This is a genomic window from Micrococcus flavus (assembly GCF_014204815.1).
GTDB classification, from domain to species: domain Bacteria; phylum Actinomycetota; class Actinomycetes; order Actinomycetales; family Micrococcaceae; genus Micrococcus; species Micrococcus flavus.
The window spans coordinates 1-110,397 of sequence record NZ_JACHMC010000001.1; the positions used below are offsets into that span (position 1 = coordinate 1).

109 protein-coding genes, 1 pseudogene and 1 other annotated feature (1 of these 111 only partly in view) are annotated in these 110,397 nt (G+C 74.1%); of the genes and pseudogenes, 66 read left to right on the forward strand and 44 right to left on the reverse strand.

Features of this window, described 5'->3' with window-relative positions; all coding sequences use genetic code 11:
• The coding region (locus BJ976_RS00005; protein WP_512698567.1) for a transposase family protein at positions 1-560 on the reverse strand (560 nt) is incomplete at its 3' end.
• 9 nt (positions 561-569) lie between these two features.
• Entirely contained in the window at positions 570-851 is a 282-nt protein-coding gene (locus tag BJ976_RS00010; protein WP_221419372.1) for a transposase, read from the reverse strand.
• Between BJ976_RS00010 and BJ976_RS00015 the strand changes: the two genes are divergently transcribed.
• Positions 850-1,098 carry a DUF3800 domain-containing protein gene (locus tag BJ976_RS00015; RefSeq protein ID WP_135030957.1) on the forward strand — a complete coding sequence of 83 codons (249 nt, stop codon included), beginning with the start codon at positions 850-852 and terminating at the stop codon, positions 1,096-1,098. The genes BJ976_RS00010 and BJ976_RS00015 overlap by 2 nt on opposite strands.
• Before the next feature lie 88 nt (positions 1,099-1,186).
• On the opposite strand, the gene BJ976_RS00020 is transcribed toward BJ976_RS00015, so the two are convergent.
• From BJ976_RS00020 to BJ976_RS00040, 5 genes are all read right to left on the reverse strand, one after another.
• Positions 1,187-2,260, reverse strand: a complete 1,074-nt coding sequence (locus BJ976_RS00020; RefSeq protein WP_135030956.1) for a siderophore-interacting protein — start codon at positions 2,258-2,260, stop codon at positions 1,187-1,189.
• Positions 2,257-3,150 carry an ABC transporter ATP-binding protein gene (locus tag BJ976_RS00025; protein WP_135030955.1) on the reverse strand — a complete coding sequence of 298 codons (894 nt, stop codon included), beginning with the start codon at positions 3,148-3,150 and terminating at the stop codon, positions 2,257-2,259. The genes BJ976_RS00020 and BJ976_RS00025 overlap by 4 nt, the downstream gene beginning before the upstream one ends.
• Positions 3,147-4,208: an iron chelate uptake ABC transporter family permease subunit gene (locus tag BJ976_RS00030; protein ID WP_135030954.1), complete on the reverse strand. Its 1,062-nt coding sequence runs from the start codon at positions 4,206-4,208 to the stop codon at positions 3,147-3,149. Before BJ976_RS00030 ends, BJ976_RS00025 begins: the two co-directional genes overlap by 4 nt.
• Positions 4,205-5,227 carry a FecCD family ABC transporter permease gene (locus BJ976_RS00035; RefSeq protein ID WP_229667510.1) on the reverse strand — a complete coding sequence of 341 codons (1,023 nt, stop codon included), beginning with the start codon at positions 5,225-5,227 and terminating at the stop codon, positions 4,205-4,207. The genes BJ976_RS00030 and BJ976_RS00035 overlap by 4 nt, the downstream gene beginning before the upstream one ends.
• A 79-nt stretch (positions 5,228-5,306) precedes the next feature.
• Positions 5,307-6,401: an iron-siderophore ABC transporter substrate-binding protein gene (locus BJ976_RS00040; protein ID WP_135030952.1), complete on the reverse strand. Its 1,095-nt coding sequence runs from the start codon at positions 6,399-6,401 to the stop codon at positions 5,307-5,309.
• A 174-nt stretch (positions 6,402-6,575) separates the two neighbouring features.
• On the opposite strand from BJ976_RS00040, the gene BJ976_RS00045 reads away from it, so the two are divergent.
• The 4 genes from BJ976_RS00045 (at position 6,576) to BJ976_RS00060 (ending at position 9,630) form a co-directional block, all read left to right on the forward strand.
• Complete coding sequence (locus tag BJ976_RS00045) at positions 6,576-7,334, forward strand: ubiquinone/menaquinone biosynthesis methyltransferase (protein WP_229667511.1); 759 nt, start codon at positions 6,576-6,578, stop codon at positions 7,332-7,334.
• A gap of 298 nt (positions 7,335-7,632) precedes the next feature.
• Positions 7,633-8,367: a response regulator transcription factor gene (locus BJ976_RS00050; RefSeq protein WP_135030958.1), complete on the forward strand. Its 735-nt coding sequence runs from the start codon at positions 7,633-7,635 to the stop codon at positions 8,365-8,367.
• Between the two features lie 185 nt (positions 8,368-8,552).
• Positions 8,553-8,969 carry a WGxxGxxG family protein gene (locus tag BJ976_RS00055; protein ID WP_184231786.1) on the forward strand — a complete coding sequence of 139 codons (417 nt, stop codon included), beginning with the start codon at positions 8,553-8,555 and terminating at the stop codon, positions 8,967-8,969.
• A 181-nt stretch (positions 8,970-9,150) separates the two neighbouring features.
• Positions 9,151-9,630 carry an NUDIX hydrolase gene (locus tag BJ976_RS00060; protein WP_135030951.1) on the forward strand — a complete coding sequence of 160 codons (480 nt, stop codon included), beginning with the start codon at positions 9,151-9,153 and terminating at the stop codon, positions 9,628-9,630.
• 20 nt (positions 9,631-9,650) lie between these two features.
• Here BJ976_RS00060 and BJ976_RS00065 read toward each other — a convergent pair whose 3' ends face one another.
• Entirely contained in the window at positions 9,651-10,172 is a 522-nt protein-coding gene (locus BJ976_RS00065) for a hypothetical protein (protein WP_135030950.1), read from the reverse strand.
• A 44-nt stretch (positions 10,173-10,216) separates the two neighbouring features.
• On the opposite strand from BJ976_RS00065, the gene BJ976_RS00070 reads away from it, so the two are divergent.
• Positions 10,217-12,034, forward strand: coding sequence for an ABC transporter ATP-binding protein (locus BJ976_RS00070; RefSeq protein WP_184231787.1), 1,818 nt, complete (start codon positions 10,217-10,219; stop codon positions 12,032-12,034).
• A 36-nt stretch (positions 12,035-12,070) separates the two neighbouring features.
• On the opposite strand, the gene BJ976_RS00075 is transcribed toward BJ976_RS00070, so the two are convergent.
• From BJ976_RS00075 to BJ976_RS00100, 6 genes are all read right to left on the reverse strand, one after another.
• Positions 12,071-13,294 (reverse strand): IS110 family RNA-guided transposase, encoded by a 1,224-nt coding sequence (locus tag BJ976_RS00075; protein ID WP_184231788.1) that lies wholly within the window; start codon positions 13,292-13,294, stop codon positions 12,071-12,073.
• 269 nt (positions 13,295-13,563) lie between these two features.
• Entirely contained in the window at positions 13,564-14,334 is a 771-nt protein-coding gene (locus BJ976_RS00080; RefSeq protein ID WP_135030903.1) for a hypothetical protein, read from the reverse strand.
• A gap of 109 nt (positions 14,335-14,443) precedes the next feature.
• Positions 14,444-15,157, reverse strand: coding sequence for a hypothetical protein (locus tag BJ976_RS00085; RefSeq protein ID WP_167736973.1), 714 nt, complete (start codon positions 15,155-15,157; stop codon positions 14,444-14,446).
• A gap of 32 nt (positions 15,158-15,189) precedes the next feature.
• Positions 15,190-16,110, reverse strand: a complete 921-nt coding sequence (locus BJ976_RS00090; protein ID WP_135030906.1) for an aspartate dehydrogenase domain-containing protein — start codon at positions 16,108-16,110, stop codon at positions 15,190-15,192.
• A 51-nt stretch (positions 16,111-16,161) separates the two neighbouring features.
• Complete coding sequence (locus BJ976_RS00095) at positions 16,162-17,133, reverse strand: bile acid:sodium symporter family protein (protein ID WP_135030907.1); 972 nt, start codon at positions 17,131-17,133, stop codon at positions 16,162-16,164.
• A gap of 121 nt (positions 17,134-17,254) precedes the next feature.
• The gene (locus tag BJ976_RS00100) at positions 17,255-18,091 is read right to left on the reverse strand and encodes a VOC family protein (protein WP_135030908.1); all 837 of its coding nucleotides are present in this window, start codon (positions 18,089-18,091) and stop codon (positions 17,255-17,257) included.
• Positions 18,092-18,169: 78 nt separating this feature from the next.
• On the opposite strand from BJ976_RS00100, the gene BJ976_RS00105 reads away from it, so the two are divergent.
• Positions 18,170-19,267, forward strand: coding sequence for a hypothetical protein (locus BJ976_RS00105; protein ID WP_184231789.1), 1,098 nt, complete (start codon positions 18,170-18,172; stop codon positions 19,265-19,267).
• Between the two features lie 76 nt (positions 19,268-19,343).
• Here BJ976_RS00105 and BJ976_RS00110 read toward each other — a convergent pair whose 3' ends face one another.
• A complete protein-coding gene (locus BJ976_RS00110; protein ID WP_135030909.1) occupies positions 19,344-21,950 on the reverse strand; it encodes an FtsX-like permease family protein in 2,607 nt (868 codons plus the stop codon).
• Positions 21,951-21,952: 2 nt separating this feature from the next.
• Entirely contained in the window at positions 21,953-22,768 is an 816-nt protein-coding gene (locus BJ976_RS00115) for an ABC transporter ATP-binding protein (protein WP_135030910.1), read from the reverse strand.
• 129 nt (positions 22,769-22,897) lie between these two features.
• On the opposite strand from BJ976_RS00115, the gene BJ976_RS00120 reads away from it, so the two are divergent.
• Positions 22,898-23,458, forward strand: coding sequence for a TetR/AcrR family transcriptional regulator (locus BJ976_RS00120; RefSeq protein ID WP_135030911.1), 561 nt, complete (start codon positions 22,898-22,900; stop codon positions 23,456-23,458).
• Positions 23,459-23,464: 6 nt separating this feature from the next.
• On the opposite strand, the gene BJ976_RS00125 is transcribed toward BJ976_RS00120, so the two are convergent.
• A complete protein-coding gene (locus BJ976_RS00125; RefSeq protein WP_135030912.1) occupies positions 23,465-23,785 on the reverse strand; it encodes a hypothetical protein in 321 nt (106 codons plus the stop codon).
• Positions 23,786-24,130: 345 nt separating this feature from the next.
• On the opposite strand from BJ976_RS00125, the gene BJ976_RS00130 reads away from it, so the two are divergent.
• Complete coding sequence (locus tag BJ976_RS00130) at positions 24,131-25,192, forward strand: PDDEXK family nuclease (RefSeq protein ID WP_135030913.1); 1,062 nt, start codon at positions 24,131-24,133, stop codon at positions 25,190-25,192.
• A gap of 112 nt (positions 25,193-25,304) precedes the next feature.
• On the opposite strand, the gene BJ976_RS00135 is transcribed toward BJ976_RS00130, so the two are convergent.
• The 4 genes from BJ976_RS00135 to BJ976_RS00150 form a co-directional block, all read right to left on the reverse strand.
• Positions 25,305-26,006, reverse strand: coding sequence for a response regulator (locus tag BJ976_RS00135; protein ID WP_135030914.1), 702 nt, complete (start codon positions 26,004-26,006; stop codon positions 25,305-25,307).
• A 10-nt stretch (positions 26,007-26,016) separates the two neighbouring features.
• Positions 26,017-27,300, reverse strand: a complete 1,284-nt coding sequence (locus BJ976_RS00140) for a sensor histidine kinase (RefSeq protein WP_135030915.1) — start codon at positions 27,298-27,300, stop codon at positions 26,017-26,019.
• Between the two features lie 9 nt (positions 27,301-27,309).
• Entirely contained in the window at positions 27,310-28,305 is a 996-nt protein-coding gene (locus BJ976_RS00145) for an IS481 family transposase (RefSeq protein ID WP_184231790.1), read from the reverse strand.
• A 162-nt stretch (positions 28,306-28,467) separates the two neighbouring features.
• Positions 28,468-29,661, reverse strand: a complete 1,194-nt coding sequence (locus tag BJ976_RS00150) for a nitronate monooxygenase (protein ID WP_135030902.1) — start codon at positions 29,659-29,661, stop codon at positions 28,468-28,470.
• Positions 29,662-29,781: 120 nt separating this feature from the next.
• Between BJ976_RS00150 and BJ976_RS00155 the strand changes: the two genes are divergently transcribed.
• Positions 29,782-31,221 (forward strand): L-lactate permease, encoded by a 1,440-nt coding sequence (locus BJ976_RS00155; RefSeq protein ID WP_135030901.1) that lies wholly within the window; start codon positions 29,782-29,784, stop codon positions 31,219-31,221.
• A gap of 18 nt (positions 31,222-31,239) precedes the next feature.
• Here BJ976_RS00155 and BJ976_RS00160 read toward each other — a convergent pair whose 3' ends face one another.
• Positions 31,240-31,542 (reverse strand): hypothetical protein, encoded by a 303-nt coding sequence (locus BJ976_RS00160; RefSeq protein ID WP_135030900.1) that lies wholly within the window; start codon positions 31,540-31,542, stop codon positions 31,240-31,242.
• Positions 31,543-31,804: 262 nt separating this feature from the next.
• Between BJ976_RS00160 and BJ976_RS00165 the strand changes: the two genes are divergently transcribed.
• Positions 31,805-32,476 carry a response regulator transcription factor gene (locus BJ976_RS00165; protein WP_135030899.1) on the forward strand — a complete coding sequence of 224 codons (672 nt, stop codon included), beginning with the start codon at positions 31,805-31,807 and terminating at the stop codon, positions 32,474-32,476.
• The gene (locus BJ976_RS12145) at positions 32,473-33,855 is read left to right on the forward strand and encodes a sensor histidine kinase (protein WP_135030898.1); all 1,383 of its coding nucleotides are present in this window, start codon (positions 32,473-32,475) and stop codon (positions 33,853-33,855) included. The genes BJ976_RS00165 and BJ976_RS12145 overlap by 4 nt, the downstream gene beginning before the upstream one ends.
• Before the next feature lie 21 nt (positions 33,856-33,876).
• Here BJ976_RS12145 and BJ976_RS00175 read toward each other — a convergent pair whose 3' ends face one another.
• Entirely contained in the window at positions 33,877-37,260 is a 3,384-nt protein-coding gene (locus BJ976_RS00175; RefSeq protein WP_135030897.1) for a beta-phosphoglucomutase family hydrolase, read from the reverse strand.
• A gap of 500 nt (positions 37,261-37,760) precedes the next feature.
• Here BJ976_RS00175 and BJ976_RS00180 point away from each other — a divergent pair, with 500 nt between their 5' ends.
• From BJ976_RS00180 to BJ976_RS00190, 3 genes are all read left to right on the forward strand, one after another.
• On the forward strand, positions 37,761-39,485 hold the full coding sequence (locus BJ976_RS00180) for a carbon starvation CstA family protein (protein ID WP_135030896.1): 1,725 nt from the start codon (positions 37,761-37,763) through the stop codon (positions 39,483-39,485).
• 15 nt (positions 39,486-39,500) lie between these two features.
• On the forward strand, positions 39,501-39,764 hold the full coding sequence (locus BJ976_RS00185; RefSeq protein ID WP_135030895.1) for a cory-CC-star protein: 264 nt from the start codon (positions 39,501-39,503) through the stop codon (positions 39,762-39,764).
• A 63-nt stretch (positions 39,765-39,827) separates the two neighbouring features.
• Positions 39,828-40,835 (forward strand): ArsA family ATPase, encoded by a 1,008-nt coding sequence (locus BJ976_RS00190; RefSeq protein ID WP_135030894.1) that lies wholly within the window; start codon positions 39,828-39,830, stop codon positions 40,833-40,835.
• A 13-nt stretch (positions 40,836-40,848) separates the two neighbouring features.
• Here BJ976_RS00190 and BJ976_RS00195 read toward each other — a convergent pair whose 3' ends face one another.
• Positions 40,849-42,090, reverse strand: coding sequence for a methyltransferase domain-containing protein (locus tag BJ976_RS00195; RefSeq protein WP_135030893.1), 1,242 nt, complete (start codon positions 42,088-42,090; stop codon positions 40,849-40,851).
• Between the two features lie 12 nt (positions 42,091-42,102).
• Positions 42,103-42,711, reverse strand: a complete 609-nt coding sequence (locus tag BJ976_RS00200; RefSeq protein ID WP_135030892.1) for a hypothetical protein — start codon at positions 42,709-42,711, stop codon at positions 42,103-42,105.
• Positions 42,712-42,828: 117 nt separating this feature from the next.
• On the opposite strand from BJ976_RS00200, the gene BJ976_RS00205 reads away from it, so the two are divergent.
• The 8 genes from BJ976_RS00205 (at position 42,829) to BJ976_RS00240 (ending at position 49,964) form a co-directional block, all read left to right on the forward strand.
• A complete protein-coding gene (locus BJ976_RS00205; protein ID WP_135030891.1) occupies positions 42,829-43,839 on the forward strand; it encodes an acyl-CoA thioesterase in 1,011 nt (336 codons plus the stop codon).
• Between the two features lie 9 nt (positions 43,840-43,848).
• Positions 43,849-45,129, forward strand: coding sequence for a phospholipase D-like domain-containing protein (locus tag BJ976_RS00210; RefSeq protein WP_135030890.1), 1,281 nt, complete (start codon positions 43,849-43,851; stop codon positions 45,127-45,129).
• A 213-nt stretch (positions 45,130-45,342) separates the two neighbouring features.
• Positions 45,343-46,746, forward strand: coding sequence for an MBL fold metallo-hydrolase (locus tag BJ976_RS00215; RefSeq protein WP_135030889.1), 1,404 nt, complete (start codon positions 45,343-45,345; stop codon positions 46,744-46,746).
• 106 nt (positions 46,747-46,852) lie between these two features.
• Complete coding sequence (locus BJ976_RS00220; RefSeq protein WP_135030888.1) at positions 46,853-47,446, forward strand: rhodanese-like domain-containing protein; 594 nt, start codon at positions 46,853-46,855, stop codon at positions 47,444-47,446.
• 6 nt (positions 47,447-47,452) lie between these two features.
• Positions 47,453-48,235, forward strand: a complete 783-nt coding sequence (locus BJ976_RS00225) for a sulfite exporter TauE/SafE family protein (RefSeq protein ID WP_135030887.1) — start codon at positions 47,453-47,455, stop codon at positions 48,233-48,235.
• A 71-nt stretch (positions 48,236-48,306) separates the two neighbouring features.
• Positions 48,307-48,585: a metal-sensitive transcriptional regulator gene (locus BJ976_RS00230; RefSeq protein WP_135030886.1), complete on the forward strand. Its 279-nt coding sequence runs from the start codon at positions 48,307-48,309 to the stop codon at positions 48,583-48,585.
• A gap of 160 nt (positions 48,586-48,745) precedes the next feature.
• On the forward strand, positions 48,746-48,940 hold the full coding sequence (locus BJ976_RS00235; RefSeq protein ID WP_135031023.1) for a DUF8730 family Cys-rich protein: 195 nt from the start codon (positions 48,746-48,748) through the stop codon (positions 48,938-48,940).
• Positions 48,941-49,094: 154 nt separating this feature from the next.
• Positions 49,095-49,964, forward strand: coding sequence for a TrmH family RNA methyltransferase (locus BJ976_RS00240; RefSeq protein ID WP_184231791.1), 870 nt, complete (start codon positions 49,095-49,097; stop codon positions 49,962-49,964).
• 4 nt (positions 49,965-49,968) lie between these two features.
• Here BJ976_RS00240 and BJ976_RS00245 read toward each other — a convergent pair whose 3' ends face one another.
• Positions 49,969-50,745, reverse strand: a complete 777-nt coding sequence (locus BJ976_RS00245; RefSeq protein ID WP_135030883.1) for a hypothetical protein — start codon at positions 50,743-50,745, stop codon at positions 49,969-49,971.
• Between the two features lie 282 nt (positions 50,746-51,027).
• Here BJ976_RS00245 and BJ976_RS00250 point away from each other — a divergent pair, with 282 nt between their 5' ends.
• The 8 genes and pseudogenes from BJ976_RS00250 (at position 51,028) to BJ976_RS00290 (ending at position 60,745) form a co-directional block, all read left to right on the forward strand.
• Complete coding sequence (locus tag BJ976_RS00250) at positions 51,028-52,785, forward strand: ABC transporter ATP-binding protein (protein WP_135030882.1); 1,758 nt, start codon at positions 51,028-51,030, stop codon at positions 52,783-52,785.
• A complete protein-coding gene (locus tag BJ976_RS00255; protein WP_135030881.1) occupies positions 52,782-54,872 on the forward strand; it encodes an ABC transporter ATP-binding protein in 2,091 nt (696 codons plus the stop codon). Before BJ976_RS00250 ends, BJ976_RS00255 begins: the two co-directional genes overlap by 4 nt.
• A 487-nt stretch (positions 54,873-55,359) precedes the next feature.
• Positions 55,360-56,580: pseudogene (locus BJ976_RS00260) on the forward strand (IS3 family transposase).
• Positions 55,632-55,763 (forward strand) — a sequence feature (AL1L pseudoknot). Its footprint overlaps the pseudogene before it by 132 nt.
• Before the next feature lie 292 nt (positions 56,581-56,872).
• On the forward strand, positions 56,873-57,199 hold the full coding sequence (locus tag BJ976_RS00270; protein ID WP_135030880.1) for a hypothetical protein: 327 nt from the start codon (positions 56,873-56,875) through the stop codon (positions 57,197-57,199).
• Between the two features lie 13 nt (positions 57,200-57,212).
• Positions 57,213-57,941, forward strand: a complete 729-nt coding sequence (locus BJ976_RS00275; RefSeq protein WP_135030879.1) for a hypothetical protein — start codon at positions 57,213-57,215, stop codon at positions 57,939-57,941.
• Entirely contained in the window at positions 57,938-58,993 is a 1,056-nt protein-coding gene (locus BJ976_RS00280) for a hypothetical protein (protein ID WP_135030878.1), read from the forward strand. The genes BJ976_RS00275 and BJ976_RS00280 overlap by 4 nt, the downstream gene beginning before the upstream one ends.
• The gene (locus tag BJ976_RS00285) at positions 58,990-59,634 is read left to right on the forward strand and encodes an ABC transporter ATP-binding protein (RefSeq protein ID WP_135030877.1); all 645 of its coding nucleotides are present in this window, start codon (positions 58,990-58,992) and stop codon (positions 59,632-59,634) included. The genes BJ976_RS00280 and BJ976_RS00285 overlap by 4 nt, the downstream gene beginning before the upstream one ends.
• A 16-nt stretch (positions 59,635-59,650) precedes the next feature.
• On the forward strand, positions 59,651-60,745 hold the full coding sequence (locus BJ976_RS00290) for a permease (protein ID WP_135030876.1): 1,095 nt from the start codon (positions 59,651-59,653) through the stop codon (positions 60,743-60,745).
• Between the two features lie 91 nt (positions 60,746-60,836).
• On the opposite strand, the gene BJ976_RS00295 is transcribed toward BJ976_RS00290, so the two are convergent.
• Both BJ976_RS00295 and BJ976_RS00300 read right to left on the reverse strand, forming a co-directional pair.
• A complete protein-coding gene (locus tag BJ976_RS00295) occupies positions 60,837-61,946 on the reverse strand; it encodes a metallophosphoesterase (protein ID WP_135030875.1) in 1,110 nt (369 codons plus the stop codon).
• A gap of 241 nt (positions 61,947-62,187) precedes the next feature.
• Positions 62,188-62,601: a VOC family protein gene (locus BJ976_RS00300; protein ID WP_135030874.1), complete on the reverse strand. Its 414-nt coding sequence runs from the start codon at positions 62,599-62,601 to the stop codon at positions 62,188-62,190.
• Positions 62,602-62,740: 139 nt separating this feature from the next.
• Here BJ976_RS00300 and BJ976_RS00305 point away from each other — a divergent pair, with 139 nt between their 5' ends.
• From BJ976_RS00305 to BJ976_RS00320, 4 genes are all read left to right on the forward strand, one after another.
• The gene (locus BJ976_RS00305; protein WP_135030873.1) at positions 62,741-63,628 is read left to right on the forward strand and encodes a CPBP family intramembrane glutamic endopeptidase; all 888 of its coding nucleotides are present in this window, start codon (positions 62,741-62,743) and stop codon (positions 63,626-63,628) included.
• 121 nt (positions 63,629-63,749) lie between these two features.
• Positions 63,750-65,066: an MATE family efflux transporter gene (locus tag BJ976_RS00310; protein WP_229667491.1), complete on the forward strand. Its 1,317-nt coding sequence runs from the start codon at positions 63,750-63,752 to the stop codon at positions 65,064-65,066.
• A 33-nt stretch (positions 65,067-65,099) separates the two neighbouring features.
• Positions 65,100-65,681, forward strand: coding sequence for a hypothetical protein (locus BJ976_RS00315; protein WP_135030871.1), 582 nt, complete (start codon positions 65,100-65,102; stop codon positions 65,679-65,681).
• 137 nt (positions 65,682-65,818) lie between these two features.
• Positions 65,819-66,241 (forward strand): hypothetical protein, encoded by a 423-nt coding sequence (locus BJ976_RS00320; RefSeq protein ID WP_135030870.1) that lies wholly within the window; start codon positions 65,819-65,821, stop codon positions 66,239-66,241.
• Positions 66,242-66,280: 39 nt separating this feature from the next.
• Here BJ976_RS00320 and BJ976_RS00325 read toward each other — a convergent pair whose 3' ends face one another.
• Positions 66,281-67,261: an L-lactate dehydrogenase gene (locus tag BJ976_RS00325; protein WP_135030885.1), complete on the reverse strand. Its 981-nt coding sequence runs from the start codon at positions 67,259-67,261 to the stop codon at positions 66,281-66,283.
• A gap of 66 nt (positions 67,262-67,327) precedes the next feature.
• Positions 67,328-68,080, reverse strand: coding sequence for a CGNR zinc finger domain-containing protein (locus tag BJ976_RS00330; protein WP_135030869.1), 753 nt, complete (start codon positions 68,078-68,080; stop codon positions 67,328-67,330).
• Positions 68,081-68,252: 172 nt separating this feature from the next.
• On the opposite strand from BJ976_RS00330, the gene BJ976_RS00335 reads away from it, so the two are divergent.
• The 3 genes from BJ976_RS00335 (at position 68,253) to BJ976_RS00345 (ending at position 73,115) form a co-directional block, all read left to right on the forward strand.
• Entirely contained in the window at positions 68,253-69,908 is a 1,656-nt protein-coding gene (locus BJ976_RS00335; RefSeq protein ID WP_135030868.1) for a thiamine pyrophosphate-dependent enzyme, read from the forward strand.
• 405 nt (positions 69,909-70,313) lie between these two features.
• On the forward strand, positions 70,314-71,537 hold the full coding sequence (locus BJ976_RS00340; protein ID WP_184231788.1) for an IS110 family RNA-guided transposase: 1,224 nt from the start codon (positions 70,314-70,316) through the stop codon (positions 71,535-71,537).
• Between the two features lie 39 nt (positions 71,538-71,576).
• Positions 71,577-73,115, forward strand: coding sequence for a SulP family inorganic anion transporter (locus tag BJ976_RS00345; RefSeq protein WP_135030440.1), 1,539 nt, complete (start codon positions 71,577-71,579; stop codon positions 73,113-73,115).
• 48 nt (positions 73,116-73,163) lie between these two features.
• Here the strand turns inward: BJ976_RS00345 and BJ976_RS00350 are convergent, their stop codons facing one another.
• Positions 73,164-73,853: a GNAT family N-acetyltransferase gene (locus tag BJ976_RS00350; protein WP_229667482.1), complete on the reverse strand. Its 690-nt coding sequence runs from the start codon at positions 73,851-73,853 to the stop codon at positions 73,164-73,166.
• A gap of 62 nt (positions 73,854-73,915) precedes the next feature.
• On the opposite strand from BJ976_RS00350, the gene BJ976_RS00355 reads away from it, so the two are divergent.
• The 4 genes from BJ976_RS00355 to adhP all read left to right on the forward strand — a co-directional run bounded on the left by BJ976_RS00355 (position 73,916) and on the right by adhP (position 78,494).
• The gene (locus BJ976_RS00355; protein ID WP_135030439.1) at positions 73,916-74,338 is read left to right on the forward strand and encodes a DUF779 domain-containing protein; all 423 of its coding nucleotides are present in this window, start codon (positions 73,916-73,918) and stop codon (positions 74,336-74,338) included.
• Positions 74,335-75,762 carry a helix-turn-helix domain-containing protein gene (locus tag BJ976_RS00360; RefSeq protein WP_135030438.1) on the forward strand — a complete coding sequence of 476 codons (1,428 nt, stop codon included), beginning with the start codon at positions 74,335-74,337 and terminating at the stop codon, positions 75,760-75,762. The genes BJ976_RS00355 and BJ976_RS00360 overlap by 4 nt, the downstream gene beginning before the upstream one ends.
• Positions 75,763-75,884: 122 nt before the next feature.
• Positions 75,885-77,408 carry an acetaldehyde dehydrogenase ExaC gene (exaC, locus tag BJ976_RS00365; protein WP_135030437.1) on the forward strand — a complete coding sequence of 508 codons (1,524 nt, stop codon included), beginning with the start codon at positions 75,885-75,887 and terminating at the stop codon, positions 77,406-77,408.
• Positions 77,409-77,462: 54 nt separating this feature from the next.
• On the forward strand, positions 77,463-78,494 hold the full coding sequence (gene adhP / locus BJ976_RS00370) for an alcohol dehydrogenase AdhP (RefSeq protein ID WP_135030436.1): 1,032 nt from the start codon (positions 77,463-77,465) through the stop codon (positions 78,492-78,494).
• A 154-nt stretch (positions 78,495-78,648) separates the two neighbouring features.
• Here the strand turns inward: adhP and BJ976_RS00375 are convergent, their stop codons facing one another.
• Positions 78,649-79,554: an alpha/beta hydrolase family protein gene (locus tag BJ976_RS00375; protein ID WP_135030435.1), complete on the reverse strand. Its 906-nt coding sequence runs from the start codon at positions 79,552-79,554 to the stop codon at positions 78,649-78,651.
• 48 nt (positions 79,555-79,602) lie between these two features.
• Here BJ976_RS00375 and BJ976_RS00380 point away from each other — a divergent pair, with 48 nt between their 5' ends.
• Entirely contained in the window at positions 79,603-80,037 is a 435-nt protein-coding gene (locus tag BJ976_RS00380) for a hotdog domain-containing protein (protein WP_135030434.1), read from the forward strand.
• A 34-nt stretch (positions 80,038-80,071) separates the two neighbouring features.
• The gene (locus BJ976_RS00385) at positions 80,072-80,422 is read left to right on the forward strand and encodes a putative quinol monooxygenase (protein WP_135030433.1); all 351 of its coding nucleotides are present in this window, start codon (positions 80,072-80,074) and stop codon (positions 80,420-80,422) included.
• A gap of 33 nt (positions 80,423-80,455) precedes the next feature.
• Here the strand turns inward: BJ976_RS00385 and BJ976_RS00390 are convergent, their stop codons facing one another.
• Positions 80,456-81,010 carry an SRPBCC family protein gene (locus tag BJ976_RS00390; RefSeq protein ID WP_135030432.1) on the reverse strand — a complete coding sequence of 185 codons (555 nt, stop codon included), beginning with the start codon at positions 81,008-81,010 and terminating at the stop codon, positions 80,456-80,458.
• A gap of 162 nt (positions 81,011-81,172) precedes the next feature.
• Here BJ976_RS00390 and BJ976_RS00395 point away from each other — a divergent pair, with 162 nt between their 5' ends.
• A complete protein-coding gene (locus BJ976_RS00395; protein ID WP_135030431.1) occupies positions 81,173-81,589 on the forward strand; it encodes a DUF4259 domain-containing protein in 417 nt (138 codons plus the stop codon).
• 9 nt (positions 81,590-81,598) lie between these two features.
• Here BJ976_RS00395 and BJ976_RS00400 read toward each other — a convergent pair whose 3' ends face one another.
• The 4 genes from BJ976_RS00400 to BJ976_RS00415 form a co-directional block, all read right to left on the reverse strand.
• Positions 81,599-84,061, reverse strand: coding sequence for a heavy metal translocating P-type ATPase (locus tag BJ976_RS00400; RefSeq protein WP_338105827.1), 2,463 nt, complete (start codon positions 84,059-84,061; stop codon positions 81,599-81,601).
• Positions 84,062-84,142: 81 nt separating this feature from the next.
• Entirely contained in the window at positions 84,143-84,361 is a 219-nt protein-coding gene (locus tag BJ976_RS00405; protein WP_135030430.1) for a heavy-metal-associated domain-containing protein, read from the reverse strand.
• A gap of 59 nt (positions 84,362-84,420) precedes the next feature.
• Entirely contained in the window at positions 84,421-84,735 is a 315-nt protein-coding gene (locus tag BJ976_RS00410) for a metal-sensitive transcriptional regulator (RefSeq protein ID WP_229667481.1), read from the reverse strand.
• Between the two features lie 43 nt (positions 84,736-84,778).
• Complete coding sequence (locus tag BJ976_RS00415; RefSeq protein WP_135030428.1) at positions 84,779-85,501, reverse strand: arsenate-mycothiol transferase ArsC; 723 nt, start codon at positions 85,499-85,501, stop codon at positions 84,779-84,781.
• Between the two features lie 89 nt (positions 85,502-85,590).
• Here BJ976_RS00415 and BJ976_RS00420 point away from each other — a divergent pair, with 89 nt between their 5' ends.
• Positions 85,591-86,838, forward strand: a complete 1,248-nt coding sequence (locus tag BJ976_RS00420; protein WP_135030427.1) for an isochorismate synthase — start codon at positions 85,591-85,593, stop codon at positions 86,836-86,838.
• Between the two features lie 38 nt (positions 86,839-86,876).
• On the opposite strand, the gene BJ976_RS00425 is transcribed toward BJ976_RS00420, so the two are convergent.
• Positions 86,877-87,167: a three-helix bundle dimerization domain-containing protein gene (locus BJ976_RS00425; RefSeq protein WP_229667479.1), complete on the reverse strand. Its 291-nt coding sequence runs from the start codon at positions 87,165-87,167 to the stop codon at positions 86,877-86,879.
• Between the two features lie 317 nt (positions 87,168-87,484).
• On the opposite strand from BJ976_RS00425, the gene BJ976_RS00430 reads away from it, so the two are divergent.
• The 3 genes from BJ976_RS00430 to BJ976_RS00440 all read left to right on the forward strand — a co-directional run bounded on the left by BJ976_RS00430 (position 87,485) and on the right by BJ976_RS00440 (position 90,612).
• Positions 87,485-88,282 carry an oxygenase MpaB family protein gene (locus BJ976_RS00430; protein WP_135030426.1) on the forward strand — a complete coding sequence of 266 codons (798 nt, stop codon included), beginning with the start codon at positions 87,485-87,487 and terminating at the stop codon, positions 88,280-88,282.
• A 272-nt stretch (positions 88,283-88,554) separates the two neighbouring features.
• Positions 88,555-89,724 (forward strand): dual-specificity RNA methyltransferase RlmN, encoded by a 1,170-nt coding sequence (gene rlmN / locus BJ976_RS00435; RefSeq protein WP_462937949.1) that lies wholly within the window; start codon positions 88,555-88,557, stop codon positions 89,722-89,724.
• A 45-nt stretch (positions 89,725-89,769) separates the two neighbouring features.
• Complete coding sequence (locus BJ976_RS00440; protein WP_135030424.1) at positions 89,770-90,612, forward strand: aldo/keto reductase; 843 nt, start codon at positions 89,770-89,772, stop codon at positions 90,610-90,612.
• Between the two features lie 76 nt (positions 90,613-90,688).
• Here the strand turns inward: BJ976_RS00440 and BJ976_RS00445 are convergent, their stop codons facing one another.
• Together BJ976_RS00445 and aroQ are read right to left on the reverse strand one after the other, a co-directional pair.
• The gene (locus tag BJ976_RS00445) at positions 90,689-91,171 is read right to left on the reverse strand and encodes a pyridoxamine 5'-phosphate oxidase family protein (RefSeq protein ID WP_135030423.1); all 483 of its coding nucleotides are present in this window, start codon (positions 91,169-91,171) and stop codon (positions 90,689-90,691) included.
• Positions 91,172-91,281: 110 nt separating this feature from the next.
• Positions 91,282-91,743 (reverse strand): type II 3-dehydroquinate dehydratase, encoded by a 462-nt coding sequence (gene aroQ, locus BJ976_RS00450; RefSeq protein ID WP_135030422.1) that lies wholly within the window; start codon positions 91,741-91,743, stop codon positions 91,282-91,284.
• Between the two features lie 139 nt (positions 91,744-91,882).
• Between aroQ and trxA the strand changes: the two genes are divergently transcribed.
• Complete coding sequence (gene trxA / locus BJ976_RS00455) at positions 91,883-92,299, forward strand: thioredoxin (protein ID WP_135030421.1); 417 nt, start codon at positions 91,883-91,885, stop codon at positions 92,297-92,299.
• Between the two features lie 78 nt (positions 92,300-92,377).
• On the opposite strand, the gene idi is transcribed toward trxA, so the two are convergent.
• The gene (idi, locus tag BJ976_RS00460) at positions 92,378-92,935 is read right to left on the reverse strand and encodes an isopentenyl-diphosphate Delta-isomerase (protein ID WP_229667476.1); all 558 of its coding nucleotides are present in this window, start codon (positions 92,933-92,935) and stop codon (positions 92,378-92,380) included.
• 116 nt (positions 92,936-93,051) lie between these two features.
• On the opposite strand from idi, the gene BJ976_RS00465 reads away from it, so the two are divergent.
• From BJ976_RS00465 to BJ976_RS00515, 11 genes are all read left to right on the forward strand, one after another.
• The gene (locus BJ976_RS00465) at positions 93,052-93,540 is read left to right on the forward strand and encodes a MarR family winged helix-turn-helix transcriptional regulator (protein ID WP_209281010.1); all 489 of its coding nucleotides are present in this window, start codon (positions 93,052-93,054) and stop codon (positions 93,538-93,540) included.
• Entirely contained in the window at positions 93,537-94,628 is a 1,092-nt protein-coding gene (locus tag BJ976_RS00470; protein ID WP_135030420.1) for a polyprenyl synthetase family protein, read from the forward strand. The genes BJ976_RS00465 and BJ976_RS00470 overlap by 4 nt, the downstream gene beginning before the upstream one ends.
• Positions 94,629-94,630: 2 nt before the next feature.
• Positions 94,631-95,611 (forward strand): phytoene/squalene synthase family protein, encoded by a 981-nt coding sequence (locus BJ976_RS00475; protein WP_135030419.1) that lies wholly within the window; start codon positions 94,631-94,633, stop codon positions 95,609-95,611.
• Positions 95,608-97,353 carry a phytoene desaturase family protein gene (gene crtI / locus BJ976_RS00480; RefSeq protein ID WP_135030418.1) on the forward strand — a complete coding sequence of 582 codons (1,746 nt, stop codon included), beginning with the start codon at positions 95,608-95,610 and terminating at the stop codon, positions 97,351-97,353. The genes BJ976_RS00475 and crtI overlap by 4 nt, the downstream gene beginning before the upstream one ends.
• Entirely contained in the window at positions 97,353-97,688 is a 336-nt protein-coding gene (locus BJ976_RS00485) for a lycopene cyclase domain-containing protein (protein ID WP_135030417.1), read from the forward strand. Before crtI ends, BJ976_RS00485 begins: the two co-directional genes overlap by 1 nt.
• Complete coding sequence (locus BJ976_RS00490) at positions 97,685-98,041, forward strand: lycopene cyclase domain-containing protein (RefSeq protein WP_135030416.1); 357 nt, start codon at positions 97,685-97,687, stop codon at positions 98,039-98,041. The genes BJ976_RS00485 and BJ976_RS00490 overlap by 4 nt, the downstream gene beginning before the upstream one ends.
• Positions 98,038-98,922 (forward strand): prenyltransferase, encoded by an 885-nt coding sequence (locus BJ976_RS00495; RefSeq protein ID WP_135030415.1) that lies wholly within the window; start codon positions 98,038-98,040, stop codon positions 98,920-98,922. Before BJ976_RS00490 ends, BJ976_RS00495 begins: the two co-directional genes overlap by 4 nt.
• On the forward strand, positions 98,919-99,245 hold the full coding sequence (locus tag BJ976_RS00500) for a lycopene cyclase domain-containing protein (RefSeq protein ID WP_135030414.1): 327 nt from the start codon (positions 98,919-98,921) through the stop codon (positions 99,243-99,245). Before BJ976_RS00495 ends, BJ976_RS00500 begins: the two co-directional genes overlap by 4 nt.
• A complete protein-coding gene (locus BJ976_RS00505; RefSeq protein WP_135030413.1) occupies positions 99,242-99,634 on the forward strand; it encodes a lycopene cyclase domain-containing protein in 393 nt (130 codons plus the stop codon). The genes BJ976_RS00500 and BJ976_RS00505 overlap by 4 nt, the downstream gene beginning before the upstream one ends.
• A gap of 77 nt (positions 99,635-99,711) precedes the next feature.
• Positions 99,712-100,269, forward strand: a complete 558-nt coding sequence (locus BJ976_RS00510; RefSeq protein ID WP_229667474.1) for a DUF2238 domain-containing protein — start codon at positions 99,712-99,714, stop codon at positions 100,267-100,269.
• Positions 100,266-101,057, forward strand: a complete 792-nt coding sequence (locus BJ976_RS00515) for a glycosyltransferase family 2 protein (protein WP_280524894.1) — start codon at positions 100,266-100,268, stop codon at positions 101,055-101,057. The genes BJ976_RS00510 and BJ976_RS00515 overlap by 4 nt, the downstream gene beginning before the upstream one ends.
• 68 nt (positions 101,058-101,125) lie before the next feature.
• Here BJ976_RS00515 and BJ976_RS00520 read toward each other — a convergent pair whose 3' ends face one another.
• Positions 101,126-102,874, reverse strand: a complete 1,749-nt coding sequence (locus tag BJ976_RS00520; protein WP_135030411.1) for an SDR family oxidoreductase — start codon at positions 102,872-102,874, stop codon at positions 101,126-101,128.
• A gap of 80 nt (positions 102,875-102,954) precedes the next feature.
• Between BJ976_RS00520 and BJ976_RS00525 the strand changes: the two genes are divergently transcribed.
• The 4 genes from BJ976_RS00525 (at position 102,955) to BJ976_RS00540 (ending at position 108,086) form a co-directional block, all read left to right on the forward strand.
• The gene (locus tag BJ976_RS00525) at positions 102,955-106,470 is read left to right on the forward strand and encodes a DEAD/DEAH box helicase (RefSeq protein ID WP_135030410.1); all 3,516 of its coding nucleotides are present in this window, start codon (positions 102,955-102,957) and stop codon (positions 106,468-106,470) included.
• Between the two features lie 245 nt (positions 106,471-106,715).
• Positions 106,716-107,192: a DUF2975 domain-containing protein gene (locus BJ976_RS00530; protein ID WP_135030409.1), complete on the forward strand. Its 477-nt coding sequence runs from the start codon at positions 106,716-106,718 to the stop codon at positions 107,190-107,192.
• Between the two features lie 2 nt (positions 107,193-107,194).
• The gene (locus BJ976_RS00535; RefSeq protein WP_135030408.1) at positions 107,195-107,434 is read left to right on the forward strand and encodes a helix-turn-helix domain-containing protein; all 240 of its coding nucleotides are present in this window, start codon (positions 107,195-107,197) and stop codon (positions 107,432-107,434) included.
• A gap of 28 nt (positions 107,435-107,462) precedes the next feature.
• Positions 107,463-108,086, forward strand: a complete 624-nt coding sequence (locus tag BJ976_RS00540) for a hypothetical protein (protein ID WP_135030407.1) — start codon at positions 107,463-107,465, stop codon at positions 108,084-108,086.
• A 10-nt stretch (positions 108,087-108,096) separates the two neighbouring features.
• On the opposite strand, the gene BJ976_RS00545 is transcribed toward BJ976_RS00540, so the two are convergent.
• Entirely contained in the window at positions 108,097-108,711 is a 615-nt protein-coding gene (locus BJ976_RS00545; RefSeq protein WP_135030406.1) for a DUF421 domain-containing protein, read from the reverse strand.
• Between BJ976_RS00545 and BJ976_RS00550 the strand changes: the two genes are divergently transcribed.
• Positions 108,710-109,438: a hypothetical protein gene (locus BJ976_RS00550; RefSeq protein ID WP_260399189.1), complete on the forward strand. Its 729-nt coding sequence runs from the start codon at positions 108,710-108,712 to the stop codon at positions 109,436-109,438. The genes BJ976_RS00545 and BJ976_RS00550 overlap by 2 nt on opposite strands.
• Positions 109,439-109,676: 238 nt before the next feature.
• Here BJ976_RS00550 and BJ976_RS11925 read toward each other — a convergent pair whose 3' ends face one another.
• Positions 109,677-110,397 carry the 3' portion of a hypothetical protein gene (locus BJ976_RS11925; protein ID WP_229667472.1) on the reverse strand. Its footprint extends 74 nt past the window's final position, so 721 of the gene's 795 nt are visible here — the last part of the coding sequence; the start codon falls outside the window, past its right edge — the gene reads right to left on this strand; it ends in the stop codon at positions 109,677-109,679.

Genomic DNA, 110,397 nt, shown 5'->3' on the forward strand with positions numbered 1-110,397 from the left:
CCGCATCGGTGCCTCCGCGGCGTGCCACGGCCTGCTCGAGGGCGTTCACGGCCAACGAGGCCTGCATCCGCCCGGCCATGGAGTACCCCACGATCCTGCCGGCGTAGAGATCCTTGATCGCGCTTCAGGTAGAGCTTGCCCTCACCGGTGGGGTGCTCGGTGATGTCGGTCAGCCACAGCCGGTTCGGAGCTTCGGCAGAGAAGTCCCGGCGGACGTGGTCGTCGTGCACGGGTGGGCCTGGGCGGGTCCCGTTCTTGCCACGCTTGGCCCCGAACGCGCAGTGCCACCCGTTCTGGCGGCAGAGCCGCCAGGCAGTACGGGCGGCCATTCGCTCCCCGGCCGCCTCGGCCTCGTCCCGCAGCAGCCGGTACCCGAACTCCGGATCGTTCTGGTGGGCGTCGTGCAGGGCGTTGGCCCGGTGGGCCTGCTCCACCTCAGAAACGGCGACGGGCTTCTCCCGCCAGCGGTAGTAGGGCTGGCGGGCGAGCTTGAGGACCCGCAAGGACACCGCGACCGGGATCTGGTCGGCGGCGAGCTCGGACACGAGCGGGTACATCATTTTTTCGGCTTACTTCGCCTGGGAGAGGTAGGCCGCGGCGCGGCGTAGGACTTCGTTCTCCTGCTCGAGGAGCCGGATCCTGCGGCGGGCTGCGCGGAGTTCTTCGGCCTCGGCCTTGGTGGTGCCTGGGATGTTGCCTGCTTCGATATCGGCCTGGCGAATCCAGTTCGTCAGGCAGGACTCGGAGATGCCGAAGTCCTTCGCGATGTCTTTCAGATGGGTGCCGGGCTCACGGTTCTGCGCGACCCGGACGACATCATCGCGGAACTCTTTGGGGTAGGGGGCGGGCATGGTGCACATCCTTCCCTGTGGTGTGGGAACACCACAGATCGTATGTCACCTGTACGTGCGTCAGTCCCTCATCGAGGATCCGGTGTTCCATGACTCGCGCCGATCCCAGCTCGTGCAGATGGCGGATCTGGTGGCCTACACGGCCTTCTGCCACCTGAACCGGCACGCCGGCAACGTCTATGCGTGGAACTGGTACGCGGACCATCTCGCCGCGAGCGACACCCGACGAGGACCAAGGCCCATCTGAGGTAAACACAGCAAGACCCGCCATGCCACGGGCGTGGGGCGGGTCCGCACGGCTAGTCTACGCCCCGGCCGTTCCGAACCGCCACCCGTCAGCCCTCCGCCTGCCCCTGCCGCCAGTAGCCCATGAAGGAGATGGCGCGTTTGGGCACGCCCCGCTCCACCGCCAGCCGCCGCAGGGCCCGCACCAGGGACGACTCCCCGGCCAGGAACACGTAGGCGTCCGCGGTCGACTCCTCCAGCTCGGCCAGGGTCCACTCCCTGTCCTCGCCCTCGGCGGGGGGCGGCGGGACGAGCGGGTCGACGCCGGCCGGCGCCGTGGAGGCGCGGACGCCACCGCCCAGCAGGGCGGCCACGCGCGCCTGCGCCCACGCGCCGGGCACGTGCTGCGGGGCGCGCCGCCCCACGTGCAGGCGCACCCGGCCGTGCTCGGTCACGTCGAGGGGACGGCGGGAGGCGTCCCAGTCCTCCGGCAGGGCCAGGCGCTCGGCGATCAGGTCGGCCGGCCCGGAGCCCTCGGGCAGCTCCAGGACCACGTCCGCCTCGCCGGCGAACCCGCCGAAGGGGTCGGCGAGCTCTTCGGCCACGGAGATCAACGCAGGGGCGGCCGTCTCGTCGCCGACGGCCAGCACCCGGCGGGCGTTCGCGGGACGCCACCCCGCCCACGCCGGGGCCTCCGCCGAGGGGACCAGGACGTTGATGTCGTCGCCGGCGGTCACCGTGCGCGCCCACCGCAGGCCGGGCCCCTGGTGGGGGTCGTCCGCGTCCTCCGGGTCCCCGTGCAGCACCACGTCCACGGTCAGCGCGGGGACCTCGCGGCCGTCCACGCGGGTCCGCCCGGCCGAGCGGACCGTGTACGTCCGCATCCAGCCGCGCTCGGCCTCCGGGATGGCCAGGAGGCCGGCGCGCAGGCCCGCGGACAGGTCCGGGTCGGCGGAGACCCCGCCGGGGGGCGGGACGAGCACCTTCACGTACGCGTCCCGCCGCGGCCGGGCCCCGCGGTAGAGGCGGTGCAGGTCCGGCACGCCCGGCGGCAGGGTGCCGAGCAGGTCCGTGCTGGCCCGCTCGAGGTCCTCGCCGGCCAGCACGATCCGCCGGAACCCCCGGCACGGCTGGTCCACCGACACCACGCGGGTGTGGGCCACGAACATCGACTCGGCGCTCATGCGCGTCCTCCTCCTCGTGCGGCTCGGTCCCCGGCACCGCGGGGGAGCACCACCGGGTGCCCCAGCAGCGGGTCCTGCACCACGTCCGCGTCCAGTCCGAACACCTCGGCCAGCACCTCGGGCACGATCACCTCGGCCGGCGTCCCGGCCGCCGCCACTCGGCCGCGGATCATCGCCACCACGTGGTCCGCGCAGCGTGCGGCCAGGTTCAGCTCGTGCAGCACCGCCACCACGGTGGCCCGGCCCGTGCCGGACCCGTCCGCCGCGCCCGACGCCGACACCGGCCCCGCCTCCGCGCGCGGATCCGGCAGGGCGCGGACGAGGTCGAGGACCTCCACCTGGTGGGAGAGGTCCAGGTAGCTCGTGGGCTCGTCCAGCAGCACCACGGGCGTGCGCTGGGCCAGCACGAGCGCGAGCCACGCGCGCTGGCGCTGGCCGCCCGAGAGCGTGGCCACGTCCCGCCCGGCCAGATCCACGAGGTCGGTGCGCTCGAGCGCGGCGGCGACGGCGTCGTCGTCGCCGGCGGCCCTCGCCCCGAACAGCCCCCGGTGCGGGTGGCGGCCGCGGTCCACGAGCTGCGCCACGGACATGCCCTCGGGCGCCACCGGGTGCTGCGGCAGCAGGGCCACGGTCCGCGCGTAGTCCCGCGCGGAGACGCCGGCCGCGTCCTGGCCCAGCACCTCGAGGGTCCCGGAGCGCAGGGGCAGCTGCCGGGTGAGCCCGCGCAGCAGCGTGGACTTGCCGCAGCCGTTGGCGCCGATGACCGCCGTGACCCTCCCGGCGGGCAGGTCCAGGTCCAGGGGGCCGACCACCGGCGGGGCCGAGGCCGGGCCGTAGCCGAGCTCGACGCCGCGCAGGCGGACGCCGGGGGCGGGGGAGGTGCTGGTCATGCGGATCGGGTCCCTCCTCGGGTGCGCCCCTGCCGCAGCAGGAGCCACAGCATGAGCGGTGCGCCCGCGGCGCCGGTGAGCACGCCCGTGGGCAGGACGGCGCCGTCGGCGAGGACGCCGAGCGCCTCGGCGCCGAGCAGGTCCGCGAGCACCACGATGACCGCGCCGGTCAGCGCGGCGGCGGCTGCGGACGGACGCCCGCGGGTGAGCCCGTGCGCCACCGGCGTGGACAGCAGCGCCACGAAGGCGAGCGGTCCCACGGTGGCCGTCGCCGCGGCGGCGAGCACGGCGCCCACGGCCAGCGCGGCCGCGGAGGTCGGCCGCGGACGGGCGCCGAGCGCGTGGGCGAGGTCGGGGCCGACGTCGGCGGGGGCCAGGCGGGCGTGCAGCGCCCCGGCGGCGGGCAGGGCCACGGCGAGCACCGCGGCCAGCAGGCCGATGCGGCCCCAGGTGACGCCGTTGAGCGAGCCGGCGATCCACACGGTGGCCGACTGCAGGTCGTGCTGGGACAGGCTGAGCATGGTGCCGGCCACCACCGCCTGGCCCGCCGCCGCCACCGCGATCCCGGCCACCACGAACCGCTCGCCGCCCACGGACCGGGCGGCGGCGAAGACGGCGGCCATGGCCACGAGCGCGCCGGCGAGCGCCGCCCCGGCCCGGGCCAGGTCCGAGGTGCCGCCCGTCTGCCCGGACGTCGCGGCCAGGCCCAGCACGACGGCGGCGGCCGCCCCGGAGGTGATCCCCAGGACGTCCGGGGAGGCCAGGGGGTTGCGCAGCGTGCGCCGGTACAGCGCCCCGGCCGTGCCCAGCCCCGCGCCCGTGAGCGCGCCGGCCACCGCGCGCGGCAGCTTCTCCTCGAGCACGATGAAGCTCGCGCCCGGGATGGTCTCGCCGCCCAGGATGCGCACAAGGTCGGGGACGGTCACCTGGTAGGTGCCCCACACGACGCGCAGCAGCACCAGACCGGCCAGGGCGAGGGCCAGCGCCGCGCACACCAGGCCCACGCGGCGTCGGTCGGCGCGGCGCAGGCCGGCGACGACGTCGACCGCGGCGCTCACGAGCCCACCCCCGTCCGCCGCAGCAGCGTCAGCAGCACGGGCACCCCGAGCAGCACGGTGGTCACGCCCAGGTGGATCTCCGCGGGGGCGATGACGAGCCGCCCCGCGAGGTCGGCGAGCACCACGAGGACGGCGCCCCACAGGGCGCAGCCCACCATGAGGGTCCGCGTGGTGGGAGGCCGCAGCCGACGCAGCGCGTGCGGCACCACGAGCCCCACGAAGCCCACGGGTCCGGCCAGGGCCACGGCCGCGGCGGTGAGCAGCACGACCGCGGCCAGCAGGACCGCGCGCACACGCGCCGGACGGCTGCCCAGGCCGTGGGCGAGGTCGTCGCCGAGGGCGAGGGCGTCCAGGCCCGGGGCGGTCACGACGGCCGCGAGGATCCCCGCCCCGATCACCGGCGCGAGCAGCAGCGCGTCGGACAGGTCCGCGCGCGCCACGGTGCCCACGGACCAGAAGCGGAAGCGGTCCTGCACCACGGGCGAGAGCACCAGCAGTGCCGTGGTGCCCGCGGTGGCCCCGGCGGTCACGGCCGCGCCGGCGAGCACGAGCGCCAGCGGGGAGGGGGCGCCCGGGGCGCCGCCCGCGCGGGCGGCGGCCGCGGCGACGGCGTACACCAGCACGGCCGCGCCGAGCGTGCCCAGGGTGGCCAGCGTCATGATCCCCGCGGGGGAGCCGGTGGCCCCGAGCGCCAGGCCCGCCGCCATCGCCAGGGACGCCCCGGCCGAGAGCCCGAGCAGGCCCGGGTCCCCGAGGGGGTTGCGGGTGGCCCCCTGCAGGGCCGCCCCGGCGACGGCGAGCGCGGCCCCCACGAGGGCGGCCGTCACCGTGCGGGGCGCGCGGGAGGCCGCGGCCGCGGCGTCGATCCCCGCCGGGAGTCCGCGTCCGGTGAGCAGCGTGCCCAGGGTGTCGAACGTCGTCGGGAGGGGGACGGTGCGCGCCCCCAGGGCGACGGCGGCGACGGCGGCCACCGCCAGCAGGAGCAGCGGGAGCGCCCCGAACAGGACGCCGGAGCGCATGGGGCGAGCCCCCGCCGTGTCGGGGGAGGGGCGGCGGGGGCTCGCAGCGGTCGGTGGTGCTGAGGGCATGGAGGGTCGGTCAGCCCCGGGCCGTGGCCGCCGCCTCGGCGATCGGCGGCACGACCCTCTTGAGGGCGAAGGGGATGGACAGCGGGGAGAGGGCGGACACGGAGAGCACCTCCTGCTCGTCCACCTGCAGCACCAGGCCGCCCTTCTCGACGGCCGGGATCGTGCGCAGCAGCGGGTCGGACTCGATGGCCGCGCGGGTGGACTCGGCGGCCGCCCAGGAGACGAAGACGTCGGACGCGAGCTCGTCGGCGCGCTCGGGGGACCAGGTGAAGAAGAAGGACTCGTCCGCGGGCGCGTTCTCCGTCACGACCTCGGCCTGCTCCATCCCGAGCAGCTCGAGGAACCGGGGGCGGTTGTCCACGTCGGTGTAGATGCTGATCTGGTCCGCCGCGGCGGGGTCGATCGTGCCGTAGATGAAGCTGGCACCCTTCAGGTCGGCGTGCCGCTCGCCGGCGTCGGCGATCTGCCGCTCGAGGTCCGCGACGAGTTCCTGAGCCTCCTGCCCCTTGCCGAGCGCCGTGCCGATCATGCGCGTGGAGTCCTGCCACGAGGTGCCGAATGCGGGGACGTCCTTCGGGTGGGCCACGACGGGGGCGATCTTGGAGAGGCGTTCGTAGTCCTCCTTCGTCAGCCCGGAGTAGGCCGCCAGGATCACGTCCGGCTGCACGGCGGCGACGGCCTCGGCGTCGATGCCGTCGGCCTCGGACCACTGCACGGGCATCTCGCCGCCGAGCTCCTCCAGCTTCGCGTCGAACCAGTCCGTGGACTGCTGCGCGTTGCCGCCGAACTCCACGGCGGCCATGCCCACCGGGACCACGCCGAGGGCCAGGACGACGTCCTGGTTCACCCAGGAGACGGTGGCCACGCGCTCGGGCCGGGCCGGGATCTCCGTGGTGCCGTAGACGTGTTCGATGCTGACGGGGAAGGGGGCGGCGGAGGTCTCCGACGAGGAGCCGGACGCGGCCGCGGAGCCCGCGGCGGCGGAGGACGAGCCGGCCACGCTCGACGACGAGCCCGTGGGTCCGGTGGTGCAGGCGGAGAGCAGCAGGGCCAGCCCGGATCCCCCGGCGGCGAGCAGGGAGCGGCGGGTCAGGGGGGAAGTCATGGGGGCCTCTCGGTGGTGGCCCGCCCCGTCGGGGCGGATTAGGCGACGCGGTCGTGCGCTAATCCAGGAGGTTAGCCCACCCTAAGTAGACGGGCAAGACGGACGCCCGGCGCCCGGATCCGACGCCGGGCCCGCCCCCCCCGGTGCGGCCCGGCGCGCCCGTACGATGGGCGGGTGACCGAGAACCCCTCCTCCTCGCTGCCGCGTCCCGCCTCCGCCTCCCCGTCCGTCGACGCCGACCACGGCGCGCGCGTGGCCTCGATGTTCGACGGCATCGCCGGTCGCTACGACCTGATGAACGCCGTCATGACATGGGGCCAGGAGCCGCGCCTGGTGCGCCGCACCGTGGAGCGGGCCAACATCCCCGCGGGCGCGGGCGCGCGCGTGCTCGACCTCGCCACGGGCACGGGGGACGTGGCCCTGGAGATCCTGCGCCAGCACCCGGACGCGCAGGTGGTGGGAGCGGACTTCGCCCCCGAGATGATGGAGGTCGGCAAGGGGCGCGAGGGCGGAGACCGCGTCGAGTGGGTCGAGGCGGATGCCATGGACCTGCCGTTCGCGGACGGGGAGTTCGACTCGATCACCCACGGCTACCTGCTGCGCAATGTCGCGGACATCCCCGCCACGCTCGCCGAGCAGTTCCGCGTGCTGCGCCCCGGCGGCTGGGTGGCCGCGCTGGAGACCTCCCCGGCGCCGGAGAACATCGTCAAGCCGTTCTCCAGCTTCTACATCCATCGGGTCATGCCGCGCCTGGCGCGCCTGATCGCGGACCGGCCCGAGGCGTACGAGTACCTCTCCTCCTCCACGCAGGCGTTCCGCACCCCCGAGGAGGTCGCGGACCTGTTCGCCGACGCCGGGTTCGTGAACGTGGGGCATGAGCTGTTCATGTTCGGCACCCTCGCGGTCCACTGGGCCATGAAGCCCGTCGTGTGATCCGTCCCACTGAGGCGGCCCTGGCTGGAATGGGGACCTCTGCGACGTAGGATAACGATCAAGTAACGCTTCGAGGCCTCCCCATGAACGGGGTCCCGGAGTGGAGCTGGACGGTGCGGGGGACGGTCCCATCCCCTCCGGAGCCCGGATCGTCCTCGCACCCGCGGGGCACATCCCCCGCCGCCTGCGGCCCTCGGCCCTCGGCGATGACGCTCCGGCAGGGTGCCGACCCCCGTCAGCGACCACGAAGGGACTCGCTCGCGTGAGCACTTCCCAGCACACCGTCTCTCCCGCCTCGATGTCCGAGCTGCGGCAGGTCCTCCCCGACCTGGCCCACCCGGACGGCTCCCCGGTCCGCGCCCTCGTGGTGGACGCCGAGCCCCTCGTGGCGGACCTGCTCTCCATGGGCTTCTCCCTCTGCGGCTGGGAGACCCAGGTGGCCCGCGACGGCGCGACGGGCGTCCAGGAGGGCACCCGGCGCCGCCCGGACCTCGTCATCCTCGACACGCAGCTGCCGGACATGGGCGGCCTCCAGGTCCTCGCGCGTCTGCGCGCGCACTGGGCCGACCTGCCGGTGCTGGTGCTCACCGCCCGGGCCGAGTCCGAGGACCGCATCGCGGCCCTGTCCGCCGGCGCGGACGACGTCGTCGCCAAGCCGTTCGCGGTGGAGGAGGTCCTCCTTCGCGCGCACCGGATCGTGCAGCGCTCCGGCCTGGCCGCGGCCTCCGGCGAGGAGCTCGTGGTGGGCGACCTCATCATGAACACCCGCACCCACGAGGTGACCCGTGGCGGCGACCGGATCGAGCTCACCGCCACGCAGTTCAACCTGCTGAAGTTCCTCATGGCCAACGTGCGCACGGTGCTCTCCAAGGAGCGCATCCTGCAGAACGTGTGGGGCTACGACTTCGGCGGCCGCGCGAACATCGTGGAGCTCTACATCTCCTACCTGCGCAAGCGGATCGACGCCGGCCGCGAGCCCATGATCCACACGGTGCGCGGGGCCGGCTACGTGATCCGCCCGGTCGAGTCCTGACCCGTCTCCCCGCCGGTGGGCGGCGATCATGACGCATCATCTGACAACGCGGATCCGACAGGGGCTCTCCTTCGGCAGGCGAGGTGCGTCACGTGACCGCCTGTAGCTCGTCGAGCAACGCCCCGGGCGCACCCCGGGGTGCATCACCGAGAGTCGGACGCCGCGACGTCCGCGAAAGGAGCACCATGCAGTTCCGTAAGACCGCCACCGCCCTGACCCTGAGCGCGGCCGTGCTGATGGGTGCCGGCGTCCCCGCCGCCACCGCGTCCACCTCCGCCACCCCCACCGCCACCGCGTCCACCACCGCGCCGGCCTCCTCCTCGGCCCCCGCCGAGAAGCAGGAGACCCGCGACGAGGACAACGGCGACTGGGGCCTGTGGGGCCTGCTGGGCCTCCTCGGCCTGGGCGGCCTCCTGGGCCGCAACAAGAAGCGCGAGACCGTGCGCCACGAGCCCGTGCGCGAGACGCACCGCGTGGACACCACCACCCACCGCGTGGACAACAACACCCACCACACCGACGGCCGCGTCACCGACGCCACGGACCGCCTGCGCGGCACCGACGGCCACCGCGGCGACGGCATCCCCGGCAACGGCCGCTGAGCCACGCCGCACGCAGCATCCTGACGGCCCGCATCCGGGAGGCATCGACCTCCCGGGGCGGGCCGTCGGCCTGGCCGGGGACGTCCGGGCCGCGCCCGGCCTCACATCCTCCCGTGCCCCGGTGCGGCGCGCCGGTCCACAGGTCGTCCCGGAACCGTCCCGGGAGCGAGAGGATGGAGGCATGCGCACCTGCCACGACCCGCACGCCCCCGCCGCCCTCCCCGACGACGAGGCGACGGGGCAGACCATCCGGGTGTCCGCCGTCGTGATGGCCCGCCCGGACGGCCGCGTGCTGACGGTGCGCAAGGCCGGCACCGGGATGTTCCTGTTCCCCGGCGGCAAGCACCACCCCGGCGAGGAGCCGCTGGACACCGCCGTCCGGGAGACCGCCGAGGAGACCGGGCTGCGGATTCGCCCGGACGAGCTGATCCACCTGGGCGCGTGGGACACCCCCGCGGCCAACGAGCCGGGCGCCGCCCTGCACGCCGAGGTCTACGGGCTGTGGCGGCCGATCGCCCGGCACGAGGTCCCCGAGCCCACGGACGAGATCGTCGAGCTGCACTGGATGGACCCGGCCGCCCCGCAGACCCCCGCCGGGCACGCGGTGGCGCCGCTGCTGCTCCCCGTGCTGGCCGCCGTGGCGGCGACGCCCCTGTTCTGAGCGTCCCCACGGCCGCCGGGTCAGCGGGGCCGCCGCGTGGCCACGGCCCGCAGCTCGTCCACGCGGACCAGCAGCTCCACCTGCAGCAGGGCCGGCCATGCGTGCACGAGCAGGCCCAGCGCCACGGCCACGAGCGCCCAGCCGGGATGCCCGGCCACGGCCAGCGCCACGGCCGCCGCCCCGTGGAATGCGGTGGACACCGTGTGGCTCACCAGGGCGCCCACGGCGTCCCGGCGGAACGCGCGCACGTCCGCGCGGGAGCGGATGGGGCGGCGCACCCGGCGGTTCCAGCCCGCCACGGTCAGCTCATGTGCCAGCCATCGGGTGCCGAGCCGGCGGGCCAGCGCGCCCACGCGGTGCAGCCGGCGCCACGGGCGGTCCACCAGGCGGTCCGTGGGGGCGCCGTACACGGGCCCGAACCCGAACGTCCCCGCCGTCAGGACGGCGACGTACACCCCGGGAGAGGCGGGTGTGATCGCCGCGAACCCCCACGCCAGCACCGCGGCCACGGCCAGGGCGCCCAGCAGTGCGGAGGGTCTCATGGGGCGAGGCTACCGGGAGCCGTGCCGCTGACTACCCTGAACCGGTGACCTCCCTGCTCCGCATCCTCCGCTTCGCACCCGAGCTGAACCCCCTCTACCTCGGCATCGCCCTCAGCGCGGTGCTGCGGGCGATGCTCGCGCTGGCCACGCCGTTCCTCATCGGCGCGGCCACGGACCGGATCGTGGACGCGATCGCCGGCCGCTCCACGGTGGCCGAGGCCGTCACCGCGGTGACGTGGCTGGCGGCGGCGTTCCTCGCCGTCGAGCTGGCGGCCACCGCCGTGGTGTCCGTGGGCGGCTACTGGGGGGACGTGATGGCCGCGCGCATGCGCACCCTCCTCTCCGCGCGGTACTTCGACCACCTGCTGCACCTGCCGCAGGGGTACTTCGACACGGAGATCACCGGCCGCATCACCAACCGGCTCAACCGCTCCATCACCGAGCTCACCCAGTTCCTGAACTTCTTCGCGAACAACGCGTTCACCATGCTCATCACCACGGTGGCCGTGCTGGTGATCTCGGGGACCTACTGGTGGCCGCTGGCGGTGCTGCTCGCCGTCGTCTTCCCCGTGTACATGTGGCTGACCGCCAAGACCTCCTCGCGCTGGCAGGTGTGGGAGGGGGAGAAGAACACGGAGATCGACATCGCCTCGGGCCGCTTCACCGAGGTCGTGGCCCAGATGCCCGTGGTGCGCGCCTACAACCGGCAGGACACCGAGCTGGCCGGGTTCCGCGAGCGGTTCGGGAGGACCATCGGCATCACACGGGCGCAGTCGCGGTGGTGGCACGCCATGGACGCCGCCCGCCGCGTGGCGCTCAACATCATCTTCGCCGTCCTCTACCTGCTGGTGTTCGTGCGGACCGCGCAGGGCGAGTTCTCCGTGGGGGACATGGTGATCCTCCTGCAGCTGATGAACATGGCCCGCGAGCCCATCTTCTCCATGAGCTACCTCGTGGACTCCGCCCAGCGCGCCGTGGCCGGCTCCCGCGACTACTTCGCCGTCCTCTCCGAGGAGCGCGAGGAGGACCTGCACGCCCGCGCCGCGCGCGCCGCCGTCGTACCCGCGGACGCCCCGGCCGGCGACGACGTCCCCGCCGTGCGCTTCCGGGACGTGCACTTCGCCTACGCGGAAGGCGAGGAGGTGCTCTCCGGGATCGACTTCGCGATCGGCCGCGGGGAGAAGGTGGCGCTCGTGGGCGAGTCCGGCGGCGGCAAGTCCACCATCACCAACCTGCTGATGGGCCTGTACCCGGTGACCTCCGGGCGGATCGAGGTGTTCGGGCAGGACGTGGCCGCCCAGGACCTCGGTGAGCTGCGCGCGCGGATCGCGGCCGTGTTCCAGGAGCCGCACCTGTTCTCCGGGACGGTGCGGGAGAACATCGCCTACGCGGACCCGGACGCCTCCGACGAGCGCGTGCGGGCCGCCGCGCGGGCGGCGTACGCGGACCGGTTCGTCTCCGAGTTCCCCGACGGCTACGACCAGCTGATCGGCGAGCGGGGCCTGCGCCTGTCCGGCGGTCAGCGCCAGCGGATCGCGGTGGCCCGGGCCGTGCTCAAGGACGCCCCCGTGCTCATCCTGGACGAGGCCACCTCCAGCCTGGACACCAAGTCCGAGCGGCTCGTGCAGGCCGCCCTCGACGAGCTCATGGTGGGCCGGTCCTCGCTGATCGTGGCGCACCGCCTGTCCACCATCGCGTCCGTGGACCGGATCGTCACCCTGCGCAAAGGGCGGGTGCAGGAGGTGGGCACGCCCGCCGAGCTCGCGGTGTCCGGGGGCATCTACTCCCAGCTGCTCGAGCTGCAGCAGGCCGGCACCAAGCAGGCCCGGAAGCTGCTCAAGGAGTACGGGATCGCCGGCTGAGCGTGCAGACGAGGGGGGGTGCCTCTATGGTTTTCGTCAAGCCGCGAGAGCGACTGATGATGGTGCTGGCGGGGCGGTCGGATCTTGATACAGGGTGCCATCGCGGAGCATCGCGTAGAGCACGTCGGTGCGGCGCCGGGCCAGCGCAATCAGCGCCTGGTTGTGGCGTTTGCCCTGGGCTCGTTTGCGGTCGTAGTACGCCCTGGAAGGCGGGTGTGACAGCGAAGCGAACGCTGAGAGGAACAGGGCCCGCTTCAGGCGCTTGTTTCCTCCCCGGGCTACGTGCTCTCCGCGGATCGAGGTCCCTGAGCGTCGGGTGACCGGGGCGATCCCGGCGTATGAGGCCAGATGCCCGGCATCGACGAAGTCCTTGCCCACAACTTCAGTGAGGATGCGTGCGGCGGTCCTGATCCCTACTCCGGGCATCGAGATCAGGACCGGGTGAAGAGGGTGGGCCTCCACCACAGCCTCCACCTGGGAGGCCAGTCCGGCCCGCTGACGGGTCAGTCCGGCGAGTTGTTCGGCCAGGATGGGCACCACGGTGGCCGCGGCCTGCGTGCCAGCCACGACCACGGACTGCTCGTCCAGGGCTTGGAAGATCTGCTCCGTGAGCGAGCCCGCCAGTCGTGGGGCGTGCTTGCGCAGCCGGGCACGCACATTCCCCGCCCCGGCGGTCTTCAGCTGCGCCGGGGTGGGGTACCGGCCGAGAAGGTCTGCCACGGCGGGGTGGGTGATCCTGGGCCCGAGCACGCGCTCAAGCGCCGGGTGGATCTGGGTGAGGAGTCCGCGCAGCCGGTTCGAGGTCGCGGTGATCTGCGCGGCGAGGTCGTCATCGAAACCGGCGAGCATGGCCAGCTCTGCGATCTGTTCCTCATCGACTCGGATGGAGCGCAGCGTATGGGGCATCGTGCGGGCTGCTTCAGCGATGATCGCCGCGTCCTTGGCGTCGGTCTTGGCCGAGCCGGGGTGCAGGTCAGCGATCCGTCGCATCGCCAGCCCGGGCAGGTACGCCACCTCAACGCCCTCGCAGGCCTGGGCCACGGCCACGGGCAGGGCCCCAATCGTGGCCGGCTGGTCCACCACGAGCAGCACCGGCCCGTAGGTGGTGGTGAGCTCGGCGAGGATGCCGCGTAGGCGGGTCTCGTCGTTGGGCAGGGCCTTGTCGTAGACCTTCTTCCCGGCCGCGGTGAGGGCCACGGCGTGGTGCTCGGCCTTGCCGACGTCAAGGCCGATGAACACGGCTGGGGGCTGGACTGTCATCGCGGTCGTCCTCCTGGGCTTGCGGGGGCCATGAGTGTGCTGGCCAGCTCCAGTGGTGATCACGCTCGGCATCCACGTTACGAAGGGCCCCGGTGAGGGGCTCGCGCCTCTATTAGCGATCCGTGGTCACCAGACCGGTCCTCGGTGACAACACCCCCCGGATCATGCAGTCGACTGGGGGCAACGATCATGCCGAGGACCGGCTGGCCGGCACCTGCTCATCCTGATCGATGGAGGAGCCACGAGAAAGGTAACGGGGGCTCCTGCGCTCAGCGGTCCCTGATCTCTGCGGTGGAGTACCGCACGTCCGCGGGGACGTCCACCGTCACCGCGGTGCCCGCCTCCCCCTCGGCCGCGTCCGGGATCTCCCCGCTGAAGCCGCCGCACCCCTCGGACCACGCCACCGGCACGTAGTGGAGGTCCTGGGGGTCCAGGTAGCCGATCGAGGACGGGCCGGCGTCGGGGTCCTCGCACGCCAGCAGCACCCGGTGGGGGCGGACGTCGTTCGGGGCGCCGCTGGAGGTCTCCCTGCCGTCCGCGCCCGTGCCGGTGGTCCCGCCGGCGAGTTCCTCGGCGGCCTCGTCCACGACCGGGGCGTCCTCGCCCGCGGCGAGCACGCCGTGCAGGCCGTCGAGGTCGGGCCCGTCCTGAAACGCGAGCACAGACAGGTCCGGCTCCCACAGGTCCGGGAACGCGACCGCGGTGTTCTCCCTGTCCGGAGCACCGATGACGACCCCGGCGTCGGTCAGCAGGACGCGCGGGTCGCGCCGGATCGAGGCGAGCTCGGCCTCCCGGGCCGCGGAGACCTCGGCCTTCTGCGCGGCCGGGGACGACGACGTCGCCCCCGCGGTGCCGTCGGTCGCAGTCGCGGGGGAGGGGCTCGAGATGGAAGGGCTCGAGGTGACGGAGCCGGCCGCCGAGGAGGCCGGAGCCGCGGACGGCTCGGCGGGGGCGGCGCACCCGGCCAGGCCCAGCGCGAGGGCGAGGGCCGCCGTCGTGCGGGTGACGGGGCGGTGCGGGCGGGCGGCGGTGACGGCCATGGCGGACCTCCGAGCGAGGGGGAGGCGGGGCTCCCGGCGCCCGCCCGGCCTGCCGCCGTGCGGTGCGTGAGGCGAGCCTAGGCGTTCAATGTGACTGATGTCACCCCCGTCAGCGGCCCTTCATCACCGCCAGTCGTCCGGCCTCGCCGGGGGGCACGAGGAACTCGTACCGGATGGCCCCGTCCACGATGTGCTCGGCGGCCACGGTGTACCGCACGTCGATCGGGGAGCAGCGCGGCCCGGTGCCGATCACGAGGTAGGTCTGGCCGGCCACGACGTCCACCCCGGAGGTGTCCGACTCCGGGACGGGCGAGCCGTGCTCGCACAGCAGGACCACCCGGTGGATCTCGCCCGGCCCGGAGACGGGCACGGTGAGCACCCCCGGCTCACCCACGGGGTCCTGCCTGGCCGGCACGAGCGCCTCCGCGACCACGGGCTCGGTCTCGGGATCCCACTCCTCCGACTGCCACACGTCGGTGGTGCGCGCCCAGGCGTCGAAGGTCATGCCGCCCTCGCCCTCGGTGAAGAGCGCCGCCGGCACGTCGACCACGGCGTACCGCGGCCCCTCACGCTCCGCGGCCTCCCTCTCGGCCTGGATGGACGCGCGGGCCGAGGCCGCCGGGTCGTCGCCCTGCGCGGCCGCCCGGGCGTTGGAGAGCGGCTCGCGGCTCTCCTCGGGGGCCGGGTCCGCGCCGACCGAGGTCGAGGACGACGACGGCCCCGCACCGGACCCCGACCCCGCGCAGCCGCTCAGTCCCAGTGCCAGGGTGAGGGCCGCCGTCGTGAGCAGCAGGGCGATCCGGGGGCGGCGGGGGCGTTCCACGGCTTCAGCCTATGCGCTGGATGTGCCGAGGGTCACCCGCCGAGTCTGAGCGCCCGGCGGATCGTGCGGGTGACGGACAGGGCCGTCAGCTGCGAGGTGCGCGGATTGTCCGGGGAGGGCGCGGACGCGACGGCCAGCTCGATCCGACCCGCCGGACCCGCGGCGGTGACCTCATGCCGGGTCCACTCCGCGGCGGCGTCCGCCACGAGCTCCACACGCACCCGCTCGAGGGACCGGGCGAGGAGAGCGGCGTCGTCGTCCCCGGGGCGGGCCGGGCGGCCGCGCGTGGCCCAGGCCAGGGCCACCGCCACGTTCACGTTGGCGGGGAAGCGCTCCACGGCCTCGGCGGGGTCTCCCTCCAGCACGACGACGGGCCCGTCCGCCGGCCGGAGGCCCTTCAGCCGGGCGGCCTCCGCGGCGGACATCCACGGGCGGACCAGCCCGCGGGGGTGCTTGACGCTGCGGATCCGCACCTCGTCCAGGCCGTCCGCCTCTGCGGCGGCCCCGAGGACGTCGAACCCGCCGATCGCCCCGTTGCTCACGTGGAGGCGGCCCGGACCGGCCAGCAGTGCCTCCGCCGCCTCACGACGGGCGAGGGCGCCCACGCTGGAGAGCACCAGGTCAGTGCCGCGGGCCACCACGGCCGGCCCGAACCGCCGGGCCGGGACGATCCCGGCGCACTCCACCACCAGGTCCGCGGCGGGCAGGCCGACGGTCGGGCCTTCCGGGTCCGCGAGGGGGACGAGCCGCACGCCGAGGTCTCCGCGGGCCCGGTGCACCGCCACGTCCCGCACGGCGGCCGTGAGCCGCACCCGGTCGGATTCGCGCTCCGGGGCGAGGCCCGCGGCCACGGCCCGGCCGACCGCGCCGAAGCCCAGCAGCAGCACGGAGCGGGGCCGCGCGTCGTCCGTGGAGGCGGGGGCGCCGGTGCGGGCGGGGAAGTGCGGGGTCATGGCGACCATCCTGGCATCCGCCCCGGAGCGTAGGGGCGGGCGGCGCGCCCGTCAGGCGCGGTCGGCGGTCCGGGCGTCCGACCGGCGGAAGAGCAGGGCGAGGACGGCGCCCGAGAGGTTGTGCCACAGGGAGAACACCGCGCCGGGCAGAGCCGCGGCGGGGGAGATGTACTGCGCCGCCAGGCCCGCGGCGAGACCGGAGTTCTGCATGCCCACCTCGATGGACACCGTGCGTGCCGAGCGGACCGGCACGCGGAGGGCGCGGGCCAGTCCGTAGCCCAGCGCGTAGCCCAGGCCGTTGTGCAACACCACCGCGAGCAGCACCAGCGCGCCGGCGGACAGCACGGTGGCCGCGGAGTTCCCGACGACGGCGGCCACCACCAGGGCGATGAACACCACCGACACCCAGGGCAGGGCCGGCAGGACGCGGTCCACGAGGCGGTGCAGGAGCAGTCGGACCACCAGGCCGCCGAGCACCGGCAGAAGCACGATCGTGACGATCGAGGCGGCCATGGCGGCGCCGTCGACCGCCATGTACTGGCCCGCGAGCCAGAGCGTGAGCAGGGGGGTCAGCAGCGGGGCGAGCAGCGTGGACACGGAGGTCATGGCCACGGACAGCGCCGTGTCCGCGCGGGCCAGGTAGCTGATCACATTGGAGGACGTGCCGCCCGGCGCCGACCCCACCAGGATCACGCCCGCCGCGAGCTCCGGGGGCAGGCGCAGCAGCAGGGCGACGGCCAGGCCCAGCAGCGGCATGATCGCGTACTGCGCCACCACGCCCAGCAGCACCGGCAGGGGCCGCTTCGCCACCAGGGCGAAGTCCGGGAGGGTCAGGGTCAGTCCCATCCCGAACATGATGATCCCGAGGAAGAGGTTCACCTGCGGCAGCAGGGTCTTCGCCGTCTCCGGGGCCAGGAAGCCCACGAGGGCGGCCGCCAGGATCAGCAGGGGGAAGACGGTGACGGCGATGCGGGCCGAGCGGTCCTCGGCCTGCCGGGAGTCGGGTGCGGAGAGGGCTGTCATGGCCTCGAGGGTAGGTCCCCGAGGTCGCCGGTCCGCTTCCTGGACGGAAGATGTCCAGGAAGTGGATCCCCCGGGGGGCGGAGAAGCCCGTCGCCCCGCCCCGGCGCCGTTCCGGCGCGGCTCAGCCCTCCGGTGTCTGGATCAGCTGGAACGTTGCGCCGGCGGGGTCCAGCACGGTGGCCACGACGCCGAACGGCGAGTCCATCGGCCCGTCCACCACGCGGCCGCCGTGCTCCTCGAGCGCCCGCACGGACGCGGCCATGTCCGCGGTCCGGAAGTACACGCGCCAGTGGCTCGGCACGTCCTCCGGCAGCCACTGGGCCGCGTCGCACAGGCCGGCCGTGGCCGCCTCGCCCGCCCCGTTCGTGGCGTAGGCGGGCTCGTCGCCCTCCCCCTCGCTGGCGTCGTCGCCCTGGCCGTCCGCACCCATGGGCACCAGGTCCCAGCCGCACACCGCGCGGTAGAAGTCGGCGTCCGCCGCGACGTCCTTGGACATCACCTCGAACCACACGGAGGTCCCGGGCGCGAGGGGCAGGTCGTGGCCGCCGAACTCGCCGGGCTGCCAGAACCCCACGTACTCGCCGCCCGGGGTGACCACGACGGCCATCCGGCCCAGCGGCCCCACGTCCCTCGGCTCCATGTGCACGCTCCCGCCGTGCTCACGCGCCAGGCGGAGGGTCTCGTCGACGTCGTCGCTGCGCAGGTACACGGACCACACGGCGGGCCCCTCGGCCGGGGCGCCGTCCGGGCCGGGCGGCATCTGCGCGGCGTCCATGGCGCCGCCCACCGTGGCCTCGCCGGCCCGGATCATGCGGTAGTGGCCGTACTCCTCGCCCTGGTCCTCGAACGTCCACCCGAACAGGGCCTCGTAGAACTCCTGCTGCCGGGCGAAGCCCCCGGACAGGTGGTCGATCCAGATCGGGGCGCCGGCGGGGATGCGGTTCTGCTGTTCCGTCATGCGACCAGCATGGTGGCCGGCGTCGGCGCCGGCGACGCGCCAGGGCGTCGGCGTGACCACTCGGGGACAATGGCCGGGATGAGCACCGCCGCCCCCGACTCCCCGAGCTCCCTGCCCGACGACGCCCACACCGCCCGCACGTCCATCCGCCTGGGCGTGCTCGTGGCCCCGGACGTGGACCCGGCCACGGCCCGCTCGCTCGACCCCGCCGCCCTCGCAGCCCGGCTCGACGCCGCCTACCCGGGCCTGGCGTGGGACGTGCGGGTCAGCGCGGAGGAGGTCGGCGATGACGACGACGACTCGCTCGACCTCCTCGAGATCACCCGTGACCGCATGCTGGACGAGGACTGGGACGTCGCCGTCGGGCTGACGGGCCACGCCCTGGTCCAGGGGCCCCACACGCTGCGGGAGCAGGTCTCGCCGGTGCACTCGGCCGGCGTCGTGTCCCTGGCCCTGGCGGAGGGGCGGCCGGAGGACGCGGTCGTGCGCGTCGTCGCCCGCCTGCTGGGCCTGGACCCGGACGAGGGCCGGCCGGGCGAGGACGACGTCCGCGACGCGGTGCGCTGGGCGCGCCAGCTGGCCGCCGACATCGACGACCGCGCCGGGGAGTCCGGCGCCTCCTTCGCCGGGCGCGTGGCCGGGCGCAACGCCCGCATGATCCTGGGGACCGTGCGGGTGAACCGGCCGTGGATGCTGGCGATCTCCCTGACCCGGTCCATGTCCACCGCGCTCGCCACGGGCGCGCTGACCCTCCTGACCACGGACCTGTGGATGCTCTCCGCCGAGTACAGCGGCGTGCAGATGGTGGTGCTGGGCGCGCTGTCCATCGTGGCGGTGACGCTGTCCCTCGTGGTGGGCGCGAAGCTGTGGGAGCGCCCGCGCCGGCCCGCCGAGCGGGAGCAGGTGACGGTGTTCAACATCGCGACGGTCCTGACGGTGCTGATCGGCGTGCTCGTCCTGCACGCCCTGCTCATGCTCGCGGCGCTGGCCGGGGCGCTGCTCCTCGTGGACGCGGATGTGTTCGAGGAGGTCACGGGGGAGGCCGGGACGTTCGTGCAGTTCGCGAAGCTCGCCTGGTTCGTGGGCGGGCTCGCCACGATCGGCTCCGCCCTGGGCGCCGGGCTCGAGAACGACGACGACGTCCGTCAGGCCATCTTCACGCGCGGCGCCCGCTGACCTCCGGCCACTGACCTCCGCCTGCTCTCGGCGGCCGGGGCCGGAGCCCCGGCCCCGGCCCCACCCCGCCCCGCCCTCACACGGCGGCCAGCCCCTCCACCGGGCTCCGCCGCGCCGCCCGACGCGCGGGCAGCACCGACGCCGCCAGACCCGCCAGGGCGGCCACCGCCACCACGAGGCCGAGTTCGGCCCACGGCACCGCGGCCCGCACGAGGCCGGCCCGCCCCGTCACGTTGGCCACGAGCTCGCCGAGGATCAGCTGCGATCCGGCCCAGCCGTAGAACACGCCGAGCGCGCACCCCAGGGCGGCGGCCACGGCCGCGATCAGCACGGCCTCGATCGCGATCATCCCGCGCAGCCCCCGCCGGGTCAGCCCCAGGGCGCGCAGCAGCGCGTTCTCCCGGGTCCGCTCGATCACGGACAGGCTCAGCGTGTTGGCCACGCCGATCAGCGCGATCAGCACGGACACCGCCAGCAGCGCCACCACGATCCCGAGCAGGGCGTCGATCACCTGGGAGTACAGGGCGCGCTCGCCCAGACCGCCCTCGACCACCTGGGCGCCGTCGCCGGCGGCCGCGGTGACGCCCTCGGCGAGATCCTGCAGGTCCGCCACGGCGACGTCGTCGCCCGCGTCCACCAGGACCAGGCCGCCGACCTCGGGGCCGGGCCCCGCGCCGGACCCGGCACCGTCCCCGCCGTCCGCACCGACGGCGGGTCGGCCCTCGGCGCGGACCTGCTCGGCGGTCTCCGGGGTGAGGAACACGGCGGTCAGCAGACCGGAGCCGCGCACGGAGCGCAGGTCCTGGGTACGCCCGTCCACGGTCACGCCGGTGGTGGGCTCCGCCCAGCTGGGCACGTACACGGTGCCCTCGGTGGCGAGGACGCCGGCGTCCCGGTCGGGCGCGCGGGCCACCACGGAGCGCAGGTCCTCGGCGGCCACGGCGTAGGCGGGGGTGCCGTTCACGGTGGCGCCCACGGGCACGGAGCCCACGGCGGCGCTCACCCCCGCCACCTCGGTCACGGCGCGTGCGGCGGCGGCCGGGTCCTGGCCCTGCGGCACGGACACCACGAGGTCCACGGGGAACTCGGTGTCCAGGAGGCGGTCCGTCTCGGCCTGGGCGGTCCGCCCGCCGGTGAGCACGAGCGCCACGAGCGTGGTGCCGATCAGCAGCGCCGCCGCGGTGGCGGCCGTGCGGGAGCGGTGACGTGTGGCGTTGAGCCCGGCCAGCCGACCGGGCACGCCCGCGGGTCGGGCGAGCACGGCCGCGCCCCGCACCGCCGCCGGCACGAACAGCCGGGCCAGCAGCAGCATCCCCAGGAAGGACAGCACGCCGCCGCCCACGGCCGGCAGGAACTCCTGCCCCAGGGCGCCGGACCACATGAGCGCGGCGCCCCCCGCGGCCAGCACGGCCCCGACGGCGGCCCGCACCAGTCCGGCGCGGGAGAGCACCTCAGTCTCGGCGGCCGGGCGCAGCGCCTGCAGCGGCGCCACGCGGGTGGCGGCCCGGGCCGGGCCCAGGGCGGCCACCACGGCCACGCCCATGCCGATGGCGACGACGCCGGCCAGCGGGAGCGGGTCCGCGCCGAAGCTCAGCGCCGGCACCCCGAGCGCCTGACGCGCCACGACCACGACGCCGGCCGTCAGCGCCACAGCCAGCCCGACCCCCAGCAGGGCGCCGAGCAGCCCGGTGAGCAGCGCCTCGAGCAGCACGGCACCGCGGATCTGACGGACGCTCGCGCCCACGGTGCGCAGCAGCGCGAGGTCACGCGTGCGCTGGGCCACGAGCACCTGGAAGGTGTTGGCGATCACCAGCGCGGTCACCACCAGGGCCAGCACCGCGAACCCGCCGAGCACCCAGCCGAACAGGTCCGTGCCGCCGGCCATGCGGCTGAGCTGGTCGCGGGAGGCCTCGTCCGGGGTGGCCACGGCGGCGGCCACGCCCTCGCCGCGCAGGAGATCCGCGACGTCGGCGCGCACCGACTGCGGGTCCGCGCCGTCCTCCAGCCGCAGCAGGGCCGCGGTGGCGAACGGGGCGGACTCGGCCATCCGCAGGGAGTCCACCATCGCGGCGCCGCCCCACACCTGGGCCTGCGAGGACATCATCGGGTCGGGGGAGACGGTGGTCAGCGCGGAGACGGTGGCCTGCACGGCGCCCTGCCCGGAGCCGGCGGTCAGCGTCACGGTGTCGCCCACGCCCACGGCGAGCGTCTCGGCGGTGCCCTCGTCGAGGGCCACGGCACGGGCGCCGCCCGGGGCGGGCAGCGTCCCCTCGAGGACCCGCACGCCCGCCAGGGAGGCGTCCTGCGGCAGGGGGACGGCGACGCCGGCCCGCGGCTCCCCGCCGGCGGCCACCTCAGTCCAGGTCAGCGTGGGGGCGAACGCCTCGGCAACGCCGGGCACCACGGCCAGCGGGCCGGGTTCGCCAGGCGTGCCGGCGAGGGCCGGGAGGCGGTCCATGGCGGAGGCGGCGGCCTCGCCGGAGCCGTCCCCGCCGTCGTCGGGAAGGACCACGAGGTCCGCGCCGGCGTACGTGGCGCCGAGGGTGGCGCGCAGGGTGGCCTGCGCGGAGGAGGCCACCAGGGAGGCGGCGGCCAGGAACATGGTGCCGATCAGCACCGCCAGCACCACGGAGACGTACCGGCGGGGCTGCGTGCGCAGCTGCGCGAGGGCGACGGTCCACATGCTCAGATCGCCCTCCCCTGCTGCAGCGCGGTGAGGGCCTCGGCCACGCGCTCGGCCGTGGGGGCGTGCAGTTCCCCGGCCAGGGCGCCGTCGGCGAGCAGCACCACGCGGTCCGCGGAGGCGGCGGCCACCGGGTCGTGGGTGACCATGATGACGGTCTGGCCCATCTCCCGCGTCGCGCGGCGCAGCAGGGCCAGCACCTCGGCGCCGGTGGCGGTGTCCAGGTTGCCGGTGGGCTCGTCCCCGAACACGACGTCGGGCCGCGTCAGCAGGGCGCGGGCCACGGCCACGCGCTGCTGCTGGCCGCCGGAGAGCTCATGCGGGCGGTGGGTGAGCCGGTCGCTCAGGCCCAGTGCGCCGACGATCTCCTCCAGCCACGCCCGGTCCGGGCTGCGGCCGGCCAGCTCGAGCGGGAGCACGATGTTCTGCTCCGCCGTGAGGGTGGGCACCAGGTTGAAGGCCTGGAACACGAAGCCCACGCGGTCCCGGCGCACGCGGGTCAGGTCGGCGTCCGAGAGACCGGTGATCACGGTGTCGCCCAGGGTCACGGTGCCGGCGTCCGGGGTGTCCAGGCCGGCGAGGCAGTGCATCAGCGTGGACTTGCCCGAGCCGGAGGGGCCCATGATCGCGGTGAAGCGGCCGGCCTCCACGTCCACGTCCACGCCGCGCAGGGCGTGCACGGCGGTGTCCCCGCGGCCGTAGGTCTTGGTGAGGCCGCGCGCGGCGACGGCGGGCGGCGTCGTCGTGGGGGAGGACGCGGAGGCGAGGTGGTGGGCGCCGGCGGCGTGGGAGGCGCCGGGTGCGGGTGAGGCGTTCATGGGACCAGCCTCGCGCCGGGGGCGGGTCGGACGGATCGGAGCGGGGGATGGACCCGGTGGGCCCCGGGGTCCCCCCACGGGTTGACCGGCGACCGGCCGCAGGCAGACCGGGGTGGGAGGATGGACGGCATGAGATCGGACGCCCTCGCCAACCGCCGGGACCTCGTGTCCGCCGCCTCCGGGCTGCTCGCGGAGCAGGGCGCGGGGATGTCCCTGCGCGCGGTGGCGCAGGCGGCCGGCGTGGGCGTCGGCACGCTGTACCGGCACTTCCCCTCCCGCGTGGACCTGCTCACCGCGGTGCTCGAGGACGTGGTGGAGCGGCTGACCGCGCATCTGGAGAGGTTCATCGAGGGGGACGAGCCGGCCGCCGAGCGCTGGCTGCGGCTGTCCCGGGCGCTCGCGGACGAGGAGCTCGCCAACCTGCTGGCCGCGCGGGACTCCCTGGGGCCGGACGAGGGTCCCCCGCCCGAGCGGATGGCGGAGGCCGAGCGCGTGATCATGGCCCTGACCGACCGTGCCGTGGACCTCGCGCGCCGGGACGGGCTCGTGGCCGACGGGGTCGGCGGGCACGACTGGTTCACCGGGCTGCTGATCGTCACCCGGCCGCCGCTGCCCGCCCTCGAGGCGTACGTGAGCGAGCAGCGCGACTGGCTCCTGCGCGTCTACCTCCGCGGTCTGCGGCCCGACTGAGTCCGGTCAGGCCCGCCGCGGCCGCGCCAGGGTGATCGTCACCGCCGCCACCAGGGCCGCGGCGCCGAAGCCGAGCAGCACGCGCGGGATCCCCACCACGTCCGTGGCCAGCGTCAGCCCGGAGGTCACGAGGGCGGCCGTGACCAGCGCGAGGAAGAGGGCCAGGCACTCGGCGTCCGCGCATTCGCGCTGGCGGTCGGCCTCGGCACGGTCGACGACGGCGGGGGCCGGCTCCGCCACGGCGCGGCGGTCCGCCTCTTCCGCGGGACCGGGGACGGGGGTGGGGGCGACGTCGATGGTGCGGTGCGGTGCGGCGGCGGTGGCCATGGGGCTCTCCTCGGGTGGGTCGCCGATCTGGGCGGGCACCGCCCAGCCTCCCGCGCCGCCCCCGCCCGGCGGCACCGCCTTGAGGAGGAACTGTGCGGGGTGGGGGTCATCCCCAGGGATGACCCCCGGGGCGAATCCACTGCACTTCTGACCCTTCTGAGGCTCGAATCGGCCGCCAGAAGGGTCCGAAGTGCAGTGGATTCCTCGGGTGTGGGTGTGGGTGTGGGGCGGGAAGGGCGGGCCGCGGGCCGTCCACTCCTGCACAGGCGCCGCCGACCGCTCCGGACTCCACACCTTTCCCCCGTCCACGGGCAATCGGGGCCGTCCTCCCGAAGGATCCCTGCCATGCGCACCCCTGGAGAGTTCCCCGTCCACCTCCGCGACGCCCCCTTCACCCGTGCCGCCGCCCTGGCCGCCGGCCTCTCCGGCTCGCGCCTGCGCAGCCGCGACGTGACCCGGGTCGGCCACGGCGTCTACCGGTGGACCGGCACGCCAGGCCCGACGACGACGCCGACGTCCGCTCCACCGGCACCCGCCACCCCGTCCGACGAGGCGCGGAGGGCGAGGGAGGAGCGGCAGGCGGCGGCCCGGCGTCGTGAGGTGGACCGGCTGCACGCGGTGCTCGCCCGGCACCCGGACGTCGTGGTCACGGGGGCGTCGGCGGCGCGGCTGTGGGGGCTGCCGCTGCCCTCCTGGGCGGAGGCGTCCACCGAGCTCACGGTGCTGCGCGGGGACGGCCTCCGGGCCTGCCCCGACGCCGGCGTGCGCACCCGGCTCGCGGACCTCACCCGGGTCCGGCTCCATCCGGAGCCGCTGCACGGCCTGCCGGTGACCTCGTACGCGGACACCTGGTTCCACCTGGCGGACGACCTGCCGGTGGACCTGCTCGTCGCGGTGGGGGACCGGCTCGTCCGGTCACGTCCCCGGCGGGGCGAGGCCGCCCTCGCCGACCGTGCCGTGCTCGTCGAGTGCCTGCAGCGCCAGCGGGGGCGCCGCGGCGTCGTGAGGGCCCGTGCCGCCCATGACCTCGTGCGCGACGGCGCCGACTCGCCCCAGGAGACCGCGCTCAGGCTGGCCCTGCTGGACGCCGGTCTGCCGGAGCCGGAGCTGCAGGTCGAGCTGTGGGACCCGGCCTACTCCGCCCGGCACCCGGCCACCGCGGATCTCGGGTACCGCCGGTGGCGGATCGCGGTGCAGTACGAGGGCGCCGGCCATGACGACCCCGTGCAGGTCGCCCGGGACACGCAGCGGGACGCCGTGTTCCAGCGGGCGGGCTGGCTGGTCGTGCGGGTCTCGAACTCGGACCGCAGGGCGGGCTTCGCCGGGACGATCGCGCTGATCCGGCAGGCGATCGCCGCGCGCCGTCTCTTCGAGGCGGCCACCCCCGGGAATCCACTGCACTTCTGACCCTTCTCAGGCGTGGATCGAGTGTCAGAAGGGTCAGAAGTGCAGTCGATTCGTGTTGGGGTGGGCGCGGGCGTGGTGTGGGTGTGGGGGTGGGTGTGGGTGCGGGGTGGGGTCAGAAGCGCACGAGTCCGGCGCGGTGGGCGATCAGCACGGCGTGCACGCGGTCCCGCGCGGCGAGCTTGGCCAGCACACGGCCCACGTGCGTCTTCACGGTGGCCTCGGACAGCACGAGGTCCGCCGCGATCTCCGGGTTCGACGCGCCGGAGGCCATGGCGGTGAGCACCTCTCGTTCGCGCGGGGTCAGGGAGGCCACCGCGGCCACCTCCCGCTCGCACTCGGCCTCCCGCGCGGCGTCCTGCCGCAGCCGCGGCGCCATGTGGGCCATGAGCCGCCGCGTGGTGGACGGGGCGATCACCGCGTCGCCCCGGTGCACCGTGCGGATGGCCGCGAGCAGTTCCTCCGGCGGCGCGTCCTTGAGCAGGAACCCGGAGGCTCCCGCCTCGATCGCGTCCATCACGTGCTCGTCCAGGTCGAACGTGGTCAGCACCACCACCCGTGGGGCGTCCGAGCGGCGCAGCAGGGCGCGGGTCGCCTCGATCCCGTCCATCCCGGGCATCCGCACGTCCATCAGCACGACGTCGGCGCCCGCCACCGCCACGGAGGCCGCCGCCTCCCGGCCGTCCGAGGCCTGGGCCACCACCTCCAGGTCCGGCTGGGAGTCGATCAGCATGGCCAGGCCGGAGCGGATCAGCGCCTGGTCGTCCACGAGGGCCACATGGATGGGGGCGGCGCCCGTGCTCGGCGTCTCGGTCATGGGGTGCCCCTCAGATCTCGGTGTAGGGAAGATGCGCGTGCACACGGTAACCGGCCCCGACGCGCGGGCCGGTCTCCACCGTGCCGCCGAACAGCGCCACCCGCTCGGCGATGCCGCGCAGACCCTGGCCCGAGCCCGCGGTGGCGGGATCGGCCGCGGCGCCCCGGCTGTCGTCGTCGACCTGCACGTCCAGGCCGTGCGGCGTCCAGGCGAGGCTGACGAAGGAGCGGGCGTCCGGGCTGGCGTGCCGCAGCGTGTTGGTGAGCGCCTCCTGCACCACGCGGTATGCCGTGAGCCCGCCGCCGGGCAGGGCGCGGCGCGGGCTGCCCTGCTCCAGGAGGGACACCTCCAGCCCGGACAGGCGCATGGTCGCCAGCAGGTCCGGCACGTCCGCGAGGCCCGGCGGGGCGCGGTGGGCGTCCCGGGAGGCGGGGTCGCGGCGGCCGCGGTCGGCGCCGGCGTCGGCGGGCCCGCGGAGTACGCCGAGCAGCTGGCGCATGTCCGCGAGCGCCGCCCGCCCGGTCTGCCCGATGGTCTCGAGCGTGGCCACGGCCAGCTCCGGCTTGGCCGCGGCGGCGTAGCGGGCGCCGTCGGACTGGCTGATGATCACCTGCAGGGAGTGGGCCACGATGTCGTGCATCTCGCGGGCGATGTGGCTGCGCTCGTCCGCGGCGGCGAGCTCCCGCTCCTGGAGGGCCTGGGTCTCGAGGCGCCGGGTGCGGTCCTCGAGGGCCTGCACGGCCAGGCGCCGGTTGCGGACCACGTCCCCGAACGCCCACGCGGTGAGGACGGTGAGCCCGCAGCCGACGGTCATGACCACCATGCCGGCGGGGTCCGCGGGGGAGCGGATCATGAGGCCGTCCGGGGTGGTGAACGCGGGCGGGAACAGCCAGACCTTCATCCCGTTGGCGGCGCCGCCGGCCAGGCCGGCCAGCAGCCCCGCGATCGACGCGCGGCGCGGGGCGAGCGCGGCCAGGTTGTAGACGGTGAGCGGCACCATCACCAGGGCGGCGCTGAACTCCGGGCCGAAGGCCAGGTGGACCAGGGCCGCCAGCACGGTCACCCCGGCCGAGGCCATGGGCCAGCGCCGGCGCGCCGCCCACGGCAGGGTCAGGCCGAAGCCGGTGAGCACGGCCACGAGGGCGCGGGTGCCCTCCGGGCTGGGGCTCGGGACGTAGCCGAGGACGAACCACGGCACCACCACGAGGACCAGGGCGAGCACCGCCGCCGTGATCGCGTCCGCGCGCACGGGATGACGGCGCAGCAGGTGGTCGACGCGGCGCAGGGGGTTCACGCGCTCAGCCTAGGTGTGATGTCCAGGGAGGTTATTGAGCCTGGTGACAGGCGCGGCGCCGATCGCGGAGTGGACGCGATGATGATTGTAGAAGTGCAGCCATCCAGGCAACGCGGCCCTGCGCTGCGTCTCTGAGCTGTAGAACCGGGCGTAGGCCCACCCGTCAGCGAGCGTGCGATGGAACCGCTCAATCTTCCCGTTCGTCTGCGGCCGGTAGGGCCGAGTCCGCTTGGGCTTGATCCCGAGCTCGGTGCAGGCATCACGCCAGGCATGCGAGCGGTAGGCCGAGCCGTTGTCCGTCAGCACCCGCTCCACCTCCACGCCCAGGCGCGCGAAGTGGGCGACCGCGCGGCGCAACACCGCGATGGCCGTCTGGCTGCGTTCATCGGAGTGCATCTCCACATAGGCGAAGCGGGAGTGATCATCGATCACGGTGTGCAGAAAGCCCACCCCGAGCCGGGGCTGGTATCGGGCATCACGGGTTCCTTCGCGGTCCGAGGTCGCCGCGCGGTGCTTCAGGCCCTGCTGGCGCCCGACGAATCGGTGTCCGCCCCCGTCGGGGATGCGCCCAAACTTGGTGACGTCGACGTGGATCAGCGAGCCGGGGTGGGGGTGCTCGTAGCGGCGGATCGGCTCGCCGGTGACCCGGTCCAGACGGGCGAGGCGGTTGATCCGGCAGCGCACGAGCACGGCATGGACGGTGGAGGCCGGCATCCTGAGTTCTCCGGCGATCTGTGCCGGCCCGAGGCGTCGGCGCCATCGGGCGGCCACGATCTGTTTCACCACCGCCGGCGGTGTTCTGGTCGGCATCGTGGACGGCCGGCTGGACCGGTCTGCCATCCCTGCAGGTCCCTCGGCCCGGAAGCGTGTGGCCCATTTGCGTGCGGTGGGTGGGGAGACCATGAACATCTTGGCCGCGGTGGCGACCGGCCAGTGCTCCTCGACGATGAGCTTGGCCAGGCGTAGGCGGGCGCGAGGGGTCAGGGCGGCGTTAGCGTGGGACATGAAGGCCTTCTGTTCGCGTGAGCGGTTTCTCGACAACTCCACTCTCGCAACAGGAGGCCTTCGCCTGTCAGCTGTTCACGCAACAACGTCCCTGGACATCACACCTAGGAGGACGTCGGGCGGGGGCGCGTCCGACCGCGGGATGACCTCCGATGCGTCCGGTCACTCCCCGGGGGTCAGCGCGGCGAGGACCACCGCCGCGTCCCGCTCCGCGATCCGGTGCGCGCCGGTGCCGGCCCACAGGTGCACGTGCTCGAGGTCACCCCGCTCGGCGGCGACCCGGCGCAGCGGCCCGGTGAGGGCGTTGACCTCGGGATAGGCGGCGGGGGCGTCGGCGAACTCGTCCATGAACGGGGTCACCAGGGACCGGGCCCAGCGCCCCGTGAAGGCGCGGGTCACGGCGGTGGCGGCGCCGCCGTCGTCGGGGTGGGCGAACGCCGCCCCGGCCACGGTCTGGCGCAGGGCCGTGCGGTGCGCCGCGGACGTGCCGGCCTCCGGGGTGAGCAGGAACGCCGTGCCCGCGGAGACGGCCGTGGCGCCGGCCGCCAGGAGGCGGCCGACCTGGCCCGCGTCCGTCACCCCGCCCGCGGCGACGAGCGGCACGGGGGTGTCACGCAGCGCCTGGCGGACCTCGGACAGCAGCGTGCGCAGGTCCGTGATGCCCGGTCGCGCGGCCGGGTCCAGCGTGCCCCGGTGGCCGCCCGCCTTCGGGCCCTGCACCACCAGGAACACCGCCCCGTGCCCGACGCCGGCGCGCGCCTCCTCGGCGCTCGTCACCGTGACGCCGGCCGGGATCCCGGCCGCGGCCAGGCGGTCGAACACGGCGGGCGCGGGCAGGCCGAACGTGAAGGAGACCGCGGGCCAGGCCTGCTCCTCGGCGGCGGCCAGGAAGGCCGCGAACTGCTCCCGCTCCCGGGCCGGGTCCGGGGTGACGGCCGCCGCGTCCGGCAGCGGGGCGTCCAGGTCCCGGGCCAGCGCAGTCAGGCGCTCGCGGTGGGCGGCGACGGCCTCGGCCCGCGCGGCGAGGGCGCCGGGGGTGCGAGCGGCGTCGGGGATCGCGGTGTTCACCGCGTCCGGGACGAACAGGTTGACCCCGAACCGGGCGGCGGGGGAGGGCGTGCGTGCGCCGTCGTCGGCCAGGAGGGCGCGGAGTCGGTCCACCTGCGCCCGCACCTGATCCGGGGTGCGCATGCCGCCGGCCAGGAAGCCGCCGCCGCCGGCGCGCAGCACCGCGGCCACGAGCCCCGGGGTGGACGGGCCGCCGGCCATGGGGGCCACGAGCACGGGCACGGGCGGGGCGAGGACGGCGTCGAGGGCGTCCGGCAGCGGAGCGAGGCGGGAGGTGGGCGCGGTCATGCGGCCAGCCTAGAGCGGTCCCCCGTGAGGTCTCGGGCGGGTGACCTGCGACGGAGGGAGGACAATCGGGGGGCGACCCCCCCGCCCGACCCCCGCCCGCCGCGAAAGGCCCCTCCCGCCGTGACCGTCCTCCTGGCCCTCGCGCCGATCCTCGTGACCCTGGCGCTACTGCTCACGCGGCTGCCGTCGTGGGCGGCCCCGGCCGCGGGCACCGCGACGGCGGTCCTGGTGGGCTTCTCCGCGTTCGGCACGGCCCCGGCGCACCTGGGCTCCGCCCTGGTCGGCGGCGCGCCCACGCTCCTGGAGGTGGTGGCGATCATCGCCGGCGGCATCACGCTCTCCCGGATCATGGAGCGCTCCGGAGCGAACGGGCGCCTGGGGGAGTGGCTCTCCGCGGGTGCCGGGCCCACGCTGGCCACGGCGCTGCTGATGGTCCACGGGGTGGTGCCGTTCCTGGAGGCGGTCACGGGCTTCGGGGTATCCCTGATCATCGGGGTGCCGCTGCTGGTGGGGCTCGGCTTCACGCCGTTCCGGGCCGCGGTGATCAGCCTGTGCGGCCTGGCGATCGCCCCGTGGGGCTCCATGGCGCCCGGCACCCTGCTCGGCGCGCGCCTGACGGGCCTGGGCTTCCAGGAGATCGGCGTGGCCGCCGCGCTCTGGAACGTGGTCCCCACCGTGGCCGGGGCCGTGCTCACCGCGGTGCTGGTGCTGCGCGGCCGCGGCCGGCACGGCTCCGCGCTGGTCCGGGGCACCGCCGTGGCGGTGGGCTCGGCCGTCCTGCAGTCCGGCCTGATCCTGGCGGCCAACCTCGCCCTCGGCACGGCCCCGGCCGGGGCCGTCGGCACCGCCGCGATGATCCTGCTCTGGCTCCTCGTGATCCGCCGGGGCCAGCTCACCCCCGGCCCGGGCCGGGACGTGGTGCCGTACGCGCTGCTGGTGGCCGGCGTCGTCGCGGGCACCCTGGCGGCCGCCGCCGTGCCGGCCCTGGACCTGCTCGGCTCCCCCGCGGTGTGGTCCCTGGCCGCGTGCGCGATCGCCGTCCCCCTGCTGCGCCTGCCCCCTGCGGACCGGCGTGCCGTGCCCGGGGAGGCCGCTGTGCTGTGGTGGCGCACCGCGGTGCCCACCGCCCTCTACCTGGCGTTCGGGCTGGTGCTCACCGCCGGCGGGATGTCCGGGGCGCTCGCGGACGCCCTGGGCGGCATGGGCGCGGCGTACCTGTTCCTCGCCTCGTTCGTGGGCGGGGCGGGCGGCTTCATCACGGCGTCCAACACGGGCTCCATGGCGATGTTCGGCGCCCTCCAGCTGGACACGGCCCACGCCCTGGGCGTGTCCCCGGTGCTGCTCAACGGGCTGCACAACTCCGCCACGGGCTGGGGGATCGTCACCGGCCCGGTGCGCATCCAGGTGGCCTCGGCCCTCGCCGCGCCGCTGCAGCGTCCGGGCATGCCCGGGCTCACCGCGAGCCCCCGGAACCTGGCGGCTGTGATGCTCCCGGCCGTGGTGCTGCCGCTGGCCCTCATGGGTGCTATCGCCGCGGCCGTCCTGCCCCGGGTGGGCTGAGCGGGGCGCCGCCCCGCCTCACGCCCGACGACGGCGGCGCACCGCCCGCTCCACGCCCGCCACGACGGCGGTGCCTGCGGCCGAGGACACCACGGCCAGGGCAACCCGCCAGAACGGGTCGAGGTCCGTCCACGTGCGTAGGGCCAGGAGGGCGGCCACGGTGAGCACGAACGGGGCGAACGCGGCGATCGGGAGGTGCTCCTTCTCGGCGGCGGCCGCGCACGTGCACTCCGGCGCGTCGCTCAGGGTCCGGCCGACCCCGTGGGCGCGGTCCGCGCGGCCTGCGGGAGAGGCGGTCTGGGAGGAGGCGATCGTGGTCATGACGGGGTCCTGTCCGTGGAGGGTTCCGGGCCGCCGGACGGCGGGCCGGTCCGGGGCGGGCGGTGCACGCAGGTGCGGTGCGCCGTCGTCGGCGTGTCCCGTCCGGATGCCCCCAGCCTTCCGCGCGGCCCCGGTCGCGGGCAGGGCCGTGGGGATGATCCGGGGGCGCCGCGGGTCGGGTCCTCCGCCCGACCCGCGGCGGAGCCCGGACCCCGCCTTTCGGCGGAGCCGCCCGCCGCACGGCGGTGGCTAGGGTGGGCCCATGATCCGAGTCCTCGTCGCCGACGACCAGCAGCTGATGCGCACCGCCCTGGAGCACTTCGTGGCCACCACGGAGGACCTGGAGGTCGCGGGCTCCGCGGCCGACGGCGAGGAGGCGGTGGCCGTGGCCCGCCAGGTGCGTCCCGACGTCGTGCTCATGGACATGCAGATGCCCCGCCTGGACGGGGTGGGCGCCACGGCGCGGATCACGGCGGAGCTGCCGGACACGCGAGTGCTGGCGATCACCACGTTCTCCTCCGAGCAGTACCTCGTGCCCGCGCTGCAGGCGGGCGCGTCGGGCTATCTGGTGAAGGACGCGCCGCCGTCGGAGGTCACCGAGGCCGTCCGCCGGGTGCACGCCGGCGACGTCGTGTTCTCGCCCCAGGTGGCCCGCGACCTGATCGCCGCCGCCACCGCCGCGGACGCCCGCCGCCCCGAGCAGGGCCCGGAGGAGGCCCTGGCGGCCCACGAGCGCCTCACCGAGCGCGAGCTGGACGTGGTCCGGGAGCTCGCCCACGGCTCCTCCAACGCGGAGATCGCCGCGGCGCTGTTCGTGGCCGAGGCCACCGTCAAGACGCACATGGGCAAGGTCATGGAGAAGTGGCAGGTCCGGGACCGCGTGCAGGTGCTCATCAAGGCCGCCCGCCACGGGCTGGTGGAGATCGGCGCGTGAGCACGGCGGCCCCCACGACGACGGCGCAGCCCGCCCCCCGGGGGCGCCTCGCCGGCGACGAGGGCCTGCTGCGCCTGCTGCGCACCGACCCCGTCTCCCGGCACACCCGGATCGTGCTGTGGGGGCTGGCAGGGCTGGCCGTGGTGTCCGAGGTGGTGCTCTTCGTGCTCGAGCCCACGCTTCTCGAATGGACCCTCGCGGAGCCCGCCGTGCAGGCCGAGATCGACGCCGGGCTCGCCCCGCCGGAGATGAACCCCCGGGAGGGGCTCGGACTGGCGGTGCGGATCGGCATCGCGGCGTTCGGCGTCCTCGCCACGCTGCTGTTCGCCTGGCAGCCCTCGATCGCCGCCGTCGTGGTGCTCGGGGCCAGCGCCGTGCTCCTGGGCGGGCTCGTGGGCCCGGACAGCCAGCAGCTCACGCCCACCTCCCTGGCGGCGCTGTGGGTCCTCGGCGGGGCGATGGTGGTCCGCTACTCGCACCGCGGATTCGTGTGGCTGGCGCTCGCGGCGGCCATGGCCGTCACCGTGGCGGGGGAGCTGCTGGCCGGCCCGCCCACGGAGGGGATGCCCGACCCGCACGGTGTCCACGCCGTGACACTCGTCCTCGCCGTCCTCGCCGCGGTGCCCGCCTACCTCGTGCGCCGCGCTCGGCACCGCGCCCGGGACCGAGTGACCGCCTTCGCCGCGCAGGAGGAGCGCGTGCGCCAGGCCGCCGAGCAGGAGCGGCAACGGATCGCGGTGGAGCTGCACGACGTCGTCGCGCACGGGCTGACCGTGATCTCCATGCAGGCCGCCATGCTGCCCACCCTCACGGACGCGGACCGCCGCCGCGGGGCGGAGGAGGCGATCGAGACGGCGGCCCGGCAGTCGCTGGTGGACCTGCGGCGCATGCTCACCGCACTGCGGGGCACCTCCCGCAACGAGGACACCCAGGACCCCGACGCCGTCGCCGACCTCCCCGGGCGGCTCGCCGAGCTGCAGGCCCGCCTGCGCGGCGCCGGCTACGCGGTCGACGGCGAGTTCGCGGGCCTGGACCTGCTGCCGGAGTCGATGCGGCTGACCGTGCTGCGGATCGCGCAGGAGGCCACCACCAATGTGCTCAAGCACGGCCCCGGGACCGGGCGGGTGTGCCTGTGCACCCGCGTGGACGAGGACGCCCGCGTCACGGTGCGCGTGGAGAGCCCGCTGGCCCCGCCCCGGCCCGAGCCCGAGCGGGGCCCGGGCGGGCGCGGGACGGGGGCGGGGCCGCGGCGCGCGTTCCCGTCCTCCGGGTTCGGGCTGGCGGGGATGGCCGAGCGCGTCAGCCTGTTCGGCGGGACCATCACCGCCGGCGCCCGGGACGGGCGCTGGGTGGTGGACGCCGTCCTGCCGACCCGCTGACCGGCGTCGGGGAGCAGCAGGTCAGCGGGCCAACGCCACCGTGACCTCGCCGCCGGGCTCGAGCGTGTGCTCCTGCCCGGCGATCACCATGGGCACGGGGTGCCACATGCCCTCGCCGGCCGTGACCGTCACGTCCGTCTGGGTCATGTGGATCACCACGGGCTGCTGGTGGTAGCGGATCACGAAGCGGGCGCCGGGCAGCTGACGGGGCAGGCGCGGGTCCAGGCGGACGACGTCGTCGCGCGTCTCCAGGCCCGAGTAGCAGCGGATGACGGTGTCCACGGTGCCGGCCATGAGGCCCAGGTGGATGCCCTCACGGGTGGTGCCGCCCTGCGTGTCGGACAGGTCCGACTCGAGCGCCTCCGTGAAGAGGTCCCACGAGCGGTCCGGGTCCGTGCGGGCCGCCACCCACGCGTGCACCAGGCGGGAGAGCGTGGAGCCGTGGGTGGAGCGGGCCTCGTAGTACTCCACGGTGCGCTCGAGGGCCTCCTGCGGCAGCGAGTAGCCCATCCGGCCCAGGATCTCCTCGAGCTCCGGCCCGGAGAACAGGTAGGGGAGCATGAGGGTGTCCGCCTGCTTGGAGAGCTTGTACCGGTTGGTGGCGTCGCCCTCGGACTGCAGGATCAGGTCCATGCGGCCGATGTTCCCGTACTTGGCGCGGTAGCCCTCCCAGTCGAACTCGATCAGGTCCTGGTAGCCCTCGAACTGCGCGAGGATGCCCTTCTCCGGACCCTCCTCGAAGAACGGCACGGTGAGCTTGGCGCTGATGTCCTCCCAGCGCTCGATCTCCTCCTGGTGGACCTCCATGACCTCCGGCAGACCGTCGTCCAGGGTGTCCAGCCAGCGCAGCAGGCGGGCGGTCTCGGACAGAACCCAGGACGTCAGCACGTTGGTGTACGCGTTGTTGCGCAGGCCCGAGCCGGGGGTCTGCGGGTAGCCGTCGTGGAACTCGTCCGGGCCCATGACGCCGTGGATCTCGTAGCGGCCGGTGTCCTGGTTGAACAGGGTCATGGACGCGAAGAACCGGGAGATCTCCACGAGCATCTCCGCGGCGTAGTCGGAGATGAAGCTCGCGTCCTTGGCGATCTCGATGTACCGCAGCACCGAGTAGGCGATGTCCAGGGAGACGTGACGCTGGTTGTGGGAGTTGTCGGGCATCCACATGCGCGAGCGCGGGTTCCACAGCTCGGTGGGGGTCTCCTCGCGGCCGTCCGAGCCGGACTGCCACGGGTACATGGCGCCGGCCCAGCCCTCGGCCTGCGCGTTGGCGCGGGCCTCGTTGAGGCGGCGGTAGCGGTACATCAGCAGGCCGCGGGTGATCTCCGGTCGGCGCAGCGTGAGCATGGGGTAGACGAAGATCTCGTCCCAGAAGATGTGGCCGCGGTAGCCCTCGCCGTGCAGGCCACGGGCGCCCACGGAGGCGTCCAGGTCGCGACGACGGCCGTACGCCGTCTGCAGCACGTGGAACGTGTGCAGGTTCAGCGCCAGCTGCTGGCGCAGGGACGCCCCGTCCTTGCCCACGGACACCGCGGAGCCCACCGAGGCCGAGCGCCCGGCGTCGAACGCGGGGGCCACGTACTCCTCGCCCGGGGCGAACGCGGCGCTGGAGCGACGCTGGTTCCGATGCTGCTCGGCCAGGTCGATCCGCACGCTGAACCGGTCCCAGTTCATCCCCCAGCGCTGCTCGTGCAGCGTGAGCAGGTTGCGGAAGTTCCGCGAGCGCTGGACGGCCTTGACGGCCGACTCCCACACGGACGCGTTGGCGTGGTCGTGCGTGGTGACCACCGCGGCGGTCTTCTCGAGCACGAGCGGCACGCCCTCCTCGATGTGGAGGCGGATGTCCTGGCCCGCGACGAGGGGCGAGTCGTCGACGGGGCGGCGGATGGGCTCGTCGTGGCCCACGGGCGCCACCTGGCGGGTGCGGGTGGCCACGGCCACGTGGATGCGGGACTGGGAGGTCACCGTCTCCAGGAGCACGGTCTCCCCGTCGATCTCGCGGGCCTGGGACGGCTCGAGGTGGTGGTTGGCCAGCGTGCGGTCGTCCGAGACGTTCAGGTTGGCCACGCGGCCCTCGATCATCGACCGCACCGTGAGGTCGCCGGACCAGTTCTCCGCCATCACGGTGAGCTCGATGGCCGCGAGGTGGCGGTTGGCGAGCGACTGGAACTGACGGGTGTGCAGGGAGGTGCGCCGGCCCTGCTCGTCCTCGAACGTCATGGTGCGGGAGAGGACGCCGCGGCGCAGGTCCATCTCCTGCACGAAGTCCACCATGTTCTCGTCGCTCGGCAGCAGCGGGCGGCCGCCGCGGGGGATGACCACCAGGGGCGTCCAGTCCTGGATGTTCACCATGTGCTCGGTGACGACCTCGCGCCCCTGGACCATCGAGGTCAGGCGGTTGAACAGGCCCGCCATGTAGGTGCCCGGGTAGTGCACGTCCGTGATGACCGTGCCGGGGATGGAGCCGCGGGTGCCCCAGTAGCCGTTGGCCATGGTGCACAGCACCTCGCGGGTGCCCTCGGACTCGGGGTCGAAGTGGTCCCAGCGCAGCACCCACGCCGCGTCGAACGGGGCGGTGGTGCGGCGGTGCAGGGCCAGCGTGCCGAAGTCCTCCACCACGATGTGCGCGCCGGCGTCCTTGAGCCGGGCCTTGCCGTGCTCCGGCTCGCGGTTCACGCCGATCACCAGGCCGAACCGGCCGTCCGAGGCGGCCTTCACGCCGGAGACGGCGTCCTCGAGCACCATGGCGTCCGCCACGTCCACGCCGAGCTCGCGGGCGGCCTCCCAGAACATGGCCGGGTCCGGCTTGCCGGGCAGGCCGCGCTCGATCGCGGTGTGCCCGTCCACGATCACGGGGAAGTAGTCCAGGACGCCGCCCGCGGACAGCACGGCCCGGGAGTTCTTCGAGGAGGTCACCAGCGCCACCGGCACGCCCTTGTGGTGCAGCTCCTGCAGCAGCGCGACGGCCTCGGGGAACACGCGCACCCCGTCCCGCTCCAGGACCTTCTCGAAGTGCCCCTGCTTGCGCTCGGCCAGAGCGATCACCGTGAGGTCCGGCTGCTCGGCGGCGCCGTCGTCGTCGACCTCCGGCACGTGCAGCCCGCGCGAGGCGAAGAAGGCGCGCACGCCGTCCTCGCGGGGGCGGCCGTCCACGTGGTGGAGGTAGTCGTCCTTGGCGTCGAAGGGCCGGAGGGCGTCCGGGTCCGCGGCGACGGCGGCGCGGTTGGCCTCCAGCGCGCCCACGGCGGGCAGGGCCTCGTCGAACAGCTCCTTCCACGCCGCCGCGTGCACGCCGGCGGTGTCCGTGATCACCCCGTCCATGTCGAAGATCACCGCGCGGTAGCGGCGCAGGCGGTGGCGGCGGGAGTTCAGGTCCTGCTGCTCGGCGGGGGTGAAGGTCTGGGTCACGGTGCGCCTCTGCTCTCGGGGAGGATCGGGGATGTGCGGGCACGCCAGGGCCCGCCCGGAGACTCCCCGGACGGGCCGACGTTGGTTGAGGCCCAGCCTACGGGGGCGGACCGGACGGCGGGAGGGGGTGACGGGGTCCTGGGGGTGAGTCCCCTCACGGCGCGTCGGGCGGCTCGCGTCGCGTGCCGGGCGGGCCTCGGCGTTGTCAGAGAACTGCCAGGCTGCGTCCGGGGTGTGCCCACATTCGGTTCTTAAGGTGGAACCACCTCATCGACGTGCGAGCGGTGCAGGTGCGAGTGATGACACGGAAGGGGCCCCGGAGCGATCCGGGGCCCCTTCCCTGTGCGCGGGTCTTCGGGGCGGGTCCGCGTCCGACGCAGTCCCCGCCACGCGGACTTGTGCGGTCACGACTCTGAGAACAGTGAGCGTTCCACTAGTGTGTCTCGCATCACATTCTGCACCCCTGCCCCGAACACACTTTCCCCGAATGAGGTCACACGATGAACTCCCTCGTGCTCGCGCTGGTCGGCGTCGCGATGATCGTCGCCGGCTACCTGCTCTACTCACGGTTCCTGGCCAGGAAGGTGTACCGGCTGGACCCGGACTACATCACGCCTGCCCACCGCTATGAGGACGGGGTCGACTTCATCCCCACCAACAAGCTGGTCCTCTGGGGCCACCACTTCACGTCCGTGGCCGGTGCGGCGCCCATCGTGGGCCCGGCGGTGGCCGTGATCTGGGGGTGGGGCCCGGCCTTCCTCTGGGTCACGCTCGGCACCGTCTTCTTCGCCGGCATGCACGACCTCGGGGCCCTGTGGGCCTCGGGTCGCAACAAGGCGCAGTCGATCGGCACGCTCTCGGGCAAGTACATCGGCCGCCACGGCCGCAACCTGTTCCTCGTGGTGATCTTCCTGCTGCTGCTCATGGTGAACGCCGCCTTCGCGGTGGTGATCTCCAACCTGCTGGTCTCCACCCCCACCGCCGTCATCCCCACCTGGGGCGCGATCGTGGTCGCGCTGCTGGTCGGCCAGGCGATCTACCGCCTCAAGTGGAGCCTGCCGCTGGTCTCCGTGGTGGGCGTGGGCGCGCTCTACGGACTCATGCTGCTCGGCGACCGCTTCCCGATCGTCCTGCCGGAGACCATCCTCGGGCTCTCGGCGAACGCCTTCTGGATCGTCGTCCTCTTCGTCTACGCGGGCATCGCCTCCATGCTGCCGGTGTGGATGCTCCTGCAGCCGCGCGACTACATCAACGGCCTGCAGCTGTTCATCGGCCTGGGCATCCTCTACGGCGCCATCCTCATCTCCTCGCCCACCGTGGTGGCCCCGTTCTACAACGAGAACGTCCCGGAGGGCACCCCGGGCATCATTCCGCTGCTGTTCGTGACCATCGCCTGCGGTGCGATCTCCGGCTTCCACGGCATCGTCTCCTCCGGCACCTCCTCGAAGCAGATCGCGAAGGAGACCGACGCCCGGTTCGTCGGCTACTTCGGCGCCGTCGGCGAGGGCCTGCTGTCCCTCGGCACCATCATCGCGGTGACCGCGGGCTTCCGCTCTCTCGCGGATTGGGAGGAGGTCTACTCGGCCTTCGGCCAGGGCGGGGTGCAGGCCTTCGTGACCGCCGGCGGCCAGATCCTCAACACCGGACTGGGCATCCCCACCGGCCTGTCCTCCACGATCCTCGCGACCATGGCCGTGCTCTTCGCCGCGACCACCATGGACACCGGTGTGCGCCTGCAGCGCTTCGTGGTGGCGGAGATCGGCGGGATCCTGGGCTTGAAGCTCGGGACCCTGGTCTCCACGCTGATCGTGCTCGCCGTGACCATGGGCCTGGCGTTCGGCGCCGGCGCGGACGGCTCCGGCGGCATGGTCATCTGGCCCCTGTTCGGCACCACCAACCAGCTGATGGCCGCGCTGACGCTGTCCATCGTGTGCGTCATCCTGCTGCGCCTGCGCCGTCCGGTCCTGCCGGTGCTCCTCCCGCTGGTGTTCGTGGCGTTCATGTCCGTGTACGCACTGTTCGTGCAGCTGGGGCAGTTCTGGAACGCGCAGAACTGGCTGCTCCTGATCCTGGACGTCATCATCCTGGTCAGCGCGCTCTGGGTGCTGGTCACCGCCTTCGGTGCCATGGCCGCCGCCCGCAGGGCCCCGGCCGTCACCCCGGAGGAGGACGAGGCCGTGGACGCCGAGGACGCCTTGGAGCCCTCCGGCGGCCGCCGCGGCTGAACGGCGGAGGAACGCATGGGTGTCGGCGAGCGCCTGAGGGCGCTCTCGGAGGGGCTGAACGCGTTCTACGCCGGCCCCTACCGGGCCACCTTCGCCCGGGCCCGCCGGGACGAGGAGGACCTGTTCATGATGATGGTCTTCTCGGACGCCCTCGGCGTGCCCAATCCCGCCACCTACTACACGGTGGAGCTGCTGCCCGTGGTCTACGAGCGGTTCCACGAGTGGCACCGGCGGATGGGCATGGAGCGCTCCCCGCTGGACACCGTCAGCTGCTGCTGAGCGGGGTCCTGCACCCCGCCCCGCACCCAGCAGAGGACTCGGCGAAGGAGGAGAGGACATCCGATGGGCTCCACGACGACGGACACAGGCCTGAGCACGCACCTCGCCTCCCGGCGGGTCGTCTTCTTCGGCGGCAAGGGAGGCGTGGGCAAGACGACGGTCGCCTCCGCCACCGCCGCGGCCCTCGCCGCCGCCGGGCGGCGCGTGCTCGTGGTCTCCACGGACCCGGCGCACAACCTCGGCCACCTGTGGGACACCGAGGTCGGGGACACGGAGACGGACCTGCTGACCGCCGAGGGCGGGGGAGCCGTCGTCGGGGTGGAGGTGGACCCGGACGCGGTGGCGGCGCGGCACCTGGACGCCGTGAAGGACACGGTGCGCGGCCTGATGCCGGCGCACCTCCACCAGGAGGTCGACCGGTACTTCCGGCTCGCCGCGGCCTCACCCGGCACGCATGAGGCGGCGCTGCTGGAACGGATCTCCCGGATCGCCCTCGAGGCACAGGAGCGGTTCGACGCGGTCCTGTTCGACACGGCCCCCACCGGTCACACGACGCGGCTGCTCGAGCTGCCCACCCGCATGGGCGCCTGGGCGGACGGGCTGCTGGAACGGCGCGACCGGACCGAGAGGTACGCGGACGCGATGCGCGGCCTGGACGGCAGGCGCGGGCTCGAGGGACCACGGACCGCGCAGGAGCGGCGGGACCTGCGCATCCGCGAGGTGCTCACCGCACGGCGCCGGATCTTCGCGGACATGGAGGCGTTGCTGACGGACCCGGACCGGTGCACGTTCGTGCCGGTGCTGACGGCCGAGCGGATGCCCGTGCTGGAGACCGTGCAGCTGTGCCGCCGCCTGGCCGAGGACCGGATCGCCGTGGCGGCCCTGGTGGTCAACCGGCGCTCGCCCGAGGACGCGGGCGCGGCGCTCGCCGCGCGGTCGGTGTCCGAGGCGGGGCACATGGCGGATCTGGTGCGCCAGGTGCCGCACGTGCCCGTGGTGCAGGTGCCGTGGGTGGACGGCGAGCCCACCGGCCGGGAGGCCGTGACGGCGATCGGACGGCTGCTGGGCTGAGGGGCGAGCCGGGTCAGCGCCGCCGGAGCAGCACGAGCGTCTCGGTGTGCGCGGTCTGCGGGAACATGTCGAACACCCGGACCCGCTCGGCCCGGTACGAGGGCATCCGCGCGAGGTCCTGCGCGAGGGTGCGCGGATTGCAGCTCGAGTAGAGGACGGTCGGGATCCCCGAGGCCTCGAGCGCCGCCGAGAGGTCGGCGCCGATCCCGCGCCGGGGCGGGTTCACGACGACGGCCTCCGGGAGGCCGGCGGGCGCGTCGCCGTCGTCGGCGGACGGCTCCTGCCCCTCGGGGGACAGCGCTCGGGTGGCGTCGCCGGCCGCGAACCGCACGCGGTCCGCCACGCCCAGCTCCTGCGCCGTCTCCTGCGCCGCCGCCACGGCCTCCGCGGTGGTCTCCAGGCCCCACACCTCGGGCACGCCCGCGGCCGCGAGGTGGAACGCGAACCCGCCCACGCCGCAGTACAGGTCCCACGCCGACGTCGGCGCACCACCTCCGCCCGCTGCTCCACCGCTCGCACCCGCGCCGCCCGTCACCCACTCCGCCGCCGCGGCGTACAGCCCCTCCGTCACGGCGGTGTTGGTCTGGAAGAACCCCTGCGGGCGCAGCCGCAGGCCGATCCCGTTCAGCCGCATGGTCAGGGTGGGTCCGCCGGCCAGCACGATCTCCTGGTCCCCCTCCGGCAGTGCCACGTGCTCGGGGAGCAGGTTCGCGGACACCACGGCGGCCGGGGTCCCGCGCCGCTCGAGGTCCGCGAGCAGCCCGGGCACGACGCCCCGCAGCGCGTCCAGCCGGTCCGGGGAGCGCAGCACGAACCGCACCATGGCCTCCCGGTCGGGGGAGAGGGTGACGATCACACCCTTCAGCTCGCCCGTGCGCGCGGCCACGTCGTAGGGCTCCAGCCCGGCGGCCGTCACCGCCGCCGCGCACGCGTGGAACACGTCCTCCATGCCGTCCAGGTACAGGCCGCAGTCCCGCAGGTCCACGCCCGTGCCGTCGTGGTGCTTGGGGTGCTGCCGCGGGTCCAGGATGCCCAGCCTCGGCGCGGCGGCGGACCCGGTCACCACCAGCTTGGCCTTGTTGCGGAACCCGGACTCCGGCCCGGCGAACGGCTCCTCCACCACCGTCCCCGCGTCCAGCACGTCCGCCAGCTGGGCCAGCACCGAGGCCTGCTTGTCCGCGAGCTGCCGTGCGTACGGCACGCCCATCAGCGGGCAGGAGCGGCACTCGCCGGCGTCGTAGTGGGGGCACTGCACGGGTCCGGCCCCTCAGCCCTGCGGGGCCGGGTCGAGGTCCGGGCGGCCCAGCCGCTGCGCCACGTGCGCCAGCGCGAGCTCGGCGGCCGCCGCCAGCTCCGGGTCCACGTCCATGACCATCGCGGAGAGCACCGGCTCCACCCGCGCGAGGTCCTCGGCCCGGGCCAGCGCGCCGAGGGCCGACGCCGCCGCCTCCCGCACCGGCGGGTGCGGGTCGCCGGCCGTCTCGCGGACCCGGTCCACGAGGGCGCGGTCCACGAGCGCGTCGGCGCGCAGGTCGTCCGCGCGCGCGGCCAGCACCAGCAGCGCGGCGGCGCGCACATCCGGGGCGCCGGCGTCGAGCGCCTCGATCAGGGCGGGCACCGCGCGTCGGTGCCACACCGTGGCCAGCGCCAGGGCGCCGGTGGCGGCGGGGGTGAGCGCGGCGTCGTCGCCGGTGAGGGCGCGCGCCGCGCCCGAGGTGACGTCCTCCGGCGTCACCGCGCCGGTGAGCAGCCGGACGGCCAGACCGGCGGCGGCGGCCTCGCCCCGCTGCTCGACCGCCTCCCGCACGCGGCGTGCGAGGCGGGCCTGGGGGGTCTGCGGCTCGACGGGCAGGGGCAGCGGGTCGCGGGAGGTCATGCCCGCCATTGTCCCGCGACGGGCGCATGCACCGCGACCTGAGCGCCGCTCACAAGCCGCGTGAGTGCGGCGTGAGAGGCATCACGTGGGACGCGGCGTCGGTGATACGTTCGTTGCATGAGACGACCCGGGGCCCTGTCCCTCGACTTCCGAGCGGACAGCTTCGACCACCCCTCCGGCCTCGTGGACGCCGGCACCGTCATCGGGTGGATCGACAAGGTCGCCTACGCCGTGGCCGCCAGCTGGTCCGGCATGCACGTGCGGGCCCGCTACATGGGGAACATGCAGTTCCGCCGCCCCATCCCCGTGGACACCCGCGTCACCGTCCAGGGGCGCGTGGTGCGCACCCACGCCGCCGCCGTCCACGTGCAGACCCGCCTCCTCCTCCCCGAGATCCTCGACGACGACGGCCGCCCCGTCGTCTCCACCAGCTCGATCTGCGTGTACGCGGCCGAGGAGGACGGCGTCCCCCAGGACGTGCCCGAGTGGATCCCGTCCACCCCCGGGCAGATCGAGCGCAACGACCAGGCGCGGACCTCGAGCATCGAGCGGCGGGCCGTGGAGAAGGCCATGGCGCGCCTGCCCTTCCCGGACCCGGAGCCGGGCCACGACGAGATGGTCAGCCTCGCCTTCATCGCCCCGATCACCGAGGCGTCCGTGGGCGGCACCGTGCGCGGCGGCGCCGTCATGCGCTGGCTGGACGAGGCCGCGGGCGTGTGCGCGGCCCGCTGGACGGGGCACGAGAACGTGGCGGCCGTGTTCGCCGGCGGCGTGCGGTTCGTCCGGCCCGTGCAGGTGGGGGACCTGGTCCGCGTCGACGCCCTGCTCGTGAACACCTCCGAGCGGTCCATGCACGTGGCGCTGCGCGTGCACGCCGGGCCGCGGCACCGCAAGGACCACCGGCTCGTGGCGCACTCGATCTCCGTGATGGTGGACGTCACCACGTCCGGGCAGGCCGGGGCCGTGCCGCAGTACACCCCGGAGTCGGACGCCGCCCGCCGGCTGCAGGAGTCCTCGGTGGAGCTCGTGCGCCTGCGCACCGAGGTGGGCTCGGCGTGGAGCACCCCCGAGCCGAGGGTCCCGAAGGCCCCGGAGGCCCGGGGCGCCGTGGATCCCACGGCTCCGTAGAATCCCCCCATGGACCTCGCGCAGCGCCTCCGGCGTCTTCCCACCCGCCGTCCGTTCAGCGTGCGCGCCGCGCTGCGACGCTCCGTGACCGTCGGGGCCGTCGGCCTGGTGGTGGTCCCCATCGCCACCGCGATCGCCCTGACGGGCTACGACCTGGTGAAGCGGCGCGGCCGCCGCCTGCGTCCGGTCCGGCGTCCGGGCACGTACGAGGCGCAGGTGGGCTCCGACGCGATGACGCTCTTCACCTCCGGCGAGGACGTCTACGACGCCATGATCGAGGCGATCGACGCGGCGGAGGAGACCGTCAAGTTCGAGACGTACATCTGGAAGGCGGACGACACCGGCCAGCGGTTCGTGGACGCCCTGAACCGGGCCGCCGCGCGTGGAGTGCAGGTGTGGGCCTCCTACGACGGCTTCGCGAACCTCGTGGTGCCGTCCCGGTTCTTCCGGCAGTTCGACCCGCGTGTGCAGGTGTACCGCCTCCCGGCGTTCACGCGTCCGTACTGGCGCGGCCTGATCCGCTACACCGGGTTCAACCACTCCAAGGTCCTCGTGGTGGACGGGGACGTCGGCTTCGTGGGCGGCTACAACGTGGGCGAGGTCTACGCGAAGCACTGGCGGGACACCCACGTGCGGATCCAGGGGCCGGCGGTGTGGGGGCTGGACCGGTCGATCGTGGCGCTGTGGAACGAGGCGCACATCGGGGACGACTCCATCCCGTGGGCCGCCCCCCGCGCGTGGGAGACGGACGTGTCCGTGCACGCCAACCTGCCCGCCCAGCTCGTCTACCCGATCCGCAACTCCTACCTCAGCGCGATCGACCGGGCGACGCGCCACATCTACATCAACACCCCGTACTTCATCCCGGACCAGCAGGTGCTCGGCGCCCTGAAGTCGGCGGCGCAGCGCGGCGTGGACGTGCAGGTGATGGTGCCCAAGGACTCGAACCACGTCGTCTCCGACTGGGTCTCCCGCGGCTTCTACACGGAGATGCTGGAGGCGGGCATCACGATCCTGCTGTACGCCGGCGGCATGATCCACGCGAAGACGGCCACCGTGGACGGCGTCTGGTCCACGGTGGGCACGGCGAACATCGACCGCCTCTCCCTGAGCTTCAACTACGAGACCAACGTGGTGGTGGTGGACCCGGACTTCGCGGCCCGCATGGAGGAGATCTTCCGTGCGGACGCTCAGCACGCGGAGCGCGTGGAGAGCCCGCGCTGGGGGGACCGCCACGGTCTGGCGCGCGTGGTGGAGACCCTGCTCGTGCCGCTGCGCCCCCTCCTCTGACCTCGCGCCTCCGCCCACCACGACGACGGCGGGCCGCCCTTCCCGGGGCGGCCCGCCGTCGTCGTACGGCGCCGTCCCCGACCCCCTCTTGCATACCCCCAGGGGTACTGTATAGGCTGTCGAACATACCCCAGGGGGTATCCGATCGGGCCGACGGTCCGGCCCGCCCCCACCCCGACGCCGGCCCTGCCGGCCCACCGAGGAGGACGGCCCATGCTGCTCGAGCGCATCTACGACGAGGACCTCGCCCAGGCCAGCTACGTGATCGGCTGCCAGGCGAACAATGAGGCAATCGTGGTGGACCCCCGCCGCGACATCCAGGTGTACCTGGACCTCGCCGCCCAGCACGGCATGACCATCACGCACGTCACCGAGACCCACATCCACGCCGACTACCTCTCCGGCACCCGCGAGCTGGCCCACGCCACCGGCGCCCAGATCCACCTGTCCGGCGAGGGCGGCGAGGACTGGACCTACGGCTTCGAGGGCAACCTGCTCAAGGACGGTGACACCGTGAAGCTCGGCAACATCACCGTGGAGGCCGTGCACACCCCGGGCCACACGCCCGAGCACCTGTCCTTCCTGGTCACCGACGGCGCCTTCGCCGACGCCCCCGGGTACATGCTCACCGGCGACTTCGTGTTCTCCGGGGACCTCGGCCGCCCCGACCTGCTGGACGAGGCCGCCGGCGGCGTCGACACCCGCTTCGAGGGCGCCCAGCAGCTCTTCGCCTCCCTCAAGGCCACGTTCCTGACGCTGCCGGACCACGTGCAGGTCTTCCCGGCCCACGGCTCCGGCTCCGCCTGCGGCAAGGCCCTCGGCGCGCTGCCCTCCACCACCGTCGGCTACGAGCGCGAGTACGCCTGGTGGTCCGAGTACCTGAAGAACGACGACGAGCAGGGCTTCATCGACGAGCTGCTCGACGGCCAGCCCGACGCCCACGCCTACTTCGGCCGCATGAAGCGCCAGAACAAGATCGGCCCGGCGATCCTCGGCGAGCTGCCGGAGCTCGAGGAGCTGGACGCCCAGGGCGTGCAGGCGAAGCTCGCCGACGGCGCGGTGTTCGCGGACACCCGCGGTGTGGACGAGATCCTCGCCGGCACCGTGCCGGGCGCGCTGGCCTTCCCGTCCCGCGGCAAGGTCGCCACGCACGCCGGCTGGGCCTACGACCCGGAGAACGACGACGCCGCGATCGTGCTGCTCGCCGAGGACCGCGAGGACGCGGACATGATGCGCAACCACATGATCCGCGTGGGCGTCGACGCGGCCGCCGCGTTCACCACCTCCGTGGACGGCCTCACGCTGGAGCCGGTGCCCACCGTGCAGGCCGCCGAGCTGAAGTCCCGCATCGAGGCCGGCGAGGTCGGTGCGGAGCAGGACACCGTGCTGGTGGACGTCCGCAACAAGACCGAGTTCTCCGACGGCACCATCGCGGACGCCCAGCAGCTGAACGCCGGCAAGGTCCTCTTCCACCAGGACGAGCTGCCGCAGGACAAGACCCTGGTGACCTTCTGCCAGTCCGGCCTGCGCACCATCGTGGCCGCCCAGGCGCTGCGCCGCGCCGGGTTCGACGTGGTCGAGCTCGAGGGCAGCTACTCCGCCTGGCAGCAGGCCTGACCCCGGCACCGGGGCGGCGGGGCGGGCGCGTCATCCCTTCGACGCCCGTCCCGCGGCCCTGTGCCGCCCCGACGACCCCGAGACGATCCCCCGAGGAGCCCCTCCCATGAGCATCACCCTGACCCCCGTCGCCCCGCGCGACCTGAAGGCCGAGCTGGCCGCCCGCCCGGACGCCGTCGTGCTGGACGTGCGCACCCCCGCCGAGTTCGAGGCCGAGCACATCGCCGGCTCCTACAACGTGCCGCTGGACCTGCTCCAGGAGCACGCGGACGAGGTCGCCGCGCGTCTGGACGGCACCGCCGTGCTGGTGTGCCAGTCCGGCAACCGCGCCGGCACCGCCCAGGACCGCCTGGCCCAGGCCGGCTTCACGTCCGCCCGTGTGCTGCAGGGTGGCATCTCCGCCTACGCCGAGGCCGGCGGCGAGGTCGTCCGCAGCGGCCAGCGCTGGTCCATGGACCGCCAGGTCCGCATGACCGCCGGGTCCATCGCCCTCGCCGGCGCCGTCGCGTCCCAGCTCGGCTCCAAGCGGTTCGGCCTCATCCCCGCCGCGATCGGCGCCGGCCTGTCCTTCTCCGCCGTCTCCAACACGTGCGCCATGGCGTCCGTGCTGTCCAAGATGCCGTGGAACCGTCCCGCGCAGGAGCGCACCGCGGACGACGTCATCGGCCACATCCCCGCCGGCACCGCGAAGCGGAGCTGATCCGCGATGTGGATCGTCCTCGCGCTGGCCCTCGTGGTCGGTCTGCTGCTGGGCCTCATGGGCGGCGGCGGGTCGATCCTCATGGTGCCGCTGCTGACCTACGTGGCCGGCCTCGAGCCGAAGCAGGCCATCGCCGGCTCCCTGTTCGTGGTGGGTGTGACCTCGCTGGTCTCGGTGCTGCTGCACTCGCGGCGCGGCACCGTCCGGTGGCGCACCGGCCTGATCTTCGGCGCGGCCTCGATGGTGGGCGCCCTCCTGGGCGGCGTGGTCGGCGGGTTCCTGCCGGGGACCCTGCTGCTCATCGCCTTCGCGGTGATGATGCTCTTCACGGCGTGGGCCATGATCCGGCCCAAGAAGAAGCAGCCCGAGACCGCCCCTGCGGGGGAGGCCCCGGCTGACGCCGAGCCCCGCCGTCACCCGCTGTGGAAGATCCTGGCGGAGGGCGTCGTCGTCGGCTTCATCACGGGCATCGTCGGCGCCGGCGGCGGGTTCCTCGTGGTCCCTGCGCTGGTGCTGCTCGGCGGCCTGCCGATGTCCGCCGCGGTGGGCACGTCCCTGCTGGTGATCGCCATGAAGTCCTTCGCGGGCCTCGGTGGCTACCTGACCAGCGTGACGCTGCCGTGGGACCTGCTGCTGTGGGTCACCGGCGTGGCCGTGGTCGGCGCGCTGATCGGCGTCCCGCTCGTGAAGCGGGTGCCGGAGAAGGCGCTCAAGAAGGGCTTCGGCTGGTTCGTGCTGGCCATGGGCGTGGTGATCCTCGTCCAGGAGCTCGTCGGCCTGCTCGTGTGACCTCCGACGACGCCGCCGGATACCCCCGGGGATATGATTCCCCTTCCCATCCCCGTCAGAAGGAGGCCGCCGTGCGCACCGCCGACGCCGAGACCCAGCGCAAGATCCTCAACCGCCTCAAGCGGGCCCGCGGCCAGCTGGACGCCGTCATCCGCGAGGTGGAGGGCGAGGGCCGATGCAAGGACGTGGTCACGCAGCTCTCCGCCGTGTCCACCGCACTGGACCGCGCCGGCTTCGCGATCGTGTCCTCCGCCATGCAGCACTGCCTGGCGGACCCGGCCGAGGCCGCTGAGGGCGAGGAGCAGCTGACCGTGGCGGAGCTCGAGAAGCTCTTCCTCTCCCTCGCCTGACCCTCCCCGTCCCATCCCCCATCCCCCATCCCCGCACCCCCCCCCCGCGGATCCACTGCGGTTCTGACCCTTCCAAGGCCGGAATCCGCCCCCGGAAGGGTCACAAGTGCAGTGGATCCGCGGAGGGGGTGTTCCCCTCCCCGCCGAAAGGACCCTCATCATGTGCCGTGCAGTGACCTGCGACGTCTGCGGCAAGACCATCTGGGCCGGCTGCGGCCAGCACATCGCCTCCGTGAAGTCCGGCGTGCCCGCCGGCCAGTGGTGCGACGGCCGCCACGGCCCCGCCGAGCAGGCTGCGGCGGCAGCCTCCGCGGAGCCCCGCGGCGGCTTCCTGTCCCGCCTGTTCGGGCGCTGACCCTCGGCGACCCTCCGACGTCGCCCACCCGGCCGCCCACCCGCCCACCTGCGAATTCCCTGCACTTCTGACCATTCTGAGAGCCTCGTCCGGCCTGAGAAGGGTCAGAAGTGCAGTCGATTCGGCGGGGGTGGGGGAGACCTAGGATGGCCGCATGTCCTCCGAGCAGCCCTCCGCCCCGTCCGACGCCGCCCCCGAGACCCGCGACGGCGACGCCCCCGCCGGCGTCATCACCGACCCCAAGGACGCCCGCCTGGCCAAGGTGCGCGAGCTGCTCAAGGGCAGGAACAAGGGCTCGCGGGCCATCATCATCGACGACGAGGAACCCCTCGCCGAGGCCCTGCGCCACGGCGTCACCGTGTTCACCGTGTTCCACGGGGAGGACACGCAGCTGCCGGCGTCCGTGACGGAGCTGCTGCCCGCGGATGCCGACGTGCAGGTGGTCTCCACGCACGCCGCCAAGGAGCTGTTCGGCGTCGAGCGGCGCTCGCGGATCTTCGCGCTGGCCCGCCGCCCCAAGCCGCTGACGGTGCCGGAGCTGTTGGAGGGCCCCGGGGACGTCGCCGTGCTGGACGGCGTGAAGCTCATGGGCAACATCGGCGCCGTCACCCGCTCGGCGAAGGCCCTGGGCTTCGCGGGGCTGATCCTCGTGGACTCGGACCTCGCTTCCGTGACGGACCGCCGCCTCGTGCGGGCCTCGCGCGGCATGGTCTTCGCCCTGCCGCTGGCGCTCGCCACGGCCGACGACGTCGTCGCCCACCTGGGCGAGGTCGGCGTCCCCCTGGTCTCGCTGGACCCGGAGGCGAGGGAGCCGCTGTCCGGGATCGCGGGGATCCAGGGGCGCATCGCCCTGCTGCTGGGCTCGGAGAAGCGGGGCGCGTCCTCGCGGCTCGAGCAGGCGGCGGAGCGCTCGGTGCGGATCGACATCCACCCGGACGTGGAGTCCCTCAACGTCTCCGTCTCCGCCGCGCTGGCCATGTACGAGCGCCGCGGGGCCAACCCGCTGCCGGCCGCCCGGGGCTGAGCGCTCAGCCCTCGAGCGCGCCTGCGAACGCCACGATCAGGCTGTAGAGCGCCTCGCCGGCCCGGCTCGCCCCGTCCGGCCGGGGCGCGGGGTGGACCCGCCAGGTGAGGGGCGTTCCGGGGGTGTGGACGGCGTCGGCGAGGGTCCAGGCCTGGTCGGTGCTCCCGTCCACCACCAGGAACTCCGTGGTCCCCGTGTCCACGTGATGGGCCACATGCAGCTCCGTGTGCCACGGGTCCTCGGCGCCGGGCCCCTGCCACGTGGCGGCCAGGCGCTCGACCTCCCCGCCGGGCTCCCGCGTGCGGTGGGCGTGCCACAGCCGGGCCTCCAGCGGAAGCTCTGGCGCGGCGTCGAGGGCGATCGTCCAGGCCCCGCCGAGGGCCCGGTGCGCCTGCGTGGGCGGCTCGCCCGGGGGAAGGCCTCCGAGCCGGCCGTCCGGCGCCCCCACGCCGTCCCATCCCGCGGTCCGCGTCACCCGGGCCCGCGGGGACGGATCGCTTGGGCTGATCACCTCGGCCGGGGGCGCGGGCGCGGCGAGTCCCTCCACGACGCCGGTCAGGATCCGGCCCGCGTCCGAGCGTTCCGGCGCGCGCAGCCAGACGGGGGCGCCGCGGTCGTCGGGAAGGAGGGCGAGGCCGGCGGACGTCTCCTCGCCGAAGAGGCCGGTGCGCACGAGCTCCACCTCGAGGCCCTCGATGGGGCCTCCCGCTCGGCGGGTGTGCAGGGCGAGTCCGCGCGTGTTCGCGTGCTCCTCGATGGTGAGGCGCCCGGGGCTTCCCACCGGGCCCCTCTCCACCCGGACCACGACGACGGCCCCGTCACCGGTGCGGACGCGGAGACTGGTCCCTGCGTGGTGCTGGCGACCGGCCATCGCCTCCCCTTCCGCCGTACAGGTGACCGCCGTATCGGTCGCGCGTGAATGTTCGGCCACTGTAAACCGAGCCGGGCGGCGCTGCCGTCGTCCCTGTGGGGAGGCTTACGCTGTCCGGAGGGTCGTGGAGAATCGTCCTCGACGGGCCGTGACTCCACGGACGCCCTGCCTCGACACCTCGTTGGGAGCCCCATGCTCTGGACCCTGCTGCGCCGGTACGGCCGGCCCTATCGCACCGCGGTGCTGGCCGTCGTCGTGCTGCAGCTGATCAGCACGCTGGCCATGCTGTACCTGCCCAGCCTCAACGCCCGCATCATCGACGAGGGCGTGGCCCGCGGCGACACCGCCCGCATCTGGGACATCGGCCTCGTGATGCTCGGCGTCGCGCTGGTGCAGGTGGTCGCCGCGATCGCCGCCGTGTGGTTCGGGGCGAAGGCCGCGATGGGCGTGGGCCGGGACCTGCGCCGCGCCGTCTACACCCGCGTGGACGCGTTCTCCGCGGAGGAGCTCGGCCGCTTCGGCGCCGCGACCCTCATCACGCGCGGCACCAACGACGTCAACCAGGTCCAGATGCTCACCCTCATGGCCCTGAACTTCATGGTGGCCGTGCCGATCATGGCGGTCGGCGGCATCATCATGGCCATCCGCGAGGACCCGGGCCTGTCCTGGCTGGTGTGGGTCTCCGTGCCGGTGCTGCTGGTGATCGTGGCGTGGATCGTCGCTCGTCTCATGCCGCTGTTCCAGCGGATGCAGGACAACATCGACGACGTCAACGGCGTGCTGCGCGAGCAGATCCAGGGCATCCGCGTGGTCCGCGCGTTCGTGCGCGAACGCCACGAGACGCGCCGGTTCACGGACGCCAACGCCGCCCTGACGGAGACCTCCGTGCGGATCGGCCGGCTGTTCGTGCTGCTTGGCCCGGTCATCACGATGATCCTCCACCTCGCCACCGCTGCCGTCCTGTGGTTCGGCGGCGAGCGTGTGGACGCGGGGCTCGTGCAGGTCGGCGCGCTCACCGCGTTCATGCAGTACCTACTGCAGATCCTCATGGCCGTCATGATGGGCACCTTCATGATGATGATGCTCCCGCGCGCCGTGGTCTCCGCCGGCCGCATCGGCGAGGTCCTGGACACCGTGCCCACCCTCGCCGAGCCCGCGCACCCCGTGGAGCCAGCGCAGCGGCGCGGGGAGGTCGAGTTCCGGGACGTCACCTTCGCCTACCCCGGCGCCGAGGCGCCGGTGCTGGACGGCGTCAGCTTCACCGTGGCCCCCGGCACCACGACGGCGATCATCGGCTCCACCGGCGCCGGCAAGTCCACGCTGGTGAACCTCATCCCGCGCCTCTACGACGCCACGGACGGGCAGGTGCTGCTCGACGGGGTGCCGGTGACGCAACTGGCGCGGGCGGAGCTGACCCGCGCTGTAGCGCTCGTCCCGCAGAAGCCGTTCCTGTTCTCCGGGACGGTGGCGGAGAACATGCGCTTCGGCGCGCCGCACGCCACCGAGGAGCAGATCTGGGCCGCCCTCGAGACGGCGCAGGCCGCAGACTTCGTCAGGGATAGGACCACAGGCGAAGGGGAGGCGGCGGCCCACGGGCTGGAGTCCCGCCTGTCCCAGGGCGGCACGGACGTCTCCGGTGGCCAGCGGCAGCGGCTGTCCATCGCGCGTGCGCTCGTGGCAGCGCCGCGGATCCTGGTGTTCGACGACTCGTTCTCCGCCCTGGACGTGACCACGGACGCTCGCCTGCGGGGGGCTCTGGACGCGCGGGCCGCGGGCATCACCCGCATCGTCGTCGCCCAGCGGGTGGCCACCATCACCGAGGCGGATCAGATCGTGGTGCTGGACGAAGGCCGGGTGGTCGGCCGCGGCACCCACGCCGAGCTGCTGGCCGGCAACGAGACCTACCGGCAGATCGTGGACTCCCAGGTGCGCGAGGAGGAGCCGGCATGAGCGAGCAGCTGACGGACGCCGAGCTCGCCGAGCTCCAGGAGGCCGGCGTCACGGACGAGTGGGGCGGCGGACCGGGCCGGAAGGCCAAGGCGTTCTGGCCCTCGGCCCGGCGGCTGCTGGGCCTGTTCCGGGCCGAGCGCACGGGCCTGGTGGTGGTCGCGCTGATGGTGCTGGTCGCCGTCGTGTTCAACGTGTGGGCCCCGCACGTCCTGGGACGGGCGATGGACGTGATCTTCGGCGGCCTCGTCTCCCGGGAGATGCCCGCGGGGATGAGCCGCGAGCAGGTGATCGAGGGCCTGCGAGCCCAGGGTGAGGGCCAGGCCGCGGACATGCTGTCCGGCATGGCGTTCACGCCGGGGCAGGGGATCGACTTCGGCGAGCTGGGGCGGCTGATCCTGATCGTCCTGGCCATGTATGTGGTGGCGCAGACGTTCATGTGGCTGCAGGGGCGCGTGCTGAACGACCTGGTGATGCGGATCGTGTTCCGGCTGCGCCAGGACATCGAGGCGAAGGTCAACCGGCTGCCGCTGAGCTACTTCGACACCCGCCAGCGCGGCGACCTGCTCTCCCGCACCACCAATGACGTGGACAACGTCCAGCAGGCCCTGCAGCAGGCGTTCGCCACCCTCGTGTACTCGGTGCTGACCATCCTCGGCATCGTCGGGATGATGGTCTGGCTGTCCTGGCAGCTCGCCCTGATCGCGCTGATCGCACTGCCGGTGGCGGGCGTCGTCGTCGGCGTGGTGGGCAAGAAGTCCCAGGCGCTGTTCACCGCGCAGTGGCGGGAGACCGGCCGGCTCAACGGGCACATCGAGGAGTCCTTCACCGGGCACGAGCTGGTGACCGTGTTCGGGCGGCAGGCGGACATGGCCGAGCGCTTCGACGAGCGCAACGAGGCCATGTACGAGGCCGCGTTCAAGGCGCAGTTCTACTCCGGGATGATCATGCCGATCATGCAGTGGGTGAACTGGCTGGGATACGTGGGGATCGCCGTGGTGGGCGGGCTGCGGGTGGCCAACGGCCAGATGACCCTGGGCGCGGTGACCGCGTTCATCCAGTACTCGCGCGAGTTCAACCAGCCGTTGGGTCAGGTGGCCGGCATGGCCAACATGCTGATCTCCGGCGTGGCCTCGGCCGAGCGCATCTTCGAGCTCCTCGACGAGCCGGAGGAGACCCCCGACGGCACCCCCGCCGGCACCCCCGCCCGCACTTCCGTTCGGGAAACGGCGCCCTCCAAGAGCACTTTCGTCCGGGAAACGGCGCCCTCCGCCGCCCCCGGGCCCGACGGCGTCGCCCATCTCCCGCGCCCGCTGCGCGGTCGCGTGGAGTTCGAGCACGTGCGCTTCTCCTACACGCCGGAGAAGCCGCTCATCACGGACCTGAACCTCGTGGCGGAGCCGGGGCAGACGGTCGCGATCGTCGGGCCGACCGGTGCCGGCAAGACCACCCTGGTCAACCTGATCATGCGGTTCTACGAGGTGGACGGCGGGCGGATCCTGCTGGACGGCGTGGACACCCGCACGGTCAGCCGCGGCGAGCTGCGCGCCGCCACCGGCATGGTGCTCCAGGACGCGGTGCTGTTCGGCGGGACCATCCGGGAGAACATCCGCTACGGCCGACTCGACGCCACGGACGAGGAGGTCGTCGCGGCGGCGAAGGCCACCTACGTGGACCGTTTCGTGCACACCCTGCCCGACGGCTACGACACCGTGATCGAGCAGGACGCCGCCAACGTGTCCGCGGGCGAGCGGCAGCTCATCACCATCGCCCGTGCGTTCCTGGCCCAGCCCTCGCTCCTGATCCTGGACGAGGCCACCTCCTCCGTGGACACCCGCACCGAGGTGCTGGTCCAGGGCGCGATGGCGGCGCTGCGCTCGGACCGCACGAGCTTCGTGATCGCCCACCGCCTCAGCACCATCCGCGACGCCGACGTGATCCTCGTGATGGAGCACGGCGACATCGTGGAGCAGGGCAACCACGCCGAGCTCCTCGCGGCCAGGGGCGCCTACCACCGGCTCTACATGAGCCAGTTCAAGGGCGGGGAGGACGACGGCGGCGGTGCGGCCTCGGGAGAAGACGCCCGGTGATGACTGCAGCGAGCGTGAAGGGACTCGGGACGGCCTGACGAGGCCAGGAGAATCCCTTGCTGTGGGGGGTAGCGTCTACTATGTGACGTAGCTCATATCGGGTTGGAATCCTGAGGAGGATCGTCATGGGACCGAGGGCTTCTGGTCATGAGCGGGCCTGACATCACAGGGAGACGTGGCCGGGGTCTGGCAGTCGGGCTTGCGCTCACTGTCGATCTCGCCGCGTGCGGGGATGAAGGCGGATCCGCAGGACAGGACGTCGCTGACTGCGCAGGCGCGACAGCGCCGGAGGAATGGAGTCCATCTCGGTGGACGCCGCCAGTCGCGATTCAACCGGTCCTGACGGCGGAGGCCGAGAAGGAAGCGGCCTACCGCTCCGCTCTCGAACGGCGGGCCCAGACGCTCCGCATCACGGATCCTCCTCGCGTGCAGCGGAGAGTGAAGCGCCCTGGGTTTCGTTCCGATCCCAACGAAGGAGAATCGGAACATGCCCAAGAAGTTCAGCCCCGAGCTGCGTGAGCGCGCGGTCAGGATGGTCCTGGAACGCCAAGCCACGCAAGGAGGGCCCCGTTCGCATTCCATCCGGGCGGTAGCCCCGCAGCTCGATGTCAGCGAAGAGACCTTGCGGATGTGGTGCCAACGCCACGGCCACGAAATAGTTCAGGCACCCGTCTCAGAGACCCCTGCGGAGGAGATCCGCAGGCTCAAACGCGAGCTGGCCGAGGCGCGGCGCGCGAACGAGATCCTCAAGGCCGCCTCGGCTTTTTTCGCAGCGGAGCTCGACCGCCCCACGACGAGATGATCGCGTTCATCGACGAACACCGCGATCAGTTCGGGGTCGAGGCCATCTGCCGCACCCTTCGTGCGACGGAATGTGGGTTCATCACCTCGACGTGAGCTACCGCGCCGCGAAGACACGACCGGCCTCCGCGCGGGCCCTGCGAGACGTTCTGCTGCTCGAGGAACTCCGCCGGATTCACATGGAGAACTACAGCGTTTACGGCGTCCGCAAGATGCACCATGCGATGGCCCGCGCCGGGTGGGAGATCGGCCGGGACCAGGTCGCCCGTCTCATGCGTACCGCCGGCCTGCAGGGAATCCGCCGTGGCCGCAAGCCGATCACGACCCGCCCTGCAGGAGAGACAGACGCCCGCCCTGATCTCGTGGAACGTTGCTTCACCGCCGAGCGGCCGAACCAGCTGTGGGTCGCTGACATCACCTACGTCAGGATCCTGGGCGGGTTCTGCTACGTCGCGTTCATCACCGACGTCTACTCCCGGCGCATCGTGGGATGGGCTGTCTCGGGCAGCCTTCACACCGTGGGGCTGCCGCTGCTGGCCTTGGAGCGCGCGCTGCTGAGCACTGGCGCCAGCCGTGGCCGCCAGGGCCTGGTGCACCACTCGGATCGCGGTAGTCAGCTTGGCCTGCTCGGATGCGCTCATCACCGCCGGGGTGAGCGCCTCAGTGGGCACCGTGGGCGACTCTTACGACAACGCCCTGGCTTAAGAGCGTGAACGGGCTCTACAAGGCCGAGCTCATCCACGCCAAGCGGATCTGGGAGTCCGTCGAGGCGGTCGAGCTGGCCACCATGGGGTGGGTGCACTGGTGGAACACCACCCGCCTCCACGAGGCCCTGGACTACCTCACCCCCGCGGAGGTCGAGGCGGCCTACACTCACGACCAGGACTCAGCGCCCGTTGCGTCTTGACCTCGGAACGAAACCCAGGGCACTTCAACGCCGAGATCATGGAGGCCTGCCCCGAGGTGCCCTCTGACTCCGTCCTCTACGGGTTCGACGGATGAACCGCCCCGTCCGCTGGGCCACCTCACCCCGCGCCCTTTGTTACGAGCGCGCGGCGGAACGGCCGTGCCGGGGCGCATTCCGGTGCAAGGTCAAACGTGGGTGTGTGAAGCATCTGAGAAAACTCTTGACGCTGAGCGGGCCACGCCATAGCGTGTGACGCACCTCACAAGGGGCTTTAGATCGGAGGAGGAACATCATGGGTGTGAAGCAGTGGGCCAGCAGGGTAGGCGCTGGCGTGGCTGTCGCTGGATTGCTGGCGGTCTCTGGAGCGGCGCCAGCGCAAGCGTTGTCAGAGACTGGCAGGAAGGACTGCAGTGCCGGAGGCGGGTATGTCGGCCTGCAGGTGGAGCAGCAGCGGTATACGGACACGATGTATTACAACGTCGGCGGAAAGACCACCAAGAAGCCTGGGCTATACAAATATGGATGGGATTCCGGACTCCGCATGACGCAGACCTGGACGGGGTCATCGACCTCGCTTCTGCTGTCGGGCACCTACGGCTACTGCTATTACCCCTACTGAGGTTGAGCCCAAGATGAAGACGAAGTTCGCAGCGGTCACCGCCGCGGCGGTGACCGCTGTTCTGACTCTGTCTGGATGTGCGACCACTGCTCCGTCCACGAGCGCCGCGGCGACCGGTTCCCCTACAGAGAAGGTGTGGGATCCCGAGACCTGGACGCCCACCGAGAAGATCGAGCGGCGGATGACCGAGGCTGACGAGCGGGAGCGCTGGTATGAGTCACAGCTCGCACGAAACGCCGCCTTCTTGGGCATCAGCAACCCCCCGGCCGTCACCCGTCGCGGGTGGGCCACCTCCAGGCAAGAGCAGGCGAGATGGTCCGCGCAGTGCATGACCGAGCGAGGGGTTCCCGCCACGTACAACGAGGTTATGGTGGGGGTGACGTATGACACTCCGCCGCCCTCGCAGGAGGCGGCCGTGAAACTGGTCTCATGGACCTGCGATGCCCTGTTCCCCATCGATCCGAGCCTGGACCAGGAGTTCTCTGACGCTCAGTTGCGCCTGCTCTACGACTATTGGGACCAGTACGCCATCCCGTGTCTTGAGGACCATGGCATCACCGTGGACACATCCCAGCGGCCCTCGAAGGAAACATGGCTGGCGGCCTTCAACACGCCGGAGCGGATCAGCTGGTGGCCCGTGCAAGACTCCATCATGGGCCTCACGGACGCGCGCTCCGCCGAGGTCTCGGAAGCCTGTCCGGTTCAGCCCCCGGACTCGATGCTCTTCGGATACTCCGAATGAGCAAGGTCACCCGCTGGGCCGCTCTCGTCCTCACGCTCGTGCTCGTCGCCGCCCTCGCCTTCTGGGCCGGCCGGGCCACGCTCACCCCTCCGGCCCAGGCCGATCAGCGTCCGTCCGAGGACGCCGTCGTCACCGTCGCCGAGCAGGAGCTCGGCCGCGTCATCACCCTCGGCGTGTCCGTGGCCCGCGAGCAGGCGCCGGCCGCCGTGAACGCGCTGTCCGGCGTCGTCACCCGGGCCGGGGAGTCCGGTGAGGTGGCCGCCGGGGACGTGCTGTACGCCGTCGCGCAGCAGCCCGTGATCGCCGTGCAGGGCGAGCTGCCCCAGTGGCGGGCGCTCGACGAGGGCGCCACCGGCAGCGATGTCGCCGCGTTCCAGCGAATGCTCGCCGCCACGGGGGCGAAGGTGGAGGTCACCGGCACCTGGGACGAGGCCACCGCTGTCGCCTGGAACGGCTGGCTCACCGAGCGCGACTACCCGGCCGCGGGCACCGTGGAGCTGGGCCAGCTCGTGGTGCTGGAATCACTCCCCGCCGCACTCAGCGTGGACGCGAAGGCAACGGCCGTCGGCGGCGCGCTCGCGGGAGGCGAGACCATCGTCGCCCGCCCCGGCGACGAGCCCACGTTCGCCATCGAGGTCAACCAGGACCAGGCCGCCATGATCCCGGCCGGCACCGCGGTGACCGTGCCCCACGGCGAGCACGAGTGGGAGGCCGTGGCCGGCGAGTCCACCGCGGACGACCAAGGGCTGATCCGCATCCCCCTGACCGCCCCCGACGGCGGCGCGGTGTGCGGCGCGGACTGCGACTCCCTGCCAGCCGAGGCCTCCACCTCCCTGCTCTCGAAGGTCAACGTGGTCCCGCCCGTCACCGGGCCCGTGGTCCCCGTGTCCGCGCTGCGCACCCAGCCCGGCGGCGCCGTCGTGGTCACCGTGGTGCAGGACGGCGTCGAGGAAGAGCGCACCGTCACCGTCCGCGGCTCCGCGGACGGCCTGGCCGTGGTGGACGGCGTGGACGCCGGGGAGACCGTGCGCGTGCTGAACGGCGCGCCGTGAACGCGGAGCTGTCCGTGGCGGACCTGCGCTTCGCGTACACGCGCGGCGCGGAGGAGCTGTTCGACGGCCTGACCCACCGCTTCACCCCTGGCGCCGTCACCGCGCTCACCGGCCCGTCCGGGCGCGGCAAGTCCACGCTGCTGTACGTGCTGGGGCTTATGCTCACGCCCTCGGCGGGCGTGGTGCGCCTGGGCGACGTCGAGGCCTCCGCCCTGCCGGACCGGCGCCGGGCGCGGTTGCGGGCCACGTCCGTGGGGTTCGTGTTCCAGGACGCCGAGCTGGACCCGTCCCGGCCCATCCTGGACTCGGTGGTGGAGCCCGGCCTCTACGCCGGCCTGCCCCGCCGCGAGCTCGAAGGCCGGGCCAGGATCCTGCTGGAGCGGTTCGGCCTCGGGCACCGGGCCGAGCACCGGCCGGGCCAGGTCTCAGGCGGGCAGGCACAGCGCGTGGCGGTCTGCCGGGCACTCGTGAACACCCCTGCGGTGGTGCTGGCCGACGAGCCCACGGGCAACCTCGACCCGGACAACGCCTCCCTCGTGCTCGACGCGCTGGCCGAGGCCGCGGGGGAGGGGCGCACCGTGGTAGTGGCCACGCACGACCCGGCCGTCGTCGCCCGTGCGGACGAGGTGGTGCGACTGTGAACCCGGAGGCCCGCCCGTGAACCTGAGGACCCTGCTGCGCGAGGCCCTCACCGCCGCCCGCACCGCGCCCGTGCCCTCCGCCCTCGTGCTGTTGGTGGTGGCCGCCATGTGCTTCGCGGCCGTCGCCACGGTGGGCCGTCAGGCGGCCACGGAGGCCGCCGTCGCCGCGGAGCTCTCCGGGCCCGCGGCGCGCGTGCTCACCGTGACGGACTCGGGTGGCACCGGCTTCCTCACCGGCGCCACCGTCGCCACCCTCGCCGGTCTCGACTCCGCCGGGGCGGCCCTGGCCCGCGACATGCCCGTGGACACGGTGAACGCCGCGATCGGTGCGGGCGGGACTCGCGTGGCGGTGACCCACGTGGTGGGCACCGTCGACCGCGGCGTCGAGCTCACGCGCGGCCGCCTGCCGGGCCCCGGGGAGGTGGTGGTGCCCGAGGCGAAGCTGGCCGAGCTGGGCCTGGCCCAGCCCTCCGGAGCGCTCGAGTCCGGAGACGGACGCCAGTGGGCCGTGGTGGGCGCGTTCGAGGCGCTCACCCCGTTCGAGGACCTCGCGGACTACGCGATTGCCGTGCCCGCCGCGCCGGCCTCCCTCGTGGTCCAGCAGGTCCGTGTCCTGGCCCCGGACACCGCCGGCACCCGCGCCATGCAGGACTCGGCCCTGGCCGTGATCGACCCCGACCCGCGCTCCTCGCAGGTGCAGACCGCGCGGGCGCTGGCCGCCGGGAACGCGACGATCACCGGGGAGCTGGCCGGGCTCGGCCGGTCCCTGCTGCTGCTCATCCTCGGGGCGGGCGCCTTCTTCGTGGCGATCGTGGTGCTCGCCGACGTGCTCATCCGTCGCCGCGACCTCGGCCGCCGCCGCACCCTGGGCATCGGCCGCGCGGACCTCGTGCTGCTCGTGGCGGTCCGCACCGCCGCGCCGGCGGTGCTCGGGGCGGTGGTGGGCGCGGGGACGGGCTACGCCGTCGTCGTGGGGCAGGGCGGGGCGCTGGGGCTGGACTTCGTGGCGGGGGTGGCCGTGCTCGCCGCGCTGACCGCCGTGGTGGCCAGCCTGCTCCCGGCGGCCTTCGCGGCGTTCCGCGACCCCGTGCGGGTGATGCGCACGGCCTGACCCCTTCCGCCCGCCGGCCGCGTTCTCGCCCGCCTCGATTCCCGCGCGTCGCCCGCCGCGCGTCGGCGGCCGCAGTGCGCGTGCCGCCGGATCAGAAGGTGTAGGGCACGCGCTCCCAGGTCAGCAGCGGCTGATCGGCGTGGCGGCCCCGGCCGGCGTTCATCGGTGCCACGGAGAAGCGGGTCCACTCGTTGGACGTCGCGGCGCCCTCCACGGTGATGCGCTCGAGGTTCTCCACGGGCGCCACGCCGTACACGTCGAGCCACGGGGAGCCGGCGGTCAGCGGGGCGTCCGCGGTGTACTCGTGGGAGTCGCCGTTGATCAGGTACACCGGGCCGTCGAAGTCGCGGGAGAGCTCCGCGATGAGCTGCACGGTCTCCGTGTAGGCCTGCTGCTGCGCGGCGGCCTCGTCCGAGATCTCCCCGTCCACCACGGCGCCCGGGTAGAACATGTCGGCCTGCATCATGATGACCACGCCGCGGGCATGCCGGCGCTCGGCGTCGGCGAACAGGTCGCGGATGAGGGCGTGGTTGGCGGCGTCGCGGGCCTCGACCTCGGCCAGCTGCTCGGGGGTCGGCGCGGTCAGGCCCAGGCCGGTCCACGGCAGGGTGGAGTTCTCGGAGCCCTGGACGTTCACCACACCGAACTCCACGCGGCGCTCGGTGAACCGGGCGTTCTCCGGCAGGCCGATCTCGTCCTGCGCGTCCACCGTCATGGGCTCGCCGAGGGTGCGGTCCGCCACCGGGTAGAACACCTCCCGGAAGGCGTCCAGGCGCTCGAGCGGGTCGTAGGCGCCGTTGTTGGTGCGGTGGCAGTCCGTCCAGTCGTTGTCGCCCGGGGTCAGCACCAGCGGGTGCGCCAGGCGGTCGAACTCCCCGCGGATCATCGCGAAGTACTCGTCGGAGCAGACGGCGGAGCCGGCCTTGATGTCGCCCACGTGGGCCACGAAGGAGAACTCGTCCTGCGCGGAGAGCTCGTCGATCATCTCGGGGAACGCGGCCACCTGCGCGGCGCCGTAGGGCACGTCGCCGATCACGCCGAAGCTGAAGGACTCCGCCTTCGTCCCCTTGCCGACGGCGGCGGTCGCCTGCGCGTGCGCGGCGGCGTGGGCGGGCGGGGCGGCGACGGCGGGGGCGGCCGCGCCGAGGGAGACGGTCAGGGCCGCGGCGGCGGCGAGGGAGAGGCGGGCGAGGCGGGCCATGGGGCACTCCTGGGGGAGGGGCGTCGGGGACGGCCCGACGCTAGGCCCCGGGGATGACCGCCAGGGCGCGCCCCGGTGACGCGTGGGGCCGACCCGGGTGACGGCGTCGTGAACGGGCCCCGTCCGCTCCGCCCCACCCCACCCCGGCGAATCCACTGCACTTGTGACCCGAATGAGGGCGGATTCGGCCCCCAGAAGGGTCAGAAGTGCAGTGGATTCGCTCCTCCCGGGGAGGGTCGGCTCAGGCCGCCATGAACTCCCACTGGTGGCCGTCCGGGTCGATCACCTGACGGGAGAAGACGCCGGAGGCGGACATGTCCTCCTGCAGGTCCTCCGGCAGCTCGACTTCGGTCCCGCCGGCCTCCACCGCCGCCGCCACCAGGCGGTCCACGGCCTGCCGGTCCGGCGCGGTGAGCTGCAGCAGGGCCGAGTTCGTGGTGAGGCAGTCGGCGATCTCGCGCTCCCCGATGAAATCCGTGTAGAACCCGGGACTCAGGTACATCGCGAAGGTGGAGTCGGTGAGCGCCACGCACACGGAGTTCTCATCCGAGAAGTCCTCGTCGATCCCCGCTCCGACGGCGGTCCAGAAGGAGCGGATGCGCTCGGTGTCCGTGGTCGGGAGGTTGATGTACACCGGCTGGGAGAACAGGGCCATGCCGAGCACCGTAGTCCAGGCCGCGCGCGCGGAGCGAACTGCCGGCCGAGGCGTGACCGGTGTCTCTCCGCGCGGCCCCGCGGGCGCGACGTCGACCGTCCGCCGTCAGCGCGTCCGGGCCCGTTGGTAGCGTGAGCGCATGAGCCTTCCCCCCTCCGCGCCCGCCGACGGCACCGCACCCGGGCCCGTCCCCGCCGGCTGGCCGCCGTCGGGATGGCCGGGCCGCGCTGAGCGCCGCCGGGCCGACCCTGCGCGCTGGGCCCCCGGCCCGTTCCACTGGGGGGACGCGCTCGTGGTGCTGGCGTACGGCGGGATCATGGTGCTCGGCCTGGGGTTCCTGCTGGCCGCGGCGCTGGGCCTGGTGCCCGCGGACCCGTCCGCCCTCACCGTGCTGGACGGGTTCACAGTGAACCTGCTCAGCTACGCCATCCTCGTGACGCTCGTGCTGCTGGTGGCCTGGCGGCCGCTGGTCACCTCGCTGCGGGTCTTCGCCACCGGCACGTGGTGGAAGATCCTGCTGCTGCCGGCGCTGTGGTTCACCACCATCCTCGTCAACGCCCTGCTGCTGTCCCTGATCGGGGACGCGCAGACCAGCGCCAACCAGGCCGCCCTCGAGGAGATGACCACGCAGGCCCCGCCGGCGCTGATGATCCTCATGACCGTGGTGGGCGCTCCGCTCGTGGAGGAGTACCTGTTCCGGCACCTGCTGGTGGGCAAGCTCTCCCGCTGGATCAACGTGTGGGTGTGCGCCGCGGTGTCCGTCCTGGCGTTCTCCTTCCTGCACTTCCTGGGCACGGGCGGCGACTTCCGCCTCGTGGAGGTGGTCCCGTACCTCACGCTCGCGGTGACCATCACGGTGACGTACATCCTCATGGGCCGCTCCTTCGGGTACGCGGTGCTGCTGCACATGGTGAACAACGGCATCGCGATCGCCATGCTCTACCTCGTGGCCCCGCTGCTGCCGGAGATGCCGCAGCCGGTCACCCCCACCACGGTCCTGGCGCCCTTCCTGGCGCTGCTCGGCTGACGTGACGGCCTCGCTCGGCCCCCGGCGCGACGCGGTCCCTCGCCCCTCGCGTCCCACCCCCTCCGGTACGGGCGCGACGGCGGCCCCGCCCCCGGAGTCCGGCCGCGGCCTCTCCCGGCGTATCCTGGGCCTGGCGGTCCCTGCGTTCGGCGCGCTGATCGCCGAGCCCCTCTTCCTGCTGGCGGACACCGCGATCGTCGGGCATCTGGGCACCGCCCAGCTGGCCGGCGTCGGGGTGGGGACCACGGTCCTGCACACCGCCACGGGGCTGATGATCTTCCTGGCGTACGCCACCACGCCCGCGGTGGCGCGGATGATCGGCGCGGGGAACCTGCCCGGCGCCATGGCCCGCGGCCGGGACGGGATCTGGCTCGGGCTGCTGCTGGGCACGGCGCTCGCGCTCGCGGGCTGGGCCGCCGCCCCGCACCTCACAGCGGCGCTCGGCGCGGCAGGGGAGACCCACGCCCACGCCACCGCGTACCTGCAGTGGTCCATGCCCGGGCTGCCCGCGCTGCTGGCGGTCCTGGCCGCCACGGGCGTGCTCCGCGGCCTGCAGGACACCGTCACCCCGCTGGTGGTGGCCGGCGGCGGGTTCGCGGTGAACATCGCCCTCAACGTGGTGCTCGTGTACGGGGCGGGGCTGGGGGTGGCCGGCTCCGCGATCGGCACCTCCGCGGTGCAGTGGGCCATGCTGGCCGTGTACCTGGCGGTCCTGGCGCCCCGGTTCCGCCGCGCCGGCACGGGCCTGGCCCCGCTGGCCTCCGGCATGCGCGCCACCGCGCAGGTGGGCTCGTGGCTGCTGCTGCGCACCGCGAGCCTGCGCGCGGCCATCCTCATCACCGTCATGGCCGCCACCGGCCTGGGGGACGTCACCCTCGCGGCGCACCAGCTCGTCTTCACCCTGTACTCCACGCTCGCGTTCGCCCTCGACGCCCTCGCGATCGCCGCGCAGGCGCTGATCGGCACCGAGCTCGGGGCGTCCCGGCCGCGCCAGGCCCGGCGCCTGACGGAGGTGATGGTGCGCTGGGGGCTGGGCTTCGGCGTCGTGACCGGCGTGCTGCTGGCAGCGCTGGCCTGGGTGCTGCCCCCGCTGTTCACCCCGGACCCGGCCGTGCAGGCCGCCGCCACCGCCGGGCTGCTGGTCCTCGCCCTGTCCCAGCCCGTGGCCGGGTACGTGTTCGTCCTGGACGGCGTGCTGATCGGCGCCGGCGACGCGCGGTACCTGGCGCTGGCCGGTGTCGTGAACCTGGCGGTGTACGCCCCCGCGCTGTGGCTGCTCGCCCAGGCGGCCGCGGGCGGGCTCGGCCGGGGCCCCGCGTCCGACGGCGCCGCGCAGGTCGCGCTGCTGTGGTGCGGGTTCGCGGGGGTGTACCTGGGGGCGCGGGCGCTGACCCTCGGCCATCGCGCGCGGCGGGACGCCTGGATGACCCTCGGCTGAGCCCGGCGCGGCCCGCCTCCCTAGACTGGGGCGGTGACCACGCAGAAGACCCCCCTCGCCATCTCGTCCGAGGTGTTCAAGCCCATCCTGATCCGCGCCGGCGTGGCGCTGCTCTTCGGGCTCTCCACCGTGTTCCTCCAGAACCCGGGGCTGACCTGGATGAAGGTGGCGTTCGCGCTGTTCCTCGTCTTCTCCGGCTCCGCCCTGTGGGAGTACCTGCGCCGGGACTGCGTGCCGGAGGCCATGCGCTCCCCGCTGTCCCTCGCGGCGGCCGCGTGGCTGCTCGGCACCGTGCTGCTGTTCTTCTTCGGCACCCCCGGCGGCGTGGGCCTGACGGTGGCCGCCGCACTGATCCTCGGCGGCGTGGCCGAGCTCGTGGCCTGGGCGCGCTTCCGCCGGACCTTCATCCCCGCGCGGGACCAGCTCTGGACCGGGCTCGTCGGCCTCGCCTCCGGCGCGGCGCTGGCGGTGGGGGCCGTGCAGGGGCTGGACCCGCACGGCCAGCTGGGCATCGTGGGCGGCGGCGCGATCATCACCGGCGTGCTGCTGCTGATCTCGGGCCTGGGCTTCCACCACGAGGTCCGGCGGGACCGCGGCACCGCGCAGGGCCTCTGACCTCCGGGCGCCCGTCCCGCCCCCGGCGAACGGGCCCGCCGTCCGGAGTGACCCCGGCGTAGACTGGCCGGGTCCGACGCGCCCGCATCCCGCGGGCGCCGCCGACGCCCCCGATGCCCACCCGTAGGAGACCCGCTGTGAGCGCACAGTCCCCCCGACCGTCCGACGACCGCACCCGCCGTGGTGCCGGCCGACCGGCACGCGGCGGCCTGCGCAGCAGCGTGACGGGCCCGCTGGTGTTCTCCGCGGTGCTCGGCCTGGTGGGCGGCTCGATCGCCGCGCTCACCGCCTCCGGCGGCACGGACAACCCGCTGCGCATCGACATCGGCCTGATCGCCTTCGGCGTGTTCTTCATGACCTCCCTCGTGGTGGTGGCCATGCTCCAGCTGGCCTCTCGCGAGAACCCCGAGCGCCTCTCCCAGGGCTCCGGGATCAACCGCTCCTCGGAGGAGGAGTTCCAGCGCCGCGCCGCCGAGCGTCGGGCCAAGGCCGCCCAGGAGCGCCGGGCCGGCGCCTCCGGGCAGCGCCCCGCCGGCGACGGCGAAGCCCCCCGCGCCTGAGCGCCGGCGTCCGCCCCGCCGCCCCTCCGGGCTCCGGCGTCAGAACCCGAACTGCGCCGCCACCGTGCGCAGGGTCTCCGCCGAGGTCGCCAGGCGCGCCCGCTCGTCCTCGTCCAGCTCGACCGGCAGCACCCGCTCCACCCCGGCGCGGCCCACCACGGACGGCAGGGACAGGGCCACGTCCGCCAGCCCCATCACCCCGTCCATGACGGTGGAGACCGGCAGGATCGCGTGCTGGTCCCGCAGGATCGCCTCGAGCAGCCGCGTCGTCGCCACGCCGATCGCGTAGTTCGTGGCGCCCTTGCCCTGGATCACCTCGTACGCGGCGTGCGTGACCTCGTGGGCGATGCCGTCGAGTTCCTCCCGCGTGAACGCGGGGGCGTCGGCGTCGGGCCAGGCGAGCAGCGGCGTCGGGCCGATGCTGGCGGAGCTCCACACGGGGAACTCGGTGTCCCCGTGCTCGCCGAGGATCACGGCGTGCACCGAGGAGGGATGGACGTGCACGCGGGAGGCCAGCTGCCAGCGCAGCCGCGAGGTGTCCAGGAGGGTGCCGGAGCCGATCACGCGGCCGGCCGGCAGGCCCGTGATGCGCTGGGCCGCGAGCGTGAGCACGTCCACGGGGTTGGAGACCAGCACGATCAGCGCATCCGGGGCCACGGACTGCACCGTGGGCAGCAGCGTCCGCAGGATCGCGATGTTCGCCTCCGCCAGGTCCAGGCGGGTCTGGCCGGGCTTCTGCTTGGCGCCGGCAGTGATCACGACCACCTCGGCGTCGGCCAGCACGGCGGGGTCGTCGCCGCCGGTCATCTGCGTGGTCGAGGTGAAGGCCGTGCCGTGGGCCAGGTCCAGGACCTCGGCGCGGACCTTGGGGCCGTCGATATCGTAGAGCGCGACCTCGCGGGCCACGCCGCGGATCAGCGTGGAGTAGCAGATCGCGGTGCCGACGGCGCCGGCGCCGATCACGCCGACCTTCCGGTGGCGCAGGGCGGGGGAGGCGGGGCGGGCGTCGTCGAGGGGCATGGGCACGGCAGCGTCGGAGAGGCTCATGCGGCCAGGTTAGGCGTCACCCGCGGGGCGGGGGAGCGGTCAGTCGCCCTTCTTCTTGGCCTTCTTCCTGCCCTTCTTCTTGGACTTCGTGGACTTCTTGCCGTCCTTGTCCTTCTTCTTCGCCTTCTCCTTCGGCTGCCCCTCCGCGACGACGTCGGCCGCCGCGTCCGCGGGCTCGTCCCCGGCCGCGGTGGCCGGCTCGACGGCGGGGGCCGCCGTCTCCTCGTCGGCCTCGGCCTGACGGGCCCGGTAGCTGCGCACATGCGTGCGGTTGGCGCAGTTGGCGGCGTCGCAGAAGCGTTTGGAGCGGTTGCGGGAGGCGTCCACCAGCGTGTTCTCGCAGTCCTCGCCCGCGCACGTGCGCAGGCGGTCCAGCTCGCCCTCGAGGGCGGCCTCGGCGAGGGCCAGGGCGGCCATCGCGGTGAGGCGCTCGACGGCATCGGCCGGGGTCTGCGCGGGGGTGAGGTCCACGGCGCCGTCCGCGTCGGCCACCAGGCGCAGCGCGCCGGTCTCGGCGAGCAGGGCGTTCACGGCCTCCAGGGCTGCGGCCTGGTCCTCCGCGGCGAGGGCCCACAGCTCGGTGAGGCGGGCGCGCAGGGCGTGGGCGCGGTCCCGGGCGGCGGCGGCCACCCGCAGGCGCACGTCCCCCTCCTGCAGCTCGGGCACCAGCGTGGGGAGCTGCGTGCCGGCGGTCAGGCGCTCCTCGGCGGGCTGACCCCCGCGCATCCCGGGCGCGGAGTCCAGGAACACGGTGATCGACGTGAGGCGGCGCAGGGTGGGGGCGGAGAGCATGGGCCCAGCCTACGGCGGAGGGCCCCTGGCCGTGGCCCGCTTCACAGCCGTTGACACATCCTGCCGTGTCCTGGCGCTCGGCTAACCTGACCGTCAGACCTCCGCGGCCGTCCGCGGGGACGAGCCGACGAGGGCGCTGGAGCGTCCCCGCACCCAGCATCCAGGAGTCGCCATGTCCCAGACCACCCAGACGGAGGGCCGCCTCTCCGCCGGCCACGCGATCGTCAAGACGCTCGAGGCGCACGGCGTGAAGCGCATCTACAGCGTGCCGGGCGAGTCCTACCTGGATGTCCTGGACGGCCTGCACGATTCGCAGATCGAGAACGTGGTGTGCCGCCACGAGGGCGGCGCCACCTACATGGCCGAGGCGGACGGCAAGATGAACGAGGTGCCCGGCGTCGCCATGGTGACCCGCGGCCCCGGCGCCGCGAACGCCCATGTGGGTCTGCACACCGCGTGGCAGGACTCCACCGCCATGGTCCTGTTCGTGGGCCTCATCCCGTTCGAGCACCGCGACCGCGAGGCCTTCCAGGAGTTCGACCCGCACGCCTGGTTCGACTCCGGCGCCAAGCGCGTGATGGTCCTGGACCACCCCGAGCGCGCGTCCGAGATCGTGGCCGAGGCCATGTTCGCCGCCGCGTCCGGGCGCCCGGGCCCCGTCGTCGTCGGCCTGCCGGAGGACGTCATCCGCGTGGAGATCGACGCCGAGCTGCACCCGCAGATCCCCGTGGCCACCGGCGGCATGACCGTGGAGGACTGGAAGGCGCTGCACGCCGCGCTCAAGGAGTCCAAGAAGCCGCTGTTCATCACCGGCGGCAACGACTGGACCGACGCCGGCGCCGACGCGCTCACGTCCTGGCTCGAGGACCACCGCATCCCCGCCGCCGCGGAGTGGCGCACCGAGGGCACCGTGCCGTTCTCCTCCCCCTCCTACGTGGGCCCCATCGGCTACGGCCGCCCGGACTGGACGCAGCGGCTGCTCGAGGAGACGGACCTGATCGTGTTCGTCGGCACCGTCCCCGGGGACGTGGTGACGGACGGCTTCACGATCCGCCAGAACTGGGACAAGAAGAACTTCCTGGTCACCATCGACCCGTCCCTGCGCGGCCGCTCCGGCCCCGTGTCGCACCAGATCGTGGCCAAGCCGGACGTGTTCGTCCGCGACCTGGTCCGCATGGACCTCGCGGTGAAGCCGGAGTGGGAGGAGTGGGCCTCCCGCATGCGCGGCGAGCAGGAGACGTTCGCCGCGCTCCCGTCGGCGGAGCCGTCCGAGGGCCAGGCGAGGATGTCCACCCTCATGGCGAACCTCGTGCCGAAGCTGCCGAAGGACTCGATGATCTCCCTCGGCGCCGGTGAGCACACCAACTGGGCACACCGCTACTTCCCCACCGAGGGCTACCGCGCCATGATCTCCGCCCGCAACGGCTCCATGGGCTACTCCGTGCCCGGCGCCGTGGCCGCGTCCCTGAACTTCCCGGACCGGGTGGTGGTCACCATCGCCGGCGACGGCGAGTTCCTCATGAACGGCCAGGAGATGGCCACCGCCGCGCAGTACGGGGCCACCCCGCTGATCGTGGTCATGGACAACCAGGAGTACGGCACCATCCGCACCCACCAGGAGCGCGAGTACCCCGAGCGCGTCTCCGGCACCCAGCTGAAGAACCCGGACTTCGCGAAGATGGCCGAGGCGTTCGGCGGCGTCGGCATCCGCGTCGAGCAGGACGAGGACGTCCCGGCCGCCGTGGAGAAGGCCCTGGCGACCGTGCAGCAGGGCGAGCAGTTCGCCCTCATCCACCTGATCGTGGAGCAGCGCGTCAAGGCGTACTGACCCCGGCGCCCCCGGCGGAGCTCACGACGACGCCCGCGCTCCCGGCCCCCCGACCCTCCCCTCGCGGTAGGGTCGGGGGGCCGTCCGGCGTCCTCTGAGCAGGGAGCCCCCGTGACCGGGGAGCGCGACCGGCCGCACACCTTCACCCCCGTTACCTTTCTCGTGGCTCCTCCATCGATCAGGATGAGCAGGTGCCGGCCAGCCGGTCCTCGGCATGATCGTTGCCCCCAGTCGACTGCATGATCCGGGGGGTGTTGTCACCGAGGACCGGTCTGGTGACCACGGATCGCTAATAGAGGCGCGAGCCCCTCACCGGGGCCCTTCGTAACGTGGATGCCGAGCGTGATCACCACTGGAGCTGGCCAGCACACTCATGGCCCCCGCAAGCCCAGGAGGACGACCGCGATGACAGTCCAGCCCCCAGCCGTGTTCATCGGCCTTGACGTCGGCAAGGCCGAGCACCACGCCGTGGCCCTCACCGCGGCCGGGAAGAAGGTCTACGACAAGGCCCTGCCCAACGACGAGACCCGCCTACGCGGCATCCTCGCCGAGCTCACCACCACCTACGGGCCGGTGCTGCTCGTGGTGGACCAGCCGGCCACGATTGGGGCCCTGCCCGTGGCCGTGGCCCAGGCCTGCGAGGGCGTTGAGGTGGCGTACCTGCCCGGGCTGGCGATGCGACGGATCGCTGACCTGCACCCCGGCTCGGCCAAGACCGACGCCAAGGACGCGGCGATCATCGCTGAAGCAGCCCGCACGATGCCCCATACGCTGCGCTCCATCCGAGTCGATGAGGAACAGATCGCAGAGCTGGCCATGCTCGCCGGTTTCGATGACGACCTCGCCGCGCAGATCACCGCGACCTCGAACCGGCTGCGCGGACTCCTCACCCAGATCCACCCGGCGCTTGAGCGCGTGCTCGGGCCCAGGATCACCCACCCCGCCGTGGCAGACCTTCTCGGCCGGTACCCCACCCCGGCGCAGCTGAAGACCGCCGGGGCGGGGAATGTGCGTGCCCGGCTGCGCAAGCACGCCCCACGACTGGCGGGCTCGCTCACGGAGCAGATCTTCCAAGCCCTGGACGAGCAGTCCGTGGTCGTGGCTGGCACGCAGGCCGCGGCCACCGTGGTGCCCATCCTGGCCGAACAACTCGCCGGACTGACCCGTCAGCGGGCCGGACTGGCCTCCCAGGTGGAGGCTGTGGTGGAGGCCCACCCTCTTCACCCGGTCCTGATCTCGATGCCCGGAGTAGGGATCAGGACCGCCGCACGCATCCTCACTGAAGTTGTGGGCAAGGACTTCGTCGATGCCGGGCATCTGGCCTCATACGCCGGGATCGCCCCGGTCACCCGACGCTCAGGGACCTCGATCCGCGGAGAGCACGTAGCCCGGGGAGGAAACAAGCGCCTGAAGCGGGCCCTGTTCCTCTCAGCGTTCGCTTCGCTGTCACACCCGCCTTCCAGGGCGTACTACGACCGCAAACGAGCCCAGGGCAAACGCCACAACCAGGCGCTGATTGCGCTGGCCCGGCGCCGCACCGACGTGCTCTACGCGATGCTCCGCGATGGCACCCTGTATCAAGATCCGACCGCCCCGCCAGCACCATCATCAGTCGCTCTCGCGGCTTGACGAAAACCATAGAGGCACCCCCCACACGACGGGAGACCCGTGTCCACCGCCGCCCCGCACGCGCCCACGCCTCAGCAGGCCGCCGAGCCGACGCCCGAGCAGCTCCAGTCCGTCCGCCGCGCCCTCCGCTCGCCCGGCCGCCTCAAGACCGAGGTGCTCGCAGGTCTCGTGGTGGGGCTCGCCCTGATCCCCGAGGCCATCGCCTTCGCGCTGATCGCCGGCGTGGACCCGCAGGTGGGCCTGTTCGCCGCGGCCACCATGGCCATGACCATCGCGTTCGTGGGCGGTCGGCCGGCCATGATCTCCGCGGCCACGGCCGCCACGGCTCTCGTCGTCGCGCCCCTCGTGCAGTCCCACGGGCTGGACCATCTGCTCGCCGCCGTGATCCTCGCCGGCCTGATCCAGGTGGTGCTCGGCTTGCTCGGTGTCGCGCGGCTCATGCGGTTCGTACCGCGGTCCGTGATGGTGGGCTTCGTCAACGCCCTGGCCATCCTGATCTTCACCGCGCAGCTGCCGGACCTGATGGGCGTGCCGTGGCTCGTCTACCCGCTCACCGCCCTGGGCCTGGCGATCATCCTGCTGCTGCCACGGCTGACCACGGCCGTGCCCGCCCCGCTCGTGGCCATCGTCGTCGTCACGGCGATCGTGCTGCTGGCCGGCGCGGACGTGCCCACCGTGGGGGACAAGGGCCGGCTGCCGGAGGCCCTGCCCGCGCTGCTGGTCCCGGACGTCCCGTTCACCCTCGAGACGCTGCAGGTGATCGCGCCCTACGCGCTGGCCATGGCCGTCGTCGGGCTGCTGGAGTCCCTCATGACCGCCAAGCTCGTGGACGACATCACGGACACCCGCTCCTCGAAGACCCGCGAGTCCTGGGGCCAGGGCGTGGCCAACGTGGTCAGCGGGTTCTTCGGGGGCATGGGCGGCTGCGCGATGATCGGCCAGACCATGATCAACGTGAAGGCCTCCGGGGCCCGCACCCGCATCTCGACCTTCATGGCGGGCGTGTTCGTGCTCCTGCTCTCCGTGACCCTGGGGGACGTGGTGGCGCTCGTGCCCATGGCCGCGCTCGTGGCCGTCATGATCTTCGTGTCCCTCGCGACCTTCGACTGGCACTCGATCCAGCCGTCCACGCTGGCGTTCATGCCGAAATCCGAGACGTTCGTGATGCTCGTGACCGTGGCGGCCACCGTCCTCACCCACAACCTCGCGATCGGCGTGGGCCTCGGCGTGCTCGCCGCCATGGTGATGTTCGCCCAGCGGGTCTCCCACCTGGCCACCGTCACCCGCACCCTCGAGGGCGAGGGGCGCGACGCCGTCGCGCACTACCGCGTCCAGGGCGAGCTGTTCTTCGCCTCCTCCAACGACCTCTACCCCCAGTTCGACTACGCGGGGGACCCGGCGCGGGTGCGGATCGACTTCCGTGACGCCCACCTGTGGGACGCGTCCACGATCGCCGCCCTCGACGCCATCGAGGAGAAGTACCGGCGGCACGGTGCCGCCGTGGAGATTGCCGGCCTCAACGTGGCCAGCCGTGCCATGCGCGCCCGGATATCCGGCCGCCTCGGCGGAGGGCACTGAGGCCTGGGCGGAGCGCCGTACGCCGAGCCCGGCGGAGCGCCGAGCCGGTCAGGGCAGCGGTGCCGTCGGGACGTCGAAGCGCACGGTGGGGTCCTGCTTCGGGGTGCCGTCCAGGCGCGTGTGGACGCGGTCCCGGAGGACGCCGCCGCACGCGGTGACGACGGCGACGGAGCCGGCGTTGGACTCGTCGCACGTCACGAGGGCAGTCTCCACGCCCTCGGCGTGCAGCAGGGCGAGGGCGCCGCGGAGCATCCGCCGGGCGTGTCCGCGCCGCCGGAACCCCGGGCGCACTGCGTACCCCACGTGCCCGTTGACGTGTCGCAGCCCCTCGTTGAGCTCCCACCGCACGGACACGCGCCCCACCAGCGCGCCCTCCGCGTCCTCGGCGGCGAGCATCGACGAGCGCACCCACCGCGGGTCCGTGTCCCCGCGGGCGTCCCGGGCGAATGCCTCACGCACGGCCGTGAAGTCGCCCTCTTCCTCGTAGCCCATCAGGAACGCGAATCCGTCCTGGGACAGCTCGGCGACGGCGGCCCGCGCCTGCGCCTCGTCCCGCGCCGCCAGGGGGCGCAGGGTCAGCCCGTCCACCGTGATCGTCGGGGAGGGGTCGGGCAGGGCCGTGGCGTCAGGTGCGGCCGGGGAGGGGACCGTGGGGGCGATGTCCGTGACGGGACGGCCGGGCATGTCGGGCGAGGCGCCGGTCGAGGCGGAGGTGCGGGCGTCGTCGGGGGCGGGCATGGGACCACGGTAGACCGGCAGAAAGGGTGACGTGAGTCACATGACGGGCTAGGGTGGGGCGCATGGACACCCCCGCCGGCACCGCCCTCGAAGCTCGCCCCGAGATCGCGGGGGAGGCCGTGTCCCGCGTCGCCATGACGGCCGCGGCGCTCGAGCTGATCCGCCGACTCCTCCCGATCCATGGCCCGCTCATGTTCCACCAGTCCGGCGGCTGCTGTGACGGCTCCTCGCCCATGTGCTACCCCGCCGGCGACTTCCGCACGGGCGCCTCCGACGTCCTGCTGGGCACCTTCGCGCTGCCGGCCGAGGGGGACCAGGCCGCCGGGGAGATCCCGTTCTGGATGTCCGCCGCCCAGTTCGAGTACTGGAAGCACACCCACCTCACCCTGGACGTGGTGGACGGGCGCGGCTCCGGCTTCTCCGTCGAGGCGCCCGAGGGCAAGCGGTTCCTGATCCGTTCGCGGTTGATGGCCGGCTCGGGATGAGCTCGACCCTCGCCACGGGCGCCTACCGACGCGCCGTGGACCGGGCCCACGAGTCCCTCGCCTCGGTCCGCCTGTCGCTCGCGCCGTCGTCGCCCACCGCTCCGACCGGCGCGGACCAAGGCCTGCGCGCCGCCCTCCAGGGGCTGCGGCGAGAGGTCCGCGAGTCCTGGCTGCGCTCCCTCGGCGCCCTCACCCCCGCGGTGCCCGGCCAGACCGACCCGGCCACCCTCGCCGACGACGACCTCGCCGCCGCACGTCGCGAGCAGCGTCTCGCCGTGGCCCTGCCGGTGGTCCGCCGCATGCTCATCCACCCCGCGGCCGAGGCCGGGATGCTCGCCGCGATCGGCAACGCGCGCGGCCACCTGCTGTGGGTCGAAGGCGACCGGACCGCGGTGCGCCACGCCGAGGCCATGGGCTTCGTGGCCGGTGCCGACTGGTCCGAGGCGTCCATGGGCACCTCCGCCCCCGGCATCGTCCTCGCGACCGGCGCCCCCACGCAGGTCAGCCGCGGTGAGCACCTGAGCCCGCGCGTGCACCCGTGGAGCTGTTCGGCCGTCCCGCTCACGGACCCTGCCACCGGGCGGCTCGTCGGGGTCCTGGACCTCACGGGCGGCGAGGACGCCGTCAGCCACCTCGCCCTGCCGCTGCTCCAGGCCACCGTGGACGCCGTGCACGCCGCCTGGCGGGACCTGCCCGCCCCGTCCCGGGGCCGTCCCCGCGGCACCGTCCCGACGCCGTGCCCCTCGGTCCCGCCGTCCGCCTCGCCGGAGCCGAGCCCCGCCGCTGCGCCGCACCGCCACGACGCCGCCGCGGGCCTGCTGCGCGTCACCGGCCACCTGCCGCCCACGCTGGACGGGGTCGAGCTCACCGGCCGGCACGCCGAGATCCTCACCCTCCTCGCGTGGCACGGCCCGGGTCTGACCGGTGCCGAGCTCGAGGTCGCGCTGTATCCGGAGGAGACCGCCGGGCATCGGCCCGCGCCGGGCGACGCCCCCGCCCGCGCCATCTCGCTGCGCGCCGAGGTGCATCGACTCCGCCGGGCGCTGCAGGACGTGGGGGCGCTGGTGGCGCTGCTGTCCCGGCCGTACCGGCTCGTGGGGGAGGTGCATGCGGACCTGCTGTGCGCGCGGGAGGCGCTGCGCGCCGGGGATCTGGACCGTGCGCTGCACGCGGCGGCCGGGCCGGTGCTGCCGCGGTCGGTGTCCCCCGGTGTCGCCTCGATCCGGGTGGAGCTGGGGGAGGCGCTGCGCGAGGCCGTCGCCCAGGACGCGGATGTCGAACAGCTCTGGGCCTACCTGGGCCGCCCCGAGGCCCGCGACGACGTCGAGCTCTGGGGCGCCGCCCTGCGTCTGCTGCCGACGGACTCGCCGCGGCGCGCGCTCGCCGTGGCCACGCTCGAGCGGATCGAGCGGGACCTGGCCTGACCCGGCCCGCCCCTCACCCGCGCCCGGCTGCAACCTTCGTGCAACCTCCTTGTGACTAGGGTCACAGCCACGGCAAGGCGCCACCCGGCGCCGAGGCAACCGCAGGCAAAGGAGCCAGCACCATGACCGTCTACGCATTCCCGGGCACCGAGGGAGCCAAGGTCGAGTTCAAGTCCCGCTACGAGCACTTCATCGGCGGAGAGTGGACACCCCCGGTCAAGGGCCAGTACTTCGAGAACGTCACGCCCGTGACGGGCAAGGTGTTCTGCGAGGTCGCCCGCGGCACGGCCGAGGACATCGACGCCGCCCTCGACGCCGCCTGGAAGGCCGCCCCGGCCTGGGGCGCCGCCTCGGCGGCCGAGCGGGCGCTCGTGCTGCACCGCATCGCGGACCGCATGGAGGAGAACCTCGAGATGCTGGCGGTCGCGGAGACGTGGGACAACGGCAAGGCCGTCCGGGAGACCCTCAACGCGGACGTCCCGCTGGCCATCGACCACTTCCGGTACTTCGCCGGCGCGATCCGCGCGCAGGAGGGCGGCCTGTCCCAGGTGGACGAGGACACCGTCGCCTACCACTTCCATGAGCCGCTGGGCGTGGTCGGCCAGATCATCCCGTGGAACTTCCCGCTGCTGATGGGGGTGTGGAAGCTGGCGCCCGCGCTGGCCGCGGGCAACGCCGTCGTGATCAAGCCCGCCGAGCAGACCCCGGCCTCGATCATGGTGTTCATCGAGCTGATCGCGGACCTGCTGCCGGCCGGCGTCGTCAACGTGGTCAACGGCTTCGGCCTCGAGGCCGGCAAGCCGCTCGCGCAGTCGCCGCGCATCCGCAAGATCGCGTTCACGGGCGAGACGACGACGGGCCGGCTGATCATGCAGTACGCCTCGGAGAACATCATCCCGGTGACCCTGGAGCTGGGCGGCAAGTCGCCCAACGTGTTCTTCGAGGACGTCATGGCGAACGACGACGCCTACTGGGACAAGGCACAGGAGGGCTTCACCCTGTTCGCGCTGAACCAGGGCGAGATCTGCACGTGCCCGTCGCGTGCGCTCGTGCAGGAGTCGATCGCGGAGAAGTTCCTCGACGCCGTCGTGGAGCGGACCTCGCGCATCGTCACCGGCAACCCCCTCGACACGGACGTGATGATGGGCGCCCAGGCCTCCAACGACCAGCTCGAGAAGATCACGTCCTACCTGGACATCGGCCGTCAGGAGGGCGCCGAGGTGCTGATCGGCGGCGCCCGCGCCGAGATGGAGGGCGAGTTGGCCGGCGGCTACTACGTGCAGCCCACGATCTTCCGCGGGGACAACTCGATGCGCATCTTCCAGGAGGAGATCTTCGGTCCGGTGGTCTCGACGACCACGTTCACCGACTTCGACGACGCCATGCGGATCGCCAACGACACGCTCTACGGGCTCGGCGCCGGCGTGTGGTCCCGGAACGGCAACACCGCCTACCGCGCGGGCCGGGCGATCCAGGCCGGCCGCGTGTGGGTGAACAACTACCACGCCTACCCGGCCCACGCCGCGTTCGGCGGGTACAAGTCCTCCGGCATCGGCCGCGAGAACCACCTGATGATGCTCGACCACTACCAGCAGACCAAGAACCTGCTCGTCTCCTACTCCGAGGACAAGCTCGGGTTCTTCTGAGCCGACGCCGGCACCGCACGACCCCCCTCCCCACTCCACGAAAGGTGATCCCCCATGACCACGATGAAGGCAGCCGTCGTCACCCAGTTCGGCAGAGAGGCCGACGTCACGGAGGTCGAGCGCCCGACGCCCGGCCAGCACCAAGCGCTCGTGAAGCTCATCTCCTCGGGCGTCTGTCACACGGACCTGCACGCGATGGAGGGCGACTGGCCGGTGAAGCCGACCCCGCCGTTCATCCCGGGTCACGAGGGCGTGGGCATCGTCGAGGAGGTCGGACCCGACGTCGAGAACCTCAAGGTCGGGGACATGGTCGGCAACGCGTGGCTGGGGGGCGCGTGCGGCCACTGCCAGTACTGCCGCACCGGGTGGGAGACCCTGTGCGAGGAGCAGATCAACGGCGGCTACTCCATGAACGGATCCTTCGGCGAGTACATGCTCGTGGACGCCCGCTACGCGCCCGTGATCCCCGAGGGCGCGGACCCGATGGAGGTCGGCCCGATCCTGTGCGCCGGCGTCACGGTGTACAAGGGGCTGAAGCAGACCGAGGTGCGGCCCGGGCAGTGGGTCGTGATCTCCGGCATCGGCGGCCTGGGGCACATCGCGGTGCAGTACGCCGTGGCGATGGGCATGCGCGTGGTGGCCGTGGACGTCGCGGACGACAAGCTGGCGCTCGCCACCCGGCACGGCGCGGAGCTGACCGTGAACGCGAACGTCGCGGACCCCTCCGTGGAGATCCAGGAGAAGATCGGCGGCGCCCACGGCGTGCTCGTCACGGCCGTGCACCCGCAGGCGTTCGGCCAGGCCATCGCGATGACCCGCCGCGGCGGCACCATCGTGTTCAACGGCCTGCCCCCGGGCGACTTCCCCGCGCCGATCTTCGACATCGTCCTCAAGGGCCTGACCATCCGCGGCTCGATCGTGGGCACCCGTCAGGACATGGTCGAGGCGCTCGAGTTCTATGCGGCCGGGAAGATCCACCCGACGTTCCACACCCGTCCGCTCACCGAGATCAACGACGTGTTCGAGGAGATGCGCCACGGCAAGATCGAGGGCCGCGTCGTCATCGACTACGCGATGCAGGACTGACGTGTCGCCTGGGCATCCGCTGGGCGCGGGGTAGTATCGATACATCACGCGCACCAGTGCGACGGCGGTCGTCCCGCCCGAAGATCCGGGCCGGGGCGGCCGCCGTCATCGTCGCGGGGGCGGGGCGGGCCGCAGCGCGCCCGACGCCCGAGCCTCAGCGGGCCGCGGCCGGGGCGACGCCGTCGCGCAGCCACTCCAGCGTGGCCGGCCAGAAGGTCGGCGCGAACCGCGCGTGGAACAGTCCGAAGTGCCCGATCTGCCCGACACCGAGCTCCTCCGGCCGCACCCGCCAGCGCACCGTCCGCCGATCCGGCGAGTAGGCGTCCGCGCGGTCGAGGGCGGCGTCGGTGCCGAAGTCGTCGTCGACGGGCGCCACGATCAGCGCGTCCGCCGTGAACGCGGCCAGACGACGGCGCAGCTCGTCCCGGCCGGCGGCGGTGCGGGCGCCCGCGGTGAAGTCGCGCCGACTGCGCGCCCAGTCCAGGGCGACCCCGCGCGGCAGGTTCTCGAGCCAGCCGAGCCGCCGCCCCGGGAAGTGACCGCGGGCCAGCGTGACCACCGGCATCGCCGCGTGCCACCGCGCCCACATCCGCGCCCTCCCCGGCCGCGCCCGGTAGTCCCGCCAGTACGCGTGCTGCCCGCCCACGGCCATGTGCCGGGCCACGTGACGCGCCTCGTCCGCGAGCCCGACGCCGAACCCGCCGAAGCTGTGGCCCACCGTCAGGAGGGGGCCGGGCAGGCGCGTCCGGGCCCAGCCGAGCACGGCGTCCGCGTCGAGGGCGCCCCAGTCCGCCCAGCGCGCCCGCCGGGCCACGGCGAACGGCTCGCGGGACTCCCCGACGCCCCGGTAGTCGAACGTGACCGTGTGGAACCCGTGGCCGGCGAGGAACTCGGCGTAGCGCCGGTAGTACGTGGCCTTCACCCCGGTCGCCGGGGCGATCACCACCGCGCCGGCGGGCGGGGCCGGGGGCGTCGTCGTCGTGGGGGCGAAGTGGCGGGCCGCGAGCACGAAGCCGTCGCGGGCGCGGAGGCGCACGGGGGTGGAGGTGGTCTGCGTCACGCCGCCACCCTAGGTGCGGGGCGGAGCGGCCTGCGACACAATGGGCCCATGACTGAGACCCTCCAGAGCTCGTCCGGCGAGAGCCGGGACGAGATCCTCGCCCGCCTCGAGGAGATCTACGCGAACGACCCCGCGGTGCGCGAGCACGGCGTCACCCTGGGCGAGGCCGCCGAGGGCCACGTGACCCTGCACCGGGACGTCACCGCGGACATGGTGAACTCCCACGAGATCTGCCACGGCGGCTTCCTGTTCCACCTGGCCGACTCGGCGCTGGCGTACTGCGTGGCCACCTTCGGGGACACCCCCGTCACCCGCCGCGCGGACATCACCTACGTGGCCCCGGCCCGGCTGGGCGCCCATCTCGTGGCCACCGCGCGCGAGAACGCCGAGTTCGGCCGGGACCGCGTGATCGAGGTCCGCGTCACCGCCGATGACGAGCTCGTCGCCTACTTCACCGGCCAGGCCACCAGCCCGCGCCGCTGACCCCGCCGCCCCGCCCCGCAAGAGAGGAACCCGCATGACCACCGCACCCGAGAAGCCCACCCCCACCGGCCCCGCCTTCCCGACGGGCCCGGTCATGGAGTCCGTGCGCCTGCACGTGGCCGAGGGCGCCGAGGAGTCCTTCGAGGCCGCCGTCGCGGAGGCCGCTCCGATGTTCCGGGAGCACGGGGCGACGTCGTTCCGCCTGCTCCGGCAGGTGGAGGAGCCGCAGCACTACCGGCTGCTCGTCGGCTGGCCGCGGATCGAGGACCACACGGAGGGCTTTCGGAACTCCCCGGCGTTCCCCGCGTGGCGGGCGCTGGTGTCCCCGCACCTGGTGAAGACCCCCGAGGCCACGCACTGGACGGACATCCTGTCCCAGGCCTGACCGCTCCGGCGCCCGCCGTGGCCCCGTGGCCGCTCAGAGGTGCAGGGCCGCCAGCCGCGTGAGGGAGGCCCGGATGCCGCGGGCGTTGTCCTGCGGGGTGCGGGCGAGCTCGTGTACGCGCATCGCGGCCTTGGAAAGGTGCGAGTAGTCGAAGGTCTCGGTGACCTCGGTGGCGCCGTCCCTGGCGTCGAGGAACTCCCAGCGCCAGCGGTGGCCGCCCGGGTGCCGCCACTCGAGCACGCGGCTGGGCTCGGCCTCCGTCACCGTGTTCGTCATCCGGTAGGGGACGCCGAACTTCCGCATGCGCACCGTGAACCGGTCGCCCGTGGCCAGCCGGTGGGGGCCGACGACCGTCGCCTGCACCGTCCCGGAGCCGTCCACCTCGTGGTGGCGGTGGGGGTCCGCCAGCAGGGCCCACAGCTCCTCGGCGGGCGCGGCCACGGTGTGCCGGAAGGCCACGCGGTGCGGGCCGGCGTCGACCCGTTCGGGCCAGCCGGCCTGCTTCGCGGCGGAGGGGCGGGCGTCGGCGGGGCGGCGGGCGCCGCCGTCGTCGGGGGAGGGGGAGAAGGCGGAGGAGGGGGTGTCCATGCGCTCACCCTAGGGCCAGCCCCGGCCCTGCGCCTCCCTGCCGCAGCCCCACGACGGAGCCGCCCATGGCCGCCCCCGTCCGGCCCGCAGGAGTCGGCTGGACTCGAGCGCCGCGCGCCGTCGCACTGAACGGTCCGCGCCCGACGGGTCTAGGGTGAGGCCATGAGCGCATGGGGAATGCACGCCTTCGAGAACGACGACGCCCAGGACCTGGTGGACCAGATCCTGGATGGGACCTTCCGGCTGGAGGAGCGCCGCGGCACGTTCCGCTCCGAGGAGGACGGGTACATCGACGCGGCCTCGGGCGCGGAGCTGATCGCCCTCGGCGCCGTGGTGCGCGTGGCGCAGGACGCCGCCTCCCCGGCCGCCCCGGCTCTCCACGAGATCGCCGGCACGGACGAGCTGGACCTGGAGGACTTCCTGGCCCAGTTCACGGACGAGGACCTGCAGACCCTGCGCGAGCTGATCGGGGTGACCGTCCACGACCCGGCCGCGTCCGAGCTCTACGAGCTCTGGAACGAGGCCGGTGAGCGCGAGGAGTGGGCCCGCGTCTCCCAGGAGGAGGGCCTCCCGGGCTGACCGGGTGCCTCAGCGCGCGTAGCGCGTGAGCCGCAGGGAGTTCAGCACCACCAGCACGGAGGAGGCGGCCATCGCGCCGCCGGCGATCATCGGGTTGAGCAGGCCGGCGGCCGCCACCGGGATGCCGAGCGTGTTGTAGGCGAACGCCCAGAACAGGTTCGTGCGGATGATGTGCAGCGTCCGCCGGGACAGCTCGAGCGCCTGCACCACCTGGTCCAGGTCCGAGCCCAGCACGGTGATCTGCGCGGCCTCCTGCGCCGCGTCCGTGCCGGAGCCCATCGCGATGCCCACGTCCGCGGCGGCCAGCGCCGGGGCGTCGTTGACGCCGTCGCCCACCATCGCGACGACGGCGCCCTCGCCCTGCAGGCGGCGCACCACGTCCACCTTGTCCTCGGGTCGCACGCCGGCGATCACGTCCTCGGGGGCGATCCCGACGGCGGCGCCCACCTGGGCGGCCACCGCGGCGTTGTCCCCGGTCACCAGCAGCGGGCGCAGCCCGAGCCCGCGCAGGCGGGCGATCGCGGCGGCGGAGGAGGGCTTCACGGTGTCCTGCACCGCGAGAATGCCGGCCGGGCGGCCGTCCACGGCGACCCACACGGCGGTGGCGCCGGCGGCCTCGGCGTCCGCGAGGGCGGCGCGGTGGGCGTCCGTCAGGGCGTCGGGGCCGAGCTCGGCCTCCAGGAAGGAGGTCCGGCCCACGGACACGCGGTGCGGGGTCGGGCCGCCGGGGCCGTCGGCCAGCGCGACCGTGCCGCGCACGCCGCCGCCGGCCGTGGAGGAGAAGTCCTGCACCGCGGGCACGTCGAGTCCGCGCTCGCGGGCCCCGTCCACGATGGCGTGGGCGATCGGGTGCTCCGAGCCGGCCTCCACCGCCGCGGCCAGCGCGAGGAGCGCGTCCTCGGGGAGGGGCGCGGCGTCGTCGGAGACCGGGGTGGGCGCCGTCTCCCGCACGGAAGCGTCCGACGCGCCGGCCGTTTCACGAACGGAAGCGTCCGACGCGCCGGCCGTGTCCCGAACGAAAGCGAGGGGGGTGACGGCGGTGAGGCGCATGCGGCCCTCGGTCACGGTGCCGGTCTTGTCCAGCACGATCGTGTCCACGGTGCGGGAGTCCTCGAGGACCTCCGGGCCGCGGATGAGGATGCCCAGCTGGGAGGCGCGGCCGGTGCCTGCGAGCAGGCCCACGGGCGTGGCCAGGCCGAGGGCGCACGGGCACGCGATCACCAGGACGGCGACGCCGGCGCGGAGGGCGGGGGCGACGTCGCCCGTCACCAGCAGCCAGACCGCGAAGGTCAGCACCGCGATCACCAGGACGATCGGCACGAACACCGCGGAGATCCGGTCCGCGAGGCGGGCCACGCGGGCCTTGCCGGTCTGCGCGTCGGCCACGAGCCGGCCCATCTGCGCCAGCGTGGTGTCCGAGCCCACGCGGGTGGCGCGGGCCACCAGGCGGCCGGACGTGTTGAGGGTGGCGCCGGTGATCGCGTCCCCGGGCCCCACCTCCTCGGGGACGGACTCGCCCGTGAGCAGGGAGGCGTCCACGGCGGAGCGGCCCTCGAGCACCTCGGCGTCCGTGGGGACCTTCTCCCCGGGGCGGATGAGCACGACGTCGCCGGGGGCCAGGGACTCGGCGGGCACCGTGCGCTCGGCCCGGGTGGCGGGGTCGTAGAGGGTGGCCTGCGCGGCGCCGAGGTCCAGCAGGGCGCGCAGGGCGGCACCGGCCTCCCGCTTGGCGCGGGCCTCCAGGAAGCGGCCGAGCAGCAGGAACGTGGTGATCACCGCGGCCGTCTCGAAGTACAGGCTGTGGTGGGCCATGGCGGCCATGCCCCCGCCCACGTGGGCGGTCATGTCCGGGTCCAGGACCAGCTCGACCGCCGAGTACAGGTACGCCACGAGCACGCCCACGGACACGAGCGTGTCCATGGTGGAGGAGCCGTGGCGGGCGGCGCGGAACGCGGCGGTGTGGAACGGCCACGCCGCCCAGAACACCACGGGGGTCGCCAGGGCGAACGCCACCCACCCCCAGTGCGGGAACTGCAGGGCCGGGACCATGGAGATCAGCACGAGCGGCACCGTGAGCAGCGCCGCGCCGATCAGCCGGGGCTTCAGCACGTCCTCCCGGGGCCCGTGGGACATGTGGTCATGCGCCTCGCCGGGGCCGGCCCCGTGGTGGTCCAGGTCGTGCGCCTCGGGGGCGGCGTCGCCGTCGTGTGCGGGATGCCGGACGTGCGCGTCGTCGTCGTGGTCCGCGGCGGGGCGGGCCGGGGCGGCGGCCGGGCGGCGCACCGTGGCGCCGTAGCCGGCCTTCTCGACGGCGGCCACCACGTCCTCGTCGGACACACCCGCGGGCACGGTGACGGCGGCCTGCTCGAGCGGCAGGTTGACGGAGGCGCTGACGCCCTCGATCTTGCCGAGCTTGCGCTCCACGCGCCCCACGCAGGATGCGCAGGTCATGCCGGTGATGTCGAGGTCCACGCGGCGCGTGGCGCTCGGGGCGGGGGCCCCGGGGCCGGCGGTCGCGTCGGGTGCGGTGAGGGGAGCGTGCTCGGCCACGGGTCAGCCCTCCACCGTGCGGTAGCCGGCCTCCTCGACGGCGGCGCGCAGCTGCGCGGGGTCGAGCTCGGCCTCGGAGGTGACGGTGGCGGTGGAGACGCCGCCCGCGGTCAGGTCCACGTCCACGGCGGTGACGCCCTCGAGCTCGCCGATCTCCTCCTGCACGGAGGAGACGCAGTGGCCGCAGGTCATGCCGTCGATCTTCAGGGTGGTGGTGGTCATGGTGCCGGTCCTCTCGAACGGGGTGAGGGGGTGCGCGGTCGCGCCCCCCGCGGAGCGTCTCAGCGCAGCAGCCGGGCGATCGCGGCGGTGGCCTCGGCCACCTTGGCGTCGACGATCTCCTGGCGGCCCTCCTGGTCGGCCTGCACGGCGGCGTCCGCCACGCAGTGCCGCAGGTGGTCCTCCACGAGGCCCAGGCTCACGGCCTGCAGTGCCTTGGTGGCGGCGGCCACCTGGGTGAGGACGTCGATGCAGTAGACGTCCTCCTCCACCATGCGGTGGATCCCGCGGACCTGTCCCTCGACGCGCTTGAGGCGCTTGAGGTAGGCCTCGCGCTGCGGCGAGTAGCCGTGGCCGGCGTGCTGGTCGTGCTCCATGCCCCTGACCATATACCCCCAGGGGGTACTCTGTCACCGGGGGTCAGGCGGTGTGACCGGGCTCCTGCTCCTGCAGCTCGGCGATCAGGCCGCGCACCTGCAGGTCCAGGGCGTCCCGCACGCCGCGCACCTGCTCGATCCCCATGCCGCGGATCGAGGGCACGGACCAGTGCTGCACCTCCACGTGCTCGGGGAGGTCGAACGGCTCCGCGCCGTCGAAGAGCACCACGGTCTGGGCGGCACGCAGGATGTCCGGATCCACGGGCTTGGGGAAGGCGTGGTGGAGGGGCAGGCCGATCTCCCTCATGGCGTCCAGGGCCAGGGGCAGCACGGAGCCCGCCGGGGTGGTGCCGGCCGAGCGGGCCTTCACCGCGCCGCCGGAGCGGTTCTCCAGCAGGGCGGCCGCCATCTGGGACCGGCCCGCGTTGCCGTGGCACACGAACAGCACGCGCGGGTGGCGCGACTCGAGGGTGCCCGCGGCGATCGCCTTCGCGCGCAGGCGTGCGGCGGCGTCGTTCGCGGCGGTGGAGGCCAGCAGCTCCGGGTGGCGGCTGGTGCGCGCGAGCCGTGCGTACGAGTCCAGCAGCAGGGCGTGGACGGAGGCGAGGTCGCCGAGCTCCGGGTAGCGGGCGTGCAGGCGCTCCGCCTCGCGCTCCAGGACGTGCGCCGTCATCCCCTCGGGCGCCGACGGCACCACCGGTATGGCCCCGGTCGGGTCCAGGGGGACGTCCCCGGTGATGGAGGGGTCGGAGGGGAGGGGCGCCATGCGTGCTCCTGCGGGTCGGGGCGCGCGGGGCCGCGCCGGGGACCACCACGGTAGTCGGCCCGGCGGGGCCGTGGGAGACAATGGCGGTCATGTCCGCCTCCTCCCCGAGCGTCGCCGCGCTCGCCGCCCGCGCCTCGGGTCTGCCCGAGGGTGCCGTCCCCGCCGTCGCCCGCGTCCTGGTGTGGGCCCGTGAGGGCCGCGTGCGGGTGGGCGTCGGCGGGTGGACGGTGCTGGTGACCGGCCCGCGCCGCGTGGAGCGGCTCTCCGCGATCTGGCGCGCCGCCGTGGCCGCCCGCCCGGACCCGTCGGCGCCCGCCCACGCCTGGGTGTCCTCCGTGTTCGACGACGCCTCGCCCGCCCCCGCCGTGCTGCGCGTGCCCGCCCGGATCCTCGAGGCCGGGTCTGCGGGCGGCGAGCCCGTCGAGGTGCCCGCACGGATGACGGAGGAGGCCCTGCGCGCCGCGGTCTTCCGGGACGCGTGCGTCCGCCTCCTCCCCGACGACGACGTCCCCCTGACGCCCGAGGACCCCGCCGCCGCCTGGGACGACGCCGGCTACGCCGCCGGGGTGCGCGAGGTCCTGGACCGCATGGCGTCCTCGGGCGGGGCGCTCGGCAAGGTGGTGGTCAGCCGCACGGACACCGTCCCCGCGGACGAGGCGGCCCTGTGGGGCGCGGTCGAGGCGCTGCGCGCGCAGTACCCGCAGACGTGGGTGTTCGCCGTCGGCGGGCTCGTGGGCGCCACCCCGGAGATGCTGGCCACGCGTCGGCGCGGAGAGGTCACGTCCCGCGTCCTCGCCGGCTCCGCCCCCCGCGGCGCGGACGCCGCCGAGGACGCCCGCAACCGGGAGCACCTGGCCACCGACCCGCGCCTGGCCGAGGAGCACCGCTGGGCGGCGCGCTCCGTGGTGGAGGTGCTGGAGCCCGTCGTCGAGCTGGAGGACGTCGACCCGGCACCCGAGGTCCTCACCCTGCCCAACGTCCACCACCTCTCCACGTCCGTGCGTGGACGCCTGCGCTCCGCCGAGGGCACCGTCCTGGACGTGGTGGGGCCCCTGCACCCCACCGCGGCGGTCGGCGGGATCCCGCGGGACGCGGCCCTCGCGGTGATCCGGGACGTGGAGCCCGTGGACCGCGGCCGGTACGCCGGGCCGGTGGGCTGGCTGGACGAGACCGGCGACGGCGAGATCGCCCTGGCCCTGCGCTGCGGTCAGCAGGTGCCCGGCGGGGTCCGCCTGCAGGCCGGCGGGGGCATCGTGCCCGGCGCGGTGCCGGAGGAGGAGGTCGCCGAGGTGGCGGCGAAGCTCCTGCCCATGCGTCGCGCCCTCGGGCTCGCCTGAGGAGGCGAGCCCGAGGGCGCGGAGGGGGTCGCTGCCGGTCAGGCGGCGGAGAGCTGCGTGCTGGAGCCCGTGATGCGGGTCGGGGAGGCGGTGAGGGCCTCGAGGCGGCGGGTGGCCTCGTGCTCGGTCAGGGCCGGCAGGTACGTGGTGATGCGGGCGTCCGCCTTGAGGTCGGCGAACGCCTGCTCCACGGTGGCGCGGACCTCGGCCAGTGCCACGGCGCCGTCGAAGCGACGGACGAGCGTGTCCGTGACGCGGGCCAGCACGTGACGCTGCATGAGGGGGCTGGGGGTGGTGGGCATGTGGTGGTCGGTCAGGGGGATGGTCACCGTGATCACCGTGTCCTTCCGAGGCCGTGGCCTCTCTGGTGCTGGGGTGGGCGGGGCCCGCGGGGTCCTCCCTCCGTTCCGTCAGGTGAACGAAAGGTGAACAACTTGTTAACCACCATACTCGTTCTGCAGAGAAGTGCAAGAGGCGTGTTACCAACGGGACCGCGTGAGGCCCCCGGAATCCGGCCGAATATGCGTACCCATGGGGGTATGGAGGGCGGGGTGGGGTGAGCGCCATGCGGCTCGCAGGTGAACGACGCGTGAACCGCAGGGGGTCCCGTCGGGACGCCGGTAGGGTCCGGGCAGGAGGTCCTGCCATGTCATCCGTCCCCGCCCGCGGTCCTGCCCGCGCCGCCGAGGTGGCCCGCGAGGCCGCGATCCTGGCCGGTGCGGGCGCCGCCATCCTGCTCCAGGTGGCGGACCGCCGCGTCGGCGCCGGCGTGGCCGCCCACTCCCGCTTCACCGAGGATCCGCTGCGGCGGCTGCGGCACACCCTCGGCTACGTCTATGCGGTGGCCCTTCCCGAGGCCGCGCCCGCCCGCGACGCCGTCGTGGGGATGGTGCAGGCGCAGCACGCGCGCGTGCGCGGTGTGGACGGCGGCGGGCGGCCCTACAGCGCCGACGACCCCGACGCGCAGCTCTGGGTGGCCGCCACCCTGTTCTGGGCCGGGGAGCAGGTGCGCCGCCGCATCTGGGGCGTGCTGGACCCGGAGGACGCCGAGCGCCTCCTGCGGGAGTACGCCGTGCTCGCCACGGCCCTGGGCGTCCCCACGGGGGCCTGGCCTGCGGACCGGGCCGCCTTCACCGCGTACTGGGACCGCGCCGTGGCCGCGCTCGAGGTCACGGACGACGCGCGGGCGATCGCCGCCGACCTGTTCTCCGGCCAGGGCCTGCCCGCGCCGCTGCGGGCGGCGCTGCCCCTCGCGCGGTTCGTCACCGCCGGGATGCTGCCCCCGCGGGTGCGCGGCGGGCTCGGCTGGTCCTGGACCGGGCGGGACTCCCGCCGCGAGGCCCGGCTCTGGGCGCTCGTGCGCGCCGTCTACCCCCGGCTGCCCCGCCGGGTGCGGGGCGCGGTGGCGGCGTGGACGGTGCGGGGGCTGCCGACGTCGTCCTGACCGGGCGCCGCGCCGGGGCCGGGGGTGCGGATGGGACAATGGCGGGGATGTCTGACTACACCCCCCGCCGTCCCGGCTCCCGCCCCGTCCCCGCCCGCCAGAAGGACCGCGCGGGCAAGCCCGCCCTCGGGCGCCCGCGCCGCGGCATGATCGACGAGTCCGAGGCCCGCCAGCTCGCGGAGGACCGTGAGCGGATGCGCCGCGCCGGCGTCGCCCACCCGCTCTCCGCGCCCTCCCGCCGCGAGCCCAAGGAGGAGGCCCGGCCCCAGGTCATGCCCAAGGCGGAGGGCTGGGTCCAGAAGGCCGACGCCGAGGGCCGGCCCCTGCTGCAGTTCAAGCAGCCCCGCGTCTCCCAGCCGCCCACGCACCTGGCGGACCTCACCCTCGGCGAGCGGCAGGAGAGGGCGAAGGAGATCGGCCTGCCGGCGTTCCGCGCCAAGCAGCTCTCCGTCCACTACTTCGAGCACCACACCACGGACCCGGAGCAGATGACGGACCTGCCCAAGGACAGGCGCGCGGAGATCGCCGGGGCGTTCTTCCCGCCGCTGCTCACCGAGGTGCGCCGCCTCACCACGGACCGCGGGGACACCGTCAAGTTCCTGTGGCGCCTGTTCGACGGCGCCCTCGTGGAGTCCGTGCTCATGCGCTACCCGGGACGGGTGACCCTGTGCGTGTCCAGCCAGGCCGGCTGCGGCATGAACTGCCCGTTCTGCGCCACCGGCCAGAACGGCCTGACCCGCAACATGTCCACGGCGGAGATCGTGGAGCAGGTGGTCCGCGCCAACCAGGCGATCGCCGCCGGCGAGCTCGGCGGCACCCGGAAGGACGGCGGGCACGACGCCGACCGGGTCACCAACGTGGTGTTCATGGGCATGGGCGAGCCGCTGGCCAACTACAAGCGCGTCATGGCCGCCGTGCACCGCATGGTGGACCCGGCCCCGGAGGGCCTGGGCATGAGCGCCCGCAACATCACGCTCTCCACGGTGGGCCTGGTGCCGGCCATCCGCAAGCTCGCCCAGGAGGGCGTGCCCCTGACCTTCGCGCTGTCCCTGCACGCCCCGGACGACGAGCTCCGTGACGAGCTGATTCCCGTGAACTCCCGGTGGAAGGCGGACGAGGCCATCGACGCGGCCTACGACTACTTCGCGGCCACCGGCCGCCGCGTGTCCATCGAGTACGCGCTCATCAAGGACATGAACGACCACGCCTGGCGCGCGGACTTGCTCGCCAAGAAGCTCAACGCCCGCGGCAAGGGCTGGGTGCACGTCAACCCCATCCCGCTGAACCCGACGCCCGGCTCCATCTGGACCTCCTCCGAGCCGGACGTCACCCGCGAGTTCGTGGACCGGCTCAACGCGGCCGGCATCCCCGCGACCCTCCGGGACACCCGCGGCAAGGAGATCGACGGGGCGTGCGGCCAGCTCGCCGCCGACGACGACTGAGCCCGCCGCCGGAGGGGGCCGGGGCGGTCCGTCTACAGTGGCGGCATGGCCCAGGACCCGACCGTCCCGACCCGTCCGACCGCCCTGCCTGCCCTCGGCCTCGGCACGTACAAGCTGACCGGCGCCGAGGGGCAGGCAGCGATCGAGCACGCCCTCGCCCTCGGCTACCGTCACCTGGACACCGCCCAGGCGTACGGCAACGAGGCCGAGGTGGGGGCGGCCGTGCGGGCCTCCGGCCTGCCGCGGCACGAGGTCCACGTGACCACCAAGCTCACCGCGGATGCCTTCGGCGGCGTGGACCGGGTGCGCGCCGCCGTCGGGACCTCGCTCGAACGCCTGGGCCTGGACGCCGTGGACCTCGTGCTCCTGCACTGGCCCCACCCGTGGCGCACCCCCGAGGAGGGCACCTACCGGGATGCGGCGGCGGCGCTGGCGGCGCTCGCGGGGGAGAGCGGCCCGCTCCGGGGCTGGGGCGTCTCCAACTTCCTGCCCGAGCACCTGGACGCCCTGGCCGCTGACGGCCTCACCGCCGCGGTCAACCAGATCCAGGTGGACCCGCTCATCCAGCAGCGGGCCGTGCAGGAGGCCACCCGTCGGCACGGCGCCGCGGTGGTCGCCTACACGCCGCTCGGCCGCGGCGGGGACGTGTTCGCCCATCCGGCCGTGCGCTCCGTGGCCCAGGAGGCGGGCGTGAGCCCCGCGCAGGCCGTGCTCGCGTGGCACCGGGCCGGCGGGCGCGTGGCCATCCCGCGCTCGGGCTCACCGGCGCACCTGGCCGAGAACCTCGCCGCGCAGGGCGTGGCGCTCACCGCCGCGCAGCTCGCCGCCCTCGATGCCGCGGACACCGGCGCCCCCGCCCGGCAGGACCCCCTCACCTTCGGACTCTGACCGGACGCCCCCGCACACGACGACGGCGACGCCCCCTGCGAGGATGCGTCGCCGTCGTCGTGGGTCGGGCGGGTGCTCAGAACTCCACGGTGTCGTGGTCGCCCGGGCGGGCCTCGCCGCCGCTGAGCTTGGCCTTGACGATCTCCACCACGGTGGAGGCGGCGCCGGAGTCCCAGTACTCGGCGGAGTCGGCCTGCACGCGCACGAGCACGATCTCCGGGTCCTCGGGCTGCGCACCCTCCCCGAAGAACGCCTCGGTGGAGGAGTTCCAGTACTCGCGCTTGCGCTCGTCGTCGCGGACGATCGCGCCGTGGCCGGCCACGGAGGCCCAGAAGCCGTCGTCCTGCACGGCCACGTTCACGGGGCGGCCCTCGGAGTCCTGGGCGGCGTCGCCGGAGGCGCGGGTGATGAACCACAGCACGCCCGGCTCGGTCTCCACCTCCTGCACCGCCATCGGGCGGGACTCCAGGGTGCCGTCCGGATGCGCGGTGGTCAGCATGGCGATGCCGGCCTTCTCGACCTTCTCGAGCAGTTCGATGCGGGGATCCTTGTCAGCCATCTCGGCCTCCTTCGTCGGGGGACGTCGTCGCGCCCGCGGCCTCCCGCGGGCGTCGTGCCACCGACGCTAGGGCCAGGGGGCGATCCCGCGCGAGGGCTGGCGGGCGGGTCTCAGCCCTGGGCGGAGCGGCGCTGCACGCGTCGGGCCAGCCACTCCACGCCCAGGGCGTAGCCATCCACGCCCGCGCCGGCGATCACCGCGTCCGCCACGGCGGACACGTACGAGTGGTGCCGGAACTCCTCCCGGCGGTGGATGTTGCTGATGTGGACCTCCACGATCGGCACGTCCACCGCGGCGAGCGCGTCCCGGATGGCCACGGAGGTGTGGCTGTAGGCCGCCGGGTTGATCAGGATCCCGGAGTGCGCCGTGCGGGCCTCCTGGATCCAGTCGATCAGCTCGCCCTCGTGGTTGGACTGGCGGACGTCCACGGTGAGGCCGTGCTCGGCGGCGCGCTCCTGCGTGAGCGCGCGGACGTCGTCGAGGGTCTGCGTGCCGTACGTCTCCGGCTCGCGCGTGCCCAGGAGGTTGAGGTTGGGGCCGTTGAGGACGAGGAGGGGCAGGGGGGTGCTCATGCGCGCCACCCTACGCACGCCCCGGGGCCGCCGGGGAGGGGTCACGGAATAGGTGCCCGGCCGGCGTCGTTGGCCCGGGGGAACGACGCCGGCCCGCCCCCTCGGGACACGGCGCCCCGATCCCGAAGGAGTCGTCCCCATGGCCACCACCGATCTCACGCTCGAGCAGTTCGGCACCACCGTCGCCGAGAACGACACCGTCCTCGTGGACTTCTGGGCCGGCTGGTGCGGCCCCTGCAAGCAGTTCGCCCCCGTGTTCGAGGCCGCCTCGGACAAGCACGAGGATGTCGTCTTCGCGAAGGTGGACACCGAGGACCAGCAGCAGCTGGCCGCGATGGCCGGCATCACCTCGATCCCCACGCTGATGGCGTTCCGTGGTGGCGTCCTGGTGTTCTCCCAGGCCGGTGCGCTGCCGGGCCAGGCGCTCGATCAGCTCCTGGAGCAGGTCAAGGGCCTGGACATCGCCGAGGTCCGCCGCATGGCCGAGGAGCAGGCCGCCGGCCAGGAGCAGGCCGGCGAGGCGCCCGCGCAGGCCGACGCCGCCGACGGCCGCTGAGCCGCACCCTCACCCGAGACCCCGACCGGGGCCGCCGCGATCCTGCGGCGGCCCCCGTCGTCGTCCGTCCGGGACCTTTCAGGCTGCGCCGAACGCCCCCTGCTCCCACTGCTGCACGAGCCACGGGCTGAACGCGCGGGGCACGGCCGCCAGCGCGGCGGTCAGCGCGTCGGGCGCCACCCAGCACCACTCGGCCACCTCGTCCGCCACCGGGTCCGGGTCCGCGTCCGCCACGGCACGGAACACCGGGCACACCTCGTTCTCCTCGACGCCGCCGGCGTCCGCGGCGCGGTAGCGGAAGTCCGGCAGGAGCGGGGTCACGTCCCGCACCCCGACCCCCAGCTCCTGCGGGGAGCGGCGCACGACGGCGTCCGCCGGGTCCTCGCCCGCGCCGGGGTGGCCGCAGAACCCGTTGGTCCACACGCCGGCGAACGCCTTCTTGCCCAGGGCCCGCCGGGTGAGCAGGAACCGGCCGTCCGGGGTGTACACATGACAGGAGAACGCGAGGTGCAGGGGCGTGCCGCCCTCGGCGGTGGTCCGGTGCACCGTGGCCTTCGGCGCGGTGCCGATGGGCTCTCCCTCCGGTCCCAGCAGGACCACGAGCTCGGCGGGTGCGGCGGGGGTGGGTCGGTCCACGGGGGCCTCCGGATCTGCGTCTCCGGGCGCGGACGTCCGCGGCGGATGGCGATGTGCTGTTCGACCGCCATACTATTTGACAGCCGAGAGACACAGCACGGGCGGAGGAGAGGCGCATGGCGGAGATGCCGTCGACGGTCACCGGGGTGACCGACCACGCGCGCGCGCTGCGCCGGATCGTCCGTCTCCACGGCGAGGTACGGTCGCAGATGCGCCGCCTCATGGGCCTGAAGGACACGGACTACGCCGCGCTCGCGCTGCTGATGCGCCGGCCCATGGGGCCCACCGAGCTGGCCCGCGCCCTGCATCTGAGCACCGCCTCGGCCACCGCGGTGGTGGACCGCCTGGTGGCCACCGGACACGCCGTGCGCGAGCCGCACCCGCAGGACCGCCGCCGCACCGTGGTGCGCGCCGTCGAGTCCTCGCGCGAGTGGGCCATGGCGGAGGTCCAGCACATGGTGGGCCTCGTGGGGGAGGTCCTCGCGGACGCCTCCGAGGAGGAGTCCGCCGCGGTCCTGAGGTTCCTCGAACGCACCGCCGCCCACATGGAGGCCTGGCGGGACGACCTCGCCGTCCGCGCCGACCGGCGGGAGGACGCCGCATGAGCCCCCGCCACGACGCCGTCGCCGCCGTGCGCGCCGAGCTCGCCGACGTCTTCGCCCGCCGCCCGCTGGGCGAGGACGCCCCCGCCTCCTTCCACCTGATGTGGGACCGGCTGCGCGAGCAGACCGACGGCGGCAAGCTGGTCCGCCCGCGCCTCGTGGACCTCGGCTATCGCACCGCCGCCGCCGACCCCGGCTCTCCCCGCCCGCGGTCCGTGGCCCGCCTCGGCGCCGCCTTCGAGCTGCTGCACGCCGCGCTGATCGTCCACGACGACGTGATCGACCGGGACATGGTCCGCCGCGGCCGACCCACCGTCGCGGAGCTCTACCGCCGGGAGGCGGCGCAGGCGGGGGCGCCGGCGGGGGAGGACGCCCACCTGGGCCGCTCCGCCGGGGTGATCGCCGGGGACGTCCTGCTGACCGAGGCGTTCCGTCTGGCCGTCACGTGCGCCGAGGACCCGGCCCGCGGCGCGGCGGCGGCGTCCGCGGTGTTCCGGGCCGCGACGGCCGCCGCCGCCGGTGAGCTGGAGGACGTGCTCTTCACGCTGCACCGCCACGCCGGGGAGCACCCGCCCACCGAGCGCATCCTCACCATGGAGCGGCTCAAGACCGCCGGCTACACGTTCGAGGAGCCGCTGCGCGCGGGGGCCCTGCTGGCCGGCGCCGCGCCCGCGCACGCGGACGCCCTCGCGGAGGCCGGCGCGCTGCTGGGCATCGCCTACCAGGTGATCGACGACGTCCTCGGCACCACGGGCGACCCCGAGCGCACGGGCAAGGCCGACGACGCCGACCTGCGCGAGGGCAAGGCCACGCTCATCACCGCCCACGGCCGGCGTGATCCCCGCGTGCGGGCGGCCCTCGAGCGCGTGACGCGCGCCGAGCGCGACGGCGCGGACCTGGCGGAGCTGGCCGAGGCGGTGCACGAGGCCCGCGAGGCGCTCGTGGCGGCCGGCTCGGTGGCCCATGCCACCGACGTCGCCGCGGACCTCGTGGACCGCGCCCGCGCCCTGCTGGACGGGCTCCCGCTGGGGCCCACCGAGCGCGCCGAGTTCGTGGCCACGTGCCACCACATCCTGCATCGGGAGGCCTGAGCATGATCCGCACGCCCCGCCCGGCCGCCGTCGGGCACGGACGCGACGCGGCCCGGGACACGGACCTGGGGCTGTACACCGCCGCCGCCCTGGACGCGGCGTCCCGCGTGATCGGGCGCTACTCCACGTCCTTCTCCTGGGCCTGCCGGACGCTGCCGTCGGCCCAGCGCCGGGACATCGCGGCGATCTACGCGATGGTCCGGGTGGCGGACGAGATCGTGGACGGCACCGCGGGCGAGGCCGGCGTCCCCGCGGACCGCGTGGCCGCCGCGCTGGACGCGTACGAGGCCGCCTGCGAGGAGGCCATGGCCACCGGGTTCGCCACGGACCTCGTGCTGCACGCGTTCGCGGACGTGGCCCGCCGGCACGGGATCACCCCCGCGCTCACCCGGCCCTTCTTCGCCTCCATGCGCGCGGACCTCACGGTGGCCGAGCACGGCGCCCGCTCCCTCGAGGAGTACATCCACGGCTCGGCCGAGGTGGTGGGGCTGATGTGCCTGCAGGTGTTCCTCTCCCTGCCGGGCACCCGGGCCCGGACGGAGGCGGAGCGGGAGCGCCTGCGCGCGTGCGCGTCCCGGCTCGGGGCGGCCTTCCAGAAGGTCAACTTCCTGCGCGACCTCGCCGCGGACCACGACGCCCTGGGCCGCACCTACTTCGAGGGCGCCACCCCGGAGGCGCTCACCGAGGAGCGCAAGACCGCCCTGCTGGCGGACCTGGACGCAGACCTCGACGCCGCCCTGCCGGGCATCCTCGCGCTCGACCCGCGCGTGGGACGCGCCGTCCTGCTGGCCCACGGCCTGTTCGCCGAGCTGGCCCGCCGGATCGAGGCCACCCCTGCCGCCGAGCTCGCCCGCCGTCGTGTGCGCGTGCCCGACCCCGTCAAGGCCGCGATCGCCGCCCGCGTGCTGACCGCCTCCCCCGTGGGGGTGGGCCGTCGCGGCCGACCCCTGCCGTCCGAGACCCTTAGGAGCACCCCCGCATGAGCACCTCCCCACGCCCCGACGCGCCCGCCCCCCGCCCTGACGAGGCCGCAGCGGACGCCGGCGGGCGCCGCGTCGTCGTGATCGGCGGCGGCTTCGCCGGCCTGGCCACCGCCGGCCTGCTGGCCCGCGACGGCCACCGCGTCACCCTCCTGGAGAAGAACGCGGAGCTCGGCGGCCGCTCCGGACGCTGGTCCGCGGAGGGCTTCACGTTCGACACCGGCCCGTCCTGGTATCTCATGCCCGAGGTGATCGACCGCTGGTTCCGACTCATGGGCTCCTCCGCCGCCGAGGCGCTGGACCTGCGCCGCCTCGAGCCGGGCTACCGCGTGTACTTCGAGGGCCATCTGGACGAGGAGCCGGTGGACGTGGTCTCGGACCGGGAGTCCGCCGCGGCCCTGGCCGAGCGGCTCGAGCCCGGCGCGGGCGCCCGCCTGCGCGCCTACCTGGACTCGGCGCAGGAGGTGTACGCCCTGGCCAAGCGGCGGTTCCTCTACACCGACTTCCGCGACCTCACCGAGCTGATCCGGCCGGACGTGCTGCGCGCCCTGCCGGCCCTGGTGCCCGGGCTGCTGGGGAACCTGCGGGACCACGTGGCCGCCCGCTTCGAGGACGAGCGCCTGCGCCAGGTGCTCGGCTACCCGGCCGTGTTCCTCGGGACCTCCCCGGGCCGCGCCCCCTCGATGTACCACCTCATGTCCCACCTGGACCTCGAGGACGGCGTCCAGTACCCGATGGGCGGGTTCGCCGCGCTCGTGGACGCCATGGCGGAGCTCGCCCGGGACGCCGGCGTGGAGATCGTCACGGAGGCCGAGGTGGGCGCGGTCGAGGTGCAGGAGACCCCCGCCCCGCGCGGCCGCGCGGCCCGCGCCCTTGAGCGCCTGCCCCGCCCGTGGGAACCCCGCACCCCGCGCGGCGCCCGCCGCCGGGCCGGCGCGGTGCGCGCCGTCGCGTGGACGGACGGCACCGGGGCGCGCCGGCGGACCGAGGCGGACGTCGTCGTCGCCGCCACGGACCTGCACCACGTGCAGACCGCCCTGCTGCCGCACCACCAGCGCGTCACCGAGGCCGCGTGGGAGTCCCGCGACCCGGGTCCCTCCGCCGTGCTGGTGTGCGTGGGCGTGCGCGGGCGGCTGCCGCAGCTGCTGCACCATACGCTGCTGTTCACGCGGGACTGGGAGGACAACTTCCGCCGGATCGAGGAGGGGGAGGACCTCACCGATCAGACCTCGATCTACGTCTCCATGACCTCCGCCACCGACCCGTCCACCGCGCCCGAGGGGGACGAGGCCCTGTTCCTGCTGGTGCCCGCCCCCGCGGAGACGGGCTGGGGCCGCGGCGGCGTCCGCACCCCCGACGTGGATGAGCCCGGCGACCCGCGGGTGGAGGCCGTGGCGGACCGCGCCCTGGCCCAGCTGGCCCGCTGGGCGGACATCCCGGACCTCGCCGAGCGGATCGTGGTGCGCCGCACGTGGGGCCCGGCGGACTTCGCCGCGGACGTGCACGCGTGGCGCGGCTCCCTGCTGGGACCGGGACACACCCTGCGGCAGTCGGCCCTGTTCCGCCCGCCCGTGCGCGACGCGCGGGTGGACGGGCTCGTCTACGCCGGGTCCTCGGTGCGTCCGGGCATCGGGGTGCCGATGTGCCTGATCTCCGCGGAGATCGCCCGCGAGCAGGTCTCCGGGGTGCCCGCCGGCTCCGAGGCGGCGCTGCACGCGGGCCCACGACCCGGCGCCGCGGCCTGATGTACCTGGCCGCACTGCTCCTGGTCAGCGGCTGCTTCCTCCTCATCGACGCCCGCTGGCGGCTCGTGCTGTTCTCCGGGACCCCGCGCCGGGCCGCCGCGGTGCTCGTGGCGGGCGTGGCATTCTTCCTGGCGTGGGACCTGGTGGGGATCGCCGCGGACGTCTTCTGGCACGGCGCCAACGAGGTGTCCGTGGGCCTGTTCCTGGCGCCGGAGCTGCCCGTGGAGGAGGTCGTGTTCCTGTGGGCGCTCTGCCACCAGACGCTCGTCTACGTGGAGGGCGCCCCCCGGCTGCTGGCCTGGGCGCGGAACGCACGGGACGGAGTAGGGTCATGACATACCTGCTGATCAGCCTGCCGTTCCTGGCCGTGGCCGGCCTCGTGCTGGCCGTGGCGGGACACCGGGGCCGACTGACCCGGCGGGTGCGCCTCGGCGCCGCGGCGGCCCTGGTCCTCCTCGTCCTGCTGACGGGCGTCTTCGACTCCGTCATCATCGGGCTGGGGATCGTCGACTACACCGGGGCCAACATCGCCGGCGCCCGCATCGGGCTCGCCCCGGTGGAGGACTTCCTCTACCCGATCGCCGGCCTGGCCCTGCTGACCGGGCTCTGGACCCTCGTCCGGGACCCGCGGGCACACGAGGAGAAGACCGGCCGGGGGACGCCGGAGGAGCTGGAGGACACCGCGTGATCCGCACCCTGTTCTGGGCGTCCCGCCCGCTGAGCTGGGTCAACACGGCCTACCCGTTCGCAGCGGCGGCGCTGCTGGCCGGCGGGCTGCCGTGGTGGCTCATTGCCCTTGGGACCGTGTTCTTCCTGGTGCCCTACAACCTGGCCATGTACGGCATCAACGACGTCTTCGACTTCGAGTCCGACCTGCGCAACCCGCGCAAGGGGGGCGTGGAGGGCTCCGTGCTGGCCGATCCGGCGGTCCGTCGCCGGGTGCTGGTCTGGTCCTGCCTGGTCCCGCTGCCGTTCGTGGCCGTCCTGGCCGGCTGGTCGGTCCTGCGCGGGGAGTGGGCCGCCGTCGGCGTGCTGGCCGTGTCCCTGTTCGCCGTGGCCGCGTACTCGTGGGCGGGGCTGCGGTTCAAGGAGCGCCCCTTCCTCGACGCCGTCACCTCGGCCACGCACTTCGTCTCGCCCGCCGTGTACGGCCTCGTGCTCGCCGGGGCCTCCTTCACGGGGGAGCTGTGGGCGCTGCTGGCCGGCTTCTTCCTGTGGGGCATGGCCTCCCAGATGTTCGGCGCGGTGCAGGACGTGGTCCCGGACCGCGCGGGCGGGCTGGCCTCCGTGGCCACCGTGCTCGGCGCCCGGCCCACCGTGTGGACGGCCGCCGCCCTCTACGCCGGGGCGGGCCTGCTGATGCTGGGCACGCAGTGGCCCGGACCGCTGGCCGCCCTGTTCGCCGTGCCCTACCTGGGCAGCACGCTGCGCTTCGCCGGGATCACGGACGCCACGTCCGGGCAGGCGAACCGCGGCTGGCGCACCTTCCTCTGGCTCAACTACCTGACGGGGTTCCTGGTGACCATGCTGCTGATCTGGTGGGCGTTCGAACGGGGCATCCTCGGATGACGTACCTGCTCGTGCTCCTGGGCGTGCTCGGCTGCATGGCCCTCACGGACGCCCGCTGGCGGCTGTTCCTGTGGCGTCGGCCCGTGGCAGGGGCGGTGGTCCTGGCCGCCGGCCTCGCCTACTTCCTGTGGTGGGACGTGCGGGCGATCGCCGAGGGGATCTTCCTGCACCGCGACTCACCGCTGATGACGGGGATCATGCTGGCCCACCAGCTCCCCCTCGAGGAGGCGTTCTTCCTCCTGTTCCTCAGCTACCTCACCATGGTGCTGTTCACGGGCGCCGTGCGGCTGCTCGAGCACCGCGCAGCGAGGTGCGCACCGTGACCTTCTGGGAGCTCAACGCCGTGTTCCTCGGCCTCGGGCTGGGGGTGCTGCTGGCCGCGGCCCTGGTCGGGCGGGTGCGCGCCCGCCACGTGGGGGCGATCCTGCTGACGACCGCCGCGCTCTGGGTGCTCACCGCCGTGTTCGACAACGTCATGATCGCCTCCGGGCTGTTCGACTACGGCGGCCACGCCCTGGCCGGGGTGCGCGTGGGGCTCGCGCCGATCGAGGACTTCGCCTACCCGCTCGGCTCCGCCCTGCTGCTGCCGGCGGTGTGGCTGCTGCTGACGGGGGACCGGCGGCGCCGTCGTCGTGAGGGGGACCGGGGGCGCGGCGCCCCGTCCCCGTCCCCGGCCCCCGCTTCCCCGACTGTGCCGGAGCGGGCGGAATGAGCCCCTCGGACGCGTCGCATCCCCCCCGGAGGCGCACACTCGGCGGGAGGGTCCTCGCCGGACTCATCCCCGCGGACGTGCTGCGGCTGCTCGGTCTGCTGATCGTGCCCGCGGCCGGCGCCGTGGCCGGCTGGCCGAGCGCCGCCGCCATGTTCCTGGTGTTCGGCGGCCAGTGGCTGCTGCGCTGGCTGGCCGGCGGGAGCCTGCTCGACTGGACCGGGCAGGTCCTGCTCCTCGCGGCCGGCTGGGCCAGCGCGATCGGCCTGTACCACCGGATCGAGGGACTGGACCTGGTCATGCACGCCGCCGTCACCGGCGTGGTCACGGGGCTGGTCGCCGTCGTGGTGCGCTCCGCCCTGCGCCGGCGCGGCCGGACCGGCGGCCCGGTGACCCCGGCCGAGGCCGTCCGCACGCTGGGCCCTGTGATCTGCGTGCTGGGCCTGGCCGCGGCGGGCACGGCGCTCGGGGTGGTGTGGGAGGTCGCCGAGTGGTGGGGCCACCACGAGGTCACGGAGGAGATCGGCGTCGGCTACGACGACACCCTCGGCGACCTCACCGCCGACCTCGTCGGTGCGGTGACGGCGGCCGTCGTCGCGGTCGCCTCGGTGCACTCCGTGCGGCAGGGTGCCCGGTGAGCGGGCCTGCGGCGGGCGGCGCACGCCCCGAGCCCCTGACCGCGCGCACCACGGTGTCCGTGGTGGTGCCCGTCCTCGACGACGCCGACCACCTGCGCGCGTGCCTCGCCCTCCTGGCCCGGCAGACCCGCCGCCCGGACGAGGTGGTCGTGGTGGACAACGGCAGCACGGACGACTCCGCCGCCGTGGCCCGCGCCGCCGGGGCCCGGGTGATCCACGAGCCCGTCCGCGGCATCCCCTCCGCCGCGGCCGCCGGCTACGACGCCGCCCGCGGGGACCTCATCCTGCGCTGCGACGCGGACTCGCGCGTGCCCGAGGACTGGGTCGAGCGGATCGTCGCGCGCTTCGCCGCCCAGCCGGAGATGCTGGGGCTCACCGGCCCCGGGGTCTTCTACGACCAGCCCGGGCTCCTGAGCCGGGTGCGCTCGGACGCGTACACCGCGGCCTACCGGTGGGTCGGCGGCGCGGCCGTGGCCGGCACCCCGCTGTGGGGCTCCAACTGCGCCCTGCGGGCCGAGGCGTGGCGTGACGTGCGGGACCGCGTCCACCGTCACCGCGCGGACGTCCACGACGACTTCGACCTCAGCTTCCAGCTGCTGCTCCACGCCCCGGGCTGCACCCGGTTCGACGCCGGCCTCCGCGTGGGTGCGGCCGGGCGGCTCTTCTCCTCCCTCGACGCGCGGGTCCGTCAGGGCCGCATGGCCGTCACCACGATCCGCCTCAACTGGGCGGAGCTGTCCCCGGGCCTGCGCTGGGTGCGTCGGGCGCAGGCCGCCGCCCGCCCCTGAGGGCCGGGGACGGGCGGCGGGGTCCCGCGGCGGGGTCCGGCCGTGCCGTCGAGCGGCAGCCGCCGGGCTCAGGCGTTCCGGGCGGCCTCCCGCGCCTCCTCCTGGGACGGGCGCACCGGGTTCCGCCGCAGGGGCAGGCGGTCCAGCAGGCCGGCCAGGCCGGGGCGGCGCGAGGGCGTGTCCGAGCCGGTGTGCCGGCGCTCGGCCTCGGCCAGGATGTTCGCGGCCATCTCGGGGAACACGAGGGCGTGGAACGGCAGGATGGCCGTCCAGTACGCACGGCCCAGGGCGCCGTCCGGCATGAAGATCGCCCGCTGACGGTAGCGCGATCCGGTGTCCGTGGCCTCGGTGCTCAGCTGCAGCCAGGCCCGGCCGCCGGCCTTCATCTCGGCGCGGAGGGTCAGGCGGTGCCCGGGGTCGACGTCCTCCACGCGCCACCAGTCCACGTGGTCTCCCGCGCGGAGGCGGTCGGCGTCCCGGCGTCCGCGGGCCAGGCCCGGACCGCCCACGAGCTTGTCCATCAGGCCGCGGATCTTCCACAGCGTCGGCGTCGAATAGTACCCGTTGTGGCCGCCGATCGACTCGATCACGGGCCACACCGCCTCGGGCGGCAGGGCGGACTCGCGCTGGCGGTCGTCCGTGTAGACGGTCTTGCCGGCCCACTCCGGGTCCGAGGGCAGAGGGGCCGCCGGGTCGTTCGAGGCGTAGATGTCCGCGTTGAAGGTGACCTCCAGGGGGCCCTCCTCCTCGTGCTTGAGGGCGCGGCGCACGGCGTCCTTGTACGAGGTGAGGCCGCCCGGCGGGTCCGGGATGATCTGCGCGACGTCGTGGTTCTCGGTGACCGCGTCCTCGGCGAGCGAGGCCGCCAGGGGCATGGCGACCCCCATGGGGATGGGCGTCACGAGGCCGATCCAGAAGCCGGAGAGGCGCTGGGCCGGGATGGGCAGGGTGAGGACGCGGCGCCGGGCGAGTCCGGCCGCCTCGGCGTAGTCGGTGAGCATCTCCTTGAACGGCTGGGCGCGGCCGCAGCCGATCTGCGCGCGGGCCTGCACGGGCTCCGCCAGGGCCGAGGCGTGGACCAGGTAGTAGAGGACGTCGCGGATGGCGATCGGCTCCACCTCGTTCTTCAGCCAGCTCGGGCCGGGCATCACGACGAGGCGGTCCGCCAGGTGGCGGATCATCTCGAAGGACGTGGAGCCGGAGCCGATCACGATGCCGGCCTCGAAGGTGAGCGCCGGCGTCGCAGCGGCCTCGAGGCGCTCGGCCACCAGGGCGCGCGAGCGCATGTGGTCCGAGAGCTCCTCCACGGGCTTGTCGTCCGGGTGGAGTCCGGAGAGGTACACGAGCTGGGTGATCCCGGCCTCGTCCGCGGCGGTGGCCACGATGTCCGCGATCTTCTGCTCGTGCTCCACGAAGTCGCCGCCGCCGCCCATCGAGTGCACGAGGTAGAGGGCGGTGTGCACGCCCTCCATGGCGTCCCGCACCTGATCCGGCTCGGACAGGTCGCACTGCACGGCCTCGACCTCGTCGGACCAGGCCCGGCCCGCGAGGTCGCGGGGGTCGCGCGCGGCGGCGCGCACCTGGAAGCCGGCGGCGAGCAGCTCGGGGATGAGGCGCCCGCCCACGTAGCCCGTGGCTCCGGTGACGAGCACCCGGCGGCCGTGGCCCTCGGGCAGGGAGAGCCCGAGCGGGGAGACGTGGTCCTCGGGAGCGGAGGGGACGTGGGGGTCGACGGTGTGGGCGCCGCCGACGGGGGCGGTGCCGGGGGAGGGGATGGAGCCGTCCTGGGGCGCGTGCCCCGTCTCGTTCTGCGTCATACCTCCAGGGTAGGGAGCGGCACGTCGGAGCCCCATGCCTGGGCGGCGGCGGGCCGCCGGTCCGTGAAAGACTGACCCCTATGGCATCTGGCGTTCCCGGCGACCCGCTCCCGCACCTGCGGACCGAGGCCGTCCGCGCCCTCGCGGGGCCCACCAGCGCGGACCGCGGCTTCGAGATCGCGGCTGCGGGCGACGTCCTCCGCATCACCTACGACGCCTCCCGGCTGCGCCTGACCTCGTCCGTGCGCGGCACCGCGCCGCAGCCCTACCGCCAGGCCGTGCGACTGCAGGAGACGGGGGAGACCGCCGAGGACGGCACGCCCCTGCTCGAGCCCACCGCCGGGCGCTGCCAGTGCCCCGTGGGCGAGGACTGCAAGCACGTGGCCGCCGCCCTGTACGAGATCAGCCGCCGCCATGCCGACACGACGCGCGAGGCCGCCCGGGACGAGCTCGCCCGGATGGTCACCACCGCGGACCGCCTGCCCGCCCACCGTCGGGATGCCATCCGCCCCGACACGGCCGACCCCGACCGCCGAGCGTTGGGTCAGGCAGGGAATGGGCCGCGAATGCCTGCGCAGCCCACCACTCGCGACCGGGACGGCGACGGGCGTGACGGGTTCGAGGGCGGCGCCCTCCCGTGGCGCGGCGTCCTCGAGCCCCTCGCCGGGCTCGACGGCGGTCCGCGCCGGCTGGCCCCGCCGCCGGACCTGGCGATCGGGGTCGAGCTGGTGGCCGAGTCCTCCCACAACGCGTTCCAGCAGTGGGGACCGGCCCCGGCGGGCGAGGAGCACCTGCGGGAGGACCGTCCGCTGTACGTGATCCTGCGCCCGCTCAAGCGCGGTGCGAAGGGCACGTGGATCAAGGGCGGGCTGACGTGGAAGGCCTTCCAGTTCCCGCGCGCGGAGTACGCCCCGGCGCAGGAGCGCGCCCTGCGCCTGGTGTGGCGCCAGCTGCAGGCGGAGGACTCCTACCCGACGGATGCCTGGTTCGGCCTGCACGCGTTCGACTCCGGCCGCATCTGGCAGCTGCTCGCCGAGGCGCAGGAGGCGGGCGTGCCGCTCGTGGCACAGGGCATCCTGGAGGACGTGGTCCTGGACCCGCCCGTGGAGGTCGGTCTGGACGTCACCGCCGCCCCCGAGGGCGGGCTCGAGGTCACGCCCTCTCTGGTCCCGGCCCGCCGTCCCGCCGCGGACGACGACGCTGCCGGGCCCCGCCCGGAGCCGCTGCGGGGAGTGCGCGTGATCGGCTCGATCGGCTTCTACCGCCCGGTTGAGGAGGAGGACGGCACCTGGACGCTGCACCTGATCCCCGCGCGCCGGCCCGTGCCGGAGCCCGTGCAGCGCATGGTCCTGGACGGTCGGCCCGTGCCGGTGCCCGCCGCGGACCGGGCCGAGTTCCTCGAGCGGATCTACCCCCGCCTGCGCACGGCCCTGGACGTGGCCAGCCGCGACTCCTCCGTGGCCCTGCCGGAGTTCGAGCCCCCCGTGCTGCGCCTGCAGGCGGACTTCCGCCCCGACCACCGCCTCGTGCTGCGCTGGTCATGGCTGTACTTCGACCCGCCCCGGGAGCTGGACCTCGGCACCGAGGGCCTGCGGGACCCCCGCCACGAGGAGGCCGTGGTGCGGGACGCCGTCGAGGTGTGGCCGCGCGCCGCCCGGACGCAGGAGCAGGAGCTCGAGGGCGTGGGCGCGGCCCGCTTCTCCGAGACCGTGCTGCCGCGGCTGCAGCGGCTGGAGCACGTGCGCGTGGACGTCACCGGGGACCGCCCCGACTACCGCGAGCTGACCGCGGCGCCGCGCATCGAGGTCTCCACGAAGGCCGCGCGGCACGACTGGTTCGACCTGGGCGTGCAGGTGTCCGTGGACGGGCACGTGCTGCCCTTCGTGGAGCTGTTCACCGCCCTGGTCCAGGGCAGGACCACCCTCATGCTGCGGGACGGGACGTGGCTGGGCCTGGACCACCCGGCGTTCGACCGGCTGCGGGCCCTGCTCTCCGAGGCCGCCACGCTGCAGGAGTGGACGCCGGAGAGCACCGCCGTGTCCCGTCACCAGGTGGGCTTCTGGGAGGACCTCAAGGAGGTCGCGGACGAGGTGCACGAGGACCCGGAGTGGACCGCCGCCGTCGGGCGCCTGGCCTCCGTGGACCGCCTGCCCGAGGCGCCGGACGTGCCGGGGCTCGAGGCGGACCTGCGCCCGTACCAGCGGGAAGGCCTGCGCTGGCTGCGCTTCCTCCACGACCAGGACCTCGGCGGGATCCTGGCCGACGACATGGGCCTGGGCAAGACCGTCCAGACCCTCGCGCTGATGGCCTACGCACGCGCCGCCCACCCGGACCGGCCGCCGTTCCTGGTGGTGGCGCCGTCGTCGGTGGTGTCCGTGTGGGCGTCCGAGGCGGCGAAGTTCACCCCGGGCCTCGACGTGCGCGTGCTGGACACCACCACCCGCCGCCGCGGCACGGACGTGGCGGCGGAGGCGGCGGGCGCCGACGTCGTCGTCACCTCCTACACGCTGCTGCGGATCGACGCCGCCGGGTACAGCGGCGTGCGCTGGGGCGGCGTGGTGCTGGACGAGGCGCAGTTCCTCAAGAACAAGGCGTCCAAGGTGCACCAGGTGGCCCGCGACCTCGACGCCCCGTTCCGGCTGGCCATCACCGGCACGCCCATGGAGAACTCGCTGACGGACCTCTGGGCGCTGCTCGAGGTGGTGGTCCCCGGGCTGTTCCCCAGCCACCGCCGCTTCCGCGAGGCGTACGTGACCCCCATCGAGTCCGGCGAGCACCCCGAGCGGATGGCCGCGCTGCGCCGCCGCGTGCGCCCGTTCATGCTGCGCCGCTCCAAGGAGCTCGTGGCCAAGGACCTGCCGCCCAAGCAGGAGCAGGTGCTCTCCGTGGAGCTCGAGGCGGCGCACCGCAAGGTGTACGACCGCGTGCTGGCACGCGAGCGGCGCAAGGTCCTCGGCCTGCTCGGGGACATGGACGGCAACCGGTTCACCATCTTCAAGTCGCTCACGCTGCTGCGCATGCTGGCCCTGGCCCCGCAGATCGTGGACGACGAGTACGCGGCGGTGCCGTCCTCGAAGCTCGAGCGGTTCCTCGCGGACCTCGAGGAGGTGCTGGCCGAGGGGCACCGGGTGATCGTGTTCAGCCAGTTCACGAGCTTCCTGCGCGTGGTGGCCGAGGAGCTGGACGCGATGGAGGTGGAGCACGCGTACCTGGACGGGTCCACGCGGAACCGCGCGGACGTCATCCAGGGGTTCCGCGAGGGCGAGGCGCCCGTGTTCCTCATCTCGCTGAAGGCCGGCGGCTTCGGGCTCACCCTCACCGAGGCGGACTACGTGTTCCTCATGGACCCGTGGTGGAACCCGGCCGCGGAGAACCAGGCCGTGGACCGCGCGCACCGGATCGGCCAGGAGCGCACCGTGATGGTCTACCGCATGGTCTCCGAAGGGACGATCGAGGAGAAGGTGCTCGAGCTGCAGCAGCGCAAGGCCGAGCTGTTCGGGGCGCTCATGGACGAGTCCGACGACTCCGGCTCCGGCGCGTTCACGGACTCGTTGACGGCCGACGACATCCGGGAGCTGCTCGGCGCGGACACCTGACCCCCGCCGCGAGGCGCTTTCGTTCGGGAAACGGCGCATGACGGGACGCCTTCGTTCGGGAAACGGCGCTCCCGGCCGCAGGCGGTCCGGACCCGTTGCGAATCCACTGCGGTTCTGACCCTTCTGGGAGCCGAATCGGCCGTCAGAAGGGTCAGAAGTGCAGTGGATTCCCCGTGGACGCATCCATCATCCCGCCACGATCGAAACCTATTGATTTTCGATAGATCCTCATCGACACTCAAGACATGAACCGCCCTCTGGCCCTGGCCCTCCAAGTCCTGTCCGTCGCCGGGATCCTCGGGATCCTGACCCTCCAGGTGTGGGCGATCCCCGCCGTCGCCGCCATCATGGCCGCGGAGTATCCCGAGTTCGCCTTCGCGCAGTGGCCGCTGACCGTGGCGCTGATCGCCGCCCTGGTGGCGATCCAGGTGGCGCTGGCCGCCGTCGTCCGCCTGCTGAGCCTGGTCCGCGCCCAGCAGATCTTCCGCGGCGATGGCCTGCGGTGGACGGGCGTGATGATTGGCGCGCTCGCCGCGGCGTGGGGGATCGTCGCCGTCACCACGGCCTGGCAGACCGTCACGGGTGCGAACCACTTCAGCATCCTCCTCCTGGAGCTGCTCGCCCTCCTCGTGGGCGGTGCGGTGATCCTGCTGATCGTGGTCATGCGCGGCCTGCTCGCCGACGCCACCGCTCTCCGCGTCGAGATGGACGAGGTGGTCTGAGCATGCCGATCGTGGTGAGGATCGACGTCGAGCTGGCCCGCCGCAAGATGGGCGTCGCCGAGTTCGCGGAGCAGGTGGGCATCACCCCGGCCAACGTGGCGGTGCTGAAGAACGGGCGCGCGAAGGCCGTGCGGCTGTCCACGCTCGACGCGATGTGCCGGGTCCTGGAGTGCCAGCCCGGCGACCTGCTGGAGTGGGTGCCGGACGACCCTGCGGAGAGCGGGGGCGAGGCAGGCGAGTGAGCCGGGGCCCTGCCCCACAATGGAGCCCATGATCCGCGTCGAGCAGGCCCCCGCCGCCCACGAGCGCGACTGGCGCTGGCTCGACGAGCCGGCCCCCGCCGTCGCCAGCGGCCTGGCGCTCGCCGCGCTGCACGTGACCAGCGGCGCCGGCGGCGGGCTCCTGACCGCGGTGCCCGGGGCGACGACGGCGGCCGGGCTCCTCGCGCTGCTGGCGGTGGTCCTGGTGGTCGAGTCGGCGGGGCGGGCGCGTCCGTCCGGGCCCACGCTGCCCCGGCGGTCCCTGCTGTGGCTCGTCGCGGTGCCGGGGGTGGCGTTCGTGGGCGGGCTGCTGGCGCCGAACCCCTCCCTGACCCCGCTGCTGGCGCTGCCGGCCGCGGTGGTGGGGGCCGGCGTCGCGGACCGGCTGGACACCCGCTGGCCGCTGGTGCTGTCCGCCCTGGCCGGCGCCGCCGCCCAGCCCACGCTCCTGCGGGCGGTGGACCCCGTGCCCGCCGGCGTGCTGGTGCTCAACGGCCTGATCATGTCGGTGCTGGTGCTGATCCTGCTGACGGTGCTGACGTGGCTGCGCGCGCGCTCGCCCGGGGGCCGGCTGCACCGGCGAGGGGAGTTCGCGGACGACCACGACGACGACGGCGGCCCCGGCCGGGCGTGAGGGCCGGCGCTCAGCCCGCGTCGTCGTGGAGGTGCTCCGAGCCGATGGCGTCTCCCAGGAGGTCGAGGTCGATCGGCTCCCCGGCGCGGATCACGCTGAGGCGGCCGCTGGCCTCGAGGATGACCGCCTGGACCTCGCCGAGGTGGCGCACTCCGGCGGCGCGCAGGGCCGTGTTGAGGTGGCCGCGGGTGACGCGCCCGCGGCGCGCCTGGTCGGCGAGGATCCGGCCGCGGGCCACGATCACGCGGGCCCGGCCGCCCATCGTCCGGGCGCCGCGCACGGTGCCGGTGAGGGCGCCGAAGACCGCCTCGAGCACGGCGAGCGTGGTCAGCCCCACGACGCCCGCGGCCAGCGTGGGCGGGTGGCCGAGGATGACGCGGCCCGCCACGGCGCCGAACATCAGGGCCACCACCGTGTCGAACACGGAGAGACCCGTGATCAGCCGCGCGCCGAACACGCGGAGCAGCAGGAGCGCCGTGAGGTAGATCCCGAGTGCGCTGAGCACCACCACCGGGACCCGCCACAGCTCCATCCCCAGGTGCTCCGTCAGCGCGGCGGGCCACCCCTGCGGCGGTGTCCAGCCCAGCACGGGAGCGACGGCGGAGGCAGGGCGGGCGGCGGGCATGCGCCCATTCTCCCAGGGGATGCCGCAGGGGCGCGGTCGGGGGCGCTGGGGAGCGGGCGCCCGCCGCGCCGCCTCCACTGTCACCGCCACCCTCGCAGCCGCCACCCTCGCAGCCGCCGCCGTCGCGCTCACCGCGTGGTCGGGCGGCACCGGGTCCGCCAGCCCGACGCCGTCCCTCGCCCCCGCTCCCGGATCCGGCGAGGTGGTGACGGAGCAGGCCCTCTCCGGGTTCAAGCGCCTGGCCAACGCCGGCAACGGCAAGGACGTCATGGTCGTCACTGGCCACGGCTGGGAGGTGTTCAACGCCGGCATCCAGGCGAAGGCCCACGGCGACCACGTCCACAGCTACGCATCCGAGCCGGGCATGACCGGCGTGACCTTCCCCGGCGGCCACGCCGGCCACGTGGTGACCCACCACGGCCAGACCACGCTCTTCGCGGACGGTACCGGCAGGATCCAGACCTTCGAGTCCGCCCACCTGGACAAGGCCACGCGGGACCTCATGCCCGTGATGGAGGAGAGCACGACGTCGGCCCCGCACCACGGCGTGGCGCTCGAGCTGGCCGACGGGTCGCTGCTGACGACGCAGGGCACCGAGGAGTCCCGGGACACCGTGCAGGTGGTCGACCGCGCGTCCGGCGAGGTCAGGGCCGAGACCGACGACGGCCACGAGGGCCACGACCACGGCGCCGAGCCCTCGGAGGGCCACGAGGGGCACGACCATTGATCGTGTGACGAGACTCCGGCCGGGCGCCCTTCGTGGGGAGGGGTGCCCGGTCGGCGGCCGGGGGCGTCGTGGGGACGCTGACGGCCAGGGCCGGCACCTGCCGCCGGCCCGTGGATGGAGGAGGGCGGGGCCGCGTAGTGGGGACGCGGCCCCGCCCGCCTGCCCGCAGGCCCCGCGCCGGGAGGGCCTGCCGGATCCAGGAGGGCCTGCCGGAGAGGATGGCCCGGGGATGGTGGGGTCAGTCGGCCACCGGATCGTGGTCCGTGATCACGCTCAGGCGGTACCGGGTGCCCTCGGGGACCTCGGCGCTCACCACCAGGTCCTCCGCGTCCGACTCCGGCACCATGACGACGTATCCGCCGCAGCGGTCCGACCACCCCAGGGGTTGGTAGGCGGCGAAGCCGTCCGCCCCGAGGATGCCCACCGAGGACGGGCCGGCGTCCGGGTCGTCGCACAGCAGCATCAGGCGCAGGGTGCCCTCGGGGCGTTCGCCGCCCATCGCCGCGCCCCCCTCCCCGGGGGTCTGGAGGCCCTGCAGCTCGGAGGCGATCACGTTGACGTCCGTCGTGGGCGTGCCGGGCAGCTCGACGCCCTCCAGGGCCCGGGCCAGGGGGTCCTCCGTCGGACTGCCCGCCCGGTGCGTGACGGCGGCCTCCGGGAGGGCGGCGAGGAAGCCCTCGCTCAACGGCAGAGCCCCGTTCCTGGCGGGATCGGCGCCCTCGGGCACGAACCCGGCACCGGCGGTGGAGCCGCCGCCCGAACCCTGCGTGGCGCTCCCGGAGGCCGGCGCCGGAGTGCTCGGCGCCGTGGTGCCGGAGGCTGGCCCGCCCGCGGACGGCGTGGTGGTCTCGGACGTGCTCGACGGGGACGGCGTCGTGTCGGAGGACGCCGCAGGGGAGGGTGTGGTGCCGGACGCCGTCGCTGGGCCCCCGCCGCCGGAGCAGCCGGCGAGCGTGAGG

Coding starts and splice junctions, on each gene's coding strand:
- BJ976_RS00420 (WP_135030427.1), top strand. CDS start 85,591: ATGTCCGCCTCCTCCCCGAGCGTCGCCGCGCTCGCCGCCCGCGCCTCG.
- BJ976_RS00465 (WP_209281010.1), top strand. CDS start 93,052: ATGGCGGAGATGCCGTCGACGGTCACCGGGGTGACCGACCACGCGCGC.
- BJ976_RS00200 (WP_135030892.1), bottom strand. CDS start 42,711: ATGACCTCCCGCGACCCGCTGCCCCTGCCCGTCGAGCCGCAGACCCCC.
- BJ976_RS00060 (WP_135030951.1), top strand. CDS start 9,151: ATGCGCACCTGCCACGACCCGCACGCCCCCGCCGCCCTCCCCGACGAC.
- BJ976_RS00100 (WP_135030908.1), bottom strand. CDS start 18,091: ATGACGGAACAGCAGAACCGCATCCCCGCCGGCGCCCCGATCTGGATC.
- BJ976_RS00275 (WP_135030879.1), top strand. CDS start 57,213: ATGAAGACGAAGTTCGCAGCGGTCACCGCCGCGGCGGTGACCGCTGTT.
- BJ976_RS00540 (WP_135030407.1), top strand. CDS start 107,463: ATGATCCGCGTCGAGCAGGCCCCCGCCGCCCACGAGCGCGACTGGCGC.
- BJ976_RS00090 (WP_135030906.1), bottom strand. CDS start 16,110: ATGACCCCGCACTTCCCCGCCCGCACCGGCGCCCCCGCCTCCACGGAC.
- BJ976_RS00535 (WP_135030408.1), top strand. CDS start 107,195: ATGCCGATCGTGGTGAGGATCGACGTCGAGCTGGCCCGCCGCAAGATG.
- BJ976_RS00470 (WP_135030420.1), top strand. CDS start 93,537: ATGAGCCCCCGCCACGACGCCGTCGCCGCCGTGCGCGCCGAGCTCGCC.
- BJ976_RS00270 (WP_135030880.1), top strand. CDS start 56,873: ATGGGTGTGAAGCAGTGGGCCAGCAGGGTAGGCGCTGGCGTGGCTGTC.
- adhP (WP_135030436.1), top strand. CDS start 77,463: ATGACCACGATGAAGGCAGCCGTCGTCACCCAGTTCGGCAGAGAGGCC.
- BJ976_RS00095 (WP_135030907.1), bottom strand. CDS start 17,133: ATGACAGCCCTCTCCGCACCCGACTCCCGGCAGGCCGAGGACCGCTCG.
- BJ976_RS00120 (WP_135030911.1), top strand. CDS start 22,898: ATGAGATCGGACGCCCTCGCCAACCGCCGGGACCTCGTGTCCGCCGCC.
- BJ976_RS00035 (WP_229667510.1), bottom strand. CDS start 5,227: ATGCGCTCCGGCGTCCTGTTCGGGGCGCTCCCGCTGCTCCTGCTGGCG.
- BJ976_RS00385 (WP_135030433.1), top strand. CDS start 80,072: ATGACCACCGCACCCGAGAAGCCCACCCCCACCGGCCCCGCCTTCCCG.
- trxA (WP_135030421.1), top strand. CDS start 91,883: ATGGCCACCACCGATCTCACGCTCGAGCAGTTCGGCACCACCGTCGCC.
- BJ976_RS00390 (WP_135030432.1), bottom strand. CDS start 81,010: ATGGACACCCCCTCCTCCGCCTTCTCCCCCTCCCCCGACGACGGCGGC.
- rlmN (WP_462937949.1), top strand. CDS start 88,555: ATGCCCAAGGCGGAGGGCTGGGTCCAGAAGGCCGACGCCGAGGGCCGG.
- BJ976_RS00475 (WP_135030419.1), top strand. CDS start 94,631: ATGATCCGCACGCCCCGCCCGGCCGCCGTCGGGCACGGACGCGACGCG.
- BJ976_RS00300 (WP_135030874.1), bottom strand. CDS start 62,601: ATGGCCCTGTTCTCCCAGCCGGTGTACATCAACCTCCCGACCACGGAC.
- BJ976_RS00210 (WP_135030890.1), top strand. CDS start 43,849: ATGGACCTCGCGCAGCGCCTCCGGCGTCTTCCCACCCGCCGTCCGTTC.
- BJ976_RS00225 (WP_135030887.1), top strand. CDS start 47,453: ATGTGGATCGTCCTCGCGCTGGCCCTCGTGGTCGGTCTGCTGCTGGGC.
- BJ976_RS00055 (WP_184231786.1), top strand. CDS start 8,553: ATGCAGTTCCGTAAGACCGCCACCGCCCTGACCCTGAGCGCGGCCGTG.
- BJ976_RS00050 (WP_135030958.1), top strand. CDS start 7,633: ATGTCCGAGCTGCGGCAGGTCCTCCCCGACCTGGCCCACCCGGACGGC.
- BJ976_RS00360 (WP_135030438.1), top strand. CDS start 74,335: ATGAGCTCGACCCTCGCCACGGGCGCCTACCGACGCGCCGTGGACCGG.
- BJ976_RS00215 (WP_135030889.1), top strand. CDS start 45,343: ATGCTGCTCGAGCGCATCTACGACGAGGACCTCGCCCAGGCCAGCTAC.
- BJ976_RS00250 (WP_135030882.1), top strand. CDS start 51,028: ATGCTCTGGACCCTGCTGCGCCGGTACGGCCGGCCCTATCGCACCGCG.
- BJ976_RS00145 (WP_184231790.1), bottom strand. CDS start 28,305: ATGTCCCACGCTAACGCCGCCCTGACCCCTCGCGCCCGCCTACGCCTG.
- BJ976_RS00500 (WP_135030414.1), top strand. CDS start 98,919: ATGACGTACCTGCTCGTGCTCCTGGGCGTGCTCGGCTGCATGGCCCTC.
- BJ976_RS00015 (WP_135030957.1), top strand. CDS start 850: ATGGTGCACATCCTTCCCTGTGGTGTGGGAACACCACAGATCGTATGT.
- BJ976_RS00125 (WP_135030912.1), bottom strand. CDS start 23,785: ATGGCCACCGCCGCCGCACCGCACCGCACCATCGACGTCGCCCCCACC.
- BJ976_RS00105 (WP_184231789.1), top strand. CDS start 18,170: ATGAGCACCGCCGCCCCCGACTCCCCGAGCTCCCTGCCCGACGACGCC.
- BJ976_RS00355 (WP_135030439.1), top strand. CDS start 73,916: ATGGACACCCCCGCCGGCACCGCCCTCGAAGCTCGCCCCGAGATCGCG.
- BJ976_RS00010 (WP_221419372.1), bottom strand. CDS start 851: ATGCCCGCCCCCTACCCCAAAGAGTTCCGCGATGATGTCGTCCGGGTC.
- BJ976_RS00350 (WP_229667482.1), bottom strand. CDS start 73,853: ATGCCCGCCCCCGACGACGCCCGCACCTCCGCCTCGACCGGCGCCTCG.
- BJ976_RS00545 (WP_135030406.1), bottom strand. CDS start 108,711: ATGCCCGCCGCCCGCCCTGCCTCCGCCGTCGCTCCCGTGCTGGGCTGG.
- BJ976_RS00025 (WP_135030955.1), bottom strand. CDS start 3,150: ATGACCAGCACCTCCCCCGCCCCCGGCGTCCGCCTGCGCGGCGTCGAG.
- BJ976_RS00160 (WP_135030900.1), bottom strand. CDS start 31,542: ATGACCACGATCGCCTCCTCCCAGACCGCCTCTCCCGCAGGCCGCGCG.
- BJ976_RS00340 (WP_184231788.1), top strand. CDS start 70,314: ATGACAGTCCAGCCCCCAGCCGTGTTCATCGGCCTTGACGTCGGCAAG.
- BJ976_RS00525 (WP_135030410.1), top strand. CDS start 102,955: ATGGCATCTGGCGTTCCCGGCGACCCGCTCCCGCACCTGCGGACCGAG.
- exaC (WP_135030437.1), top strand. CDS start 75,885: ATGACCGTCTACGCATTCCCGGGCACCGAGGGAGCCAAGGTCGAGTTC.
- aroQ (WP_135030422.1), bottom strand. CDS start 91,743: ATGAGCACCCCCCTGCCCCTCCTCGTCCTCAACGGCCCCAACCTCAAC.
- BJ976_RS00415 (WP_135030428.1), bottom strand. CDS start 85,501: ATGGCGCCCCTCCCCTCCGACCCCTCCATCACCGGGGACGTCCCCCTG.
- BJ976_RS00445 (WP_135030423.1), bottom strand. CDS start 91,171: ATGGCTGACAAGGATCCCCGCATCGAACTGCTCGAGAAGGTCGAGAAG.
- BJ976_RS00110 (WP_135030909.1), bottom strand. CDS start 21,950: ATGTGGACCGTCGCCCTCGCGCAGCTGCGCACGCAGCCCCGCCGGTAC.
- BJ976_RS00550 (WP_260399189.1), top strand. CDS start 108,710: ATGCGCCCATTCTCCCAGGGGATGCCGCAGGGGCGCGGTCGGGGGCGC.
- BJ976_RS00150 (WP_135030902.1), bottom strand. CDS start 29,661: ATGACCGCGCCCACCTCCCGCCTCGCTCCGCTGCCGGACGCCCTCGAC.
- BJ976_RS00080 (WP_135030903.1), bottom strand. CDS start 14,334: ATGGCCGTCACCGCCGCCCGCCCGCACCGCCCCGTCACCCGCACGACG.
- BJ976_RS00440 (WP_135030424.1), top strand. CDS start 89,770: ATGGCCCAGGACCCGACCGTCCCGACCCGTCCGACCGCCCTGCCTGCC.
- BJ976_RS00490 (WP_135030416.1), top strand. CDS start 97,685: ATGACATACCTGCTGATCAGCCTGCCGTTCCTGGCCGTGGCCGGCCTC.
- BJ976_RS00065 (WP_135030950.1), bottom strand. CDS start 10,172: ATGAGACCCTCCGCACTGCTGGGCGCCCTGGCCGTGGCCGCGGTGCTG.
- BJ976_RS00295 (WP_135030875.1), bottom strand. CDS start 61,946: ATGGCCCGCCTCGCCCGCCTCTCCCTCGCCGCCGCCGCGGCCCTGACC.
- BJ976_RS00240 (WP_184231791.1), top strand. CDS start 49,095: ATGTCCTCCGAGCAGCCCTCCGCCCCGTCCGACGCCGCCCCCGAGACC.
- BJ976_RS00305 (WP_135030873.1), top strand. CDS start 62,741: ATGAGCCTTCCCCCCTCCGCGCCCGCCGACGGCACCGCACCCGGGCCC.
- BJ976_RS00410 (WP_229667481.1), bottom strand. CDS start 84,735: ATGGAGCACGACCAGCACGCCGGCCACGGCTACTCGCCGCAGCGCGAG.
- BJ976_RS00335 (WP_135030868.1), top strand. CDS start 68,253: ATGTCCCAGACCACCCAGACGGAGGGCCGCCTCTCCGCCGGCCACGCG.
- BJ976_RS00255 (WP_135030881.1), top strand. CDS start 52,782: ATGAGCGAGCAGCTGACGGACGCCGAGCTCGCCGAGCTCCAGGAGGCC.
- BJ976_RS00185 (WP_135030895.1), top strand. CDS start 39,501: ATGGGTGTCGGCGAGCGCCTGAGGGCGCTCTCGGAGGGGCTGAACGCG.
- BJ976_RS00115 (WP_135030910.1), bottom strand. CDS start 22,768: ATGAACGCCTCACCCGCACCCGGCGCCTCCCACGCCGCCGGCGCCCAC.
- BJ976_RS00075 (WP_184231788.1), bottom strand. CDS start 13,294: ATGACAGTCCAGCCCCCAGCCGTGTTCATCGGCCTTGACGTCGGCAAG.
- BJ976_RS00405 (WP_135030430.1), bottom strand. CDS start 84,361: ATGACCACCACCACCCTGAAGATCGACGGCATGACCTGCGGCCACTGC.
- BJ976_RS00235 (WP_135031023.1), top strand. CDS start 48,746: ATGTGCCGTGCAGTGACCTGCGACGTCTGCGGCAAGACCATCTGGGCC.
- BJ976_RS00220 (WP_135030888.1), top strand. CDS start 46,853: ATGAGCATCACCCTGACCCCCGTCGCCCCGCGCGACCTGAAGGCCGAG.
- crtI (WP_135030418.1), top strand. CDS start 95,608: ATGAGCACCTCCCCACGCCCCGACGCGCCCGCCCCCCGCCCTGACGAG.
- BJ976_RS00280 (WP_135030878.1), top strand. CDS start 57,938: ATGAGCAAGGTCACCCGCTGGGCCGCTCTCGTCCTCACGCTCGTGCTC.
- BJ976_RS00380 (WP_135030434.1), top strand. CDS start 79,603: ATGACTGAGACCCTCCAGAGCTCGTCCGGCGAGAGCCGGGACGAGATC.
- BJ976_RS00430 (WP_135030426.1), top strand. CDS start 87,485: ATGTCATCCGTCCCCGCCCGCGGTCCTGCCCGCGCCGCCGAGGTGGCC.
- BJ976_RS00135 (WP_135030914.1), bottom strand. CDS start 26,006: ATGACCGAGACGCCGAGCACGGGCGCCGCCCCCATCCATGTGGCCCTC.
- BJ976_RS00325 (WP_135030885.1), bottom strand. CDS start 67,261: ATGCCCCTCGACGACGCCCGCCCCGCCTCCCCCGCCCTGCGCCACCGG.
- BJ976_RS00040 (WP_135030952.1), bottom strand. CDS start 6,401: ATGACTTCCCCCCTGACCCGCCGCTCCCTGCTCGCCGCCGGGGGATCC.
- BJ976_RS00205 (WP_135030891.1), top strand. CDS start 42,829: ATGAGACGACCCGGGGCCCTGTCCCTCGACTTCCGAGCGGACAGCTTC.
- BJ976_RS00530 (WP_135030409.1), top strand. CDS start 106,716: ATGAACCGCCCTCTGGCCCTGGCCCTCCAAGTCCTGTCCGTCGCCGGG.
- BJ976_RS00485 (WP_135030417.1), top strand. CDS start 97,353: ATGTACCTGGCCGCACTGCTCCTGGTCAGCGGCTGCTTCCTCCTCATC.
- BJ976_RS00190 (WP_135030894.1), top strand. CDS start 39,828: ATGGGCTCCACGACGACGGACACAGGCCTGAGCACGCACCTCGCCTCC.
- BJ976_RS00165 (WP_135030899.1), top strand. CDS start 31,805: ATGATCCGAGTCCTCGTCGCCGACGACCAGCAGCTGATGCGCACCGCC.
- BJ976_RS00330 (WP_135030869.1), bottom strand. CDS start 68,080: ATGCTCTCCGCCCCCACCCTGCGCCGCCTCACGTCGATCACCGTGTTC.
- BJ976_RS00520 (WP_135030411.1), bottom strand. CDS start 102,874: ATGACGCAGAACGAGACGGGGCACGCGCCCCAGGACGGCTCCATCCCC.
- BJ976_RS00180 (WP_135030896.1), top strand. CDS start 37,761: ATGAACTCCCTCGTGCTCGCGCTGGTCGGCGTCGCGATGATCGTCGCC.
- BJ976_RS00395 (WP_135030431.1), top strand. CDS start 81,173: ATGAGCGCATGGGGAATGCACGCCTTCGAGAACGACGACGCCCAGGAC.
- BJ976_RS00130 (WP_135030913.1), top strand. CDS start 24,131: ATGCGCACCCCTGGAGAGTTCCCCGTCCACCTCCGCGACGCCCCCTTC.
- BJ976_RS00020 (WP_135030956.1), bottom strand. CDS start 2,260: ATGAGCGCCGAGTCGATGTTCGTGGCCCACACCCGCGTGGTGTCGGTG.